At 65.7% G+C, this 115343-nt stretch carries 98 protein-coding genes and 4 tRNA genes (2 of these 102 running past the window's edge); 29 read left to right on the forward strand and 73 right to left on the reverse strand.

What is annotated here, in order from left to right:
• Nucleotides 1–3429, reverse strand: partial view of a transcription-repair coupling factor gene (mfd, locus tag GT590_RS06430; protein WP_114519631.1) — the 5' portion only. It extends 57 nt beyond the left edge of the window; 3429 of the gene's 3486 nt are visible here — the first part of the coding sequence; the start codon lies at nucleotides 3427–3429; the stop codon falls past the left edge of the window.
• Between the two features lie 188 nt (nucleotides 3430–3617).
• Nucleotides 3618–4517 carry a helix-turn-helix transcriptional regulator gene (locus GT590_RS06435; protein WP_114516286.1) on the reverse strand — a complete coding sequence of 300 codons (900 nt, stop codon included), beginning with the start codon at nucleotides 4515–4517 and terminating at the stop codon, nucleotides 3618–3620.
• A gap of 235 nt (nucleotides 4518–4752) precedes the next feature.
• Between GT590_RS06435 and GT590_RS06440 the strand changes: the two genes are divergently transcribed.
• From GT590_RS06440 to GT590_RS06460, 5 genes are all read left to right on the forward strand, one after another.
• A complete protein-coding gene (locus tag GT590_RS06440; protein ID WP_021410817.1) occupies nucleotides 4753–6564 on the forward strand; it encodes an amidohydrolase in 1812 nt (603 codons plus the stop codon).
• Nucleotides 6565–6722: 158 nt separating this feature from the next.
• Complete coding sequence (nth, locus tag GT590_RS06445) at nucleotides 6723–7385, forward strand: endonuclease III (RefSeq protein WP_009304585.1); 663 nt, start codon at nucleotides 6723–6725, stop codon at nucleotides 7383–7385.
• Between the two features lie 91 nt (nucleotides 7386–7476).
• Nucleotides 7477–8619, forward strand: a complete 1143-nt coding sequence (locus tag GT590_RS06450) for an aldo/keto reductase (RefSeq protein WP_161170964.1) — start codon at nucleotides 7477–7479, stop codon at nucleotides 8617–8619.
• A gap of 269 nt (nucleotides 8620–8888) precedes the next feature.
• A complete protein-coding gene (locus GT590_RS06455; RefSeq protein ID WP_009608338.1) occupies nucleotides 8889–9428 on the forward strand; it encodes a CarD family transcriptional regulator in 540 nt (179 codons plus the stop codon).
• 115 nt (nucleotides 9429–9543) lie between these two features.
• A complete protein-coding gene (locus GT590_RS06460) occupies nucleotides 9544–10137 on the forward strand; it encodes a helix-turn-helix domain-containing protein (protein ID WP_009608369.1) in 594 nt (197 codons plus the stop codon).
• Here the strand turns inward: GT590_RS06460 and GT590_RS06465 are convergent.
• The 4 genes from GT590_RS06465 to GT590_RS06480 all read right to left on the reverse strand — a co-directional run bounded on the left by GT590_RS06465 (nucleotide 10134) and on the right by GT590_RS06480 (nucleotide 12472).
• Complete coding sequence (locus GT590_RS06465) at nucleotides 10134–10562, reverse strand: hypothetical protein (RefSeq protein ID WP_009608308.1); 429 nt, start codon at nucleotides 10560–10562, stop codon at nucleotides 10134–10136. The two genes, GT590_RS06460 and GT590_RS06465, sit on opposite strands and share 4 nt — an antisense overlap.
• The gene (locus GT590_RS06470; protein ID WP_009608303.1) at nucleotides 10559–11125 is read right to left on the reverse strand and encodes a flavodoxin domain-containing protein; all 567 of its coding nucleotides are present in this window, start codon (nucleotides 11123–11125) and stop codon (nucleotides 10559–10561) included. The genes GT590_RS06465 and GT590_RS06470 overlap by 4 nt, the downstream gene beginning before the upstream one ends.
• Complete coding sequence (locus GT590_RS06475; RefSeq protein ID WP_009608292.1) at nucleotides 11122–11760, reverse strand: TetR/AcrR family transcriptional regulator; 639 nt, start codon at nucleotides 11758–11760, stop codon at nucleotides 11122–11124. The genes GT590_RS06470 and GT590_RS06475 overlap by 4 nt, the downstream gene beginning before the upstream one ends.
• Before the next feature lie 289 nt (nucleotides 11761–12049).
• Nucleotides 12050–12472, reverse strand: a complete 423-nt coding sequence (locus GT590_RS06480) for a DUF488 domain-containing protein (protein ID WP_009304592.1) — start codon at nucleotides 12470–12472, stop codon at nucleotides 12050–12052.
• A 244-nt stretch (nucleotides 12473–12716) separates the two neighbouring features.
• Between GT590_RS06480 and GT590_RS06485 the strand changes: the two genes are divergently transcribed.
• Nucleotides 12717–14396: a bifunctional diguanylate cyclase/phosphodiesterase gene (locus GT590_RS06485; RefSeq protein ID WP_009608295.1), complete on the forward strand. Its 1680-nt coding sequence runs from the start codon at nucleotides 12717–12719 to the stop codon at nucleotides 14394–14396.
• A 29-nt stretch (nucleotides 14397–14425) separates the two neighbouring features.
• On the opposite strand, the gene GT590_RS06490 is transcribed toward GT590_RS06485, so the two are convergent.
• The gene (locus GT590_RS06490) at nucleotides 14426–14926 is read right to left on the reverse strand and encodes a hydrogenase maturation protease (protein ID WP_009304594.1); all 501 of its coding nucleotides are present in this window, start codon (nucleotides 14924–14926) and stop codon (nucleotides 14426–14428) included.
• A gap of 1 nt (nucleotide 14927) precedes the next feature.
• Nucleotides 14928–15356: a hypothetical protein gene (locus GT590_RS06495; RefSeq protein ID WP_009304595.1), complete on the reverse strand. Its 429-nt coding sequence runs from the start codon at nucleotides 15354–15356 to the stop codon at nucleotides 14928–14930.
• Nucleotides 15357–15453: 97 nt separating this feature from the next.
• On the opposite strand from GT590_RS06495, the gene GT590_RS06500 reads away from it, so the two are divergent.
• Nucleotides 15454–16017, forward strand: coding sequence for an NADPH-dependent FMN reductase (locus GT590_RS06500; protein WP_009608368.1), 564 nt, complete (start codon nucleotides 15454–15456; stop codon nucleotides 16015–16017).
• 180 nt (nucleotides 16018–16197) lie between these two features.
• On the opposite strand, the gene GT590_RS06505 is transcribed toward GT590_RS06500, so the two are convergent.
• The 3 genes from GT590_RS06505 to GT590_RS06515 are packed head-to-tail and all read right to left on the reverse strand — an operon-like array spanning nucleotide 16198 to nucleotide 19801.
• Complete coding sequence (locus GT590_RS06505) at nucleotides 16198–16896, reverse strand: cytochrome b/b6 domain-containing protein (protein WP_009304597.1); 699 nt, start codon at nucleotides 16894–16896, stop codon at nucleotides 16198–16200.
• Between the two features lies 1 nt (nucleotide 16897).
• Complete coding sequence (locus tag GT590_RS06510) at nucleotides 16898–18562, reverse strand: nickel-dependent hydrogenase large subunit (RefSeq protein WP_009304598.1); 1665 nt, start codon at nucleotides 18560–18562, stop codon at nucleotides 16898–16900.
• A gap of 6 nt (nucleotides 18563–18568) precedes the next feature.
• Nucleotides 18569–19801: a hydrogenase small subunit gene (locus tag GT590_RS06515; protein WP_009304599.1), complete on the reverse strand. Its 1233-nt coding sequence runs from the start codon at nucleotides 19799–19801 to the stop codon at nucleotides 18569–18571.
• A 343-nt stretch (nucleotides 19802–20144) separates the two neighbouring features.
• On the opposite strand from GT590_RS06515, the gene pheA reads away from it, so the two are divergent.
• A complete protein-coding gene (gene pheA / locus GT590_RS06520) occupies nucleotides 20145–20996 on the forward strand; it encodes a prephenate dehydratase (RefSeq protein ID WP_009304600.1) in 852 nt (283 codons plus the stop codon).
• 70 nt (nucleotides 20997–21066) lie between these two features.
• Here the strand turns inward: pheA and GT590_RS06525 are convergent, their stop codons facing one another.
• From GT590_RS06525 to GT590_RS06605, 17 genes are all read right to left on the reverse strand, one after another.
• Nucleotides 21067–21645, reverse strand: a complete 579-nt coding sequence (locus GT590_RS06525; protein ID WP_009608315.1) for a manganese efflux pump MntP family protein — start codon at nucleotides 21643–21645, stop codon at nucleotides 21067–21069.
• Nucleotides 21646–22234: 589 nt separating this feature from the next.
• The gene (locus GT590_RS06530; RefSeq protein WP_240129770.1) at nucleotides 22235–22969 is read right to left on the reverse strand and encodes a molecular chaperone; all 735 of its coding nucleotides are present in this window, start codon (nucleotides 22967–22969) and stop codon (nucleotides 22235–22237) included.
• Nucleotides 22890–23348: a DUF4405 domain-containing protein gene (locus GT590_RS06535; RefSeq protein WP_114516703.1), complete on the reverse strand. Its 459-nt coding sequence runs from the start codon at nucleotides 23346–23348 to the stop codon at nucleotides 22890–22892. Before GT590_RS06535 ends, GT590_RS06530 begins: the two co-directional genes overlap by 80 nt.
• A 3-nt stretch (nucleotides 23349–23351) precedes the next feature.
• A complete protein-coding gene (locus GT590_RS06540) occupies nucleotides 23352–23705 on the reverse strand; it encodes a hypothetical protein (RefSeq protein WP_114516704.1) in 354 nt (117 codons plus the stop codon).
• A gap of 60 nt (nucleotides 23706–23765) precedes the next feature.
• Complete coding sequence (gene nrfD / locus GT590_RS06545; RefSeq protein WP_114516705.1) at nucleotides 23766–24992, reverse strand: NrfD/PsrC family molybdoenzyme membrane anchor subunit; 1227 nt, start codon at nucleotides 24990–24992, stop codon at nucleotides 23766–23768.
• An 18-nt stretch (nucleotides 24993–25010) separates the two neighbouring features.
• Nucleotides 25011–25631 carry a 4Fe-4S dicluster domain-containing protein gene (locus tag GT590_RS06550; RefSeq protein WP_114516706.1) on the reverse strand — a complete coding sequence of 207 codons (621 nt, stop codon included), beginning with the start codon at nucleotides 25629–25631 and terminating at the stop codon, nucleotides 25011–25013.
• Nucleotides 25632–25645: 14 nt separating this feature from the next.
• Complete coding sequence (locus GT590_RS06555; protein ID WP_114516707.1) at nucleotides 25646–28114, reverse strand: molybdopterin-dependent oxidoreductase; 2469 nt, start codon at nucleotides 28112–28114, stop codon at nucleotides 25646–25648.
• Between the two features lie 425 nt (nucleotides 28115–28539).
• Entirely contained in the window at nucleotides 28540–29475 is a 936-nt protein-coding gene (locus GT590_RS06560) for a slipin family protein (protein ID WP_161170965.1), read from the reverse strand.
• Nucleotides 29476–29478: 3 nt separating this feature from the next.
• The gene (locus GT590_RS06565) at nucleotides 29479–29877 is read right to left on the reverse strand and encodes a GntR family transcriptional regulator (RefSeq protein ID WP_021410118.1); all 399 of its coding nucleotides are present in this window, start codon (nucleotides 29875–29877) and stop codon (nucleotides 29479–29481) included.
• 48 nt (nucleotides 29878–29925) lie between these two features.
• Nucleotides 29926–30807, reverse strand: coding sequence for an NrfD/PsrC family molybdoenzyme membrane anchor subunit (gene nrfD / locus GT590_RS06570; protein WP_114516708.1), 882 nt, complete (start codon nucleotides 30805–30807; stop codon nucleotides 29926–29928).
• A 228-nt stretch (nucleotides 30808–31035) separates the two neighbouring features.
• A complete protein-coding gene (locus GT590_RS06575; RefSeq protein ID WP_114516714.1) occupies nucleotides 31036–31911 on the reverse strand; it encodes an adenine glycosylase in 876 nt (291 codons plus the stop codon).
• Complete coding sequence (locus GT590_RS06580) at nucleotides 31902–32462, reverse strand: Rrf2 family transcriptional regulator (RefSeq protein ID WP_009608300.1); 561 nt, start codon at nucleotides 32460–32462, stop codon at nucleotides 31902–31904. The genes GT590_RS06575 and GT590_RS06580 overlap by 10 nt, the downstream gene beginning before the upstream one ends.
• The gene (locus tag GT590_RS06585; RefSeq protein WP_009608318.1) at nucleotides 32462–34015 is read right to left on the reverse strand and encodes a hypothetical protein; all 1554 of its coding nucleotides are present in this window, start codon (nucleotides 34013–34015) and stop codon (nucleotides 32462–32464) included. The genes GT590_RS06580 and GT590_RS06585 overlap by 1 nt, the downstream gene beginning before the upstream one ends.
• Before the next feature lie 147 nt (nucleotides 34016–34162).
• Complete coding sequence (locus GT590_RS06590) at nucleotides 34163–34882, reverse strand: HAD family phosphatase (protein WP_114516709.1); 720 nt, start codon at nucleotides 34880–34882, stop codon at nucleotides 34163–34165.
• A 52-nt stretch (nucleotides 34883–34934) separates the two neighbouring features.
• Nucleotides 34935–36806, reverse strand: a complete 1872-nt coding sequence (locus tag GT590_RS06595; protein ID WP_161170966.1) for an ABC transporter ATP-binding protein — start codon at nucleotides 36804–36806, stop codon at nucleotides 34935–34937.
• Entirely contained in the window at nucleotides 36803–38965 is a 2163-nt protein-coding gene (locus GT590_RS06600) for an ABC transporter ATP-binding protein (RefSeq protein ID WP_114549886.1), read from the reverse strand. Before GT590_RS06600 ends, GT590_RS06595 begins: the two co-directional genes overlap by 4 nt.
• Nucleotides 38956–39447: a MarR family winged helix-turn-helix transcriptional regulator gene (locus GT590_RS06605; protein WP_009304608.1), complete on the reverse strand. Its 492-nt coding sequence runs from the start codon at nucleotides 39445–39447 to the stop codon at nucleotides 38956–38958. The genes GT590_RS06600 and GT590_RS06605 overlap by 10 nt, the downstream gene beginning before the upstream one ends.
• A 199-nt stretch (nucleotides 39448–39646) precedes the next feature.
• Between GT590_RS06605 and GT590_RS06610 the strand changes: the two genes are divergently transcribed.
• Nucleotides 39647–39723 (forward strand) — tRNA-Asp (locus GT590_RS06610).
• A 113-nt stretch (nucleotides 39724–39836) separates the two neighbouring features.
• Nucleotides 39837–39913: transfer RNA gene (locus GT590_RS06615), tRNA-Asp, on the forward strand.
• A gap of 77 nt (nucleotides 39914–39990) precedes the next feature.
• On the opposite strand, the gene GT590_RS06620 is transcribed toward GT590_RS06615, so the two are convergent.
• From GT590_RS06620 to rlmD, 17 genes are all read right to left on the reverse strand, one after another.
• On the reverse strand, nucleotides 39991–40638 hold the full coding sequence (locus tag GT590_RS06620; protein WP_086414656.1) for a TIGR03936 family radical SAM-associated protein: 648 nt from the start codon (nucleotides 40636–40638) through the stop codon (nucleotides 39991–39993).
• The gene (locus tag GT590_RS06625) at nucleotides 40631–42640 is read right to left on the reverse strand and encodes a TIGR03960 family B12-binding radical SAM protein (protein WP_114549885.1); all 2010 of its coding nucleotides are present in this window, start codon (nucleotides 42638–42640) and stop codon (nucleotides 40631–40633) included. Before GT590_RS06625 ends, GT590_RS06620 begins: the two co-directional genes overlap by 8 nt.
• Before the next feature lie 40 nt (nucleotides 42641–42680).
• Entirely contained in the window at nucleotides 42681–43817 is a 1137-nt protein-coding gene (locus GT590_RS06630; RefSeq protein WP_114549884.1) for a YcjF family protein, read from the reverse strand.
• A 14-nt stretch (nucleotides 43818–43831) separates the two neighbouring features.
• The gene (gene rodA, locus GT590_RS06635) at nucleotides 43832–45025 is read right to left on the reverse strand and encodes a rod shape-determining protein RodA (protein ID WP_009304612.1); all 1194 of its coding nucleotides are present in this window, start codon (nucleotides 45023–45025) and stop codon (nucleotides 43832–43834) included.
• Between the two features lie 23 nt (nucleotides 45026–45048).
• On the reverse strand, nucleotides 45049–47223 hold the full coding sequence (gene mrdA / locus GT590_RS06640; RefSeq protein ID WP_021410123.1) for a penicillin-binding protein 2: 2175 nt from the start codon (nucleotides 47221–47223) through the stop codon (nucleotides 45049–45051).
• 12 nt (nucleotides 47224–47235) lie between these two features.
• On the reverse strand, nucleotides 47236–47763 hold the full coding sequence (gene mreD, locus GT590_RS06645; protein ID WP_021410129.1) for a rod shape-determining protein MreD: 528 nt from the start codon (nucleotides 47761–47763) through the stop codon (nucleotides 47236–47238).
• Nucleotides 47760–48638 (reverse strand): rod shape-determining protein MreC, encoded by an 879-nt coding sequence (gene mreC, locus GT590_RS06650; protein WP_114532322.1) that lies wholly within the window; start codon nucleotides 48636–48638, stop codon nucleotides 47760–47762. The genes mreD and mreC overlap by 4 nt, the downstream gene beginning before the upstream one ends.
• Before the next feature lie 18 nt (nucleotides 48639–48656).
• Entirely contained in the window at nucleotides 48657–49712 is a 1056-nt protein-coding gene (locus tag GT590_RS06655; RefSeq protein WP_009304616.1) for a rod shape-determining protein, read from the reverse strand.
• Nucleotides 49713–49928: 216 nt separating this feature from the next.
• Complete coding sequence (locus GT590_RS06660; RefSeq protein ID WP_015760489.1) at nucleotides 49929–51221, reverse strand: Ni/Fe hydrogenase subunit alpha; 1293 nt, start codon at nucleotides 51219–51221, stop codon at nucleotides 49929–49931.
• A gap of 11 nt (nucleotides 51222–51232) precedes the next feature.
• Entirely contained in the window at nucleotides 51233–52018 is a 786-nt protein-coding gene (locus GT590_RS06665) for an NADH ubiquinone oxidoreductase (protein WP_015760488.1), read from the reverse strand.
• A gap of 16 nt (nucleotides 52019–52034) precedes the next feature.
• Nucleotides 52035–52946 (reverse strand): FAD/NAD(P)-binding protein, encoded by a 912-nt coding sequence (locus GT590_RS06670; protein ID WP_009304619.1) that lies wholly within the window; start codon nucleotides 52944–52946, stop codon nucleotides 52035–52037.
• Nucleotides 52936–53973, reverse strand: coding sequence for a 4Fe-4S dicluster domain-containing protein (locus GT590_RS06675; RefSeq protein WP_009304620.1), 1038 nt, complete (start codon nucleotides 53971–53973; stop codon nucleotides 52936–52938). The genes GT590_RS06670 and GT590_RS06675 overlap by 11 nt, the downstream gene beginning before the upstream one ends.
• Nucleotides 53974–54095: 122 nt before the next feature.
• On the reverse strand, nucleotides 54096–54500 hold the full coding sequence (gene ndk / locus GT590_RS06680) for a nucleoside-diphosphate kinase (RefSeq protein ID WP_009304621.1): 405 nt from the start codon (nucleotides 54498–54500) through the stop codon (nucleotides 54096–54098).
• A 188-nt stretch (nucleotides 54501–54688) separates the two neighbouring features.
• Nucleotides 54689–56047: a tetratricopeptide repeat protein gene (locus tag GT590_RS06685; protein ID WP_009608342.1), complete on the reverse strand. Its 1359-nt coding sequence runs from the start codon at nucleotides 56045–56047 to the stop codon at nucleotides 54689–54691.
• Nucleotides 56048–56093: 46 nt separating this feature from the next.
• Nucleotides 56094–56627 carry a peptidylprolyl isomerase gene (locus tag GT590_RS06690; RefSeq protein ID WP_009304623.1) on the reverse strand — a complete coding sequence of 178 codons (534 nt, stop codon included), beginning with the start codon at nucleotides 56625–56627 and terminating at the stop codon, nucleotides 56094–56096.
• A 207-nt stretch (nucleotides 56628–56834) separates the two neighbouring features.
• Nucleotides 56835–57374, reverse strand: coding sequence for a dCTP deaminase (gene dcd, locus GT590_RS06695; protein WP_009304624.1), 540 nt, complete (start codon nucleotides 57372–57374; stop codon nucleotides 56835–56837).
• A gap of 59 nt (nucleotides 57375–57433) precedes the next feature.
• Nucleotides 57434–58819 (reverse strand): 23S rRNA (uracil(1939)-C(5))-methyltransferase RlmD, encoded by a 1386-nt coding sequence (rlmD, locus tag GT590_RS06700; RefSeq protein WP_009304625.1) that lies wholly within the window; start codon nucleotides 58817–58819, stop codon nucleotides 57434–57436.
• Nucleotides 58820–58844: 25 nt separating this feature from the next.
• Between rlmD and GT590_RS06705 the strand changes: the two genes are divergently transcribed.
• Nucleotides 58845–58920, forward strand: a tRNA-Arg gene (locus GT590_RS06705).
• A gap of 409 nt (nucleotides 58921–59329) precedes the next feature.
• On the opposite strand, the gene GT590_RS06710 is transcribed toward GT590_RS06705, so the two are convergent.
• A complete protein-coding gene (locus GT590_RS06710) occupies nucleotides 59330–59749 on the reverse strand; it encodes a GtrA family protein (RefSeq protein WP_009304626.1) in 420 nt (139 codons plus the stop codon).
• Between the two features lie 18 nt (nucleotides 59750–59767).
• Complete coding sequence (locus tag GT590_RS06715; RefSeq protein ID WP_226844470.1) at nucleotides 59768–62014, reverse strand: ATP-binding protein; 2247 nt, start codon at nucleotides 62012–62014, stop codon at nucleotides 59768–59770.
• A 187-nt stretch (nucleotides 62015–62201) separates the two neighbouring features.
• On the opposite strand from GT590_RS06715, the gene GT590_RS06720 reads away from it, so the two are divergent.
• Nucleotides 62202–63176, forward strand: coding sequence for a glycosyltransferase family 2 protein (locus GT590_RS06720; RefSeq protein ID WP_009304630.1), 975 nt, complete (start codon nucleotides 62202–62204; stop codon nucleotides 63174–63176).
• Nucleotides 63177–63461: 285 nt separating this feature from the next.
• Here the strand turns inward: GT590_RS06720 and GT590_RS06725 are convergent, their stop codons facing one another.
• Entirely contained in the window at nucleotides 63462–66959 is a 3498-nt protein-coding gene (locus GT590_RS06725; RefSeq protein WP_161170967.1) for an exodeoxyribonuclease V subunit beta, read from the reverse strand.
• Nucleotides 66956–69862 carry a PD-(D/E)XK nuclease family protein gene (locus GT590_RS06730; protein WP_009608306.1) on the reverse strand — a complete coding sequence of 969 codons (2907 nt, stop codon included), beginning with the start codon at nucleotides 69860–69862 and terminating at the stop codon, nucleotides 66956–66958. The genes GT590_RS06725 and GT590_RS06730 overlap by 4 nt, the downstream gene beginning before the upstream one ends.
• Before the next feature lie 50 nt (nucleotides 69863–69912).
• Between GT590_RS06730 and GT590_RS06735 the strand changes: the two genes are divergently transcribed.
• The 4 genes from GT590_RS06735 to GT590_RS06750 all read left to right on the forward strand — a co-directional run bounded on the left by GT590_RS06735 (nucleotide 69913) and on the right by GT590_RS06750 (nucleotide 74342).
• On the forward strand, nucleotides 69913–70842 hold the full coding sequence (locus tag GT590_RS06735; RefSeq protein ID WP_226844467.1) for a DMT family transporter: 930 nt from the start codon (nucleotides 69913–69915) through the stop codon (nucleotides 70840–70842).
• A gap of 57 nt (nucleotides 70843–70899) precedes the next feature.
• Nucleotides 70900–70974 (forward strand) — tRNA-Glu (locus GT590_RS06740).
• A 263-nt stretch (nucleotides 70975–71237) separates the two neighbouring features.
• Nucleotides 71238–72608, forward strand: a complete 1371-nt coding sequence (locus GT590_RS06745) for a glycosyltransferase (protein ID WP_009608374.1) — start codon at nucleotides 71238–71240, stop codon at nucleotides 72606–72608.
• 213 nt (nucleotides 72609–72821) lie between these two features.
• On the forward strand, nucleotides 72822–74342 hold the full coding sequence (locus tag GT590_RS06750) for a DEAD/DEAH box helicase (RefSeq protein WP_009608372.1): 1521 nt from the start codon (nucleotides 72822–72824) through the stop codon (nucleotides 74340–74342).
• A 65-nt stretch (nucleotides 74343–74407) separates the two neighbouring features.
• Here the strand turns inward: GT590_RS06750 and GT590_RS06755 are convergent, their stop codons facing one another.
• Genes GT590_RS06755 through GT590_RS06765 form a run of 3 tightly spaced genes read right to left on the reverse strand, consistent with a single transcriptional unit; the run spans nucleotide 74408 to nucleotide 77997 of the window.
• Nucleotides 74408–74680: a hypothetical protein gene (locus tag GT590_RS06755; RefSeq protein ID WP_021409225.1), complete on the reverse strand. Its 273-nt coding sequence runs from the start codon at nucleotides 74678–74680 to the stop codon at nucleotides 74408–74410.
• Nucleotides 74681–74728: 48 nt separating this feature from the next.
• A complete protein-coding gene (locus tag GT590_RS06760; protein ID WP_009304639.1) occupies nucleotides 74729–75100 on the reverse strand; it encodes a DUF1667 domain-containing protein in 372 nt (123 codons plus the stop codon).
• On the reverse strand, nucleotides 75100–77997 hold the full coding sequence (locus GT590_RS06765; RefSeq protein WP_009608397.1) for an FAD-dependent oxidoreductase: 2898 nt from the start codon (nucleotides 77995–77997) through the stop codon (nucleotides 75100–75102). The genes GT590_RS06760 and GT590_RS06765 overlap by 1 nt, the downstream gene beginning before the upstream one ends.
• Nucleotides 77998–78096: 99 nt before the next feature.
• Here GT590_RS06765 and GT590_RS06770 point away from each other — a divergent pair, with 99 nt between their 5' ends.
• Nucleotides 78097–78453 (forward strand): NifB/NifX family molybdenum-iron cluster-binding protein, encoded by a 357-nt coding sequence (locus GT590_RS06770; protein ID WP_009304641.1) that lies wholly within the window; start codon nucleotides 78097–78099, stop codon nucleotides 78451–78453.
• Nucleotides 78454–78540: 87 nt separating this feature from the next.
• Here GT590_RS06770 and rplT read toward each other — a convergent pair whose 3' ends face one another.
• Genes rplT through infC form a run of 3 tightly spaced genes read right to left on the reverse strand, consistent with a single transcriptional unit; the run spans nucleotide 78541 to nucleotide 79704 of the window.
• Complete coding sequence (gene rplT / locus GT590_RS06775; protein WP_009304642.1) at nucleotides 78541–78894, reverse strand: 50S ribosomal protein L20; 354 nt, start codon at nucleotides 78892–78894, stop codon at nucleotides 78541–78543.
• Between the two features lie 23 nt (nucleotides 78895–78917).
• Complete coding sequence (gene rpmI / locus GT590_RS06780) at nucleotides 78918–79115, reverse strand: 50S ribosomal protein L35 (RefSeq protein WP_009304643.1); 198 nt, start codon at nucleotides 79113–79115, stop codon at nucleotides 78918–78920.
• Nucleotides 79108–79704: a translation initiation factor IF-3 gene (gene infC, locus GT590_RS06785; RefSeq protein ID WP_009304644.1), complete on the reverse strand. Its 597-nt coding sequence runs from the start codon at nucleotides 79702–79704 to the stop codon at nucleotides 79108–79110. The genes rpmI and infC overlap by 8 nt, the downstream gene beginning before the upstream one ends.
• 346 nt (nucleotides 79705–80050) lie before the next feature.
• Between infC and GT590_RS06790 the strand changes: the two genes are divergently transcribed.
• Nucleotides 80051–80464: a YbaN family protein gene (locus GT590_RS06790; RefSeq protein ID WP_009304645.1), complete on the forward strand. Its 414-nt coding sequence runs from the start codon at nucleotides 80051–80053 to the stop codon at nucleotides 80462–80464.
• 263 nt (nucleotides 80465–80727) lie between these two features.
• On the opposite strand, the gene GT590_RS06795 is transcribed toward GT590_RS06790, so the two are convergent.
• The 9 genes from GT590_RS06795 to GT590_RS06835 form a co-directional block, all read right to left on the reverse strand.
• Nucleotides 80728–81051 (reverse strand): VOC family protein, encoded by a 324-nt coding sequence (locus tag GT590_RS06795; protein WP_009304646.1) that lies wholly within the window; start codon nucleotides 81049–81051, stop codon nucleotides 80728–80730.
• Nucleotides 81052–81221: 170 nt separating this feature from the next.
• Nucleotides 81222–82073, reverse strand: coding sequence for a class II fructose-bisphosphate aldolase (locus GT590_RS06800; protein ID WP_114518014.1), 852 nt, complete (start codon nucleotides 82071–82073; stop codon nucleotides 81222–81224).
• 10 nt (nucleotides 82074–82083) lie between these two features.
• Nucleotides 82084–83082 carry a dihydroxyacetone kinase subunit DhaK gene (locus GT590_RS06805; protein WP_156996119.1) on the reverse strand — a complete coding sequence of 333 codons (999 nt, stop codon included), beginning with the start codon at nucleotides 83080–83082 and terminating at the stop codon, nucleotides 82084–82086.
• A gap of 70 nt (nucleotides 83083–83152) precedes the next feature.
• The gene (locus GT590_RS06810) at nucleotides 83153–83788 is read right to left on the reverse strand and encodes a DAK2 domain-containing protein (protein WP_156996118.1); all 636 of its coding nucleotides are present in this window, start codon (nucleotides 83786–83788) and stop codon (nucleotides 83153–83155) included.
• Between the two features lie 158 nt (nucleotides 83789–83946).
• Entirely contained in the window at nucleotides 83947–85083 is a 1137-nt protein-coding gene (locus tag GT590_RS06815; protein ID WP_086414668.1) for a histone-lysine N-methyltransferase, read from the reverse strand.
• Between the two features lie 33 nt (nucleotides 85084–85116).
• Nucleotides 85117–85461, reverse strand: a complete 345-nt coding sequence (locus GT590_RS06820; protein WP_114518011.1) for an SURF2 Surfeit locus protein 2 — start codon at nucleotides 85459–85461, stop codon at nucleotides 85117–85119.
• 40 nt (nucleotides 85462–85501) lie between these two features.
• Entirely contained in the window at nucleotides 85502–86293 is a 792-nt protein-coding gene (gene fetB / locus GT590_RS06825) for an iron export ABC transporter permease subunit FetB (protein WP_086414669.1), read from the reverse strand.
• Nucleotides 86290–86988: an ATP-binding cassette domain-containing protein gene (locus GT590_RS06830; RefSeq protein WP_114551248.1), complete on the reverse strand. Its 699-nt coding sequence runs from the start codon at nucleotides 86986–86988 to the stop codon at nucleotides 86290–86292. The genes fetB and GT590_RS06830 overlap by 4 nt, the downstream gene beginning before the upstream one ends.
• 68 nt (nucleotides 86989–87056) lie before the next feature.
• Nucleotides 87057–88442: a TrpB-like pyridoxal phosphate-dependent enzyme gene (locus GT590_RS06835; protein WP_114518009.1), complete on the reverse strand. Its 1386-nt coding sequence runs from the start codon at nucleotides 88440–88442 to the stop codon at nucleotides 87057–87059.
• Between the two features lie 575 nt (nucleotides 88443–89017).
• On the opposite strand from GT590_RS06835, the gene GT590_RS06840 reads away from it, so the two are divergent.
• From GT590_RS06840 to GT590_RS06860, 5 genes are all read left to right on the forward strand, one after another.
• Nucleotides 89018–90652 carry an ABC transporter substrate-binding protein gene (locus tag GT590_RS06840; RefSeq protein ID WP_009304656.1) on the forward strand — a complete coding sequence of 545 codons (1635 nt, stop codon included), beginning with the start codon at nucleotides 89018–89020 and terminating at the stop codon, nucleotides 90650–90652.
• A 261-nt stretch (nucleotides 90653–90913) separates the two neighbouring features.
• Nucleotides 90914–91933, forward strand: coding sequence for an ABC transporter permease (locus tag GT590_RS06845; protein ID WP_009304657.1), 1020 nt, complete (start codon nucleotides 90914–90916; stop codon nucleotides 91931–91933).
• Between the two features lie 5 nt (nucleotides 91934–91938).
• A complete protein-coding gene (gene nikC / locus GT590_RS06850) occupies nucleotides 91939–92871 on the forward strand; it encodes a nickel transporter permease (RefSeq protein WP_015760477.1) in 933 nt (310 codons plus the stop codon).
• A 4-nt stretch (nucleotides 92872–92875) separates the two neighbouring features.
• The gene (locus tag GT590_RS14810) at nucleotides 92876–94003 is read left to right on the forward strand and encodes an ABC transporter ATP-binding protein (RefSeq protein ID WP_009304659.1); all 1128 of its coding nucleotides are present in this window, start codon (nucleotides 92876–92878) and stop codon (nucleotides 94001–94003) included.
• Complete coding sequence (locus GT590_RS06860; protein WP_114552211.1) at nucleotides 94000–95049, forward strand: ABC transporter ATP-binding protein; 1050 nt, start codon at nucleotides 94000–94002, stop codon at nucleotides 95047–95049. The genes GT590_RS14810 and GT590_RS06860 overlap by 4 nt, the downstream gene beginning before the upstream one ends.
• A 105-nt stretch (nucleotides 95050–95154) precedes the next feature.
• On the opposite strand, the gene GT590_RS06865 is transcribed toward GT590_RS06860, so the two are convergent.
• Nucleotides 95155–96456 (reverse strand): Fic family protein, encoded by a 1302-nt coding sequence (locus tag GT590_RS06865; protein ID WP_114552210.1) that lies wholly within the window; start codon nucleotides 96454–96456, stop codon nucleotides 95155–95157.
• 285 nt (nucleotides 96457–96741) lie between these two features.
• Between GT590_RS06865 and GT590_RS06870 the strand changes: the two genes are divergently transcribed.
• From GT590_RS06870 to GT590_RS06885, 4 genes are all read left to right on the forward strand, one after another.
• The gene (locus GT590_RS06870; RefSeq protein ID WP_240129775.1) at nucleotides 96742–98226 is read left to right on the forward strand and encodes an FAD-dependent oxidoreductase; all 1485 of its coding nucleotides are present in this window, start codon (nucleotides 96742–96744) and stop codon (nucleotides 98224–98226) included.
• A gap of 225 nt (nucleotides 98227–98451) precedes the next feature.
• Nucleotides 98452–101451 carry an insulinase family protein gene (locus GT590_RS06875; RefSeq protein ID WP_009304663.1) on the forward strand — a complete coding sequence of 1000 codons (3000 nt, stop codon included), beginning with the start codon at nucleotides 98452–98454 and terminating at the stop codon, nucleotides 101449–101451.
• A 558-nt stretch (nucleotides 101452–102009) separates the two neighbouring features.
• Entirely contained in the window at nucleotides 102010–102786 is a 777-nt protein-coding gene (locus tag GT590_RS06880; protein ID WP_009304664.1) for an ABC transporter ATP-binding protein, read from the forward strand.
• Nucleotides 102787–102889: 103 nt separating this feature from the next.
• Nucleotides 102890–103819 carry a SufD family Fe-S cluster assembly protein gene (locus GT590_RS06885; RefSeq protein WP_009304665.1) on the forward strand — a complete coding sequence of 310 codons (930 nt, stop codon included), beginning with the start codon at nucleotides 102890–102892 and terminating at the stop codon, nucleotides 103817–103819.
• 294 nt (nucleotides 103820–104113) lie between these two features.
• Here GT590_RS06885 and larC read toward each other — a convergent pair whose 3' ends face one another.
• The 3 genes from larC to GT590_RS06900 form a co-directional block, all read right to left on the reverse strand.
• Nucleotides 104114–104668 carry a nickel insertion protein gene (larC, locus tag GT590_RS06890; protein WP_009304666.1) on the reverse strand — a complete coding sequence of 185 codons (555 nt, stop codon included), beginning with the start codon at nucleotides 104666–104668 and terminating at the stop codon, nucleotides 104114–104116.
• On the reverse strand, nucleotides 104665–105444 hold the full coding sequence (larB, locus tag GT590_RS06895; protein WP_009304667.1) for a nickel pincer cofactor biosynthesis protein LarB: 780 nt from the start codon (nucleotides 105442–105444) through the stop codon (nucleotides 104665–104667). The genes larC and larB overlap by 4 nt, the downstream gene beginning before the upstream one ends.
• Before the next feature lie 151 nt (nucleotides 105445–105595).
• Nucleotides 105596–106603: an ABC transporter substrate-binding protein gene (locus GT590_RS06900; protein WP_015760471.1), complete on the reverse strand. Its 1008-nt coding sequence runs from the start codon at nucleotides 106601–106603 to the stop codon at nucleotides 105596–105598.
• Between the two features lie 521 nt (nucleotides 106604–107124).
• Between GT590_RS06900 and GT590_RS06905 the strand changes: the two genes are divergently transcribed.
• On the forward strand, nucleotides 107125–108054 hold the full coding sequence (locus tag GT590_RS06905) for a phosphoribosyltransferase family protein (protein WP_227101219.1): 930 nt from the start codon (nucleotides 107125–107127) through the stop codon (nucleotides 108052–108054).
• Nucleotides 108055–108230: 176 nt separating this feature from the next.
• Here GT590_RS06905 and GT590_RS06910 read toward each other — a convergent pair whose 3' ends face one another.
• Complete coding sequence (locus tag GT590_RS06910; protein ID WP_009304670.1) at nucleotides 108231–109565, reverse strand: glycosyltransferase family 2 protein; 1335 nt, start codon at nucleotides 109563–109565, stop codon at nucleotides 108231–108233.
• A 364-nt stretch (nucleotides 109566–109929) separates the two neighbouring features.
• Here GT590_RS06910 and ahcY point away from each other — a divergent pair, with 364 nt between their 5' ends.
• Complete coding sequence (gene ahcY, locus GT590_RS06915) at nucleotides 109930–111189, forward strand: adenosylhomocysteinase (RefSeq protein WP_009304671.1); 1260 nt, start codon at nucleotides 109930–109932, stop codon at nucleotides 111187–111189.
• Nucleotides 111190–111672: 483 nt separating this feature from the next.
• On the opposite strand, the gene GT590_RS06920 is transcribed toward ahcY, so the two are convergent.
• From GT590_RS06920 to GT590_RS06935, 4 genes are all read right to left on the reverse strand, one after another.
• Nucleotides 111673–112845 (reverse strand): iron-containing alcohol dehydrogenase, encoded by a 1173-nt coding sequence (locus GT590_RS06920; protein ID WP_009304672.1) that lies wholly within the window; start codon nucleotides 112843–112845, stop codon nucleotides 111673–111675.
• Nucleotides 112846–112944: 99 nt separating this feature from the next.
• On the reverse strand, nucleotides 112945–113619 hold the full coding sequence (locus GT590_RS06925) for a flavodoxin (RefSeq protein WP_009304673.1): 675 nt from the start codon (nucleotides 113617–113619) through the stop codon (nucleotides 112945–112947).
• A gap of 82 nt (nucleotides 113620–113701) precedes the next feature.
• On the reverse strand, nucleotides 113702–115111 hold the full coding sequence (locus tag GT590_RS06930) for a DUF362 domain-containing protein (protein ID WP_227101221.1): 1410 nt from the start codon (nucleotides 115109–115111) through the stop codon (nucleotides 113702–113704).
• A gap of 124 nt (nucleotides 115112–115235) precedes the next feature.
• On the reverse strand, nucleotides 115236–115343 hold the 3' end of the coding sequence (locus tag GT590_RS06935) for a DmsC/YnfH family molybdoenzyme membrane anchor subunit (RefSeq protein WP_227101223.1). The gene runs 654 nt beyond the window's last position; the window shows 108 of its 762 coding nt (coding positions 655–762); the start codon falls outside the window, past its right edge — the gene reads right to left on this strand; it ends in the stop codon at nucleotides 115236–115238.

A 115343-nucleotide genomic window follows, 5' to 3' on the forward strand; every position in this document is an offset into this window, starting at 1 on the left:
GTCCAGCTTGAAGTAGCGCAGCGGCAGCGACAGCTTGCGCTTGTCGGCCAGGTAGCGCCCGCCGGCGCGGCGCAGGCCCGTCATCTTGTCGCGGGGCACGTCGACGGGCTCCACCACCAGCTTGCCCGCCGTCACCGACACGGTCTTGATATGGTGCTCGTTGGCGTAGGCCTTGATGCGCGCTTTCTCCAACAGGTTCTTCGCCGCCTGCGGCATGTCGGGGCGCTTGTCGGCCAAGTCGGCACGCACGTCCTCCACGGCCTGCTCGGTGGCGGCCGAGGCTATCCTGCGATACCACAGCACGCGTTCGTCGGCGTCCGGCACGTACTCTTCGGGCAGGTAGGTGTGCCCCGGCACGTTCACCGTGATATCGCTGAGCGCGGGCGGCAGCGCGTCCATGGCCTTGAGGTCGCCTTCGCGCGTGGCGCTCACGGCCTGGTTCAGCATCTGCGCGAACAGGTCGAAGCCCACTGCGGACATGTTGCCCGACTGCTCGGCGCCCAGCAGGCTGCCCGCGCCGCGGATCTCCAAATCGCGCATGGCGATGCGCATGCCGCTGCCGAGGTCGGTGTGCTCGTTCAGCGCGGTCAGGCGCGCGGCCGCCTCCTCGGTGAGCTCCATGTGCTCGGGGAACATGAAGTAGGCGTACGCCTGCGTGCACGAGCGGCCCACGCGGCCCTTCAGCTGGTACATCTGCGCCAATCCGTAGCGCTGCGAGTCCTCGATGATGAGCGTGTTCGTGTGCGGGTTGTCGATGCCGCTCTCGATGATGGTGGTGGCCACCAGCACGTCCAGCTCGCCGGCGCTGAAGTCCTCCATCACGCGCTCCAGCTGCTCCTTCGACATCTGCCCGTGCGCCACGCCCACGCGCGCCTCGCCCGCGGCCGCGGTGACGCGCCGCACCGCCTCCTCCATGGAGCGCACGCGGTTCGACACGTAGTACACCTGGCCGCCGCGCGCCAGCTCGCGCCTGATAGCGCCGCTCACCACGTCGGGATCCCACTCGCCCACGTGCACTTCCACGGGACGGCGCTCGTCGGGCGGCGTGAGGATGAGGCTCATGTCGCGCACGCCCGACAGCGACATCTGCATGGTGCGAGGGATGGGCGTGGCCGACAGCGTGAGCACGTCGATGGACTCGCGCAGGTTCTTCATCTGCTCCTTGTGGCCCACGCCGAAGCGCTGCTCCTCGTCGATGATGACCAGCCCCAGATCGTGAGGGTTCACATCGCGCGACAGCAAACGGTGCGTGCCCACCAGCACGTCCACGTCACCTTCCTGGAAGCCCTTGAGGGCGGCGGCCTGCTGCGCGGGCGTGCGGAAGCGCGAGAGCACCTCCACGCGCACGCCGAACGGCTCGCAGCGCTCCTTGAAGTTGGTGTAGTGCTGCTGCGCGAGGATGGTGGTGGGGCACAGCACCATCACCTGCTTGGAGTCCTGCGTCGCCTTGAACGCGGCGCGCAGGGCCACCTCGGTCTTGCCGAAGCCCACGTCGCCGCAGACGAGGCGGTCCATGGGCTTCGCCGACTGCATGTCGGCCTTCACGTCCGCGATGGCGGCCAGCTGGTCGGGCGTCTCCTGGTAGGGGAACGCCTCCTCCATCTCGCGTTGGGCCGCGGTGTCGGGCCCGAAGCGATAGCCTTGCACGGACGCGCGGCGCGCGTACACGTCCACCAGGTCGAACGCCAGCTTCTTCGTGGCCTTGCGCGCCTTGGCCAGCGCTCGCGACCAGTCGGCCGTGTTCAGGCGCGTGAGGCGCGGGCTCGCGCCCTCCGGCCCCACGTAGCGCGTCACGCGGTCGAGCTGCTCCACCGGCACGTACAGCTTGTCGCCCTCGGAGTACTCCAGCAGCAAGTAGTCGCGCGCGGTGCCGTCCACGTCGCGGCGGACCAGCTCCTTGAAGTAGGCCACGCCGTGCGCGGCGTGCACCACGTAGTCGCCCGGCTGGTAGGGGAAGGTGATCTCGGTGATGTCCACGTGGCGCGACGGCCGCGACGTGGACGCCCCCTGCGTGTCCGCCAGGCTCACGATGGCCAGCTTCGCCTTCGGGATGATCATGCCCAGGGGGACGTCCACGTCCACCACGTTCACCACGCCCCGCCGCAGACGGCGCTTGGCGATACCTTCCAGTTCGTCGGCGTCCTCTTCCGCGTCCAGCGTCTCTTGGATCGGCAGACCGTGGTCGACGAAAGCCAGCTTCATGTCCTGGCGCGCACGGAAGTTCGACGCGCTGAACACCACCGTGTAGTCGGTGTCCACGAGGCTGCGCAGCCGACCGAACAGCTTGTCGGGATGCCCCGCCACCTCCACGCGCTTCACCGGCAGCTCGTCGTCCACGTGCCCGCCCACGCGCATGATGGACACGTAGGTTGCGCGCTGCCCCTCGCCGAAGCTCACGGAGCCGGGCTCGGCGTACAGCCCGTCCACGGGGATGCTCGACCCCTTCGCGCGTCCCGCCGCGTCGTCGTAGGCGTGGCTCATGTCGTCGAACAGCGAGCGCGGCTCCAAAAGCACGCTCAGCGCGCCGGGGCGCACGTAATCGCCCAACGTGGACGTGGTCGCGTACAGGTACGGCAGCAGCATGTCGGAACCGTCGAAGCGCAGGCCGCCGTCCAGCTTCTCCAGCACGTCGCGCAGCACGGGGTTCGTCGCGGCCGGTCGCTCCAGCTTCTGGCGCGCGCGGGCGAGCCCCCGCTTGGAGCACGAGAACTCCACCACGGGGTAGATGCTCACATCCGGCAGCGCCTGGATGGTCTGCCCGGTGGTGGGCACGATGCGGCGGATCTCCTCCAGCTCGTCGCCGAAGAAGTCCAGCCGCACCGGGTACACGAGGTTGCCGGGGAACACGTCGATCGTGCCGCCGCGCACGGCGAAGGTGCCGGGGCCGTCCAGCTCGCCGGTGTTCCGGTAGCCGCGCTCCTCCAGCGCATGGGCAAAGTCCTCGAACTCCGTGACGCTCGCCGCCTGGGCGCCGGGCATGGCCGCCAGCTCGCGGCCCACCGAAAGCGCCACCGGCACGTGCACGTCGGAGCCCGCCGGCGGCAGCGCGCGCACGAGCGCGCGGGCGCTGGCCACCACCACGACCTCGCGGCCGCTGGCCAGCGCGTGCACGGCCTCCATGCGCCGTGCAACCTGCGCAGGGTCGCTGGGCTTCGGCACGAAGGGGTAGTCGCTGCGCTCGGGAAAGCGCATGACGCGCTCGTCGCCCAGGTAGGCCGCCAGGCTGCGCGAGAACGCCACGGCCGCGTCCTCGCCCGCCACCACGACGAGCGTCGGCTGCGGCTTGTGCGCGAACCGCGCCGCCACGAGGAACGGACGCGCCGACGAGGCCACGCCCAGCGTGCCGTCCTCGCCCGCGTCCAGCTTGCCCCAGAACGCGTCGAGGCAGCCCGATTTCTCCAGGGTGAACGTCAATGAATCGATGAGCATGGCGCGTCCTCTTCCGTATGCGAACAGCACGAAAAGCCGCGATCGGCGGCTTTATGCAAGGTTTCTGGTCGCCGTCTGCGCGCACGCGCGGACGGCGCTGCCGATTCTACCATCCGATAAGCTCTCGCGCGACGCCCGACAGCGCACCATGAAGGAGAAACCACAAGGGGACGGGGAACCGCCAGCGCTCAGCAGAACAATCGCGCTTCCTGGGCGCTACGCTCCAGATAATCGGTGTACTTGAGCAAAACCTGCGAGCGGTTCTCTATCCCCAGCTTCTTGTAAATGCTGTGGTTGTGCGCCTTCACCGTGCCCGCCGCGATGTACAGCTTGTTGCAGATGCCCTGGTTCGTCTCGCCCTCCATGAGCAGCTTCACGATCTCGCCCTCGCGGCCGCTCAGACCGTAAGCGTCGAGGAAACGCCGGAACGACATGTCGACGTTCGGCAGGTACGGCTGTTCCACCGTGTGCAGCAGCGTCCACGCGATATAGACGGCGCATCCGACGTAGATCGCCCAGCACGTTTCCACCAGAAGGTCGCGGTTCTCCCAGAACAGGACGGCCTCCACCCCCAGCACGCGACATGCCGCGTCGACCACGTGCAGCACCACCAGCGAGACGACCACCGCCTTCGGCCAAACGCCGTCCATCTTGGGAATCAGCCGCAGGAACACCCACGCGTACAGAAGGGGGTACACCGTGCCGAACACCGAGTAAGGCACGACGGGCGCGACGCCGAGCGCCGTCGCGACGGCGCAAGCCGCGCCGAGCACGACCATCGATCGCTTCGACGGCATATCATCGTAAAAGCAACCGCTGATCATGCGGATGATGAAGGGGTAGCAGGCTATGAACAGGGCTTCCGCAGCCTGGTAGAACGTCGCGAACAGAGGATCGGGATGGCCTAGCGCCGTGAACACTTCTTTCATGAAATAAGTTCCGTTATCCACGAACGAGCAGGCGAACAGGATCATGAGCCACCACGCCAGACGGCTGGACCGCGAACGGTGCAGCCAGAAGAACACGACCGCAAGAACAACGTACGTCGCCGCAAGGAGCATGTTGTACAGGAATACCGGATACGTCATCGGAACCACCCTCCGTCATTCGCGCTGGCGAAGACTCCCCTAAGCTCGCCAGGGTACGGCTCCGCCGCTCGAAGCGCAATACCAACCCGGGGTTATTTCGGGTATAGGAGCCGTTCGCCTCGTATAAACGCAAATAGGACTTCCGGACAGGGCGAATCCGCCTGTATACCTGCGTCAGGAAGCGGCTGGAACGCGGTCGACACGACCCGCCGCACGAGGAAGGGAGCAGCACGCCATGGACACGAACCAACCATCGAACACGTTGTCCCGCAGGAAGTTCGTCAAAATCGGCGCGACGGGAGCGGCCACGCTCTTCATCTTGCCGGCGCTTTCGGGCTGCGGAAGCGAAAACAGCGAAGCGCAAACGGACGAGGCGGAGGGAGGCGCCGGCGCCCAGCAGAAAACGGCCACCCTCGCGTTTCGCGGCGGCACGATCCAAACCATGACGTCCGAGAACGACGTCGCCGAAGCCTTGGCCGTCGACGGCAACGAGATCGTCTACGTCGGCGACGAGGCGGGGCTCGAGGCCTTCGCGGGAAGCGGCACGAAGGTGATCGACCTCGAAGGCGGCATGGTGGTGCCCGGCTTCATGGACGGCCACATCCACGCCCCGGGAGACTGGGTCACCAAGCTCTACGACATATACCTCGGCGACGCGACCACCGTCGACGAGTACGTGAAGATCATCTCCGACTTCGTCGCGGCGCATCCCGAACGCGAGGCGTACACGGGCAACCCGTTCATGGTGAACGCGTTCCAGCTGGAGGACGGCAGCAACCCCGGGCCGAACAAGAAGCTGCTCGACGAGATCTGCCCCGACAAGCCCATCCTGCTTTTGGACGTCTCGCACCACTCCGCCTGGGTCAACAGCAAGGCGCTCGAGATGGCGAACATCACGCGCGACACGCCCGACCCGCTCGGCGGCATCATCACCAGAGACGAGAACGGAGAACCCACCGGATACCTCATCGACGGCGCCGCCACCGAAGTGTCCGCCCTCGTCGTGTCCGAGCACACCGACGAAGAGTACGAGCAGGCCATCGCGAAGTACCAGGAGGACGCGTCGCGCTTCGGCCTGACCGGCATCACGAACCTCTCCGCCGTGGACGCGCGCTTCTTCTCCGAGCTGGAAAAGGCCGGCGAACTCAACCTGCGCATGAGGATCCTGCCCACCATCATCCCCGGCACCGATCCGAGCGAAGCGGTCAAAACGGTGAAGGGCCTTGCACGCTACGACAGCGAGATGATATCCACCGGCACCGCGAAGATGTTCTCTGACGGCGTCACCGAAGGCGGCAGCGCCGTCATGCTGGAACCGTACAACGAAGCCGCCGGCAAGGGATCGGACTGGTACGGCGAATCCGAATGGGATCAGCAGGAGTTCGACGCCATGGTGGCCGCCCTCGACAAGGCGGGCGTGCAGGTGCACGTCCACGCCATCGGCGACGGCGCCGTCCGCAACACGCTGAACGCCTTCGAGAACGCGATCAAGGAGAACGGCGAGCGCGCCGACCGCCGCTACACCATGACCCATGTGTGCGCCGTGGCCGACGAGGACATCAAGAGGATCGCCGACCTCGGGGTCATCAGCGCGCTGCAGTTCCTGTGGATGTACCGCGACCCGCTGTGCGAGCTCGAGATCGCCTACATCGGAGAAGAGCGCGCGATGGCCATGTACCCGGTCAAGAACATGCTGGAAGCCGGCTGCATCGTGAGCGGCGCCAGCGACGGCCCGGTCACCCCGTTCGCGCCCCTGGAGGAGATCGAGGTCGCCGTCACGCGCAACAGCCCCTATCCCGGCGAAGAGGACACCGATATGCATCGCTGGCCCGAGCAAGCCATCACGCCGTACCAGGCCCTGGAAGCCTACACGAAGAACGTCGCGTTCGAGAACTTCATGGAGGACCTCGTGGGAACCATCGAGGTCGGGAAGAAGGCCGACCTCGCGGTGCTCGACCAGAACATCCTGACCTGCGACCCGAAGAAGATCTCCGACAGCACCGTGCGCTACACGATCTCCGACGGCCGCATCGTGCACGAGGGCTAGCCCCACGACGCCGACGGCAAGAGCGGTACCAGCAATCGGACGGCGAACGGCAATCGCGGCGCGCATCCGCCGTTCGCCGTCCTCGAAAGCGGGACACGGACGAAGAACTTCATTATACTGGGAGGAGTTTCGCTAAAACCGCATCCCGAGGAGATCCTATGCCACGCGAGACCATGACCGCCAAACGCCAGCGCGCCCTCGCGGTGGCGGAGCGCATGAACGAGCATTACCCCGCCGCCGAGTGCGCGCTGCACTACTGGGGCGACCCGTTCCGCTTGACCATCGCCGTGCTGCTGAGCGCCCAAACCACCGACAAAGGCGTGAACAAGGTCACGCCCGCGCTGTGGGAGCGCTACCCCACGCCCGCGGACCTCGCAGCGGCCGACGTCCGCGACGTTGAAGGCATCATCCGCACCATCGGCTTCTTCCATACGAAGGCGGCGAACGTCATCAAGTGCGCTCAGATGGTAGTGGCCGACTACGGCGGCGAGATCCCGCGCGACATAGACGAGCTGCAGAAGCTGCCGGGCGTGGGGCGCAAGACGGCGAACGTCGTGCTCAACGAGGCGTTCGGCATCGTGGAAGGCATCGCGGTGGACACGCACGTGTTCCGCATCGCGCATCGGTTGAAGTTCGCCGGCCCCTCGGCCGACACGCCAGCGAAGACCGAGGCCGCCCTGCTCAAGCTGTACCCGCGCGAATACTGGGGTCCCATCAACCACCAATGGGTGCTGTTCGGCCGCGAAACGTGCATCGCCCGCAACCCGAAGTGCGCGACATGTTTCCTCTGCGACCTCTGCCCCAGCTGCGGGAAGGCGTAAGAAGAAAAAACTTGGATTAGAGTTCGCTCCAAGAAGCAGTACGGAAGCGTGCTGCATGCGAACGCGAAGGACTATCGCGAGAGGGGTTTGTATGCGCTACCGCGAACTGGGCAGGACGGGGCTCGAAGTCAGCGAGATCGGCTTCGGAGCCGAATGGATGGAAAAGAAATCGGCCGCCGAGGTGCGCGCCGTGGTCGAGCGCTGCGAGGAGGCGGGCATCAACATCCTCGACTGCTGGATGGCGGGACCCGAGGTGCGCAGCAACCTCGGAGCTGCGCTGGCCGGCACGCGCGACCGCTGGATCATCCAGGGCCACATCGGCTCCACCTGGCAAGACGGCCAGTACGTGCGCACGCGCGACATGGATCTCGTGCGTCCCGCGTTCGAGGACCTGCTCGCGCGCCTCGGCACCGACCACGTGGAGCTGGGCATGATCCACTACGTCGACGACGTCGACGAGTACGAGGGCATCATGGCCGGGGAGTTCATCGAATACGTGCGCACGCTCAAAGCCGCCGGCGTCGTCGGGCACATCGGGCTGTCCACCCACGCGCCCAAGGTGGCGAAGCGAGCCGCGCTGTCCGGCGAGATCGAAGCCGTCATGTTCAGCGTGAACCCGGCCTTCGACCTGCTTCCCGCCACGGCCAGCCTCGACGACGCGTTCACGTTCGCCTACGACGACGCGCTCGAAGGCATGGATCCCGCCCGCGCCGAGCTGTACGCGCTGTGCGAACGCGAGGGCGTGGGCCTTACGGTGATGAAGGGGTATGCCGGCGGACGCCTGTTCAGCGCCGAGGCGTCTCCGTTCGGCGTGGCGATGACGCCCGTGCAGTGCATCCATTACGCGCTCACCCGCCCCGCCGCGGCTAGCATCCTGGCGGGCTTCGACGAGCCGGCGCACGTCGACGACGCCGTGGCCTACGAAACGGCGACCGAAGCGCAGAAGGACTACGCGAGCGTGCTGGCGGGAGCGCCGAAGCACGCCTACTTCGGCCAGTGCACCTACTGCGGCCACTGCGCGCCCTGCACGGCCGGCATCGATATCGCCGCCGTCAACAAGTTCTACGACCTGGCTGTCATGCAAAGCGAGGTGCCTGCCTCGATCCGCGAGCACTACCGTGCGCTCGACGCGACCGCCGACGACTGCACGGCCTGCGCCGCCTGCGAGCCGCGCTGCCCCTTCGGCGTGCCGATAGCCGAGCGCATGGAGAAGGCAGCCGAGCTGTTCGCGTAGCGCGCAGGCTTTGCCGCGCTCCTGCAGAGGCCGTGGCCCGCGGGAGCGCGCTGTCCCCGAAGCGGACGCTTTTCCCGCAGAATCGTCCGTTCCGAGCGACAGCGCGTCAGCCGCTACCCGTATCTGGACGGAGCCGGGCTCCGCCGCTCGCCGAAGCGGGATGCGCGCACGCTTCCCGCGAAGTGGTACAATGAAAGCGCTGATTCTGCGACGTCACCGCGACGCGACTGAACCGCGCCTACCGTTCCCACCCATCATCGGAGGTTGCCATGTACGCATGCGGAGATACGGTCGTCTACCGTCATCATGTCTGCGAAGTTGCCGCCCTGCGCGAGAACTACTTCGAAGGCAAGGACTACCTCGAGCTGCGCGCGCTGTTCGAGAACTCGCTCAAGCTGTTCGTTGCCGTGGACGAGGCCACGCCCGACAACCTGCGCCCGGTCATGTCGAAACGCAAGGCGCTCGCCCTGATAGACTCCATCGTGGACGCCGACACCATCGACGAGAACGCCCTCAAGCCCGACGCGCCCACGCCCACCCTGCTGGAGCGCCGCATGAAGGAAGAATACGACAAGCGCCTCAGGACGTTCGCGCCCGAGGATCTGATTCCCATCATGAAGTCCGTCCACGAGCGCAGCGTGCGGCGCGTCGATTCGGGCCGCCGCATCACCGCCACGGACAAGAAGTACTTCGACCTGGCGGAAGGCCTGCTGTGCGACGAGCTTGCGGTGTCGCTGGCCGTCCCGCGCGAGAACGTGAAGGACGTGCTCGTCGAACGCGTGAAGCAAGCCGAGGCGCTCCGGCGTTGACGGGCTGCCAGAGGCCCCCGCTACGCCGGGAGACGCGACTCTACGGAGCGTTCATTGCGCCGGCCGCGGCGCGCGCGTATCGTGAACGCCGTCCGAAAAACCAGGGAGGAACGCCATGGACGCCAGAAACACCGGCACGCTCATCCGCGCGCTTCGCGAGGAGCGCGGGCTCACCCAGCGCCAGCTCGCCGACGCGCTCGGCGTCACCGACAAGGCCGTGTCCAAGTGGGAGCGCGGAGGCGGCTGCCCCGACGTCGAGCTTTTGCCCGGCCTGTCCGAACGCTTGGGAACTCCCGTGGAAACGCTGCTCGACGGCCGCCTGGCCGTCGATGCCCGAACGGGAGGAACCATGAAACGCACCGCATTCCGCGTCTGCCCCGCCTGCGGCAACGTGATCGTCACCACCGGCGACGCCGAAGTGTCCTGCTGCGGCAGGAAGCTGCCCCCGCTCGTCGCCTTGCCAGCCGACGAGGCGCACGCCGTGCACGTCGAGCCGATCGAGGGCGACTGGTACGTCACCTTCGACCACGAGATGAACAAGCAGCACCACCTCGGCTTCGTCGCCGTCGTGGGCTTCGACCGCATGGCCGTCGAAAAACTCTACCCCGAGCAGGGCGCCGAAGCGCGCCTGCCCCGCCTCGCCGGCGCGAAGCTCTACACGTACTGCACGGCCCACGGCCTCATGCGGCACGAACCCGCGCGCCGCTAGCGCGCGGGACGCATCACCACCGCGCATGCCGTCTGCACGAGGCCGATCACCAGGTAGATCACCGAGACCGGATTCGGCAGGTACACGAGCTCGAACACGCACCAGACGATGAGCAGCGCGCCGGCCAGCAGCGCCCACGAACGCGCGCGCCCATCGCTGCGCGCGAACAGCACAGCGGCCACGAGGTTTGCCACCCCGTTCACGAGCGCAAGGGCAAGCCCCGGCCAGAACAGATCGGCCGTCATATACGCAGGCAGCGGCATCCGCTGAATCAAGGGCACCATGAGGTCGAAGAAGCCGAAGAGCTCGCCGAACGCGGGCGGCAGGATGCCCGCAGCGCCCGCCATCATGAAGCCGCCGCACACCACCGCGCACACCCCGTTGAACACGCAGATGACGCGCACGATGCGGCGCGCCGCGTTCATGCGCGCTCCGCGCTTCCCGCCGGCACCGCGGCGGCGTCAAGCGCGCGGACGCGCGCCGCGACCGGCGCGATGGCGGCGCGGTCGGTGCCGTCGAAGCCGCCGCGCATGCCCTCGAGCATCTCGGCGGTGCGCGGGTCGGCGGCGGCGTTTTTCTCCTGCATCTTGAAGAACAGCTTCATGGCCAGCTTGTCCGGCAAGCCCAGGCGCTCGTAGGCGAACCCGCCGCGCAGGTAGAAGCGCTCCACGTCGTCGAACTCCGGCGACGGCAGCTCCTTGGCAAGCGCCTCTTCCACCATGTCGGTCCATTCCACGGGCGTCGCGCCCACTGCGAACACGACGAACCGCGTCTGCAGATGCTTCTCACGGGCGCGCGCAAGCCACTTCTTGCCCGCGAGCCCTCCCGCATGAAGCCATCCGCCCAGCACCACCACGTCGAAACCGCTTGCGTCGAACCGCGGCTCGTCGCCGAGCGACACCGCCTGGCACCCCAGCTCCTCCGCAAGCCACTCCGCGTAGCGCTTCGTGAACCCCGTCTGCGACGAATACACAACCACCGTGCTCATGCCCGCTCCCCTCCTCGAATGCCCCGCCCCGCCGCCGTATGCGCCCGCGCGAACCGCTCGACGTGGGCGGCGAGCCGCGGTTCGGCTTCCTCCCATGTCAGACCCGCATGCATGAGCATGAACGGGACGCCCTGCAGTTCGACGGCCATCTGCGCGGCGTCGTCGCGGACGAACTCGCCCGTCGCCATGAGATGCTCGAAGATGGTGCGCTGCAGCGCCATGGGCTGCTCGACGAACACGAGGCGGTAGACGCGCCCCGCCTCCTCGCTCTCGAACTGGCTGATCACCAGCAAATGGCGCAGGCGCACCATGTACGGATCCTCGAAGAAGTAGCGAAACGACGGCAGCACCATCTCGTGTATGCGCTCGGCGTTCATCTCCTCGTACGGCGTCGCGTCGTCGGAGACGTCGAACAGGATGCTGCGCTCTCCGAAGAACCGACGCGTCCGCTCCAGCGCATCGCGCACGATGGCGTCGAATATGGCCTGCTTGCCGGAAAAATGGTTGTACAGCGACGCGTCCTTGATGCCGACGGCCGCCGCGATGTCGCGCACCGACACCGCATGGAAGCCGCGCGATGCGAACAACGCGAACGCCTCCTCGACGATGCGTTCCTTCGTGTCCTTCCCCCGCATGGTCTCTCCTCTACAAAACTAGCGACTGCTAGTATATTAACTAACAATCGCTAGTTTTTCAAGGGATGACGCTCATTCCCTTTGTCATCCTGAGCGGAGCGCCGCAGGCGCTCAGTCGAAGGATCCCGCGTGGCGACAGCCGTAACGCTAACAGCTAACGCCGCACGGTACCCTTCGCGTTCCCGCTTCGCGGTGCCTCCCTGCGCTCGCTTCGCGTGCTCGGGAGTTCGACAGTACACCGGACTGTCGAATGCTTGCGCTCGCTCAGGATGACGGGGGAGTTGCCTCCCTACTCCTTCTGGAACTCCTCCAACATCTCGGCGAGCACTTCTACATGGGAGCGGCGAGAGCGCGTGGCGGTTCCCACCAGCGCCACGGACTCGCAGTCCCCGTAACGGTCGAAGAACTGCGGCACGGCCTCACGCTCGCGCATGTCCTCGCGGTAGGCATCGGCGTAGGCGTCCCACCCGATGTTGCCGTGGATATAGCGCTCCATCATGGTGGGCGCCGGGGCGAACAGCTTGTCGTGCACATAACGGGCATGGACGAGCTCCTCGACGAAATAGGCCAGGTCGTCACGCTTCGTGAAGCCGGCCAGCTGGTTCGTGTTCTTCAGCCTCGTGTCCACCACGAGGTCGACCTTCCAGTCGACGAGGCGCTTGAAGAACTCTTCTGCCGAAGTCTCGTAAGCGCTGATGGTGTGGATGTGCATGAGCGGATGCTCCTTCGCGTCAATCGTTTCCTCCGGTACGTTACCCCAAGTTATGCCGGCGCGCGGGCGCAACGGCGCACTGTGGACAAAACGAGAAGCCTTCGTCATTGCGCCGCCATCCGGCACATTTTCCCATCGATGAAAATCTTCCCCTCTTCGATAAGCATTTACGCTCGAAAACGCACCGATTGCGTTTACAATACAGAAGGCATGCTCAACGGATCATTGAAACGGAGCGCACTTCTTGGACACGAAAGAAGCGCTGAAGTCGTTCGAGCTCGACGCGCGACTGTTCTACGACGCTATAGCGTTCAGCACGGACGACTACCTGTACATCATCGACATGCAACGCGATATCGCGCTCGTCTCCGACAACATGCGCGACGACTTCGACCTGCCGGACAGCCTCGTTCCCGGCCTCATCCCTCTCTGGAGAGAACTCATCGTCGAACGCGATCGGAAGCGCTTCGATGATTCGATCGACAGCATGCTCTCAGGGGAAACCGACTGCCACGATCTCGAATACCAGGTGAAGAACGCCCTGGGAGAAAGTATCTGGGTGATGTGTCGCGGACTTCTGAAGCGCGACGAGAACGGCCAGCCGACGATGTTCGCCGGCGTGGTCACCTGTCTGGAGCGCAAGGGTAAAATCGACTCGGTCACCGGGCTGTTCACGCACGACGAATGCACGAACCTCATCGATCGGCTCATCGCCTGCGAATCGCAGGGCGGCGTCATGCTGTTGGGGCTCGATGACTTTTCTCGCATCAACCTGCTGAACGGCCACGCTTTCGGAAACACCGTGCTCAGAATGTTCGCCCAGTCCACCCAACGCCTCATCCCCGAAGGAGCGTCCATGTTCCGCCTCGATGGCGACGTGTTCGCTATCGTGATGGACGGCGCCGGCTGCGCCGCCATGGAAGAGCTCTACCACGCCATCCACGTGGTTGCGAACCGCCAACACACCATCGACGACTTGAGCTTCTTCTGCATGGTGTCGGCCGGCATCGCGATGATCGGCCAAGACGCCCAGAGCGCCCAGGATCTGCTGCGCAACGCGGAGAACGCGTTGGAAGAGAGCAAACAGCGCGGCAAGAACACTTCCACGTTCTTCTCGTCCGCGACGATCGCGACGAAGCTTCGCCGCCTGGAGATCAGCGACTACATGCAGTCTTCCGTCCTCGACGATATGAAGAACTTCGAGCTGTACTACCAGCCGCTCGTATGCGCGGAAACCATGGACATCGCCGGAGCGGAAGCGCTTTTACGTTGGAGTTCCAAGGAGCACGGCCAGCTCTCGCCGGTGGAGTTCATTCCCGTGCTGGAGTCGTACGGGCTCATCGGCCAGGTGGGCCGCTGGGTGCTGGAGCAGTCGTTCACGCAGTGCAAGCGCTGGTCGGAAACGCATCCCGGCTTCATCATGGACGTGAACATCTCCTACCTGCAGCTGCTCGACGCCGACTTCGTGCCGTTCGTGGAGCAGCTCGTCGAGCGCACCGGGGTCGACCCGGCGTCCATCGTGCTGGAGATGACCGAGAGCTACTTCGTCACCGACATGGACGCGCTGCGCGCCACGTTCGACCGTCTGCGCTCCATCGGCATCCGCATCGCCATGGACGATTTCGGCACCGGTTACTCGTCGCTTGGCCTGCTGGCCCAGTCGCCCGCCGACATCGTGAAGATCGACCGCCTGTTCATCAAGGACATCCACCGGGAAGCGTTCAACCGCGCGTTCATAGACGCGGTCATCGAGCTGTGCCATAGCGTGGGCATCGAGGTGACGGTCGAAGGGGTGGAAGAACCCACCGAGCTCGACGCCGTGCGCGCCATCGGCGCCGACAGCATCCAGGGTTTCTTCGTCTCGTGCCCCATTCCGGCGCATAGCTTCGAGGAACGGTTCATCACGCCGCAGACGGCCTCTTAGTCCCGCGTCTTCCAGCGCATCAGATCGATCTAGGCCCGCGCTCGCAAAGGCGAGCCCAGGCGCGCAAGCTCCCCTGCCACCGTCTCGACCAACAGGGGCAGCGCCGCATCCACTTTCGGAGTCAGCCCCACGGTGACCACGGCAGGCGATGGGTTCTCCACCTGCATTCCCAGGCACAGGCCCTCGGCTTCGTAGCCTAAAAGCGCAGCGGCGTCGAACAGGTCGACCAGCTTGAGATCGTGCAGCGACGCTGTTGCCCCCGAATGGCGCGCCATGGCATCGGGCTCGAAGCGAAACACCGTGCCAGGATCGGCATCGGTGCCGTCAACTGCATCCACCGTGATGATAACGTCGTACTCGCGCACGCGCTCGATCATGTTGAGCGAGAGGCAACCCAAATCGAACAGCTCCACGTTGTCGGGAATATCGTATCGCGTCAGCAGCTCCTCGTACACGGCAGGGCCTACGCCGTCGTCGAGCATAAGCTTGTTGCCAACGCAGAACACCGCGATGCGCCGGGCAGCACCCACCTTACGCCCCCACCGTCGGGCGGATGACCAAGTTGTAGTACGTCGCCGCCGCGATCATCGCGATCCCTGCGATCACGCTCGCTATCGTCCAGATGCGCTCGCGCTTGAGGTACGTCTCCTTGTCCTGACCGAGGCTCGCCGCGCGATGCGCCGCGAAGGGCTGGCCCAGGATGGCGAACACCACCGTGCCCACCGTCAGCGTGAGCAATACGATCAACGCGATGCCTATTGCCAGCGGCGTGCGCTCGGTGAATGCCGCATAGAACGTGTTGTCGGCGAACAGCCAGATGGGATAGAACAGGATAGCGGCCCACATGCCGTGCGCGGGGCCCCAGATAGGCGGCAGGAACAGCGCGCCGATGTTGAGCCGGGGAATACCCTCGAGGAACTTCTCTTCGCGAGCGATCTGTTCGTCGGTCAATTCAGTCACAATTCGTTATCCCTTTCGTACCTTCGTCGATTGTCTGCCATTATAGACGAGGAAGTCCCGCACATGAGGGGGCTTTAGCCGAGCGGAAGGAGACGTCATGAAGCTGCTGGCAATCGCAGGGTCCCTGCGCGAGAACAGCTATAACCGGCAACTGGCCGAAGCGGCCGGAGCCCTGATGCGCGAGAAGCACCCGGAGGTCGGATACGGCATTCTCCGCTGGGAAGACGTGCCGTTCATGAACCAGGATATCGAGCATCCCGCCCCCGAAGCGGTGACGCGCGTGCGCGAGGCCGTTCGCGAAACAGACGGCTTGTGGCTGTTCAGCCCCGAGTACAACCACGCGATCCCCGGACCGCTGAAGAACCTCCTGGACTGGCTGTCGCGCCCCGTAAGCGCCACCGAAGCGCAGGTGCTGGCGGAGAAGCCCGTCGCGCTGGCCGGCGCGAGCATCGGCATGAGCGGCGCCTCGCATGCTCAAGATCAGCTCGTGGGCATGCTGAGCTTCCTCGACGCGCACGTGATGAACAAGCCGCGCCTGTGCATCCCCCATATCGCCACGCAGGCCGACGAGCAGGGGCGCCTCAAGCTGGAATCCTCGGCACCCTACCTCGAAGCCCAAGCCGACGCCTTCGTCAGGTTCGTCGAGCGCGAACAGGGCTAGCGAGGACCTCCCTCATCTTGAGCGCGTGTCGAGGGGACGGGGGATTTGACACACGAAGTCCCCTGGTGCGTCAAATCCCCCGTCCCCTCCACACACCCCTGGCACGCGATTCCCCGCCCCACTCCGGACGTGAAAGGACCCGGTTTCCCGGGTCCTTTCGTCAGTGCCGAAGCTGGAAGCTTACGCCTTTTCGCCGTGCTTGAGGTCGTCCTCGCCCACGATGGTGTGCTTCTCGGGGTCGTACACCAGACCGCCGTGCTCTTTCCAGAAGAACATGAGCAGCGTCGGAGAGATGCCCTCGATGTTCGCCAGGTAGATATGGATGAGCATGAAGCAGATGAAGATGTACATCATGAAGTAGTGGATGATGCGCATCGACATGAGGCCGCCCACCAGATCAGTGCCTGCCGCAAAGAACGCCCAGTTCATCGTCGGAGCCCACAGGGCGAGACCCGTGTAGAACATCACGATGATGAGGATGGGGATGGCCAGGTAGCTGATCTTCTGAGGCACGCCGAGCTTGGCGCCCAGCGGGTGATCCTTCTTGAAGAACAGATAGTAGCGAATCCACGCGCCCAGCTGGTGACGGTTGTCAGCCTGCGGCAGCCACGTCTTGTAGTCCGTGACCTGGTAGCGGGTGCCGCCATCCGGCGCGGACTTCACGAAGAAAGCCATGATCACGCGGACGATGCAGTTGATGAACAGCACGAAGCCCAGGAACACATGAACTCCGCGGGCTATGCCCATGAAGCCGCCCCAGAACGGGAAGTGGATGCTGAAGCCCGTGATGATCAGGAGGATCATCGCAACAAGGTTGATCCAGTGCGTGATGACGAAGGGCATCGGATGCGCTTCGCGGTAATGTGCCAAGTGCGCCATGTTACTTCACCCCCCAAGGGCTCGTGACGGTCTCGAAGCTCTTGCCCGTCGCCGGCTCGGTGATGTGCACCGCGCAGGCCGTGCAGGGGTCGAAGCTGTGCACCGTGCGCAGCGCGTTGATCGGCTTCTCGATGTCGCCCACCGGGTTGCCGATAAGCGCCTGCTCCATCGGGCCGTGCTCGCCGCTCTCGTTGATGGGAGCGAGGTTCCACGTCGTCGGGATGATGATCTGATAACCCTCGATCTTGCCGTCCTTGATGCTCTCGGAGTGGTAGAGCGCGCCGCGCGGAGCCTCCCAGAAGCCCGTGCCGGCGCCGGTGATGGTGGACGGCTCGCGGAAGTACTCGCTGTCGCCGCTCTTCAGCGCCTCGATGAGCTCGGCAACCCAGTCCTTCATGAGGCCGGCGATGTAGAGCGTCTCGATCTGGCGAACGGCGGTGCGGCCGAGCGTCGACTGCGCGACCCCGATCTGCCCGGGAGCGCCGAGCGCTTCCAGAAGGCCGTCAACCTGCTCGACCACGAACGGCACGTTGCGCTTGTACGCGGCCAAGACGCGGGAAAGCCCGCCAGCCTCGTAAGGCTTGCCGTCGTAGGCGGGGCACTTGACCCACGTGTAGCGGTCCTCGACGTTGTACTCGGTGTACTCCGGCTCGGTGACGAAGTACGGCGACGTGTACGTGGCATCGCCCTTGTACCAGGAGCGGCCCATGTACTCGGTGATGAGATTCTCCTGCACGTCGGAGAGGTTGAGCTTGTCGTCGATGACGCCCATGGGCAGGTAGCGGTTCGCCATCTGCTCGGTGTAGCTGGCGTAGTCGCCCGGGCCCTCGAACACGCCCCAAGCCACATAGCGGCCGCAGCCCTTTCCCCAGTTCAACGCATCGATGTAGTACGGCGCGATAGCAAGGGTGTCGGGGATCATGGTCGACTCGACCCAGTCGTAAATCTCATCGGCAAGGGCTTTCAACTCGTCAAGCTTCTGATCGGTGGGCACGAAGGCCGTGCCGCCCGGTACCAGCGTCATGACGTGCGGCATCTTTCCGCCGATGATAGCGGAGATCTGCGAAGCCTTGGCCTGCATCGTCAGCGCCTCAAGGTAGTGAGCCGTGCAGATGAGGTCGAGCTCGGGCGGCAGCTGGTAAGCCGTGCCGTCCTCCGCGTCGAACCAGTTGCCGGAGAAGATGGACAGCTGGCCGTTGTCGGCGAAATTCGCCAGACGCTCCTTGAGCGCGACGAAGTCGCTGTTCATGGAGGTGCCTGCAGCCTGAGCAAGGTCGTAAGCGTCCGCCGGATCGGCCTTGAGGGCGTTCAGCGGGTTCACGTAGTCGAGGGCAGCCAGGTTGTAGAACCACAGGATATGGCTGTGCAGGAACTGCGCGCCTTCCAGCAGGTTGCGGATGATGCGCGCGTTGTTCGAGATCTTGATGCCGTAGGCTTTTTCGGCCGCGATAGCGGACGAGTGGGCGTGGGACACCGGGCACACGCCGCAGATGCGCTGCACGATCTGGGCAGCATCCTCGGGCGTGCGGTTCTCGACGACCATCTCCATGCCGCGGAAGCAGCCGCCGGACACCCAGGCATCGGAAACCTTGCCGTTGGTCACTTCCATCTCGACGCGGAGATGGCCTTCGATACGGGTAATCGGGTCGATGACTGAACGAGTCATAAGGGCTTACCTCCCTTCTTTTTTGTCGTCGTTGTTAAGGTCGGCCTCGTCGTACTTGCCGATGGACTTGTCGGGATGCTTCGCGTCCCAGCCGCGCACCTTCTCGAAGTCGGCGCCGCCGTCCATGCGGCCGGTGATCTTCATGCCGAAACCGTGCACCACGAGGGCCGCGGCAAGAATGCCGGTGATGCCGAGCGCGATAGTGCCGGGCTGAACCATCCAGTCGCCGATGCGCAGGTCGCGATGACGCTTGTAGAACGGGGTGTTGACCTCGACCCAGTTATGGCCGGGATCGTTCGGGTTGGCCTCGCAGCATCCGATGCAGGGAGCGCCGGACTGCACGCACCAGCTGCGACGGTTGTTCCACATGGTCACGCCGCAGTTCGCCTTCGTCTGAGGTCCGCGGCAGCCAAGCGGGTACAGGCAGTATCCCTTGGCCTCTTCCTCGGAGCCGAACTTGTACACGAACTCGCCGTTCTCGAAGTGGCCGCGGCGCTCGCAGTTGTCGTGGATCGTCTGGTCGAAGATGCCGGCAGGCTTGTCCTCGCTGTTGAGCGCGGGAAGCTTCTCAAGGAAGATCACGTCCGCCAGCACGGCCACGAGCCACTCGGGGTTGGCCGGGCAACCGGGAACGTTCACAACCGGCGTGTTGATGCCGGCCTTCTTCAGGAACGCCTGCACGCCGAGCGCACCCGCCTGGTTGGGATGAGCGCCCATCCAGCCGCCGTTGACCGCGCAGGAACCCAGCGCGACTACGGCGTTGGCTTTCTCGGCAGCCTCGATCAGATGCTCCGTACCGGGCTTGTCGGCGACGCGCAGAGCCTGGCCTCCCCAGCCTTCCAGCACAGCTCCCTCGTACACGAGGATGTAATTGCCGGCCTCGATCGTCTGCTCCTTGGCCTCCTCCATCGACCAGCCGGCTGCCGCCGACAGGGTCTCGGAGTAGTTGAGCGAGATCATGTCCAGCACGATCGAAGCCGCATCCGGCGTCTCGACCTGCGCAAACGACTCGGTACAACCCGTGCACGACGCGCCCTCGATCCAGATAACCGGATACAGCTTGCCCTTCGTTGCGCCGATCACGGATTTCTCGAGGGCCTGCGCCACGCGCGGCGCAGCGAGCTCGGACAATCCGGCCGCGACCGCAACGGCGCCGCAGAGCTTCATGAAGCTGCGGCGGCTGACGCCGCGCGCGGAAAGCATGTTCTGAAACTCTGAAACTGTGGCCTCTGTTTCCATGTGCACACCTCCTCAGGTGCTCTCGTCTTCCAATGCTTGCTGATTCAGTATTTTCCACGACTCCAGAATTAAAACGCACAGCGAGGGCGCGAGCGCAACGTTTGACCCGCAAGTGGCTGAAAAATGTTACGCATCAACATCCACGTAACATGAGTTATACACTTGATTAGCTACTTTATGCATTTTCATGCAGGGGGATACTTTTTTCGCCCCTCTCTATGCATACCGCTAACAGGTGAGAACTCCCGTTGGTTTCTCGTTCACCGCCGTTCATCTTGTCGTGAAGACGGGTATGATAGCACAAGCACGAATAACCGAGAACCCCGATAGAAGGATTGGACCCATGGCTTCAACCGAACCCGTATTCGCCTACCTCGGCCCTGCCGGAACCTACACCGACGAAGCCGCGCGCGCGTTCGCAGCCCGCCTCGGCATCGACGAGCCAAACCTGTTCGAGTGCGCCTCGTTCGACGAAGTGTTCGACTGCGTCGATCGCGGCAAATGCGAGTTCGGCGTGGTGGCGAAGGAGAACTCGCTCGAAGGGTCCGTCACGGCCACGCTGGACAACTTCTCCTTCAAAAGCTCGGCCACCATCCTCGGCGAAGAGGTCATCGACATCCACCATTGCCTTGTCATGCACCCCGACGCGAAGATCGAGGACGTTGCCACGGTGGCCTCGCACGCCCAGGGGCTCGCGCAGTGCCGCCGCTTCCTGAGCGAGCGCCTACCGGGCAGGTCCACCATCACCACGTCGTCCACCGCCGAGAGCGCGCGGCTGGTCATGGAGAACCCGCGCGTCGCGGGTATCGCCAACGCGTTCGCGGCCGAGCTGTACGGCGCGCGCGTCGAGGAGCGCGAGATCGAGGATCATTTCGGGAATCAGACGTCGTTCGCGCTCATCGGCCGCCAGGGGCATCCCCCCGTGTTCACCGGCGATCGCTACAAGACCTCGCTCGCGCTGTTCTTGCAGGTGGACCGCGCCGGCACGCTGAACATGATCCTGTCGGAGTTCGCCTACGCGGGCATCAACCTGTCGATGATCCAGTCGCGCCCTACCAAGCAGGCGCTCGGCGACTACATGTTCTTCATCGAGTTCAAGGAGAACGTGAACGACCTTGCCGTGCAGACCGCGCTCAACTGCCTGCGCCTCAAGCTGCGCGAGGTCAAGGTGCTGGGAAGCTACCCTATTATGTAGGGGCCGACCGTCGTCTTGAGCGAGCGCGCCCGGTTGCCATCCCGACCGGAGCGCCGTCTCGTCCGGCTCTCTAGAAGGCTATGATCCCCAGATGCTCCAGCAGGATCTTGAGGCCGATGAGGATGAGGACGATGCCGCCGACGACGGTGGCGGGCTTCTCGTAGCGGGCGCCGAAGCGGTGGCCCACGGCCACGCCGACGATGGACAGGGCGAACGTCGTCACGCCGATCAGCCCCACGGACGTGAGGATGTCCACGCGCAAGAACGCGAACGTGATGCCCACGGCCAACGCGTCGATGCTCGTGGCGACGGCGAGCATCACGAGCTCGCGCAGGTCGAGCTTACCGTCGGCCGGGCAGGACAGCTCCTCGTCGTCCTCATGGAAGGCGTCCCACAGCATTTTCCCGCCGATGAGGGCCAAAAGCACGAAGGCGATCCAATGATCCACCGGCGTGATGAACTGCTCGAACTGCGTGCCCAGCGCCCATCCGACAAGCGGCATGAGCGCCTGGAAGCCGCCGAAGAACAGCGCGACGACCGTCGCCTGGCGCAGGTTGAGCCGCTTCATGCACAGGCCTTTGCATACCGACACGGCGAACGCATCCATCGACAGGCCGATCGCCAGCAACAACAGCTCCACGAATCCCATGGGTTTTCCTCTCGTCCGCTTGCGGCCCCCCTGGCCGCCCCGCACTCCACGGTTTAGGCATAAAAATACCGGCGTGCGCGCCGGCTGCATGATGAGCGGTGCGACGCGTGCGCCACACCGCGAGTCTTGTCGTTTAAGGTTGCGCCAGCTTCGAGCGGAAGCAGCATGTTGACGCAGCCACCTCGTTCAAGGCCGACTACTCCCCCACGGGATGCGGCATATTCTAACACATGAAAGTCAAGAATCGTATGCAAGAATCATGCAAGAAACGCTATTTCGCGCACAAGAAACTATCGAGGAGCAATGCGTACGCGATTGAATAGGGAGAGTCCGCCCGGCGGCACTCGGTAGGTCGCGCGGCGCGCTGCATAGATTCAGCTCGCTCGACCATGCGCTCCGATCGCGGCGGGAAGCCCGGCGAGATTGGGCGCGAATCAGCCCCCATGACAATCTCGAGACCTGTTTTGCATGCCGTCCGATCAGGATCACGTGCAAAACCCCAGGTGGGTACTATTCAGCGAGCTCTCGTAACCTGATTCCGCCGTCAGGATTGCCATGGGTACCGTTTTGCGTCCAAAGCGTCGGAGGCCTACCCGACGAGCGCCCCCAGGTAGGCCGCCGCCGCGCGGTAGAAGGGATGGCGGGACTGGGCGGCCAGGCGCTCGGCGAAGGCTGGCATCCAGGCCCGGGCGTGCCCGGAGAGGAACCGCCCGTAGGCGGCCCCAGGGCTTCCGCCCGGAAGGTCGGCGTCGGCCGGGGCTCCCTCGGAAGCCGGGGCGCCGGCCGCGCGCAGGGCCAGGCGCTCGAGGAGCTCGCACTCGGTCGCGACGTGGTCGAGGGGCTCGTTGGTGCCCTCGGGGCGGCCGAGGCCGCAGGACCTCATGAAGCGCTCGACCTCCATGGAGCGGGGGTTCACGAACAAAAGCGGCTGCACCCCGTCGGCCTCTGCGGCCCACACGCCCTCGTAGGGCGAGCAGGCTGGCTCGGGCGCCCCGACGAACAGGCGCGTGGCCTCCGGGCGCAGGGCGCGCAGGAGCGCGTCGGCACCAGCAGGACCCGCGGTGTCGCAGCCGCCCTCGCCCGCCGCCGCGGGGACCTCCGCGGGCAGGCCCAGCGCTGCCAGGATCTCCCCCGCCGCCTCGTCCCACTCGCCGCCCGCCGCGGCCTCGGCCAGCTCCGAGCCCGGGTAGCGCAGGCTCAGCGCCGCGAGCTCCCAGGCGGCGGCGCGGGTTTGCCAGAGCTCGTCATTCACAGCCGCGTCCTTCATGCTTTTCCTTCCTCTTCTTGAAAACCTTCGCGAGCCAGGGCCAATGCACCGCGACATGCACGAGCATCAGAGCCAGCAACAGCTTTGCGGACATCGCGTGCAGCGGATCCCAAAAGTAGTAGCCGTCCGCGTACAGCCCCAGCGCCGGCAGCACCGCGCCCGACACCATGACCCCCGACACCATCACGACCATGACCACGGCGACAATGACGAGGTCGAGCACGGCGTTTCCCGTGCGCGCCCACGATAGACGCACAAACGACCCGCGCACGGCCTCAATCACCCAGTCGACGTGCATCGCAGCATGCACGAAAAAAATGACCGGCATGCCGAGGCCTAACCACTCATGGATGCCGATGCCCGTGACGGCCGGGTTCGCTGCCACCAGGTAGACGGCAAGGGCGGCGATGTCGATCGCCAGATTGCGCCTGTCCATCCCCTACCCCTTCCGCACGATCAGCACAAGGCCCACGACCAAGGCCACGGGCGCCAGAATCCACAGGTTCAGGCTCGCGTCGGACGCCTGATGGTAGCGCGTGGCCAGCGTGTCCCAAGCGTGGCACTCGACAGACGCACACCCCGCCTCGGGGCACGCCATCTCGTGGACGCCGTCGGGCTCGGGCACGTCGTCGAAACCGTGACACGACCCCGATGCGCACCCGACGGCCGGGCACGGGGAATCAACCTCGACGGCTCGGATGCCGGTCGCGGGATCGGCGGCGATTCCGACCGCGAACACGCAGGCTCCGACAACGGCGAACGCCGCGAGCGTTATGAGGAATCTCCGAACCATGGCTCACCTTCCGCAATCGAAGAAGCGGGGATCCGGGGCGCCGGATCCCCGTCTGGCAGGCTAATGCGAGCGCTCGGTCGGCTTGAGGGGCAGGAACTTGAGGCCCACGAGGAGCATCAACGCCCCCAGCCCGAAGACGCCCAGCACGATCCCGAATTCCATCGGCGTCGGCCAGTACACCATGCCCTGGTAGGCGCCCGCCATGCCCGACGTCCAGTCGGTCACCGTGTACTGCGTCATGGGACCGGCGTAGTCCAGGTTCGGAATCTGGAACCCGCCCACCAGCAGCTGCACGCGCTTGCAGAAGATACCGGCGATAGCCAGCAGCGACGCGACCACGATGAGCGGGTTCGTGCGCAGCTTCGGAGTAAAGGCGATCACGGCGGTGGCGGCGCAGCCCAGCACCTCGATCCAGAAGAAGGGCGCCAGCGCTCCGGTGGTCAGCATGGCCACGATATCGGCTCCCGACCCGGCCGGGAAGCCCTCGGTGAGCAGGTCGCAGCCGAAGAAGTACAGGTCCACGCAAACGAACACGCCGAGGAGCTTGAGCATCTTGACGACGTGCTTCTGGTCGAGCTCCAAATAGCCCGCCTTGCGCAGCGCGATGACCACGACGAGCACGAGCGCCACGCCACACACCAGCGCCGAGGACACGAACCACGGGGCCAGAAGGGCGGTGTGCCACATCTCGCGACCCTGCTGCAGCCCGAAGATCCATGCGGTCACGCTGTGCACGAGGATGGCCGTGATCAGCGCGATGGTGGAGATCACGCGCAGCGATACGGCCGAGCCCTTGCCCGACTCGTAGCGCAGCATGGCCCACAAATACACGATGGAAAGGACGAGGTACGTTGCCAGCACCGCGATGTCCCACATGAGCGGCGAACCCAGGTTCGAGTACGCGAACAGCTCCCACAGGCGCAGCGGCTGGCCGAGATCCACGACCACGAATCCGATGGCCAGCACTGTGCAGCAGATCGAGGTCCACACGGCCACCTTCGAGATGCCGCCGAACCCCTCGACCCCCAGCACGCGCGGCGCGCTCGAGATGATCAGCCCGCCGGCCGACAGGCCCACCAGGAACATGAACATGGTGATGTAGAGCCCCCAGGAATCGAAGTTGCGCATGCCCGTCTGCACGAGGCCGCCGGACAGCTGCATGCCCCAGAGCACCAGCCCCGCGACGGTGAGCACGGCGGCAACCGCGATGCCGATGTTGAGCCCCTTGCCCCCGAATCTGGCAGCAGGAACCTTGGCGGCAGGCGCCGCCGAAGCGTTATCAGTCATGATTGTTCTCCTCTCGCCCTAGACGAGGTAGTAAACAGATGGTTTGGTATCCTTCTCGGGAAGCAGCTGCATCACCTTGCGCTCGCGAATGAGCTTGGACACCTCGGACTCGGGGTCGTCGAGATCGCCCCAAACGCGTGCGCGCGCAAGACAGGTTTTCACGCACATAGGATCTTCGCCTTTCGCAAGCCTATGCCAGCAGAACGTGCATTTTTCAACCGTGTGCTTCTGATGCTCGGGAACATCCGCATCTCCGCTATCGAAGCCGATGTAGTGCGCCGGCTCCTCCCAGTTGAACGAACGCACGCCAACGTACGGACACGCCGCCATGCACATACGACAACCTATGCATTTGTCGTAATCCTGACGCACCACTCCGGTATCAGGGTCTTTGTACGTAGCGCCCACGGGGCATACTTTCACGCAGGCGGGATTCTCGCAATGCTGGCAAGCGACGGTGATATAGCTCATGGTCGCATCGGGGAACGTCCCTTCTGGCGTGTCCATCGATTCCCCGCCCTTGGTCAGAACCCTGTTCCACCACGTACCCTCTGGCAGGTTGTTTTCAATACGACACGATACTGAACAGGTATGACAGCCAATACAGCGCTTCGTGTCGATTGCGAATCCGTATCTCATAATATGCCTCCTCCTTACGCCTTCCTGAAATCGACCAACGCGTCATAGGGTGAAGCAGCCGACGGATACGGATCCATCTTCGGCTGAGACATCTCCTGGTAGCCTCCGGCCACAAATGCAGAACGCGGCCAACCCTTGGGTATAGACACGATGCCAGGCGCTATCGACTCATCCACAAGGCACTTCAGAACGCAATGGCCGCGATCGTTGAAGACCTCGATCAAGTCGCCGGACGCAACGCCTCGTTCCTCTGCATCCTTCCCGTTGACCTTGGCTAACGGCTCTGGATCGAGTTCGCGCAATATCGGTACCCTATCCCACTGCGTATGCACGCGGAAGCGCGAGTGTTCCTGCAGATACACCAGGGGGTATTTTTCGCGCAAAGGATTGTCGATGCCCACTTCCTCGGGTTCGCGATAGTAGACCACGCGCTCGTTAGCGATGCGATCCGACAAATCCTGTCCATAGTCTAAGCGAGGAACCGGTTTCTCCATATACAAACGAACGAGACCCTTTTCGGTCGAGAGCGGCTCGTTCACTCCCGTTATGTACGTCCCTCCAGGTTCACCAGTTGTCTGGATCACTTTTTCCTCACGAAGGCGCTCGAGCGTCACGTTCTTCGCCTTCGATGCGGCGTTGCTGAAAAGAATGCTGGTCAAGCTCTCGAAATCGAGATCCTTGGGGAACGATTGTTCGAATCCCAATGCTCGACCCAACAACCCGGCAATCTCGCTGTCGGATTTGCTTTCATACAAAGGCTCGATGGCCTTTTCTTGAAGGATGGTGTAGGGGTTGTTGTATCCAGCGCGAACATCCTCGACCTCGTACCACGAAGTGGCCGGAAGAACCATGTCGGCGCAGAGAGCGGAATCCGTCATCTCCATATCAACGACCACATAGTAATCGAGACTCGGCAGCAGCTTCTCATAAAAATCGCGCTGACCGGGGAAATTGCTGGCAGGGTTAGCGCAGTACGAGATCATCACCTTGATAGGGAACGGCTTGCCGTTCAGCTTCCCCGTCGATGCCGTCTCCGCGATGATTCCGTAAGGAATCACGCCATTAAGCTGTTTGTACTCCTTGGTAATCCACATGCTCGTCGTATCCGGAGAATACCGCGTCGTGAACACGCCCGTGAAACCGGCGCCCTTCTTCATGAGGTTGCCCGTCAAAGCCATGAGGATCGCGATCGACCAGGTGTTCAGATACCCGTTCATGTAATGGTCAAGACCATACGTGATGTTCACCGAAACAGCCCTTTCGGAGGCGAAGCGCTCGGCAAAATCCTCGATGAAACCCTCCTCGAGCCCGGTAAGACGGCTCGCCTCAGTGACGGAGTAGTCCTTCAGCTGGCGCAGCAACAGGGTGAGGGCCGTTTCCACCTCGATTCCGTCCTTGGTGACGAACGATCCCTCGAATGCAGGCTCCTGAGCCTCTCCATAAAGCGCGATGTCTTCCGTTGCAAGATCCCACACATAGAAGTCATCGACAGGCTTTTTGGTTTCAGGGTCGACGGGAACCTCCTCGTAGTCGCTCTTTCGCAGGAAAAGACCTGTATCCTTGCGAACGAGGAAAGGCGCATCCGATTTAGTTTTGATGAAGTCCCAGTCGACGAGATCCTCCTTGACGATATGGGCGCACATCGCCAATGCAAGATATCCGTCATGGCCGGGATTGACGCGTATGAATTCATCAGAACGATGGGCTGTTGCGGATTTAATGGGATCGATGGTGATGACCTTCGTACCGTTTTCTTTCGCCCATTGTATCCACCGCCAGCTGTGAGGATGGGTGAACACCGGATTCGTGCCCCACACGACCACCATAGATGCGTCCATCACGCTGTTCGGCTCGTTGCAGTAACGCCAATCGCCCGTGCCGAGCACGCGATCAATGCCATGGCCTGCGGCGTAATCGTAGCAAGCAGCAGTCTTGACGCCACCGATGCAAGCCGACAAGCGCGGGAACAGACCGTATATGCCGTTGACGTATCCGTAATTGCCGGAAGCAGCGTCGAACACGATCGACGACCCGCCGTACTGATCGATAGCGGCCTGCATGTGCGAGGCGATCTCCTGAATAGCCTCATCCCAGCTAACTCGCTCCCATTCACCTGCGCCGCGCTCGGTGCCCTCTACACGACGCATGGGATATTGAATTCTCGTTTGACTGTAAATGCGCTCGACATACGAAAGCCCCTTCAAGCAACAGCTTGTATACCCAGGCTCTGGATAATCACCAGGTTCGAGCTTAACGAGCCTCCCGTCTCGAACATGCGCCAAAAGGCGACACGACCCCATGCAGTTTGAACGGCAATTGCAGTTGAATATCTCGTCTTGCACGATAGTCGCATCTGTTTCGGCAATAGCTGAAGCATAGGGAACGAGCGACGATCCGACAACTGCAGCACCTGCAGCAGCGCCTGTCGTTTTGAGAAAACCCCGGCGTGTCAGTCCGCGATGTGGACTGCTTGTTCCTGACATTACTCCTCCTCAAAAGATCGTGTCAGAATATCCCCTTTGCGGATGGTGTCGGGAAAACGGCTCGACGAGCAGGCGATCCAACGCGCAACGCCCCGAACCCCTCGTACCCAAGCGCAATCTTATCGGATATCCCCTGGTTACTCCTGATAAGAATTGGCCAAATCCTCATATTTGTCATGTTATCATATTGTTATAGTTCAATGCAATTATATGAACTATCCTATCTAGGGGATAATGAATGCAGGGCATCTTGCGGCTGACACGATGAGGCGCTCGACAAGCGAGCGCCTTCGCATGGCAAACGGCCGCGACGTTATCGGTTGGCACCGCACGGGATCCTTCGACTGCGCGGCTCCGCCGCTCCGCTCAGGATGACAAAAGAACGAGCCGTCAACCCCGTCCCCTCGTCCCGCCGTCCCTCCGCCTCATTCTCCCTTGAACAGCTTGCTCACGTCGAAGCCGTCGGCCAGGCTGCTAGGCGCGAGCAGGATGCCCTTGCCGTCCTTGGCGCCCTCGTAAGCCAGGTTCATCGCGCGCAGCTGCATGGCCTTGGGGTTCTTGTCGTACACCTCGGCGGCCTCGACGAACATCTCGGAGATGTCCTTCTCCACCTCGGCCAGGATGACGCGCGCGTTGCGCTCGCGCTCGGCCTGGGCCTCCTTCGACAGCGCGTCCTGCAAGCCGCGCGGCACCATGATGTCGCGGATCTCCACGCTCATGACCGTGATCCCCCACTGCTCGCACTTCGCGCCCATCACCTCCTGCAGCTCGCGGTCGATCTGCTTGCGGCGCATCGACAAATCCGCCAGGTTCAGCTGGCCGATAGCGTCGCGCATGGCCGTCTGCGCCGACCACAGCACCGCCTTCGGGTAGTTCTCCACCTCGAGGCACGCCTTCTCGGCGTCCCACACCATCCAGAAGAGGATGGCGTCCACGTCCACCGGCACCAGGTCGGCCGTCAGCGCCACCTCGGCCGAGAACGACGAGGTCATCACGCGATGGTCGATATGAATGGCCGTGTACTCGGCGAACGGGACGAGCACGTACAGCCCCGGCCCCGCCACGCGGTTGAAACGGCCGAAGCGCAGCACCGTCACGCGCTCCCATTGCGGCGCGACGCGGATGCAGCTGGCGCACACCAGGCCCGCGGCGACGGCGGCGACCGCCGTCCACACCGACAGCCACGGCAGCGTCGCCGCGAACACGACGCCGAACCCCAGCGCGAACATCACGAGCGCGAACAGGTACACGCCCGCCCTCGTCGCCTCGTTCGGCTCCAGCTCGGTGGACGCCACCGATCGGCGGTCGTCGTCCTTGACCTTCGACGTCTTCGATTTCTCGCTTCTCAGGCTGAACTTCATACCCTACCCTTCCAACGTTTCGAGCCGGCTCTCCACGAGGGCCACGATGTCCGCGCGCGGCACGCCCAGCTCGCGGCATTGCTGAATGAACGCGTCCGCCAGCGACTCCGCCGCGTTGTCGGCCGTCTCGCTGGCGTTTCGGTACTTGTCGTGCACGAAGGTGCCACGGCCGCGCTTCGAGACGATGTAGCCGTCCCGCTCGATGTCCTGGTACACCTTGCTCACCGTGTTGTAGTTGATCCCCAGGTCCACCGCCATCTCCCGCACGGTGGGAAGCTTGTCGCCCGTGGCGTAGTACCCCGAGGTGATCAGGTAGATCAGGCGGTTGCGCAGCTGCAGCCAGATAGGGATGCCGCTGTCGTCGTCGATGGTGATCTGTATGGTTTTGCTCTCAGTCGTCACGCTGTCCTGCAATCATGTCGTCGAAGTCATACCTGCGTTGCCCCCTCATCATATCGCACCGAGCGCAAGGGGCGTGAAGCTCGCCGCGGCCACGATGCAATATCGCAGAAGAAGTCCACCGGCCAGCACGCCCAGCGACGACGCCATCATGGCGGCTCGCCCAGGCAGCAGGCGCCCGACCGCATGCAAAGCGAGCGGAACCGCCAGCCCGACCGCGCATACGCCGACCCAGAACGTCAAAGCCAGCGACCCGGCGAGCAAGGCCTCGCACGAGGCCCGCGCCGTCTGGGTGTACCCGCTCTGCACGGCCAGAAACGCGACGAGTACGGCGGCCTCGATGCAGCCGAGCACCGCGCCCGCACCCCATGCGACGCGCGACACTTCGCACGACGGCGGCGAGAGCGCCGCGTCGAGCCCCACGATCACCGCTGCGCCGCACGACAGCGACGACGCCATGAACAGCGCGATCAGCCAAGGCGTATGCCAGAAGTCGATGGACACCATGTCCGACAGAAGCAAGCCGGTGTACCCCATCACCCCGAGCGCGCACGCGCCGCCGAGCACGCAGCACGTCCAAAGCGCCGCCCGCGGCACCTCGCTCGCAACCAGCGCCCACACGGCCAACGCGCCCGACACCGCCGTCAGCAGCGCCACCAGCCACGCGCCCACCGACAGCACGGATTGGAACGGGGTGAAGACCACGAGCCATACGCGCTCGACGTTGCCCAGGTCCAGCAGCAAGAACATCCCCGCCAGCGCCATGAGGCAGGGCGCGGCGTAGAAACCCGCTTGGCAGGTGCGCGCCAGCTTCTCGCTGGCGTCGCTTCTGCGCACGGCGTCCCACACGCACGCGCAGGCCGCCGCGAAGAACGCGCCGGCACCCGCCCCCGCGAGGAACAGGTACGCCACGATGTACCAGCCGAACACCACCGCACTCCCCCTACAGCGCCGCCATGCGCCGGCCCGACCGCAGCAGGCGCTCTTCCGTCAGTATATCATAGGATATTAGTTCAAGTGAGAGTGCGCGTGCGTTACCAAACCCGTTGATTCTTGCCACGCTCCTGAACAGGCGATACGCACCATATCCCCTGTTCAGACTCTTGTGAGAACATGGACAAAACCAACCGTTTTGGTAATTTCCCAAGCACGCAGGACGGCTCAGGCGAAGAACGCGCCGCCCTCTCGGCGGAAGAAGCCTTCGGACACGAGGTCGGCCACGATGGACTCGAACGTGGCCGCGTCCACGCCGTCGCGCCCGGCGGCGCGCTCGAAGGCGTCGAGGCGCTCGGCCAGCTCGTCGGCGCCGATGCCCGGCTCGGCCAGCACGACGCGCACGAGCTCGGCGCGCTTCTGCCGCCGCGAGCCCTCGAAGGCCGACTGGCGCGCGTAGTGGGCGCTGCGCCGCGAAGGGTTCGCCACGAGCGTCTTAAGGTGCGCGCCGTAATCGAGCAGCGCGTAGTACCAGGCCCGGGCGTCGTCCTCAGGACAGGTGGACGCAACAAGCGGCGCCAGCTCGCGGTCGGAAACCTTGTCGCGGTCGGGGAACAGCTCGTGCAGGAACACCGTGCGCACGTTCGTCTCGATGTACACGGAGGGGCGGTTGTAGGCGAACGCCATAACGCCCGCCGCCGTGGCCGGACCGATGCCCGGAAGCGTTTCCAGCTCCTCAGCCGTGTCGGGCAGCAGCCCTCCCCGCTCGGCCGAACACGTCTCGGCCGCCCGCTTGAGCGCAAGCGCACGGCGGTTGTACCCCAGCCCCTGCCACTGCGCCAGCACGTCTGCCGTGCCCGCGGCGGCCAGGGAGTCGACGGTGGGAAACAGCGACAGGAAGCGTGTCCAGTGCTTCTCGACGCGAGCCACCTGAGTCTGTTGCAGCATGACCTCGCTGACCAGCACGGCGTACGGGTCGTCGATGTAACGCCAGGGCAGGTCGCGATGCAGCCGAGCGCCCTCGCGGCGCACAAGCTCCACGAACTCGTCGCGCCCGAGCGCCTCGGACGGCCACGCAATCGAGCCGGAACCCGCTATGCGCACGATTCGCACGCGCTCGCGTCGTCGGCGTCGGGAGCCTCCGCGGCAATGCGCGGCGTGGGCGCGGCGCATTGCGCAGCGCAGCGGACGGCGGCCGGAACCGCGTCTGCGTCCTTCGCCTTCGCCATAGCGGCTTCCACCACCGGATGCGACGCCCCCTGCTCGATGAGGTCCTTGAGCGTGATAGCGCCGAAGTAGGCGTTCAGCAGCCGATCGGCTCCCTGCCACAGCTTGTTGTAGGCGCAGTCCTTCTGTTTGTCGCAGTAAGCGGGATCCATCACGCACAGCGAGATGCTCACCGGCCCCTGAACCGCCTCGAGCACTTCCAGCAGGGTCACGGCGGCCGGATCGCAGTTGAGCGCGAGCCCGCCGCGGGCGCCGCGCACCGTCTTGATGAGCCCGCCCTTCACCAGATCGTGCTGGATGCTGCGCGCGAAGGCGTAGGGAATGTCCTCCTGCTCGGCGATGTCGGACACCGACACGTAGGAATCCCCGCTCTTGTAGGCGGCCCTCAGTATCCGGCAGGCGTAGTCGCAGCGGCGCGTGACGTCCATTAGTTTCCCTCTTCCCCGTCGAGCAGGTCTTCCAGATGCTCCAACTCGCGCCTGAAGTCGTTCACGACCGCCTCTTCGAGCGCGCGGTACTCGTCGGAATCGAGCGGCTGGTAAGCCGCCAGCTTGTCGTACAGGTTGTCCGCCGTCACCGGCAGGTAGCGGCGCGCGACGAGGCTGGCCTTGTAGGCCTCCTCGATGGCCTCGCGGGCGGCCATGTACATGTCGTAGCGCGGCATCTGCGCCGAGTAGCGCACGAGCGACGCGCGGTCGATGCCTCGCAGCGACGGATGCTCGCGGGCTATCTCCATCCAGATGTCGTCGCGCTCGGACACCGTGGGGAAGTCGATGTCGATCACCGACAGCGGCTCCAGGAGGTCGAAGAAGAACGGATCGATCTCCCCCGCCTCGGACGACGACGCCAGCACGAACACGTCGGGGTTCTCCACCGCCGAGCGGATGAGGCTGATGGCCTCGCGCGCGCCCCGCGACAGGCTGGCCATGATGAACCCGCCCAGATCGTCGCCAGCCGACTCCACCATGGGCGACATCCACAGATCCAGGTCCTCCAGCATGAGCACGCCAGCGCCCTCGAAGGCGTTGCGCGCCGCGTTGAGCTTCGGCTGGCGGTCGGCCTGCGCCATGACGCACAGCACCGGCATCCCCTGAAGGTTCTCCTCCATGTGCATGCGGATGGCCGGCAGCCCCAGCTCGCCCAGCGTGGCCGCCATGAATCGGTTCGCGTCCTCGCGCGCCGGAGAACGGAACAGCAGCGCGTCGGAGGCCGGCATGCGGTCCAGGCCGTGGCGCGCATTCAGCAGCTCCACCAGCTCTTGGAAGCGCTCGTCGTGCTGCATGCCCACCCCGAAGTCGCGCATGAGCTTCACGGTCTCGTCGTAGCCCACGAGCTCGCGATACGTTATGTTCTCGAGGGACGACACCACCGCATGAGCGTCGGCATCGTCGCCGCATGCCTGGATGGCCTCGGCGAGCGACTTCTGCACCTCGGAGACGGACGGGGCCTTTTCGCCCTCCTCGCCGCCCTCGTCCGCCGCAGCGCTCTGAGCGGCCTGCGGCGCAGCCTCGGCGACGCACGCCGAAGACGGCTCGGTGACGTGCTCCACCCGCATGAGGCGCGCGGCATCGAAGCCCAGGAAGTCCTGGGAGATCATGTCGGTCATGTCCTCCAGGTCCTCGCGCGAAAGGCCGTACTCCTCCAGCTTGTCGAGCGCGAGGCTCTGCAGCTGCTCGGCGCAAGCCGCGGCCTCGTCCGAGGACAGGTAGGGCTCGAGGCGCTCGAACGCGTATTCGGCGATGGAGCGCTCCTTGAGCTTGCAGGCCAGCTGCCAGGCCTGCTTCAGGCCCTCGAGCGCCGCTTCGTCGACGGCGGAGCCTTCGCCGTGCTGCGCTCGCTCGAACGCCGCCAGGTACAGATGCATGCCGAGGACCGCGTCGCCCGAAGCGCACGCCTGGGAAGCGAGCCGCAGGTACTCGGTCGAGGAATTGCTATGCTCGTCGTTCTGGCTGGGCGAGCTGTTCGCATCGTTCTCAAACATGAACCCAACCTCCTTTTCGATGTGATCGCACGTCGCGAGAAAATGACTATGTCCAGGTCACATTTTACCCAAGAAGAAAGCCCCCGCATAGGTCGAACCGCAAAAACCCCAAAACGTAAGCAACCCGAAGGGTATGAGCGCAAGGCTCTACCAGTCGAGGATCTCCCAGCCCTTTTCGCGCGCGGTGCGGGCGAGCGGCCGATCGGGCGACACGGCGCGAGGGTGCTCCGCGGCCGACAGCACGGCGCGGTCGGAATGATGGTCGCCGTACGCGTAGGCGAGCTCCCAGTTGCCCGGCCCGAAACGGCTATCGCCGAAGCGGCGCACGGCGGCCAGCTTCTCCTCCCCCTCCACCGGCAGGCCCTCCACCGCGCGGGTGTAGGTGCCGTCGGTGGCCACGCTCATGCGCGTGGATATCTGGTTGTCGAACGGATGGTGCTCCATGGCGCGCAGGATGATAGGCTCGAACGTGGCCGAGATGACCACCACGGTGTCCCCCGCCTCGGCGTGGGCGCGCATGGCGGCATCCGCCTCGAGCCTGAACAGCGGCGCGATGCGCTCGTCGTAGAACTCGGCGAGGAAGGCGTCCACCTCGGCGGCGGGCTTGCCCTCGAACGCCGTGAACACGAGGCCGCGCACGGCCGCCTCGTTCTGCGGCAGGCGCAGCTTGTAGGCGGCCGCCCACAGAAGGATGCGGAAGACGACTCGCTTCTTCAGCATCTTGCGACGCAGAAGGTGGCTGACCAGCAGCACGGGCGAGTTGCCCGCGATGCTGGTGCCGTCGAAGTCGAACACGGCAAGGCGCGCCTTGCTTTCAGGCGCGCCTTGCATCTGCGCTGATGCGCTCTCAGTTCCCGTTGCGGGCATACGTCGCTGTTCCCATTCCCTGAGCGAGGGGGCGAAGACGCGCCCGTATGCGCTAGTCCTCCACCTCGTCAATCGTCTCGGTGAACTGAGAATTATACAACTCCGCGTAGAAACCGCCAAGCGCCAGCAGTTCCTCGTGCGTGCCCTGCTCCACGATGTCGCCGTCGCGGATGACGAGGATGAGATCCGCGCTCTTGATGGTGGACAGGCGATGCGCGATGACGAACGAGGTGCGCCCGGCCATGAGGTTGTCCATAGCCTTCTGGATACGCTCCTCGGTGCGCGTGTCCACCGAGCTGGTGGCCTCGTCGAGGATGAGCATGCGGCGGTCGGCCAGGATGGCGCGCGCGATGGTCAGCAGCTGGCGCTGGCCCTGGCTGATGTTGCTGGCGTCCTCGTTGATCTCGGTGTCGTAGCCCTGCGGCAGCGTCTGGATGAAGTGGTTGACGTAGGCCGCCTTCGCCGCCGCCTCCACCTCCTCGTCGGTGGCGTCCAGCTTGCCGTAGCGGATGTTGTCGCGGATGGTGCCGTGGAACAGCCACGTGTCCTGCAGCACCATGCCGAACAGGCTGCGCAGATCGTCGCGCGCGAAATCGCGGATGTCCGTGCCGCCGATCTTGATGCAGCCCGACTGCACGTCGTAGAAGCGCATGAGCAGCTTGACCATGGTGGTCTTGCCGGCGCCCGTGGGGCCGACCAGCGCGACGGTCTGGCCTTCCGACACCTGGGCCGAGAAGTCCTTGATCACCGGCTTCTCCGGATCGTAGCCGAAGCGCACGTGGTCGAACTGCACGTTGCACTCCACGTCGGCGGTACGGGCGGTCGCATGGTCGGGCTCCTCCTCGGGCGCGTCGAGGAACTCGAAGATGCGCTCGGCGGCCGCGGCCATCTGCTGCAGCACGTTGGACACCTGCGTGAGCTGGGTGATGGGCTGCGTGAAGTTCTTCACGTACTGGATGAACGCCTGGATGTCGCCCACCGTGATGATGCCCTGCACGGCCAGGAAGCTGCCGGCGATGGCGACGGCCACGTAGCCCAGGTTGCCGACGAACGTCATGATAGGCTGCATGAGGCCGCTGAAGAACTGCGACTTCCACGCCGACCCGTACAGCTTCGCGTTCGTCTCGTTGAAACGGTCGACCGTGCCGTCCTCGCGGTTGAACGCCTTCACGATGGCGTGACCCGAGAACGTCTCCTCCACGATGCCGTTGATCTTGCCGAGCGTGCGCTGCTGCGCCACGAAGTACTTCTGCGAGCGCTTCACCACCACCATGATGAGCACGATGGAAACCGGAAGAATGACCACGGTGATCAGCGTCATGAGCGGGTTGATGGACAGCATCATGATGAGCACGCCGACGATGGTGGTCACCGACGTGATGAGCTGGGTGACGCCCTGGTTCAGGCTCTGGCCCAGCGTGTCCACGTCGTTCGTGATGCGCGACAGGGTGTCGCCCACGCTCGTGCGCTCGAAGTAGCCCATGGGCATGCGGTCGATCTTGTCGGCGATGGCGCCGCGCAGCTGGTAGCACGTGCGCTGCGAAACCGAGCTCATGATCCAGCCCTGCACGAACGAGCATGCCTCGGACAGCAGGTACAGGCCCAGCGTGAACACGAGGATCCGCGCGATCGCGTCGAAGTCGATGCCGCCCGAGCCGTCGATCTTCGCCACGATGCCGTTGAACAGCTCGGTAGTGGCCGTGGACAGCACCTTCGGCCCCACGATGTTGAAGATGGTGGAGCCCACGGCGAATACGAGCACCACCACGATGGCCGCCTTGAAGCGACCCATGAAGGCGATCAGCTTGGCAAGCGTTCCCTTGAGGTTCTTCGGCTTCTCGCCGGGCATCATGCGCCCGCCGGGACCGTGGCCCATGGGTCCGCGGCGAGGTTCCTGCGCCTGGGCGTTCTCCTGCGCGCTCATGCCGCATCACCTCCGTTCAGCTCGGCTTCCGACAGCTGGGACATCGCGATCTCCCGATACTCCTCGCAGGTTTCCATCAGCTCCTCGTGCGTGCCCTGGCCCACGATGCGGCCGTCGTCCAGCACCACGATGCGGTCGGCATGCAGCACCGTCGAGATGCGCTGCGCCACGATGACCACGGTCTTGCCGCCCAGGCGCGTGTGCAGCTCCTGGCGCAGCGCGGCGTCGGTCTTGTAGTCGAGCGCCGAGAAGCTGTCGTCGAACAGGTAGGCGCGCGCCTCGGTGGCCAGCGCGCGGGCGATGGCCAGGCGCTGGCGCTGGCCGCCCGACACGTTCGAGCCGCCTTGCGACACGCGCGTGCCCAGGCCTTCCTCCTTCGAGGCGACGAACTCCGACGCCTGGGCGATGTCGACGGCCTCCCTGATGCGGTCGACGGACATCCCCTCGTCCGCGTAGGCCACGTTCGACTCGATGGTGCCTGAGAACAGAAACGCCTTCTGCGGCACGTAGCCCAGCTGCTCGCGCAGCGCCTGCTGCGTGACGTCGCGCACATCCACGCCGTCGATGGTGACCGAGCCCTCCGTCACGTCGTAGAAGCGCTCGATGAGCTTGATGACCGTCGACTTGCCCGATCCGGTGGAGCCGATGAGCGCCGTGGTCTTGCCGGGCTCGGCCGTGAAGTCGATGTGCTCGAGCACGCATTCCTTCGAATCGCCGTAGCGGAAGCTCACATCGTTGAAGGCGATGGTCGCGCCCTCGCCCGAGCGGCGCAGCTCGGCGTCGCGGGCCTTGTCGGCGGCCGGGTCGCAGATGGTGGGCTTTGTTTCCAGCACCTCGTTCACGCGCTGGGCCGCCACGTCGGCGCGCGGCAGCATGATGGAGATCATGCCGATCATGAGGAAGCTCATGATGATGACCATCGCGTAGGTGATGAACGCGATGAGGTCGCCCGTCTGGATGGTGCCGTTGTCGATGTAGCTGCCGCCCACCCATACGATGAGCACCGACACGCCGTTCATGATGAGCATCATCAGGGGCATCATGAACGTCATGACGCGGTTCGTGAACAGCTGCGTCTTCATGAGCTTGGTGGAAGCCTCGTCGAAGCGCTTCTCCTCGTAGGGCTGGCGGTCGAACGCGCGGATGACGGGCAGGCCCGTGAGGATCTCGCGCGACACGAGGTTCACGCGGTCGATGAGGGTCTGCATGATCTGGAACTTGGGCAGCGCCACGCGCATCAGCACCATGATGAGCACGAAGATGACCGCCACGGCCAAGATGATGATCCAGCTCATGGCGAGGTTCGTGCGCGAAACCATGATGATGCCGCCGATGGCGAGGATGGGCGCGTACAGCACCATGCGCAGCAGCATGACGGTGACCATCTGCACCAGCTGGATGTCGTTCGTGCCGCGCGTGATGAGCGAGGCGGCCGAGAAACTTTGCACCTCGGCGTCCGAGAACGACACCACGCGGCGGAACAGCTTCGAGCGCAGCGTGGCGCCCACCTTCGCGGCCGTGCGCGAGGCGATGAAGCCCACGAGCACGGCGGCGACCATGCCGAGGGCGGCAAGCCCCAACATCAAAAGGCCGATGCGCACGAGGTAGCCCATCTGCATGTCGGACAGATTGTAGCCGAGCGACTCGTACTCAGCCTTGGCGGCGGCGATGGCCTGCTGGTCGACGATGGAGTCGCCCATGTCCCCCATATGCTGCTTGGCCTCGTCCAGCATATCGAGGATCTTCTGCTTGTCGATAGCGCCGGCCTCGTAGGCCTGCATCACCTGGTCGAGGTCGAGGTCGGGGATCTGGCTGGAATAATGGATGGCAACCAGCGGCAGGGCCACCATGCGGTCGAGCTCCTCCTGCTCCTTCTTGCCCTGGTCGTTGAGCTTGTACGTGCCGTCGTCCGTCTCGGTGTAAGCGTCGCGGAACGTCTGCTCGTCGTCGACCGGAAGCATCATGGCGATCTCGTCATGGGTCTTGGCCGTCATCTCGTCGGTGGCCGCATGCTCCACGCCGGACTGCTGGATGCCCACATCGACGATATCGGACGTGTAGTGCGGCAGCGCCAGGTCGGTGAACGCCTGCACGACGAGCAGGCACACGATGAGCAGCACGGCCACCTTGCAGTTCTTCAGATAGCGAATTATGCGCACGGCGCCTCATCTCCTTCCGCGCGGCTCTTGCACGTCGCCTCAGGATCCAGCTCGTGGAACTCGACCACTTTGCGCAGGATGCGAACGAGATGCCGCATGTCCTCGATACCCACGTGCTCCATGACCGCGTCCATGTGCTCGTCGCGCAAACGTCTGCCCTCGGCGGCGAAGCGCTCGCCCTCTTCGGTGAGGCTTACCGACACGGCGCGGTAATCGCCGCTTGCGCGGTGCCGCTCGATGAGGCCCTTCTCCTCGAGGGTCTTGAACGTCTGGGACAACGCGCTCGGCGTCGTGTGCGTCAGCTCCGCGACGCGACCCGGCCTGACGTCCTCGCACGTATGCTGAAGAGCGCTGACCGTCATCATCGTGCGCGCCTCGGACGGCGTTACGCCCTCGGGCGTTGGCGGCGTGAACCGCTCGCGCCGTGAGCGCTGCATAAGCTCGTACAGCTCGCGTTTCGTCTCATTGAACGAATCCGTCATCTCATCTTCCTTGCCTTCGATTCCTGTCGTATACAATTTAGTCGCTAAACTTTATCACTACTGTGAAATTTCACACCAAAATGTTTCCCTCATCACAGAACCTGCATGCGAACCCGGCGCACGCTTTCCCGAACTTTTTCAAATTGGGGTATTGCGCGAATCGGCGACACCCGGTAATATATTCCGCGCTGCAAAGCACGGGGTGTTAGCTCAGTTGGTTAGAGCGCCGGCCTGTCACGTCGGAGGTCGCGAGTTCGAGTCTCGTACATCCCGCCATCTGAATGCTAAGAACCCGCTTCGGCGGGTTCTTTTCGTATCGGGGAAATTCGTCATAATAATGATTGCACAGCGAAGGTTCTTCCGGTAGAATAACTTTCGCTGCAAAGCACGGGGTGTTAGCTCAGTTGGTTAGAGCGCCGGCCTGTCACGTCGGAGGTCGCGAGTTCGAGTCTCGTACATCCCGCCATCTGAATGCAGAAAGCCCGCCGATCGGCGGGCTTTTTTCTTGCTCGAAGCGGGCGCGGAAGATGCGGCCCCTCCCCGTCAGCGGGCGGCGCGCTGTTCGGTGCGCATGACCGACAGCACGCGCAACGGCGCGGCGCCTTCGGGGGCTACGGCATCGGCAGCTTCGCAGCACGCGCGCAGCAACACGTCGGGACGTAGCGAGCCCGTCGGCTTCGATTCCAGCGAGAACGTGACCACGGCGCCGGACAGCTCCAGCTCCCCCACGAGGAAATCGGCCGTGCACAGCACCTTCTCCTTCTTCTTGCGCACCACCGTAACTTCGTCTGGCACCGAAAAGGTTGTGGGAGGGTGCGACAGCAGCGCGCGGTAGACGGCGATAGGGTACGCCGCCGATGCGGCCGGCGCGTGCGGCTCGATGTAGTCGCACGCCTTCACCATCAGGTCGGGCACGCTTGCGCGCTGCAGCGCCTCGAGCGCCTCGTCGACAGGCACGTAGCGCGTCATCTGCAGGTCTGCCAGCTCGTGCGTGCCGCCCACACCCACGGGCAACGCCGCGCCGAACGCGATCTTCATATGGGGCGAGAAGCCCTGGCTCACTGCGAACGGCAGGCCTGCGCGGCGCACCGCGCGCTCGAGGGCGCGCGCCACTTCGAGATGAGACAGCATCGCCAGGCGTCCCTGCTTGCAGAACGTCATGCGCAGACGGAACAGGTTCGGATCAGGCATGGGTCGCCTCCTTTCCGGCGCCTTCGCGCCGCGCGGGATCCTTCGTCTCGCTTCGCTCTCCCAGGATGACGGAGGAGGCGTCGGCTTCGCCGCTTCGTCCATGACGGCACGAGGGCTCGACCGCGTTCGAGCCGGACGCCACGCGGGGCTGGGCCAGCTCGTTGTCCACCCCGAGCGTCGGGCACGCGCCGCAGGCCGAGCAGTTCTCGAACGTGCAGTCGGGCGTCGTGCGGCCCTCGTCGGCCAAGCGGCGCTCGCGCGCCAGCCACCGCGTCGACACGCCGGTGGAGATATGCTCCCACGGCATGACGCGGGTCGTGGGATACGCCGTCTGCGCGATGGCGGCCGGGTCGATGCCCACCTCGTCCGCCGCCTCGCGCCAAGCGGCCTCTGCGAAGCACTCGGTCCACGCGTCGAAGCGCGCGCCTCGGCGCCAGGCGGTCTCCACCCACGCGGCGGCCTCGCGCCCCGCGCGGCTCATCACGGCCTCCACGAAGCTGGTGGCCGGATCATGCCAGTGCACGTCCACGGCGCGGTACTTCACCGAGTTGCGCAGCAGCTGCACGCGCCGCAGCGCCTCCTCGGGCGGGATCTGCCCGTCCCACTGGAACGGCGTCTGCGCCTTCGGCACGAACAGCGCGCACGACACGCTCATGCGCAAGGATCCGCGCTGCTCGGGAGGCGTGGCGGCCTTCATGCGGTCGTAGGCTCGCTGCGCGAGGCTCGCGATGCCCTTGATGTCGTCGTCGGTCTCGGTGGGAAGGCCTATCATGAAGTACAGCTTGCAGCGGCGCCACCCCGCCTTGAACGCGGCGTCCAACGCGCCGAACAGGTCGTCTTCGGTGACGTTCTTGTTGATGACGTCGCGCAGGCGCTGCGTGCCCGCCTCGGGCGCGAACGTGAGGCCGCCCTTCTTCTGGCCGGCCACCAGCTCGGCCATATCCACGCCGAACGAGTCGAGGCGCTGCGAAGGCACCGAGATGCGCACGCCCTTCCCGTCGCAGGCGCGGTTGATGCGCGTGAGGATAGAGGCGATCTGCGAGTGGTCGGTGGACGACAGCGACGTGAGGCTGACCTCGTCGTAGCCCGTCTCGGCCAGGCCTTGCACCACCGATTCCACCACGTTGTCGGCCGAGCGCTCGCGCACGGGGCGGTACATCATGCCCGCCTGGCAGAAGCGGCAGCCGCGGGCGCACCCGCGCAGGATCTCGACGTTCAGCCGATCGTGCACCACCTCGGTGAACGGCACGATGCACGGCTCCCAGCCAGGGCTTTCCGCGAAGCCCTCGAACAGGCTCTTCTCGATGCGCAGAGGCAGGCCCTCTTCCAAAGGCTCGATCCACGAGCCCGCTTCCTGCGCCTCGTCCTCGGCGCGCCAGCGGTACAGCGACGGCACGTACCAGCCCGGCTCGTCGGCCAGCGCGCGCAGGATGTCGGCGCGCGCAGCGCCCTCGGCGCGCAGGCGGCGGACGACGGCCAGGCCGCGCGGCAACGCCTCCTCCCCTTCGCCGATGCTGAACGCGTCGAAGAACGGCGCGTAGGGCTCGGGGTTGTAGGCGCAGGGGCCGCCCCCCACCACGAGCGGGTCGCTTTCGGCGCGCTCGTCTGCATGCAGCGGGATGCCTGCCAAATCGAGCGTCTCAAGCACGTTCGTAGCCGCCAGCTCGTGCGGCAATGTGATGCCCACGGCGTCGAACTCGGCGAGCGGCGCGCAGCTCTCTATGCTGAACAGCGGGATGCCCTCGGCGCGCAGCGTGTCGCACATGGCGGGCGCAGGAAGAAACGCGCGCTCGGCGGCCATCCCGTCGACGGCGTTCACCACGTTCACGAGGATGCGCAGCGCCTGGTTCGCCTGCCCCAGCTCGTAGGTATCGGGATACACCATGCAGAAGCGGAAGTCCGCTTCGGGCTTGTACACGCAGCCGAACTCGTGGTTGAGGTAGCGCGCGGGGCGCTCCGCAGCGGCGAGCAGCGGCTCCAGACGCGGCCAGAGATCCGTCATCGAACTCGTTTCCCTTCTTCGGTTTGCTTTAGCGGGAGAATCAGCGGACTTTGCCGGAAGCGAAGCGCGTGAAGGCGGCATCGCGCACCCCGCCGGCCGCCTGTGCCGCGCGCCCGGCGCGGTCGCGCACGGCGTCCATGGCCTTCGCCCCGGTCGCCTGCGCCTTCTGCGCAGCGCGCTTCGCGGCGGCCTGCACCACCTTGTCGCGCGCCGCGGCCACGGCGTCGGTGAGCTTGCCCAGCGTGGCTCCGTCCTCGTAGTACTCGATGGCCGCGCGCCCCATGGCGACGGTGCCCGTGTAGCCGATGGCGGCTTTCACGGCCCAGCCGAGCGCGGGTACGAACGCCACCAGCTGGCGCGCCACCGCGCGGCAGGCGAACGCGCCGCCCACGAGGGCCGCAAGCTCCTTCACGCGCTCCATGTTGAGCTCTTCTCCGTACGCGGCGGCAATCATGAGCAGCATCTTCGCTTGGTTGAGCGTCATGACCGGCATGTCGGCGCCCGGAATGATGACCAGCAGACCCACGCCCGCGTTCTGCAGCGCCGTGGAGTTCACGGCTTCCAGCGACAGGGGCTTGCGCACGAACGGGAACGCCAGCGCGAACGCGAGGCGCTTGTCGTTGCACGCGGCGATCACCCAGCCGCCCATGCGCTCGCTGAGCGAGCCGACGGCGGCGGCGTCGAGAGCGTACGGCTCGTTCGGCGAACCGGCGCCCAGAGCCTGCACGGCCTCGGCGCCGCCCGCAGCGGCATCGGGCGCCGGCAGCACAGCCGGCTCGGCCTTGGGGGGCTTGGGGAAGACGAGGTCGCCCTGCGGGATGGGCGCGCCCTGCGCCTTCGCGATGTCGGCCACGAGGGCGGGCAGCGTGGTGACCACCATCACGGGGACGCCCGCCGCGCGAACTTGCGCCGCGTACTCCCCCACCTGCTCGTTCAAACCCGCCACGATGACGGCCATGTCGTCGCCCGAGAACGGCGTGAACGGGCGGCCGTCGAGGTACATGAGCGACACGCGGGCGTGCGGCGACGCGCTGGCGAACGCTTGGCGCACGTGCGCCTGCACGTCGCCCGGCGCGCTGTCGTCGAGGTAGACGCTCACCGACAGCGTCGTGCGACGCGCCTCGTCGATGTTGGTGGCTTCGTCGATAACCGCTTTGATGTCAACGGGTAGCTGCATAACCGCCCCTTTTCCTAGCGTTGCTTCTGGATGTTGTGAGTCCATACCGAGCCGATCATGCCGAGCATGATGAAGTTCATCACCATGCCCGTCGCTCCGTAGCTCACGAACGGCAGGGGGATGCCCGTGATGGGCATGAGCCCGCAATCCATGCCGATGTTTTCAAGAATCTGGAACAACCACATGCCGACGACGCACATGACGATGGTCATGCCGAACAGATCGCTCGAAGCGCCGGCAATGCGAAAGCTTATCAAAACCAGGCCGGCATACAAGGCCAGCAGCGCCATTACACCTAAAAACCCCAGTTCCTCGGCCAGCACGCAGAAGATGAAGTCAGTGGGAGCCTCGGGCAGGATGCCCAGCGTATGCTGCGTTCCCTGGAACAGGCCTTTGCCGAACAGGCCGCCCGACCCGATGGCGATCTGAGCCTGCTTGAGGTTGTAGCTCTCGCCCGTGGGGTCGATGTCGGGATCGAGGAACACGAGCAGGCGGTTGCGCTGATATTGCTTGAGCAGCTTGTACTCGCCGGTGGAGTTGTAGATGATCTGGTCCACGACGAACACGGCGATGACGGCCGCAACGAAGGCCGCGAGGGTGATCAGCAGGTACTTCGGACGCGCACCGCCTACCACGAGGGCGACCGCGCCGATGCATAGGTACACCAGGCCCGTGCCCAGGTCGGGCTGCGTCATGATGCAGGCGAACGGCACCAGCATGAGGCCGAGCGCCTTGACGTACTCGCGCGGGTCGTCCAGCCTGCCGCCGTAGCGCGCCATGATGCTGGCGTCCAGCAGGATGACCGTGATCTTGGCGAACTCGCCCGGCTGGACCTGTATGCCCAGCTTGAGCCACGACTGCGCGCCCATGCCCGCGTCGGTTCCCAGCCCCGGTATGTGGGGCGAGAGGATGAGCGCCACGTTGACGATGAGGAACAGCATGGTGAAGTCCGACAGGCGGCGGTAGTCGAACCTCCAGACCAGCACCATGAACACGATTCCCAACGCGACGCCCGCCAGCTGGTTCGTGAACGAGTAGTCGCGGTCGTTGGCCACGGCCGACATCACGACGACGAGCCCGTACGACACCAGCAGCGCCACCACGAGGATGAACGGGATGTTGAGCCACGGGAAGCGTCGCGCGCGCGTGGCCTGCGCCACGATCTTGTCGGGCGCTTTCACTGAATCGATCTGCGGTAGCTGCGGCATAACGCCTCCTTTCCTCGCCTCGTCTAGTCGGTACGGCCGCCGGACGTCGCGGCGCCCGCGCCTTCGAGGACCTTGCCGGTGGCTCCGGCGATCACGCCCATGCCGGCGCCCGGATCCTCCGCGGACTCGCTGGCAAGCGCAGCCGCCAGAACCTTCGCGCCCAGCGGGGCCGCCACGGCCGAACCGCCGCCGCCGTGCTCGACCACGCAGGCCACCACGTACTGCGGATCGTCCACCGGCGCGTAGCAGGCGAACCATGCGGTGTCGGCCATGTTGGTGTACTCGGCGGTACCCGTCTTGCACGCCACCGTAGCGGGATCGATGCCCTGCTCGTTGAGCAGCTTCGACACGTCGGCGTTGTCGGTCGCCACGCCGTTGAGGGCGTCGCGCATGAACGCGAGGTCGGCTTCGGGAACGTCCAGCTCCCCCGCGGTCTCCACCTTGACCGAGGCGGCCACGTCGCCGCTGGCGTTGCGAACCTCCTTGAGCAAGTGGGGCTTCAGCAGCTTGCCGGTGGCGACGGCGCCGTAGGCGACGGCCACCTGCAAGGGCGTGACGAGAACGTAACCCTGGCCGATGATCATGTTCGTCATGTCGCCGCCCTTCCACACCGCCTCTTCGGGCGTGTTGCGGAAATGCTCCAGTTTCCATTCCGGCGTGGGAATGACGCCCACCGATTCGCCACCGAGATCGATGCCGGTGTAGCGGTCGAAGTGGAACTTCGCGAGGTAGTCCTGAAGGGCGGTCTGGCTGACCTGACCGTCCCGAGCCGCCTCGAAGAAGTCATGGGCGATCTGGTAGAACACGACGTCGCACGACTGCACGATGCCGCCGCGGAGATCGAGCGTGCCGTGGCCCGAGTGCTTCCAGCACATCTGCTCCTGGCCCGTGCCCCAGCCGTCCCACGAGCCGTTGCACGTCCACGTGCGCTTCATGTCGGCGAAGCCGTTGGCCAGCGCCGCGAGGCCCGTGAACGTCTTGTACGTCGAGGCGGCGGGATACGTGCCCGAGATCGCACGGTTGAGCAGGGGCTTCTGAGCTTCCTTGGAATTGTACACGTCGTACACGTCGCTCGACACGGCGCCGATGAATTCGACCGGGTCGAACAGAGGGTAGTTCGCCATGGCCACGATGCCTCCGTCGCGAAGGTCCATGACCACCACCGAGCCCGCCACGCCGCTGCCCGTGCCGATAGTCCCGTTCTCAGGGGCGATGAGCGCGGCCAGCTCGCGGTCGGCCACGTACTGAACCGGCCCCTTGATGGCGAGGTGCACGTCCGAGCCCTTGGTTGGCTGCGTCTCGCTCACCACGCGCACCACGTTGCCGTCGGCATTGGCGACCACCTTGCGCTTGCCGTGTTCGCCCGCCAGCAGATGATCGTACTGCAGCTCGATGCCCGACGCGCCCATGTCGTCGCCCAGCTCCACCTCGCGGCCTTCGCCGACGGTTTTCAGACCCTCTTCGGTGACGGGGCCCGTGTACCCTACCACGTGGGCGGCGAGCGCGCCGTAGGGGTAGTCGCGCACGTATCGCTCCTCGATCTTGACCTTAGGGAACGCGTCGGAGTGCTCGGTGATGAAGGCGACGTCGCGAAGCCGCACGTCGCTTGCCACGACGCGCTGGCTCTGCGCGCCGGCCGTCGCATCCTGGATGCGCTGGCGCACCACGTTGTACGGCACGCCGAGCACCGCGGACAGGCGCTGCACCACGTCGCGGTCGTTGGCCACCTCCGCATCGGCCACCACGGTCAGCGACACGCGGTTCTTCACGAGCGGAACGCCGTTGACGTCGCAGATGTAGCCGCGCGGCGCGGGCGTGGAGACGGTGGCGTACTGGTTGTCGTCCGCTTTGCTGCGATACGCCTCGGACGACAGCACCTGCATAGTCCACAGCTTCGCCGTCAGCGTGCCGAAGATGCCCGCCGCCAGCACGCCCATGGCGACGAACCGCGACTTGAGGTTGTCGGCCGGGTTGGACGCCGGACGCTGCGCCGAGCCCGGGTGCGCCTGCATGGATCCGTTGACGCGACCGCCCGCGTTTCCGAGGCTCGATTTCACGCCCACCGAGCTGATTGAGCGAACGTCCTTCTTCACGCTCACGTTCGACGACTTCGCGTTGTTGCGCACGACGAACACGACGGATACCACGATGACGGCCACGACCAGCGTGGCGACGGCGGCGATGATGGCGGCGATCACGGCAAACGCCCCCTATCGCAGCCGGGGCGTGCGCGGTCCGCGGTCCTGAGCGCCGCTGGCAAGCAGACGAGCGATGATCGGATACAGCACGAAACCCACGACGCAGTCGTACAGCGTGCACGGCAGCGCACGGTACAGGAACGCGTCAACGGGGCTTGCCGACAGGCCCAGCCCGATGAGCAGCGCGCCGTACAGCATCTCGGCGGCGAACGTCGCGACGACGAAAATGGTCACCGGCATGAACAGCGTGTCGTTGTCGAGCACCGAGAACGCGCGCGATGCGATGAACGACACGATAACGAACAAGAACGCGTAGCCGCCGACGGGGCCCGAGCCCAAAAGGTCGCAGACGAGCCCCAGCGCAAACGGCAGCACGGAGCCGGCGTCGAGCGGGCGCGCGATAGCGACTACCAGCACGTAGGCCAGAAGGAAGTTCGGCTGCGCCGAGAACAGCGCGATGTTGGGGGCTACGACGATTTGCAGCAGCAAGGCGACGACCGCGCCTACGGCGATGACGACGCCTTCGCGTCCCAGGTTCACGATGCATCGCCTCCTTCGTTACCGTCGGCCTCGCCTACGGCGCCCACGCCGAACACCACAAGCACTTCTTCGAGGGCGCCCGTCGTGTCGTTCGGCGATACGATCACGCGCCTCGTGGACTCGCCCTGGCGGGTATCCACCTTCACGACGGTGCCGATGATGAGGCCGGGCGCGTAGCTGCCGCCCAGACCCGACGTGACCACCACGTCGCCAGGATTGACCACCGCGTCGGCATCGAGGTTCTCCAAATACAGCAGGCCTTCGAGAGACCCGCGCACGACGCCCTCCGCACGGCTCGACTCCACGCGCGCCGCGGCGCCGGAATCGGGGTCGGTGAGCAGGCGCACCTCGGCGGTATGCTCGCCCGCGCTGTACACCTGGCCGACAACGCCGGAAGTGCCCATGACCGTAAGGCCGGTCTCCACCCCGTCGGCCGTGCCCTTATCGATGGTGACCGCCTGGCTCCACGCCTGGTCGGGATTGCCGATGACGCGTGCTCCCACACCGTCGATCTTGTAGAGGTCCTTGAGATCGAGCAGTTTCTGGAGACGTTGAGCCTCCTGCTTGTACTCATCGGCCTGGCTCAGCAGCTCGCGCAGCTCGGCGTTGCTCTCGCGCAGACCCGAGAGCGTGCTCTCGTCGGCCGTGAGGTTGCCGAAACCCTCGGCGGCATCGTTCACGCCCGCGCTTGCAGCCGCGCCGACGAACTTCAAAGGCGCGACCGCGCCGGACACGCCGCTCTGGACCGCGTGCAGCGGGCCGTCCTGGCCTTCGCGCGAGTACAACGTGACCAGCGCAAGCGAGGCTACGAGAAATGCGACGAGCAGAACTCGGCGCAGAAACACCGAGCTTCTCTGTTGGAAATTAAGCGCCATCGATAAGCCGGCTCAACCCTATTTCGAGCGCATGAGCGTCTGCTTGAGCGCCGTAGGCGTCTCGAGCACCTTGAGGCAGCCCATAACCACGTTCGTGAGCGCCGTCTCGCTCGTCCACACGGGAATCTCCAGCTTGTCGGTGAGATAGCGGTCGAGACCGGACAAGAGGCCGCCGCCGCCCGTCAGCAGGATGCCGTTCTGAATGATGTCGGAGGCGAGATCGGGGTTCGTTTTCTTGAACGTCTCCTTGATATGCACGACCATCTCCTCACAAGGCTGCACGAGCGCGGAGCGCACGTCCTCGGATTGGATGGTGACCTCCTTCGGCTGCTCGGTGATCACATCCTGGCCCGAGATGATCATGTCGCGCTCGCGACCGTCCTCGAACGGCAGGATGGAGCCGATCTTGATCTTGATGATCTCGGCTGTTCGCTCACCGATCTTGATGCCCAGCAGGTCGCGCAGGTGCATGGCGATGGCCTCGTCCATGCGGTTGCCGGCCAGGCGCAGCGACGAGGAGGTGACGATGCCGCCGAGCGAGATGACGGCCACTTCCGTGGTGCCGCCGCCGATATCCACGACCATCGAGCCCGTCGGCTCGGTGACGGGCAGGTCGGCGCCCATGGCCGCGGCCATGGGCTCCTCGATGAGGTACGCCTGACGAGCGCCGGCCTGAACGGCAGCCTCGAACACCGCGCGCTTCTCCACCGAGGTTGCGCCGCACGGGATGCAGATGACGATGCGGGGCTTGGCCTGCCAGGGATACTTGCGCGGCGCCGCTTTGCTGATGAACGCCGAGATCATGGCCTCGGTCACGTCGTAGTCGGCCACTACGCCGTCGTGCAGGGGATGCTCGGCCGAGAACGCCTCGGGCGTATGGTTGATCATGTTCTTGGCTTCGTGGCCCACTGCGAGCACGCGATGGGTCGCCTTCTCGATGGCGACAACCGAGGGCTCGTTGACAACGATGCCCTCGCCCGGGATGGCGACCAGTGTATTTGCAGTTCCGAGGTCGATGGCCATATCCGTGGACATCTGGCCAGTCAGACCCGAGAACATGTCTAAAAAGGACATACAGGAAACCCCTTGAATCTCGATTCCAGGTGAAACCGAATTCTAGCACAGGCGTTGACGCGATGATGAAAATCCACGAGGGGCACACCCGCGCCTCCGCCTCTCCGCCCCTCTGTCTCGCCCTCGTCTCAGACCAAAAAAAGGCTGGAACCCGTAACGGATCCCAGCCTTTCCATCATAAGGGAACGAGACGTTAACACGTCCCTTTGTCTCAGTTTAGTGCACGCTGCAGCTGAGGCAGGGATCGTAGGCTCGCACGAGCTTCTCGATCTCGAGGCGCACGACGTCTTCCGCAGCCCCGTCGGCCACCAGCTTCTCGGCCAAAAGGCGCATGTCGGCTTCCAGGTTCGCCACGTTCTGCGCCGTAGGCGTGAGAATGGACGCATGCGTCACGCGTCCCTCGGCATCCAGCGTGAGGTCGTGGAACAGCGCGCCGCGCGGAGCCTCGGTGAAGCCCACGGCGCGCCCCGCCTTCACCTCGAAGGGCACGGGCAGGCTGGAGCTGGCGATGGCGCCCGGCTCGGCAAGCTTGCGGCACAGGTCGGCGCAGCGGTCGAGCGCATCCACGATCTCCACGGCCTGGGCCACGTTGTTCATGAACGGGTTCGCCTCAGGCGGGCGCAAGCCCGCCTTCGCGGCGGCCACCTTCGCGTTCTGCCCCAGGTTCTGCCACGATGCGTTGACGCGGGCCAGCGCGCCGGTGAAGTACGGGCTCTGCGTCTCGCGCACGCGCGCCAACAGAGCCGCCGAATGCGGCACCGCATGCTCCTCGATATGCTCCTGCACCTCGTTCGCATCGAAGACGATGCCCGCGTTCAGGAAAAACGCCTGGTCGGAGCATTCCACCGGGTAATAGTCGTCCTCCACCATGGCCAGCATGTCGCCGGCCGTAGCGATGTCGGGCACCTCGAAGCCGCGGAACAGATCCACCGCCTCAAGGGCGAAGTCCATCGCCGCATCCATCTTGTCTGCCAGCTCCAGATACTCGGCCGGCTCTATCTCGTGCGTGAAGCCCCCCACCACGGCGGTGATGGGATGAATGCTGCGACCTCCCACCTTCGTGCACAGCTCGTTGCCCAGCGCTTTGAGGCCCAGCGCCTGCTCGAACAGCTCGGGATCGGTCTGAGCCAGCGGGAACACGCTGGGCATGCCGAGGAAGTCAGGTGCGGCGAACACGAACAGATGCGACGCATGGTTCTGTAAATAGGAGCCGTACACCAGAAGCTCGCGCAGGGCGCGCGTGCGGTCGGTCACCTCCACGCCGAACACGCGCTCGATGGCCTTGAGGTCGGTCACCACGTGGCTCGACGAGCAGATGCCGCAGATGCGCGAAGAGATGTAGGGGATCTCCTCGAAGCGGCGGCCGCGCACCATGCTCTCGAACAGGCGGGCCGGCTCGACGACGTTCATCTCGACGGTTTTCACTTCCCCGTCCTCGATGACCACGTGCACGTTGCCGTGGCCCTCGACGCGGGCGATATGATCGACGTGAATCGCTGTTTTCGTCATAGAATGCGTCCTCACTCGCTGCCCGCAAGGGCGGGGTTCGTCTGGTTGAACATCTCGAGCGCCTGGTCGAAGTCGGCGACCGACACGCCGTAGCGCGCCACCGCCTCGCGCGCCGACGCCAGGTTCGCGTCGGGCGACAGCCCCCTGCACCCGTTGCACGGACGGCCCAGGTTAACGCACTTCGCGCCGCACCCGGCCGTGGTCACGAGCCCCAGGCACAGCTGCCCCTTTCCGAAGAAGCAGCTCGTCTCGTTGCGCTTGCAGTCGCCGCACATCGTGCGCGAGGGATACGTCTTGTTCGAGCCGTACAGCGCGCGCTGCAGCACGTCGATGAAGTCGTAGCTGTCGATGGGGCACGCACGCACCTCGAAGTCCACGTCGATGACGGCGCCCACCGCGCGCGGCGCCACCATGTCGCCGCAGGCCGACGGCACCCGATCGTACACCTGCCCAGGACGCTCGAGGAACCCCTCTGCGGCCATGCCGGGAATGCCGGCCGTCGTGGCGCACGCGCCCACGGCGATGATCGCGCCCGCCTTCTCGCGCAGGCTGCGCACCGTCGCTTCGGATTCCTCGGTGGTGACGGCGCCCTCGATGATGGCCACGTCGAAGTCCTCGGGCATGGGATCGCTCGAGGCCAGCTGCCAATAGCGCAGATCGATCTGACCGAGCACGTCCAGCAGGTGCGCCTCGGCGTTCGTGATCTGCAGTTGGCAGCCGAAGCAGCTGGCCAGGCCCACGACCACCACGCGCGGCGCGGACGGCTTCTCCTGGCAGGCTATGCAGTTTCCGTTCATGTCGCGCTTCTCCATCCTACATCGACCCCTGGATGTTCTTGGCTTCCCAATAGTTGAACACGGGCCCGTCGATGCACACGTACTGATGCCCGATCTGGCAGTGGCCGCACTTGCCCATGCCGCACTTCATATGGCGCTCGAAGCTCACGTAGATATGGTCGTAGCTGATGCCCTTCTTCCGCATCTCGTCGATGGCGAACCTATACATCACCGGCGGCCCGCACAGGGCGCCGAACGTGTTGGCGGCATCGATCTCCAAATGCTCGAAAGGCTTTGTGACCAGGCCGACCTCGCCGTCCCACGTGTCGTCGGGATGATCCACCGTCAGGTACAGGTCGAAGTCCTTGCGATGGCGCCACATCTCGAACTGCTGGCGGAACATCACCTCGGAGGGGTTCTTCGAACCGTAGATGATGGTGACCTTGCCGAACTCGGAACGCTCGTCGTGGATGTTGTTGATGAGCGAGCGCAGAGGAGCGATGCCGAGGCCGCCCGCCACCAGCAGGATGTCGTGCCCCTTCATGTCCTCGAACGGGAAGCCTCGGCCGAACGGGCCGCGCAGGCCCACGATGTCGCCGCACTGCATCTTGTGCAGCACCTCGGTGAAGTGGCCGGTGCGACGCACGCACAGCTCGATGAAGCCGCGCTTGGACGGCGAGCTGGATATGGAGATAGGCGCCTCGCCCACCCCGAAGATGGACACCTCGACGAACTGGCCCGGCTCGTGCGAGAACGCATCGCGGATGCGCTCGTCGATAAGGCGGAACTCGAACAGCTTCTCCGTCTCGGTGAGGTCGATGATGGACGTGATCCGCGCCGGCCAAGGCCGATACGGGTTCGCCGCCATCATCTGCTCGCCCGACAGGGGAGCCGCCTCGTCGAAGAACGGTTTGACCTGGACGGTGGACACCGCGCAGCTACTGGGCATCTTGCATCCCCTTCCTCTCGAAGAACTCGAGCACCTCGATGGGGTTGATGTTCGCCTTGCACGCCTTCACGCAGCGACCGCACCCCACGCACAGCATGCGGTCATGGTTCGCGAGGAACCCGTTGAGCTTGTGGTACATGCGATGCCGCACGCGGTTGCGCCCGTCGCCGCGGAAGTTGTGGCCGCCGGCCACCTGCGCGAACTGCGGCGCAGTGCACGCGTCCCACACGCGCTCGCGCCGACCCGCCTCGCCGGAGGGATCGAACGTGTCCTGGATGTCGAAGCAGAAGCACGTGGGGCACACCGCCGAGCACGCCGTGCACGACAGGCAGCGTCCGCCCAGCTCCTCCCAGAACGGGTCCTTATGGAACGCGTCCATGAGCATGGCCACGTCCTGGATGTCGGGAATAGCGTCGTTGAACGCCTCCTGGCGCCGACGCGTGGCGTGGCGGAACTCGATACGGTCCTCGTCGGTGGCCACGCGCGGGTTGCACGCCGCCTCGAGGATGTTCGCCGCCTCGACGCTGGATATGCTGACCAGGTACTTTCCGCCGATATCCTGCAAAAACAGGTCGTAGCCGAAACGCGCCTCGTCGGAGCCCCACAAATGGCAGAAGCACGTCTCGGAGGGCATGCAGCTGATCCCCACGATGAGCGTGGCGTTGCGCCGGGCGACGTAGTAGGGGTCGGGATAGCGGCCGTCCTTGAACACGAGGTCGAGCCGGTTCACCGCGTTGATGTCGCAGGCATGCGCGCCGAAGATGACGCGCGGCGTGATCTCGGCGGCGAAGTCGGTCACGCTGTTCGTGCGCGCGTCGAAGGACATGAGCGTCTCCTCGGGCGGCAGGAAGTACTTCTTCGGCGAAGCCATGGTGGTAGGATAGGCAAGCTCGATGTCGTCGGGCGATTCGATGGTCTCGAAGGCGTAGCCCTGGTCGCGCTTGACCGGAGCCACCACTTCGTAGGTTTCCATGAACGCCGACACGAGCGAGGGAAGTTCAGCAGCGTCGATGACTCGATAGAGCATGCTCACGTCCTTTTCTCGTCTGGTATCCCGCGCAACCTTCGGTGCGCGAAGCTCCGAAAAACAAAAAGCGCGCCGTCGCTCGAGCGAAAGGCTCGTACGCGGCGGCGCGCTCGGAACGTGCTTTACGCGAAGAAGATGCCGATCTCGCGCTCGGCGGATTCCGGGGAATCGGAGCCATGGATGACATTCTCGTCCATGATGAGGCCGAAATCGCCGCGAATCGTGCCGGGGGCAGCTTCTGCCGGATTAGTGGCGCCCATAAGGGAGCGGCACTTGGCCACCGCGCCGTCGCCGGACACGACCATCTTCACGACCGGGCCGCTGGTGATGTAGGAAATGAGGCCGTCGTAGAACGGCTTGCCCTCATGCTCGGCGTAGTTGGCCTTCGCCTGCTCGTCGGTCACCATGCCCAGCTCCATGCGCTCGATCTTGAGGCCCGCGCGCTCGAAGCGGTTGACGATCTCGCCGATGTGGCCGTTGCGCACGCCGTCGGGCTTGATCATCGTGTAGGTCTTCTGCTGTGCCATGTTGTAGTGCCCTTTCTCTCTCTTTATACGAGGGTGTCATCCTGAGCGGAGGCGGCGAAGCCGCCGCAGTCGAAGGATCCCCTATGGCGCCGACCGACGGCTTCCGGCTTGCGCCGCACGGGATCCTTCGACTTCGCTTCCTTCGGTCGCTCCGCTCAGGATGACAAAAACGGCGTATGCCGCTTTTGTCAGTTCTGGCTCGGGAAGTACAGCTCCACGTTCGACACCTTCCACCCGATCATGTTGCGCACGAGGGATACCTTGTACTGCACGTCGCCGCCTTCGGGCGTCTTAGCCGTCACGTACACGGTGGAATCGCTCATGGACTTGTCCATGCCGTCGATCGCAGGGCTGCCCACCGTCGAGAGGAGCTCGGTCATGGACGCGGCGTTCTCCTCGGTCACCTCGCTGGCGAAGGCCGCTTTCGGATCCGAGAACAGCTGCTCGACCACCTGGTCCTGCGACGGATAGCCCCAGCCCTGCGTGTACAGGAACACGGCGGCGCCGAAAGCGACCAGCACGATCAGGATGATGGTGACGAGGATCTTGAGACCCACGTTGCGGCGCTTGCGATCCTGCTTGGCGAGACCCTTCGACCACTGCTCCAGCTCTTCGTCGCTGGCGTTGAAGAAATGATCCTCCGCGCCCGGGGCGCCGTAGGGGTTCGTCTCGGCCTGGGCGTACGGATCGGCGTAGTAGTACGGTTCCTGGCCGCCCGCCGCGTACGGATCCTGATCCACGTACACGGCCGTGCCGTCGGCGGCCACGTCGAGCCCCGACATGTCGGCAACGGGCGCCACCGGAGCCATCACCTGAGTGATCTCGGACGTGCCCTGGGCGACCGCGGCGATTGCGCGCTGGTAGTCGACGCTGGCCGAGTCGCTGAGGAAGTACGTCTTGTCGGCGATGGACTCGTCGAAGGCGTTCACGGCCTTCTGCATCTGGCCGCTGGCCACGTAGGCCTGGCCGAGGTTCGCGTACAGCTTGTTGCGCGTGTCGGGCTGCATGTCGAACTGCAGCGCGCTTTCATAGGAGGCCACGGCGTCGGCCGGACGGTCGAGCGCCATGAAGCACACGCCGAGGTTGAGCAGCGCCTTCGTGGGATCGGGGTTGGCCTCGTCGAGCGCGGCCTCGCGAAACGCCACGCCGGCCTCGGCCGACTTGCCCAGCTTCAACAGCGCGTTGCCCATGCCCGAGTAGGCCTTGTAGGACGCATCGTACTTGGCGTCGGACACGGCGATCTCGAAGTGCTTGACGGCGTCCTCGTAATCATGCAGCGAGGCGTAGGCCATGCCGAGGTTGTAGTTCACCGCGCCGCACGCGTCGTAGGCCGCATCGGCGGTCGCCTGCGTGTAGGCGTGGATGGCCTCGTTCGGGTTCTTGAGCTTGACCAGGCAGTTGCCGATCTGGTGGTACAGCAGCCCCACCTCGCCGGGTGCAAGCGAGCTGCCCGCATCCTGCAAGCACTGCGTGTAGGCAGCCAGGGCGCCTTGGAAGTCCTTGCGCGCGTACGCCGCCCGGGCTTGCTGGAATAAGTCGTTGTTCATCTGCTTCCTTCGTATCTTCGCGGAATCGCCTCGGCGTCTCGGATCGCTATTCGGCGGCGTTCTCGATCTCGACGCTCTCGATCACGTCGCCTACGCGCAGCTGGCCGATGACGTCCATGCCGTCGATCGTCTGGCCGAACACCGTGTAGCCCGAGTCCAGCATGGGCTGGGCGCCCAGGCACAGGTAGAACTGCGAGCCGGCGGAGTTGGGATCCTGGGAGCGCGCCATGGCCAGCGAGCCGTCGAGGTGCTTGTTGTTGGGGTTCGTGGAGAACTCCTCCTTGATGGAATAGCCCGGGCCGCCCGTGCCGAGGCCCGCGAACGGGTTGCCGGCCTTCTTGACGACCTCTTCGGGCGTGAGGTCGCGCGTGTTCGGGCAGCCGCCTTGGATCACGAAGCCGGGAACGTGGCGGTGGAACTTCAGGCCGTCGTAGAAGCCCTTGCGCGCCAGCTCGACGAAGTTGCCCACGTGGATGGGGGCGTCCTTGCCCGCCAGCTGCACGCGGACGGTGCCCTTCGACGTGGTGATGACGGCGACCTCGTCGCCGGTCGGCTGGTATTCCGGAGTGTACTGCGCCATGGGTCGGCTCCTTTTCGTTTGCTTGCTATCATGCGCCCACGCGAAACGGGGCGAAAGTATCGCATACAAGGTTGAAGTTTAGCAGGTCAAGTCCGCCAGACCGGAAAAATCGTAGAACATCCACGGCGAGCAGAAGCGCTGCGGAAACGGGGGCGGATCGGCACGGCAACCGCCGATGCGCGCGGAGATCGACAGGGCGCGCCTGCGCTAGCGCGCTGCCTCCGGATCGAGGTACACGCGCGAGCCCGTAGCGCCGCGCTGGCCCTGGTACTTGCCGGCGTAGGGGTTCTTCGCCGCCTCGTCCAGCTGGGCGAACACCAGCTGCCCCACGCGCCTGCCCGAGCGCAGCTCCAGCGCGCAGCGGTTCGCGTTGAACAGCTCCAGCGTGATCTCGCCTTCGAAGCCCGGATCCACCCAACCGGCGTTCTGCACGAACAGCCCCATGCGCCCCAGCGAGCTGCGCCCTTCCACGAAGGCGGTGAGGTCGGCGCCCAGGCGCACGTACTCCATGGTGGTTGCCAGCACGAACTGGCCCGGCAGCAGGATGTAGCGGTCGGTGCGGATCGTCTTGTAGGCGATCTCGTCCTCCAGCCCCACGATGCCGCTCGGCGTGTCCTCGACGATGCCGAACGTGTCGCCCAGGCGGATGTCCACGCTGGCGGGCTGGATCTGCTCCGGCTCGAGGGGCTCGATGGCAAGGCTTCCTTCGGCGAGGAGCTTCTCTATGGTCTTGTCAGACAGGATCATGGGCTTTCCTTTCGCGAGCGGTTCGTGCGTTCAGGGACGAGTCGGGGGCGACAGCGGGGCTAGAGGCGTTCGAAGACGCTGACCACCTCGACATGGTAGGTTTGCGGGAACATGTCGACGGGCTGGACGCTAGTCAGGCGATACCCTTGGCTCTCGAAGCGCGCGACATCGCGCGCCCAGGTGGCGGGGTTGCAGCTGACGTAGGCCACGCGTTCCGGCGCGGCGGCGGCGATGCTCTCCACCACGCCGTCGGCCAGGCCCGCGCGAGGCGGATCCACCACCAGCGCGTCGAGGCCGCCCAGCTCCGGAAGCTCGCGCGCCGCGTCGCCGCCGATCACCTCGAGATCCACGCGGTTCATGTCGGCGTTGCGGCGCAAGTCGCGCACCGACGAGCCCGCGGCCTCCACGGCCAACACCTCGGCGCCCGCCTGCGCGAGCGGCACCGAGAACGTGCCGCCGCCAGCGTACAGGTCGGCGATCAGCAGGTCGTCGAGCCCTTCGGGCCCGTCCTCGCCCATGCGTCCGCCCAAGCCCTCGATCACGCAGGCGATCAGCTTCTCGGCCTGCGCGGTGTTCACCTGGAAGAACGACGGCGCGCTGGCCAGGTAGCGGGCGTCGCCCAGCTGTTCCTCCCAGCATCCCTTGCCGTCGAGCGTCTCGACGCCCTTGATCTTGCGGGCCTTGCCGGGGTCGGCCATGACGCGCACGATGCTGGTGGCCTTGACGGCGCTCTTGACGGTTTTGGCGATGTGTCCGCGCGGGAAGGAGCCGGGACTCGTCCACAGGGCTACTTCCAGATCGCCCGTGTGCAGGCTGTGGCGCACGCCCACGCGGAAGATGCCGAGGTCGGCCGACCCTTGCGCGAAGCGCAGCGCGCCGCGCAGCGCCTTGGGCGCCTTGGCGATGGCGTCGTGAGCGAGGGGGCAGGCGCCCGGCGAGGCGATGTCGTGCGCGCCCTCGCGGTGGAACCCCAGTTGGAACGTGCCGCGCTCGTCCATGGCCGCGCCCAGCTCCAGCTTGTTGCGGTAGCCCCACTGGCGCTTGCTCGGCAGACAGGGGCGCACCAGCTCCTCGGCGCGCTCGCGGCCGAACTTCGCCGTGCGCTCGAGCGCCGCCGCCACGTTGGCGCGCTTGGCCTCCAGCTGCGCGTCATAGGACAGGTGCTGCCAGGGGCATCCTCCGCAGGCCGCGCCCGCCTCGCAGCGCGGGCGGACGCGCAGCTCGGAGGGCTTGACGAGCCGCGCGATGCGCGCGCGGGCGAACGTCGGCTTGTCCTCGACGATCTCCAGCGCGGCCACGTCGCCGGGCGCGCCGCCCTCCACGAACACGGCCTTGCCGCTCTCCAGGCGGCCGACCGCCTCGCTGCCGTAGCCCATGCGCTCAATCGTTATGGTTTCTTCCATGAATACGCCCAAATCTCGTTTTTGTTTTTCCGTTTCGTCCATGATAGCGTATAATCTCCTCCACCGTGCCCTTGTAGCTCAGGGGATAGAGCGTCTGCCTCCGGAGCAGAAAGCCGCAGGTTCGAATCCTGTCAAGGGCACCAGGTAAACGATACGAGGCCGGAATCCGTTCCCGGCCTCGTTTTTTATTGTCGGCGCATCGTCTGATTCGACGCTGAGACGGCGATGACGCCGAGATCGCCGCGCCATGGCGAAAACGGGGCGGTTTGGTAACCCCAAAACCTTTCCGCTTCCCAATTCGCCGGCGCGCCGAAGCGGAAGCCCGACATCAGCCCAGGTCGATTTTTTCGGCATCCCGTCGCGAGTTGCAACCGATTACCAAACCGCCTCGTTTTTACCCGGTCACGCCCTTTTCGCCGTCATCCCGCGCTAACACCAGCAGGGAGCACCCCGGCTAACGCCGCGCGGGTTCCTTCGGCTCCGCGCTGGCGCGCTGCGAGCAGGATGACAGGTGGAGGCTTCGCTCGTTCGGGGCAGCTTCGGCCGAGACGGCTACTCGATGTCCGAGAGGATCTCGCCGGGCGCATCGCCGGCGTCGAGGAAGATCTTGCGCGTCACGAAGTTCCACACCATGACGATGAACGTGGCGCCGATCTTCACGATGAGGTAGTGGATGCCCAGAAACTCCACGCCCGCCCACATGCAGCCGTTGTTGAGGCCCAGGCCGATAACCGACAGCACGACGAAGATGGCGAACTCGCGGCGGCGGCTCATGCCCTCCTTATGGGTGAACACGTAGCGCATCGACGCCGCGTAGTTGAACACGACCGAGGCCGTGAACGAAATGGTGGCGCTGACGAGGTAGTTCACGCCGAACGCCTCGGTGAGCAGAGCAAGTAAGCCGTAGTCGATGACGAAAGCGATGACGCCCACCACGCCGAACTTCATGATCTGAGCAACGAGCTTCTTCACCGCGCGCGTCCTTTCGCTCTACGCGCCCCCTCCCCGCGAGCGCCCTCTCAAAAACCTGTCCATTGTGGCATATACGAGATGGATATCAAGGGGTTTGCTCAGATGGCCATCCATTCCGCTCATGCGGCTGCGCTCCTCGTCCTCGACGAACGCGTTGGCCGTCATCGCGACGATGGGCACCGAACGCGCGTCGTCGCGGTCGAGCGAGCGAATGACGCGGGTCGCCTCGTAGCCGTCCATCTCGGGCATCTGGATGTCCATGAAGATCAGGTCGACGGAGCCCGGGTGCGAGCGCTCGAACGCGCGCACGGCCTCGGCGCCCGTGGACGCCGCCAGGACCTCGGCACCCGCCATGGCCAGCACCTCGGTGGCTATCTCGCGGTTGAGCTCGTTGTCTTCGGCGACGATGACGCGCCTGCCGGAGAAATCGTACGAAACTCCGTCGCCGTGCGTTCGGGACCGCGCGGCGAACGCATCGTCGCACGTGGCGGCCCCTTCGCCCGAGGCTCGTCCGAACGGCACGTCCACCGTGAAGGTCGACCCCTTCCCCACCTCGCTCGACAACGATATACGACCGCCCATCATCTCCGTGAACCGCTTCGTGATGGCAAGGCCCAGACCCGTGCCTCCGCGTCTGCATGAAGACTCGTCGCCCTGCTCGAAAGACGAGAATATCCGCTCGCGGTTCTCCGGCTTGATGCCGCAACCCGTATCGGTCACCGAGAAGCGCAGCCAGATCGCGTCGTCGTGCGCAGCATCCTCTTCCGGCGGCGCGGGAAGCTCCTCTATGCGCAGCGTGACGCTGCCGTCGCGAGGAGTGAACTTGAAAGCGTTGCCAACGAGATTGTAAACGATCTGGTTCAGCCGAAGCCCGTCGCCGACGAGCAGCGAGGGCAGCGCGCCCACTTCTTCCGTCTTGTAGCGAATCCCCTGTTCGAGAGCCTGCGTTCCGAACACGTCGTCGAGCGACCCTACGAACGTCCCGAAATCGAACGTCTCGCGCTTGATGTCGATCTTGCCGCTTTCGATCTTGCTCATGTCGAGGATGTCGTTGATGAGCGCCATGAGATGCTCGGACGTCACGTCGATCTTCTCGAGGCAGGCTCGCGCCTTCTCCTCGTCGTGCGCATTCTCGAGCGCGATGGCGGTCATGCCCATGATGCCGTTCATCGGCGTACGAATCTCGTGCGACATGCGCGAGAGGAACTCGCTTTTCGCCAAACTGGCGCGCCGCGCTTCCTCGGAAGCGCGCTCGGCGCGGTTCTTCTCGTCCGACAGCAGACGCGTGTTGCGCTTGACCAGCTGATAGTAGATCGAGAAGAAGATGGCTATGACCGCGATGATCATGGTCGCCATGAGAACGGCGTTCTGCATGAGCACCCAGCTGAGTCCCGCCACGTCCTCGTCCACCACGCCGTAGGGCATGGCGGTACACAGATACCAGTCTTGATTGCTCATCGGCCGAAAGTACAGGTACTCGTGATGGCCCCCGCACCAGAAGGGAAGCAGGAACGTCTCCCCGTTCTCCACGGCTTCTCGCACCTGGTCCATGCTGTACCCCTTGTCGAGGCGAGCGCTCGATTCCAACGCGTCGAACAGGTTCTCGCCGTTGCACAGCCCCTCGGCATCGCATCCTGCGATGCAAGTGCCGTCGAAGCCGATGACGCTCGACCGCGCGCTGCCATTGACCAGATCGAGGTTGAGCTTCCCGGAAACGGTGTCGACGCCGAACCCGGCGACGACGGCGGTGAACGTGACGCCTCCGCAGGTAACGGGCTCGAAGGAATCCACGAGCGCGATGGTTCCGTTGTATAGCATCACGTCGTGGCCGTGCGCGTCCCGATACGACAGCCCCAGCTCGCTGCGGGCGGCAAGCTCCTCATCCGAGGCGGCGTCCGAGCCCCACGACGTGTAGTAGAGCCCGTCGCTGCCACGCAGCGCAAGGTAGGCGTACTCGTCATCGTCCGCCTCCATGCAGGCGAGGAAATCCCTCACCTCGTCGAGATTCTCCGGGTCGTACAGCTCAAGCGAGCTGCCCACGGTTTCCAGCTGGCAGAACTTGCCGTCGATGCCGGTGTTGAAATGGGAGATGACCTGGTTGCTGAGCTCTTGCAAGTACACTTCGCTCATGGTTTCCACCGCGGCCGCCGTCGCCTGACGCGACGAGACGATCGTGTACGCGAGCGCGATCAGAAGCGCAAGGACGAGCGCGACCACGATGATGGCGATGCGCCGCCGCTCGCGCGAGCGGGTAATCAGTTCCATAGGGAGGACGCCCCTCTTCCAGTCGTAGCGGGCGTTCTTCATTGTAGCAGGAGGCGCCGGGCACAATATTACCGGTCGAAAACGGCTTCCTTACCGGGTTTCATCTGGAAAACAACGGAGCCGTCTGGCGCAAGCCCGACGTTTCGAGTAGGATGAACCTCACCTATACAGAACCGAGGAGTGATTCGTGGATCAGAAGATCGATACGCCGCGCGCCCAGAGCGGCACCGTCGCCGTGCTCATCCCCTGCTACAACGAGGCCGTAACCATCGGCAAGGTGGTCGACGACTTCAGGCGCGTGCTGCCCGAAGCGACCGTGTACGTCTACGACAACAACTCCTCCGACGGCACCGCTTCCATCGCGGCCGAGCACGGCGCCGTGGTGCGGGCCGAACGCCGCCAGGGCAAGGGCAACGTGGTGCGCCAGATGCTGCGCGACATCGACGCCGACTACTACGTCATGGTGGACGGCGACGACACGTACCCCGCCGAGGCCGCGCCGGAGCTCCTGGCGCCGCTCATGGCCGACGAGGCCGACATGAGCGTGGGCGACCGCCTGTCCAACGGCACCTACGGCGAGGAGAACGACCGCGCGTTCCACGGCTTCGGCAACGACCTCGTGCGCACGCTCATCAAATGGATCTACGGCTTCGAGTTCTCCGACGTCATGACCGGCTATCGAGCCTTCAACGCCGTGTTCGCCAAGACCATGCCGGTGCTCTCGCCCGGGTTCGAGATCGAGACGGAGCTTTCCATCCATGCCGTCGACAAGCGCTGGCGCATCGCCGAGGTGCCGATCGACTACCGCGACCGCCCCGAAGGATCGGAGAGCAAGCTCAACACGTTCTCGGACGGCATGAAGGTGCTGGCCATGATCATGTCGCTGTTCAAGGACTATCGCCCGCTCGCGCTGTTCAGCTGGCTCGCGCTTCTGTTCTGCTTGTTGGGCCTCATCGCCGGCATCCCCGTCATCTGGGAGTTCGCCGCGACGGGCCTCGTACCGCGCCTGCCCTCCGCATTGCTGGCCGTGGCCCTCGTGTTCGTCGGCATCCTCGCATTCGCCAGCGGCCTCATCCTGGACACGGTGGTCAAGGGCACTCGCAAGGAGTACGAGCTGCAGGTGACGCAGGCCTACGAGCGCTACGGCAGGCGCAGGGCGTAAGCCCCGGAAACGCCTCGAGGGGCGCGGGTGTTGACAATACTCGCTACGCACTCCATCACACCGCGCCCCTGCCCGTCAATCATCCTAGCAAATGCCTTGAACAATGTTCAGTCGTGATTTATGACCTTTTTGCTGAGAGAATAATAATTCTGGCCGAACTTTCCTTATTATACCTGATGGGGGGGTGTTTTATTTCGCGTAGAATGTAATCGGACGATTACATTCTACGCGATGGACTCATGCTGTCAAGGCGCATCGGAAGCGGGTGGCCCGCAGCGAAAAACGCTACGCCCTTCGGGCGCTTAGGATGCGGACGGCCAGCCCGTCGAGATCTTCGGCAGTGAAGCGGTAGGTCACGGTTTGCATGTCCCCCGCCGAATCCTCGCGCTCGACGCGCGCGAAGCGCAGCTCCACCTCGACGCAGCCCTGCCGCAGCAGTGCATAGGCGTAGCATTGCGCCTGCAGGAGGTGCTTGGAGCACAGCGCTTCCGGCGCCTCGCCGTCCGAACCGCCGGTCTTATAGTCCACCACGAGCGCACGAGCGCCCGCAAGCTGCGCGTCGTCGGTGCAGAGAAGATCGATCTCCCCTTCCACGAACGCATCGGATATCGGCACGAAGAACGGCACCTCGGCGCGCCGCAGCCCCCACTGCAGCGTTTCGGCGTACGTCGCGCTGGAGAACCAGCGCTCGCAGGCATCGGCCAGCCGCGCGCGCTGTCCCGTCGATAGAGCGTACGCCTCGGAGAGCACGCCGAGGCGCGCAGCGTCGGGAACCCTTCCCGTCTCGACGGCCAGCTGCGCAGCCCGATGGAAGGCGCTGCCCAGATCCGTCGCCTTGTCCGCGTCCGCGGCGAAAGGCGCGCCCTCGCCCGCCGGAGCCGGAACCGGGTTCGGGGCGATCGACGAGTACGAGAACGCATCGTCGCGCGCCGAACCTCCCGCGAAGAGCGTCGACCGCGAAGCGTCGTCCACGACGGGCACGAAGAACAGCCGCGGTTCGGGCGCAGGCTCGACACCCTCCTCGGCGCGCGGCTCCGGCGGCTGCACGAGGATGCGCTCGAAGCGGGCCGGCGCGGTGCCGCCGTAGGGAAGCTCGGCAACGCCCTCGGGAAAATCGCCGTCGCCGCACAGCGCGCTGCGGATATCGTCGACGAGCGGGGCGTACGCCGGAGGCTTGCCCGCCGAGGGAGCTTTCGCGTCCATCGCCACCACAAGCGCCTCGCTGGCACGCGTGAGGCCCACGTAGAGCTTGCGACGCGCTTCGGCCAGCTCCTCGTCGGCCGCACGGCGCGCGAGCTGAGCGCGGTAGGCCGCCTGCGTGCACGACGAAGCGCCGAGAGCGCACGCGGGCCCATCCTCCCCTTCTACGAGACGGCGAGCGGCCAGCAGATCGGCATCATCCTCGCCGTCGCCGGCCGCAGCCGCGCCCGAGCGCTTCGCCAGCTGGGGAAACGCCTCCAACGACGCTGCGGGCGCCAACGAGGCGCGCGCGACGGAACCGCACGTCTCCACCAGAAGCTTGCCGCTTCCCGCGCGCGCATCGGCGAAGTCGGCCAACGCCACGACGGGGAACTCCAGTCCCTTCGAAGCATGGATGGTCATGATCTTCACCACGTCGCCGCCGGCTCCCGACAACGCGCCGGGCGCCTCCTTCAATCCTACGGCCAGCTCGTCGGCCAGCGCGCGCGCCGTGGAGGCCAGCCCCAGGTGGCGCTCTGTTTCGAGGCGATCGACGAGCCGGACGGCCTTCAGCACGTTCGCGGCTCGCGCCGTGCCCGCCGCGCCTTCCTCCTCGAGCCGTGCCATCCACCCCGAACGCACCACGGCATCGCGCACCACGGTCGCCACCGGGCGCGTGCGCGACTCGTCACGCGCCCGCTCGAACAGGCGCACGGCGTGCGCCAGCCGCGGCGGCAGTCCGTCGGCGCGCGATGCGAGGCGCGCGAAGCCCCGGTCGAGATCGCGCCGCCGCACGCATCCCGTCTCAGGATCCTCCTCGGTGGTCAGCACGAGGAGGTCGTCTGCCGACAGACGCATCATGTCGCTGGTCAGCACTTCGAACAGCGCAGCCGTGTTCGCCGGGTTCGCCAGCGCCTCCACGAAGCGGGCGACCACGCGCACTTCGGGCGCGGACGCGAACAGCGACCCGCCCGTCACCACGCACTCGAAGCCCTCGGCGCGCAGCGCCTCGGCATACATGCCCGCACGGCTCATCTTGCCCAGCAGCACCACCATGTCGCCGGGCGCGTGGCCGTCCTCGCGCAGCGCGGCGAACCGGCGGGCGATGGCCTCGGCGCCGGCGCGCTTCGCATCGGCCGTGCGCACGCCGGTGCCGCGCCCCGCGGGCTGCACCGACAGCACGAGGTCGATGCGCGGCGCGCTGCCCCGATAGCAGGAGGGGCGCTGCTCGTTCGGCTCCAGCGACATGAACGCCTCGCCGAACACCGTCGACTGCTCGAACACGCGGTCGACGAACGACAGCACGTCGCCGTGGCTGCGGAAGTTCTTCGTGAGCTCGACGTAGAGCGCGCCCACTTCGTCGGCGCGCATCGCCTTCTTATGAGCCTCGTACACGTTCACGTCGGCGCCGCGGAAGCGGTAGATGGACTGCTGCGCATCGCCTACCGTGCACAGGTGCGCGCACCGCGGCCCGGCCAGGCGCGCGATCATGTCGATCTGCAGCTGGCTGGTGTCCTGGAACTCGTCCACCATCACCAGTTTGAAGCGGCGTTCGTAGCGCGCGGCGATGTCCGGGCAGCGTTCGAACGCGTCGAGCGTGCGCACGAGCAGGTCGTCGTTATCCAGCTTGCACGCGGCGCGCTTCGCACCCTCGAAGCGCGCGGTCACCTCGCGCGCGAGCGCCATGAGCTCGGAGGCCAGCGGGTGCGCCAGCGCGAGCGCGACGTTCTGAGCCACGCGCGCGTGCACAGCTTGATACGCTTTGACCTCGGCCTTCACGTCGGCGCCGCCGAACGTGCACGGCAGGTAGGCGCAGCCGTCGACCACAGCTGCCAGCGCACGCGCGTCGCTCGCCGCGGACGCGTCGGCCAAAAACGCCCCGAGCGCCTCCACCGCGTCGGCCGCGGCCGCGGGCGCCCGTTCGGCGGACGCGCTCTTCCCCGCCCGCTCGAGCGCGGGCAGCACGCCCTCGTAGGCCAGCAGCAGCTCGCGCGCGAGCGTCGAGGCCTGCGCGGGCGACGGCCCGAAATCGAGCGCGTCGAGGCCGCCGCGCAGCCCCGCCGCCTTGTCCATCAGAGCCTGCAGCATGGAGGCCACCGACGGAGCGAGCGGCATCGTCGAGCGTGCGGGGTACTCGTCGAACAGCGCCGCGTACGAGCCGCGCGCGATGATATCGTTGTCGTCGCCCAGCGCGCCGTCGATGGCGTCGGCCACGGCTTCGGCCCGCTCCGCATCGCCCATGATGCCGAACGCAGGATCCAGCCCCAGGTCGAGCGCGTGGGCGCGCAGGATGCGCGCGCACATGCCGTGGATGGTGGATATCCAGGCGCCGTCCACGCGCAGCGCTTCCTCGGCCAGCCCTTCGGCGCGCAGCGTGCGCTTGACGCGCGCCTTGATCTCGGCGGCCGCCTTCTCGGTGAACGTGATGGCCAGCACCTCGTCGACGCCGGACGCCGCAGGGCCGCTCTCGGGCAGAAGCGCATAGGCGATGCGCTGCGTGAGCGTGAACGTCTTGCCCGAGCCGGCGCCGGCCGACACGAGCAAGGGACCGCGCACGTGCTCGATGCTCTGGCGTTGACCAGGGGTGCAGGTTGAGAGGTTCATGCGCCCATCCTTTTCTCGCAGGCGAGCACGGGGCAATACCCGCACGGGTCTCCCCCGCGCGGATCGGGACCGATGCAGCCGTCGGCCAGCGTGCGCACGGCCCGGGCGATGCGATCCTCCACCGCGTCCACCAGCTCGCCGAACGACGAGACGCCCAGCGCCTCGCCTGCCGGCCCCGGCACGCCGCAGCGCTCGACGTCGATGCCGGGCACGTCTCGCTCGCCCACGACCGTGCGGTCGAAGGCGCCCGAGACGCGCCGATCGCGGCCGTACGACACGTACAGCGCACCCACCACGTCGAGACCCAGCACCTTGCGCGCCACCTGAGCGTACATGAGCGTCTGCACCTTATGGGGAAGCACCGCGCCGCCCGCCTGCGCGGCGGGCGATGCCGAATCCAGCGCGTAGTCGCCATTGAGCGACCCCTTGTAGTCGATAACCACCGCCTGGCCGGCCCCGTTCACGTCGATGCGGTCCACACTGCCGCGCAGCAGGCATCCTGCGTACGGGAACGGCTCGCTCGAGCCGAAATCGAACTCGAAGCGCACGGGCTCGAAGCCCGGCAGCAGCAGCGCCTCGCGGTCGAGGAACCGGACGAGCCTCTTCCTCAGATCGGCCGTCTCGGCGCGTTCGAAGGCGGTGCGCGGGATCAACGGGTTGACCGAGCGCTTGAGGTTGCGTTGCGATTCCAGATGGCGGTCGAACGTCTCGCCTAGAAGCGCGCGCGCTTCGGGAAGCGTCGCGGAGTCCACCTTCGCATGCCCCGCCTCGCGGAAATGCTCGTAGAAGCTACGCAGCACGTTGTGGGAGAAGCTGCCCATCTCGAGAGGCCCGAACCCGGCGTCCGGCTCCGACAGGCGAAGACGGCGCAGAGCGAACCACTTGTAGGGACATTCAAGGTAGCTTTCCAGCGCAGACGGCGACAGCGCCAACGCGGCGTCGGCGCCGCGCAGCCCCTCGCGCGGCGAGCGCGGCAGCACGATGCGCGGGCGCTGCTCGGGCGACACCGCGCCCGCGGCCGACAGCTCCCAGGACAGCGTCGCCCCTCCTTTGCCTACGCGCGGCTGCACACCCTCGCAGACGAGCGCGAGGTTGTCGTGGAGCGCGTCCTCCCCTGCCAGCATGGCGAAGGCGACGAGCGGCTTGGGAAGCCCCGTCGCCCGGTCGTCCTCGCCCGCATCCGCTTCCCGGTAGCAGTCGAGCAGCTCCTCGAACATAACCGACGGATACGCCTCGTTCGCATCCTCGGTGTTCAGCACGCGCTCGCACACCACCGTCTCGCAGGCGCTCGAAAGCGCGCGGAAGAATCGGCGGCGGGAGGCGGCGAGCGCGTCTGCGGGGCGGCCGAGGCCCAGCTTCTCCAGAAGCAGCGTGCCGCCGTCCTCGACGAGCCGCACCGGGTAGGAGCCCGCGTCGAGATCGCACAGCACGAGCGCGGCGCAAGAGCACGCGGGAAGCTCGGCCGCCTCGTCGAGCGACATGAACAGCGCGTCGGGGCGCGCGCCTTCGTCGCGCGCCGACCGAGCGCTTGAGGAAACCGGCATGCGCTCCAGCAACGGCAATGCGCCGTCGAACACCGCGTTCGCGCGACTGCATGCCGCCGCGAACCTGCGCGCGCACGACACGGCCGCCAGTTGCTCCGCGCGAAACGCCGGATCGAGGTCCGTACGTGCGCGCAGGCGCGCCTCGAACCCCGCGAGCGCGCCGTCCGCGTCGCCCGCCTCCAGCGCCGTCAGCGCGTCGGCCGCCGCCTCGCTTTCGCGGGCGAGATCGGCCGCGATGCGCGCGCGCTCGACCGTGCGGTCCCCGCGCCACGCGGCATCCAGCTCGCAGGCCGTTCGGATCCCGATGCCCGAGAACGGTCCGAGCGCGAAGTCGGACGCCTGCGCGATGCTCCATGCGCCGCAGGCGAACGCGTGCAGAGCGAGAAACGCGCGTCCGAACGCGGTGTCGGCGAACGCCCGGCTCGCACTCACGGCCGAGGCGGCGCCCGCTTCGAGCAGCGCGCCCGCAACGTCGTCGAACAACGCGCGAGGATCGCGGGCAGTCACCGCAACGGGCAGCGGATCGCGCCCCTCCTCGACCGCGCGGAGGCGCTCGTCGGCCACGGCCTGCGCCACCGTGCTCGCCACGAGGGTCGGCGCGGCGTAGCGTCCCGCCGGAAGCAAGAAGCGCACCCGCCCCGTCGGGCGCAGAGGCTCGGGCATCGCGGGCTTGAACAGACGCTCCAACAGCCCTTGCAGCTCGGAGGCGCGCCCGTCGGCACCCGACGGGGCGCGGCAGCCGTCATCGAGGCGAACGACGTCGGTCCGCTGCGCGAGCGCGGCCGTCATCCGCTCCTCAGCGCAGTCAAGGTCGTCGAACCCGGCCAGCACAAGGGGCGCGGGCGCCTCCATAGCCTCGGGAAGCAGAGCCGCCGCCTGCGACGATTCGCAGCACCCCGCCTCCTGCAGAAGCTCCGCGTAACGCTCGAGCACCATGAGCGCATCGCGCTCGGCCGCGCTCAGACCGGCGTTTGCGGCGACCGGCGCCGTCAGATGCGGCAACGCCTCGCGCGCCAAGCGCGCGAGCAGGCCGACGACGCCCGGCGTGGCTTCAAGCGCCGTCCGTTCGGTCTCCAAGCAGGCGCGGCGCACGAGCAATGCGCGATCGAACGACGACACGATGCGGCGCCCGTCGCCGAACAGATCCCACCTGTCGCGCACCCACATCATAGGCGTCTCCACGCGCGCTCCCAGCGCGCACGGCCCCTCCGCGAGCGCGCGGCGCACGCGGTCGGCAGCGGCGGGACTGGGAACCAGCAGCACGGGCGCGAGACCCGCCGCCAGCCACGATTCCAGATATGCGCGGGCGGCGTCCAGCACGTCGCCCGCATGGTCGAGTATGTGATGTTGAAAAGGCATGCCGCCTATTGTACTCGCCCGCCGCGCGGGCGTGCGCTACAATGGCCGCCATGCAGAAGAACACCTTGAAATACTCCGCCGTCGTGTTCCTCGGCGGCGCCAGCTACGGCGTGATGGCCGCCACGATCAAATGCGCGCTCGCCGAGGGGTTCTCGTGGACCCAAACCGCCGCCAGCCAGGCGTTCTTCGGCGCGCTGCTGTTCGCCGTCGCCTTGGCCGCGCTGACCGTCCTCGGCAAGCGCCCTGTACCGCTGTCGCCCAAGCGCGTGCTGTCCTTGCTGGGGCTGGGCCTCGCCACATGCACCACCTGCGTGCTGTACAACTTCGCGCTCACCATGCTGCCCGTGTCCGTGGCCATCACGCTGCTGTTCCAATTCACCTGGATCGGCATCGTATTCCAGGTGGTCGCCACCCGTCGCAAACCCCGCCTCGCTGAAATCGTCGCGGCGGCCGTCATCCTCGGAGGCACCCTCTTGGCGAGCGGCCTGTTCTCGAACACGGTGGGTCATCTCGACCCGCTCGGCATCCTCTGCGCGCTGCTGTCGGCCGTCAGCTGCGCGACGTTCATGTTCCTGTCGGCGCGCGTCGGCTGCGACCTGCCGCCAATCGAGCGCGGACTCGTCGTGTGCCTGGGCGCGTGCATCCTCGGCTTCGCCGTGTGCCCCGACTACTTCTCAAGCGGCGCGCTGCAGGCCGGCATTTGGAAGTACGGGCTGATCCTGGGCGTATTCGGGCTGTTCGTGCCCGTGGTGCTGTTCGGCATCGGAACGCCGCACCTCTCGGCGGGGCTGTCCACCATCATGGCATCGTCGGAGCTGCCATGCGGAATAGCGATATCGGTGCTCGTCCTGTCCGAACCCGTGGACGCGCTTCAGACGGCCGGAATAGCCGTCATCATGCTGGGCGTGGCGGTATCGCAGCTGCCCAACCTGCTGCCGCAAGGCGCGTCCGCTCGCTTTCGAAAAAAACGCTTGCAATGACGCGCTCGCTTTGTAATAATGTTCAGGCTGCTTTTCCAGCTAGGAATCGCGCAAGCCGTCCCCATAGTCTAGAGGTCAGGACGCGGCCCTTTCAAGGCTGAGACACGGGTTCGATTCCCGTTGGGGGCACCACGAAATGCCAGGCCGGAAGCTCATCGCTTCCGGCCTTTTTCTTTGCCTGCGTCTTTCGTGTGCCAACATGTGCCGCAATCGACATGTTCGCGCTTCATCGGACCCGCCGCCGCGTGGGCGAGCCGGCGAACGTCGGACGCCGGAGAGCCTGCCGGATCAACCCGCTCCCGCGCATCGCCGTCGAGCCGCTCCCAGATGCGGCGATGCGATGGGCGCCCCGCACGCTCGCACCGAACGCCGCCCGTTTGCGGTATGATTATGACATGGACACCGACGAGAACACTGCGCGCCCGCTCGCGCCGGAAAACGAACCCGCCTCTATCGAGCTGGCGGACGCCGACGACGGCGCGCTCGCGCCTCCCGAAGACGAGCTGAAGAAGCCCCTGGTCATCGTGATGCACGCATCGGTGGGCTCCGGCCACCGCAGCGCTGCCTACGCCGTCGCGCAGGCGTTCGAGCTCATGCGCGACGCGGACGGCGAGCGGACGGACGGCCAGCCTCCCATCCCCGACGACCTCGACATCGAGGTGATCGACGTGCTGGATTACGGCCGCATCGTGTTCGACGGAAACAACGCTGCGTCGCTGTTCACGGGCGCCACGCGTCCCATCTACGACCTCACCTGGCGCTTCACGCTCACCGGACGGCTTCTGTGGGGCGGCGGCTCCATCTGGTCGCACCTCATGTACTCGAAGTTCACCGACTACGTGCGCGACAGGCAGCCGCTGGCCATCGTGTGCACGCACATCACCGCCGCCAACGTGGCCGTGGCGGCGCGCATGCTGACCGGCCAGCACTACCCCATCGTGTGCGTTCCCACCGACTACGAGACCGAGGGCCTCTGGCCGCACAAGGCCGCCGATCTGTTCTGCGTCGCGAACGAGTCGATGGCCGAGACGCTGCGCCCGCGCAAGGTGCCCGAGGAGAGCATCCTCATCACCGGCATCCCCACGCGCGACGATTTCCGCCGCGCCTACGACCGCCCCTCCGTGCGCGAGCAGTTGGAGCTGCCCCAGGATAGGCGCATCGTGCTGGCCTTGGCGGGCGCGTACCTGCCCCGCCCCTACGTGCACTTCCGCACCGCGCTGGACAAGCTGCTGCCCTACCTGCACGGCTTCGACGACACGCTGCACTTCGTGTTCGTGGCCGGAAGCGACGCCGACTACGCGCGCCACCTGCGCCAGGAATGCGACGATCTGGGGCTCTCCAACGCCACCGTACTCGACTACGTGGACGACATGGCTGCGCTCATGGCGGCCAGCGACCTGGTCATCTGCAAGTCGGGAGGCCTCACGGTTACCGAGTGCCTGTGCGCGCAGGTCCCGATGATCCTTCTGGGCAAAGCGTACGGCCAGGAGAAGGTGAACGTGCAGATGCTCACCTCGCTGGGCGCCGCCATGCACGTGACCACGGCGCGCGAGCTGCTGGACACGCTGCGCCACGTGGCGCGCAACCCCGAAAGCGCCCACGCCATGCTGATCAACGGCAGCTTCCTGCGCCACCCGAACGCCGCCGAGGACATCGCGAACGCCACGCTGCGCCTGATAGCCGCGCCGAAGAACCCCGACGACCCGCGCTACCGCAAGCACCTGCTGCACTTCTACTGGGGAAAGAAGCCCGCCCACATCCGCTAAGGGCGCAGACGGGGTTTCGCGTCGGCTTGGTACCAGGTTTGTGCATTATGCGCTCATCGGACCGGAGGTCGACCGATGAGCGTATACTGGTTGTTCGGCGCCCGACGTTCGCTCGGTTGCGCCTCGATCTTCCGAAATGCATGACGCGGCGGATCGACCCCGCACCTGCAATCAGCGGCACCCGTGCCGCACCGACACAGAAAACAGAGACAAATGAAGCAATTCAACGAACTCGGCCTGTCCGACCAGGCTCTTGAAGCCGTCGCGCGCCTGGGCTACGAAGCGCCCACGCCCGTCCAGGAGCAGGCCATCCCTCTCGCGCTCGAAGGGCGCGACCTCATCGCCGCCGCCAAGACCGGCACCGGCAAGACCGCGGCCTTCTCGCTGCCCTCGCTCGACCGCCTGGGCCATGCCAAGGGCGGGCAGGGCCCGCTCATGCTCGTGGTCACCCCCACGCGCGAGCTGGCCCAGCAGATCGGCGAGGTGTGCACCGCCATCGCCGCCTCCACGCATCACCGCATCCTCACCGTGGTGGGCGGCCTGTCCTACACCCCGCAGATCAACAAGCTCAAGCACGGCGTGGACATCCTCATCGCCACGCCGGGCCGCCTGGTCGACCTCATGGAACAGGGCGCCGTGCGCCTCGGCGACGTGGAGGTGCTCGTGCTGGACGAGGCCGACCGCATGCTGGACATGGGCTTCTGGCCGGCCATGAAGAAGATCATCGGCGCCACGCCCGCCTCGCGCCAGACGCTGCTGTTCTCGGCCACCATCGACGCGTCCATCAAGAACAGCGTGGGCAAGCTGCTGCACGACCCGGCGTTCGTCGAGATCGCCCACAAGGGCGAGACGGCCGACACCGTAGAGCAGTACATCGTCCACGTGGCGCAGACCCTCAAGCCGGCGCTGCTCAAGGCCGTGCTGGCCGAGAAGGGCTCCGACCGCGTCATCGTGTTCGCCCGCACGCGCAGCCGCGCCGATTCCACGTGCCGCCGCCTCAAGCGCGCGGGCTACACCGCCGAGGCTATCCACTCCGACCGCAGCCAGGCGCAGCGCCGCCGCGCGCTCGACAACTTCGCCGCCGGCAAGACGGGCGTGCTCGTGGCAACCGACGTGCTGGCGCGCGGCATCGACGTGGAGGAAGTGGACTACGTCGTGAACTATGACCTGCCCACCCAGCCCGAGGATTACGTCCACCGCATCGGCCGCACGGGTCGAGCGGGCGCCGCGGGCTTCGCCGTGTCGTTCGTAAGCCCCGAGACGGCCGACGCGCTTCGCGACATCGAGAAGCTCATCAAGCGCCCCATTCCCGAGATGGAGGTGCCTTCGTTCGATGCCGAGCAGGCCGCCGAAGAGGCCGCGGGCAAGGCCGCCCGCGCCGACGCGCGCCGCGACCCCGAGATCAAGCAGGCCGCCAAGGAGATGGCCGCGCGCGAGCGCAAGAAGGCCAAGGCCCGCGAGCAGGCGCAGGCCGAAGACGCGCCGAAAAACGCCCCGAAGCGCAAGGCGCCGAAGAAGCCCGTCGCGTCGAAGGGCGCCCAGCCGAACCGCCAGCAGCCGGGCCGGGCGAACGCGAAGCAAGGGCAGCCCGGCCAGCGCAGCGGCAAGCCCGCGTCCGGAGGCGCGCGCCCCGCGCAGTCTTCGGCGAAGAAGGGCGGTCCCGATCTCCGTCCGGGCCGCGCTCATCGCGCCAGCCTCGCCCAGCAGCGCAGCAGAGGCGGCAAGCGCAAGTAAGCCCACACCGCCGAAGGGGGCCGCACGGCCCCCTTCGGCATCTTTCAAGGACGAGGGCGCCCGCCTTAGCCCAAGGGGTTCTTGTTCTGGTTGGCAGCCACGTGGACGAGGCGGTTGCCCAGCCACAGCAGGAACGCCAGCACGACGACGGCGCTGCCGGCCAGCATCCATTGGCCGCGCGTCAACTCCGCGATCAGCAGGAACACCACCACGGCCGCGGCGAACAGCAGCGCGAGCGTGCCGAAGGCGACCAGAGCCGTAGCGGCCGTGCGGGCGCCGTTTCCCTCCTCGCGCTCCGGATGGGATCCTTGCTCGATCCGCTCGGGTTCATCGCTCATATCGAAAGCCTTTCCCATCGACAACGGCCCGACGGGGGTCGCGTTCGCTCAGCATACGCTTTTCGTGGCGACGACGGCCACGCCGGTGCCGCATACGTCCTCGATCAGCACGTCTCCGGCCGCGACCGGCGCGTCGAGCCGCAGCGCGGCGACGGCGGCCAGCACGTCCTTCATAGCGGCTTTCGGCACGGGACGCTGCGTCTTCACGCTGACCGGCTCCAGGCAGCCGGACACGCACAGCACGGCGGTCACCATGCGCTCGGGGGCGACGGCCTCCTGCGCCGCGTAGTCGGCCCCGCGCTTGCAGGTATAGCCGGAAACCTCGCTCACCTGCCCGTTCTCGTCGAGCGCGACCTCTATACGGCAGCCCAGCGGGCAGCAGATGCACGTGTAGGCGGCGATGTCGGTAGCGAACTGCATCAGTCGGCGCCTCCTCCGGCCATGCCGGTCTCGTCGGCCACGCGCGCGGCCTCGTCGCGGCCCTCGACGCGCACGCGCACGGCCGAGCACCCCGCCGCGGCGCCCGCGGGCAGGACGACGAGCACCATCTCGGCGGGCACGGCGATCATCGTCTTCGCGCGCTTCAGCTCGCGCACCCGGCCGGCTTCGTCGATCCCCTCCACCACGAAGCGCGGCTCGTTCACCGTGCGCGCGACGCGCAGCGACAGCATGAGCTTCTCGTCGGGCGGCGTGGCGGCGTCGATGCTCTGCGGCACCACGTAGCGCACGTCCTCGCCCGCCATCACGGGAACGGCGACATGCGCATCGCGCGCGGCCGAGGCGCCCGAGGCCGCCTGCCGCGCATAAGCGGCCGCGGCGGCGCCCGCGCGCTCGCCCTCTTGCGACGCATGGTCCACCAGATCGTGCACGTGCAGCGCGTTGCCGCAGGCGAACACGCCGGGAACGTCGGTAGCCAAACGGTTGTCCACCCGCGCTCCGCCGGTGACGGGATCGAGCCCCACCCCGGCCGACTTCGCCACCTCGTTCTCGGGCACGAGGCCCACCGACAGCAGCAGCGTGTCGCACGCGATGCGCTGCTCGGTGCCGGGGATCACCTGGATCGTCTCGGGATCCACCTGCGACACGTACACCGCGCTCAGGCGACCCTCCCCTTCCAGCCGCGTCACCGTGGAGCTGAGGTGCAGCGGGATGCCGAAGTCGTCCAGGCACTGCACCACGTTGCGACGCAGACCGGACGGATGCGGCATCAGCTCGTGCACGCCCACCACCTCGGCCCCCTGCGACGCCAAACGGCGCGCCATGATCAGCCCGATGTCTCCCGACCCGAGGATCACCGCGCGACGTCCGGGCAGGCACCCTTGGAGGTTCATGAAGTTCTGCGCGCTGCCCGCCGAGAACACGCCCGACGGACGCGAGCCCGCCAGGTTGAGCGCGCCCAGCCCGCGCTCGCGCGAGCCGGTGGCCAGCACCACGGCGCGCGCCGCGATGGCATGCGCGCCGCGCGCGTCCACCGCGTGCACCGTGAGCGGCGCTCCGTCGTCCGGGCGCCCCGGATCGACGGACGTCACGCTGGCACCCGCCAGCACGTCCACCGAGCCCGCGTCCGCAAGCGCGTCGATCTCGCGCTGCGCGTACTCGGGACCCGTCAGCTCCACGCCGAAGCGGTGCAGCCCGAACCCGTTGTGCACGCACTGCTTGAGGATGCCGCCCAGCTTCTCCTCGCGGTCGAGCAAAAGCACGCGCGCGCCCTGCTGCGCGGCCGCCTGGGCTGCGGCGATGCCGGCTGCCCCGCCGCCCGCCACCGCCACGTCGTAGACATGCGCGCGCTCGCGCTCCGCGTCCTGCGCCTCCGACCGCTCGCCCTTGCGCGCCAGCTCCGCGTAATCGGGGCGCGAAGCGGCCACCACGGGCGATCCCGGCAGGCGCTTGTCCAGCACGTCGGGCGCCACGCCCGTCTCGCGCGCCACGATGCGCGCGATCTCCGGCGAGCAGAACCCGCCGTGGCAGCGCCCCATCATCGCGCGCGTGCGCCACTTCAGCGCGTCGAGCGACAGCACGGGCAGCGGAGCGTGCAGCGCGGCCACGATCTCGGCCTCGGTCACCTCGCAGCAGCGGCACACGATGTGCCCCCACCGCGGGTCGGCCTCGATGGCGCGCGCACGCTCGGCCTCGTCGCGCTCGGCGAACGGCTTGCAGCGCTCGCGACTCGCCTGGAATTCCCCGTTCGCCTCCGCGCCCAGCTGTTCCGCCACCGCCTGCGCCACGTGCTCGGCTACGGCCGGAGCCGAGGTGAGCCCCGGCGAGTCGAAGCAGGCGATGTTGAAGAACCCGGGCGCGTCGTCCGGTTCGCCGATGACGAAGTCGTCGCCGTCGGCGTTCGAGGCGCGCAGCCCTGCGAAGTTCGCGATCATGCCGCGCGCGCCGGCGTCGGGCCACGTCTTCTTCGCGGCGTCCAGCACGAAGCGCAGCCCCTCCGCGCTCGTGGACAGGTCGGTCTTGCTCGCCTGCTCCACGGCGTTCGGCCCCACCAGCAGGTTGCCGTGCACGGTGGGCGTCACGAGCACGCCCTTGCCCGCTGACGACGGCGCCTGAAACACGGTATGCGAGAACAGCGGGCCGTACTCGGAATCGTACAGGCAGTACTCGCCGCGCCGCGCCGCGATGCGCAGGCGATGCGCGCTCACGGCATTGTTCAGCTCGTCGGCGAACACGCCGGCGGCGTTCACCACCGCGCGCGCCGCGTACCGCGCGCCTGTCGAGGTGGACAGCAGATAGCGCGCGGACGAGGGCGAGCCCGCGGCCAGGCGCTCGACGGACACGACGCGCTCGTTGAAGCGGAACGCCGTGCCGTGCAGCGCCGCCTGCTCTGCCGAGAACAGGGCAACCTCGTACGGGTCGCAAATGGCGCCCGTCTCGGCCAGCAGGCCGCCGCGCACGTGCGGGCTCGCATGCGGTTCGAGCGCGCGCACTTCGGCGGCGTCCAGCTCGCGCACGCCTTCCACGCCGTTCTCCGCCGCGCGCGCCACGAGGCGCCGTATGCTGGCCAGCTCCTCATCGGAGAACGCGAGCACGAGCGAGCCGTTGCGGACGTAGGAGAATCCCAGCTCGTCGGCCCATTGCGGAAACAGCTTGGACCCGGCCGCGTTGAAGCGAGCCTTGAGCGTTCCAGGCAAAGGGTCGTAGCCGGCATGCACGATGCCAGAGTTCGCTCGCGTCGCGCCGCAGGCCACATCGTTGCCTGCCTCAAGCACCACGACGTTCAGACGCCAGCGCGCCAATGCACGCGCCGTCGTCGCGCCGGCAACGCCGGCTCCCACGATCGCAACGTCGATGCTCTGCAGAGGTTCGGTATCCATGTCGTTCAGCTTACTATTTATCCCCGTTGAGCGAAAGAGCGGATACACAATCGGCCAAGCGCGGTATCGTTATTTCCACGAAGCGACGAAAGGAATCACATGAGAATAGCGGTGGCGAGCGAAGGACTGGCCGTATCTCCCTATTTCGGACATTGCGCAAGCTTCACCTGCTATAGGATCGAACGGGGCATCATCGTCGAGTGCCAGAACATGCCGAACCCTCATCAGACCCCTGCCCGCATCGCCGCGGTGCTGCGCGAGCTCGATGTGACGGCGGTCATCACCGGCATCATCGAGCGCGACGCCGTGGAAGCGCTGCAAGCAGCCGATATCGAAGTAGTGTCCAACCAAGCAGGAAGCGCCCGAGATGCAGCCGAGGCGTATCTCGCCCACACTCTCATCGGCACGGACGAATGGCATAACGACGAAGAAGTCCTCGGAGCCATCGAGTCGTAGCAGGAAAGCCGGCAGGAAAATCCTCCCCTAACGAAAGCGCCCCGCCGGCTTATCCGACGGGGCGCTGTTTTTGCATAGACGCGAAGCCTACAGAGCCTTCTTGGCGACCTCGGTGATGGCGGTGAACGCCGCGGGATCGTTGATGGCCATGTCGGACAGCACCTTGCGGTCCAGCTGCACGCCTGCCTTCTTGAGGCCGTTCATGAGCACCGAGTAGCTCATACCGTTGATGCGGGCGGCCGCGTTGATGCGGGTGATCCACAGACGGCGGATCTCGCGCTTCTTGTTGCGGCGGTCGCGGTACATGTACTGGAGCGAATGCTGCACCTGCTCCTTCGCGGCACGGTAAGAACGGGACTTCGCACCGTAGTAGCCCTTGGCGCGATTGAGGACGGTACGACGCTTCTTATGGGCGCTGACTGCGCGCTTGACACGAGGCATGTTCTATCACTGTTCCTTTTCGATTAGCGGAGGCCGAGGTTACGGGCGATGACCTTCTGGTCAGCCGTGGCCACTTCGGTTTCATGGCGGAAGTTGCGCTTGCGCTTCTGGCTCTTCTTCGTCATGATGTGGCTCTTGAACGCCTTCGAGCGCATGATCTTGCCGGAACCGGTAACGCGGAATCGCTTCGCGGTGCCGCGATGAGTCTTCATCTTAGGCATGGTCGTTCCCTTCTTCTTTCTTCTCGTTCTCTTTCTTTTTCTTCGCCGCGACTGCCGCAGGCAGCGGGGCGATGAGCATGTGCATGTTGCGGCCTTCCATCTTGGGCTGGTTCTCGATGACCGCTTCGTCCTTCAGGTCGTCGGCCAGACGCTCCAGGATGGTGAGACCCAGCTCCGGGTGCGCCATTTCGCGACCGCGGAACATGATGGTGATCTTCACCTTGTTGCCGGCTTCGAGGAAGCGCATGACGTGCTTCTTCTTCGTCGTGTAGTCGCCCACGTCGATCTTCGGCCGGAACTTCATTTCCTTCGTTTCGACCTTGCTCTGGTTCTTGCGAGCCTGCTTGGCCTTGATGGCCTGGTCGTACTTGAACTTGCCGTAATCCATGATGCGGCACACGGGCGGTTCCGCGTTCGGCGCGATTTCCACGAGGTCGAGCCCCTGGTTGTCGGCCACCCGCTGGGCTTCCGCCGTCACGTAAATACCCATCTGTTCGCCATCGAAGCCGATCAAACGGCATTCGCGAACCGTGATCTCTTCGTTGAGCCGAGGCTCCTGAGCAGCTATCGCGCTCACCTCCCAATCCATCGCGCTTCCGCGCCATAATAAAAACCCGTAGCTTTGGGAGCATACGGGTTTCGCATTCGTATTCAGGCTTTGTAGCCGGTATTCGAGCGACCCATCAGCAGCCAAAGCGCCGAACCAGGTGGAGGGTCTCCCCTCGCTTGAACAAACAACTTGCTTATTGTAGCACGGGATTTTTAAGATGCAAGAAAATCATGAGGGTTTTTCGTCCGGGTTTTGGATCCGCATCTTCAGCAAGGTGGGCAAAACCCGTTAATTTCCCATGTTCCGACGATCGCACGATCGCGATGCGAGCCTCTTCGGTATACTGGCTGCAGCCTGTACCGCCTTACGCGACGGAAAGGACGTCATGAATCGCATCGTTCGTTACCTCATGCTCGCCGGCGCTTGGACGGCCTGCATCATCGGCTGCATCGGCGTGTTCGTGCCCGTGCTGCCCACCACCCCGCTGCTGCTGCTCGCGACGTTCCTGTTCGCGAAATCCTCGCCGCGCTGCCACGCCTGGATCATCTCGACCCGGGTGTACCGCACCTACGTCGCCGCGTTCAAAGAAGCCGGAGGCATCCCGCTCGGCACGAAGGTGCGCATCCTGGCCGTGTCGTTCACGCTCATGGGCCTGTCCGCCTGGTTCGTGCAGAAGCCCCTCGTCTGGGCTATCCTCGGATGCGTCAGCGCGTTTTTGCTGTATCTCATGTTCGTGCGCATCCCCACCATCACCCCCGAGCGCGTCCAGCTGATCCGCCAGGTCGAAAAGGCCGAGTAAGAATCAGCCAGGAAGCGGGAACGTCGTCGAACGGCAATAATCGACCGGTTTGGTAATCTTGGAGAGGATCCGGCCGCGGCGTTTCGGGTCTGCCGAGCGTGATCGAAGGCGTTTTTCCAGGTCGCATGTTCAAAGCGTAAAACAAAGCGAATCTGCGGGATTACCAAACCGATCGATTCCTGCCGCGGATCGGGGGTTTCGCCGTCAAGCCGATCCGGAAAAGCGGCGGCCCCGTCTTCGGGGCCGCGCTCAACCGCCAATCGCTAGTTCTTGTCCTCGTAGAGCTCGATCACGGCGCCGTCCTTCTCGACGAAGGCCAGACGCACACCGGGACCCGCGTCCATGGGGTCGCAGATGACGCGGTCGGCATCGTCGACGTACCGGTCCAGATCGTCCACCGCGTAGGCCACGTGCCAGCGACGATGCAGCTCTTCGGGGAAGGGCGTGCCCTCCTCGAACTTGAGGTACTCCACCTTGTAGTCGTAGTCGTCGACGTTCGACACCCAGAACTTCATGGCCTCGTTGTAGATCATGTTCGGCTTCTTCTCCGTGATGGGGATGCCGATGTGCATATAGGTTGCGGTCATACCGATCTCCTCTCGTCTCCAGGTTGGCGTAGTAAGTCAGCGAGGCTGGCTGCGGTGCCCGAGATTCGTGGGATCGCAGAGGCGAAGCGTACTTTGGTACGCGAGTCTCCGGGATCACGCGAAGATCGGGTGCCACAGCCAGCCGCAGCGTCGGCTGGTTCCGACGGCCGTCAGGCCGACGGAACCATACTGAACATGTCCATGGCGGCTTCCGCGTCGGCCTGCATGGCGGCGGTGGCGGCGTTGGCCAGGGCGTGGAAGTACTTCGGGTGCTTCTCGGCGATGAGCGCCTCGACGGCGCGCACGCCCGCGTTGCTCATGTAGCTAAAGTAGTTGATCTTGCGGATGCCGGCGCGGATGGCCGCACGCGTGTCCTCGCGCGACAGGCCGCTGCCCCCGTGCATGACGAGCGGCACGCCGCAGCGGATGCGCAGCTCCTCGATCAGCTTGAAGTCGAGCTTGGGCTGGGCTTGGTAGAAGCCGTGCACCGTGCCCACGGACGCCGCGAGCGCGTCGATGCCCGTGTCGGCCACGAAGCGCGCCGCCTCGTCGGGGTCGGTGTAGACGTTCTCCCGATCGTCATCGGACATCTCCAGCCCCTCGTGGCCCGTCGTGAAGCCGATCTCCGCCTCCACGTCGGCTCCGTACTCGCGCGCCAGCTCCACGGCGCCCAGCGTCAGCGCCACGTTCTCCTCGTAGGGCAGCTGCGAGCCGTCGATCATGACGGCCGAGAACCCCAGGTCGAGCGCGCGGCGCACGTAGTTCATATCCTCGCCGTGGTCGAGCATCACGCACACGGGCACGCGCGAAGCCTCGGCGCGCGCCACCATGATGGGGCCGATCACGTCGATGGACGTCTCCTCCTCGTGCAGCTGGGCGTGCTGGATGATGACGGGCTCGTCGCGATGCTCGGCCGCGCCGATGGCTGCGAGCAGAAGCTCCAGGTTCGGCGTGTCGAAGGCCGCCGCCGCGCAGCCGTTCTCTTCCGCCCAGGCGAGGACGGAGCTCAGGGAAGCGAGCATGACCCTCCTCCTACTTCTTCAGGTACGGCGTGTTGCAGGGCGCGTTCCACAGACGCAGCAGCTCGTCGTCCATGCGCACCATGAACATCTGGAAACCGGCCTGCTCCTGCACGGTCAGCATCTCGCCGACGAAGTTCGCGACCACTTCGATGTCCTGCTTCGCCAGCTCCTTGACCGCGGCTCGGTACACGATGAGCTGCTCCATGAGCGTGGTGGCGCCCGAGCCGTTCACGATGAGCATGACCTTCTCGCCCGGCTGAATGCCGATGTCCTTCGCCAGAGCGTTCACCATGATGGCGGCCGTCTCGTCGGCGGACTTCATGGGCTGGCGGCCGCCGCCCTCCTCGCCGTGCTGCCCCATGCCGATTTCCATCTCGTCGTCACCGAGCTCGGCCAGAAGCGTGCCCGTCTGCGGGTGCGTGGCGCCGCGCACGGCCACGGCCAGGGTCGCCATGTTGTCGGCGAAGCGCTGCGCGACGGCGGCGACCTCTTCGAGGCTTCTGCCCTCGGCGGCCGCTGCGCCGGCGATCTTGTACGTGGGGATGCAGCCCACCAGGCCGCGGCGGTCGTCGGCGTTCTCGCGCGGAGCGTTCCACACGTCCTCCTGCGTGACCACCTTGACTACGTTGAGGCCCTGCTTCTTGCACTGCTTCATGGTCATGTTGCCCGTCAGCATGTCGCCGGCGTGGTTGAGCACGATGTAGAGCACGCCCTTGCCCTTGTCGGCCAGCTTGATGGCGTCGACGCAGGCCTGCGGACCGGGCGCGGCGAAGATGTCGCCCACCACGTCGATGTCCACCATGCCCTCGCCCACGAAGCCCTCGATGGCCGGCTCGTGGCCGCTGCCGCCCTGCGTGACGATGGTGACGCGATCGGCCTCGGCCAGCTTCTTGTTGATCACCATGTTGTCCTCGCCCAGCTCGAGGATGTCGGGATTGGCCAGGGCCAGGCCCTCCAACAGCTCGGCGGTGAGGTTCTCGGGATCGTTGATGAACTTCTTCATCTGCATGGTGCTCCTCCTCAGTCGTTTGACAGCCGGAAAAGAAAGGCCTGCCGCACGACGCGGCAGGCCCGATTGCCTAATGATGCGCGGCTCCCGTTGCAAGCCCGCGCAAGAACAGCGAGGTCGACACGGCTCCCGCGTCGGGCGTGCCGATGGTGGCGTCGCCGTAACTGCGCGCGCGGCCGAACTTCGAGGCGAAGCCCTCTGACGCCCGCGCGCCCGCTTCGGCCCCCTCGGCCGCGGCGGCGAACACGGCGGCCGCGTCGTCGTCTGCGGCGTCGCACGCCTGCGCGGCTTCCACAGCGGGGATCAAGGCGTCCATCATGGTCTTGTCACCTACTTGAGCGTTCGTGATGTCCTGCACCTCGGCCAGGCAGCCTGCGAACATGCGGCGCGCGGCATCGGCGGACAGCTCGTTCTCGTCGTCTCCGAGGCGCGCGCCCAAACCGCCGATCATCGTGCCGTACAACGGGCCGGCCGAGCCGCCCCGCACGGCCATGGCGGCCATACCCAGGTCGTCGAGGAAGTCCTTGATCGATTCCTCGTCCCATGCCTCGGCGCGCTCGTCCATGAGCTTGGCGATCTTCGTGATGGTGATGCCGTGGTCGCCGTCGCCGAACTTCGAGTCGATGTCGCTCAAGCGGTCGGCCTGCTCCAGCATGAGCCGCGCGCTCTCGCGCAGCATGGCCTTGCACGTGCCCCGATCGATCATGGATGCCCCTCTTTCGTCGGTTATCGCCCTGCAGCAAACTCTACCCGCAACGTATCGAGCGGTCAATGGGCGAAAAGCGTGCAGGTTGGCGCAGTAAGTCAGCGAGGCTGGTCGTGGCGTCAACCCGTTCCGCCGGCCGCCAGGCTGACGGAACCCTGTTACGCGTTGACGTACACGTATACGATGCGGATGGTGTCGGCGAGGTTGCCCGACGTGTTCGCCGTAGAGTAGTTGTACAGCAGCAGCGCCGACCATTCGTGCGCGGCTCCGTTCAGATCGACCGTGCCGGAGAACGAGTACGATTCCTTGACGAGCGTGGTGCCGTCGCTCGCGTATTCGGAGTATTCGGTTTTGTCGGCGGGAAGCTGCGCCGAGCCCGCAGGCACATTGACGCCTGCCTCCTGCAGCGTCTTCTCGATGATGCCCTCGTTCTTCACCGCGTCGACGAAACTGAGCGAGCCGTAGCCCAGCGACGCGGTGGCCGCGGAGTAGCCCGCCTGCACGACCGCACCGTCCTCGTTGAGACCGAGGTACACCGTCGGCGTGCCGGAGCGCGTGTCGGCCGGCTCGTCGGTAAGGGCCACCGTCACGTTCGTCTTAACGGGATTGCCCTCTTCGTTCACTTCCTTCGAGGTCGTCTCGGTGGCGCCGTGCTTGAGCGCGGCGATGGCCTCATCCTTCGTCATGCCCAGCACGGCGGCCAGGTTAGGAACGTCCGTCTTCTTAGCGGTGGCGGTGGTGGCGTCCTTCGTTTCGTCGGTCTGCATGGAACCCACTTCCTGCGAGCTCTGCTGCTCTTGGGTCTGCTGCGTCGCGATCAGCTGGCTTTCCTCGAACCACTGCCATGCGAAGTATCCCAGCGCGCCGATCAACAGGATCAGCAGCACCACGATGGCGATGAGCACGCGGCGCATGCGCCGCGATTTGCGCTGATAGGCGGGGATCTGCTGCTTCTGCTTCTTTTCCTTCTTCTGCTTTCCGTGACGCCCCTGGGGCTCCTCGGGCTCCGCGGCTACGGTATCGTCGCCGAACAGGAGCGGAGGAGCGTCAACCGGCTCAAGAGCCTCGATGGCATCAGGGTACTCGTCGTCGTTGTCGCCCCGGTAGCTGAAACCGCCGGCATGCGCGCCGTCGCCCACCGGGGAGAACGCCTCGGTCAAGCCGATGCGCTCGTCCGATCCGTCGACGGGCGCCTGCGCGTCGCCCACGGGCGAGAAGGCCTCGGTGAGGCCGATGCGCTCGTCGGAGCGGTCGGAGGGGGTGCCTTTGGGTACGTTGGGAGCATGTTTGGGCATCGTTGAACCTTCCTGACAGGTGGAACGGGGGCGCTAGCGCAAGAACAGGTACCACGCGACGATCGCGACCACGCCCACCGCGGCGAGCGCAAGCACAACCTTCTGCGCAAGCGGCATCGGGGCAGCTTTGAGATCGTCCATCGTGGTTTCCCGATAGCCCTCGTTCACGGCCTTCTCGCGCTTCGGCCGCGCGTCCTCGTCGGTCGAGGAGCCGTTCGCCGCAGCGGGCTCGGGCTCGGGCGCCGGCTCCTCTTCGCACGGCGATGCGGGGGCGGGATCAGCGGGCCGCGTCGGGCGCGCTCCCGCCTGGATGACGACGTCGTCCTCGTCGTCGGGCGTCACGGTAATATGGGAAAACTTGGGTTCGCCTGCAACCACGGATCGTCCTTTCACGTCAATGCGATTATAGATGATTATCCTAGCGTATGCCCTCGTCCAAATAATATCCATCGGGCGCGAAGCGCTTGCGGTACGTCATGAAGCAGGCCGTCACGATGGCGACGGTGTTGGCGGCCGACAGCATGAGCATGACGACGATCTGGTACTTCGCCGCCGACAGAGGATCGGCTCCCGCCAGCAGCTGGCCGGTCATCATGCCGGGGAACGTCACGATGCCCGCCGCCGACATGTTCGCCAGCACGGGCGTCATGCCCGCCCCGATGGCGGCCTTGAGCGAAGGCGCGGCGGCCTCGCGCGGCGTGGCGCCCAAGGCCGTGAGAGAGAACATCTCGCTTGCGCGCGCATCGAGGTCCGAAAACAACCTGTCGATAGCCACCGCCACGGCGGCCATGGCGTTTCCCATGATCATGCCCACGATGGGAACCACCTGCCGCGCGTTGAACCACGGGTCGGCGTGCACGACGCCCTCCACCACGATGAACCCGACGACCAACGACGACACGAACAGCGACACGAACACGGAGGGGACGAGCCCGGGTATGCGGCTCTTCACCCGCGACACGGCTATCTGGGTGGCGGCTATCACCATGGCGGCCAGCACGAGCGCGACGAGCCACCAGGTTTGGAACTCGAACAGGTACGTCAGCAGGAACCCCGCGGCCAAAAGCTGCATGAAGCAGCGCACCGACGACACGACGATGCGCCTCGTCTGGCCGAGCTCCAACTTCCACGACACGAGCCCGGCCACCAGCATGAGCGCGCTCGCGGAGAACAGCTCGACGTAGCCGATGTCGACGACGCCCCCGCTCACGAGCGCGTCCCTTCCCCGTCGGCGTCGGCGCGCGACGCGTACGACAGCGCCCCGTCGCGCAGCGAGAAGGTGCCGCAGGCCACGCCGTCGGCAGCGCGGTGTCGGATGCGCAGACAGGCCATGCGATCGTCGACGAGCGATTTGGTCAGGCGCCCCACCGCGCGAGCCGACTCGTCGTCGAGCGCGGCGTCCACCTCGTCGAGCAGCAGCACCCGGGGCCGCGTGGCGAACGCGCGCAGCAGCGCGACGCGCGCGGCTTGGCCGCCCGAGAGCTGCGCCGCGTTGCGGCCGAGCTCCACGTCGTGCAAGTCCGCCGCCTCCAGCAGGCGCTCGAAATCGCCGTCGGCCGGCGGCGCCGAGCCCGCGTTCACGGAAAGCGTCCAGGGAAGCAGCAGGTTGTCGCGCACGGTGCCGCCGACGAGCGCCGGCTGCTGCGGCACAAGGCACACGCGGCGGCGCCATTGCACCGGCTCGAACGAGGAGGACGGCGCGCCGTCCAAGAACAGCTCCCCGCCGTCGCGCGCCAGCATGCGGGCACACACGCGCAAAAGCGTGGACTTCCCCGACCCGGACGGCCCCACGAGGTCGTACACGCCGCCGGCTTCGAGCGAAAAGCTCGCGCCCGACAACAACGTCGTGCGCACGCCGGCGCGCAGGTAGGAGACGGTTATGTCCTCGGCTTGGAAAAGGCTCATGGAACCATAGTAGCACCCGGGTCCCGCAACGCATAGGCTGCGGAACCCGAAGCCCGCAGGGCGCGCGCCTACTGCACGCCCTCGATGTGCGGGATGCTGGCGAAGCCGACCTCCAGCTCCTCGTCGGTGGGAACATGGTCGCTCATCTCGCCGCGGTTGTAGGCGTCGTAGGCTTTCATATCGAAATACCCCGTGCCCGTGAGGCCGAACAGAATCGTCTTCTCCTCGCCCGTCTCGGCACAGCGGCGAGCCTCCTCCATGGCCTGGAAGATGGCGTGCGCGCTCTCGGGGGCCGGCAGGATGGTTTCGAGGCGCGCGAACTCGACGGCGGCGGCGAACACGTCGGTCTGCTTCACGGCGACGGCATCCATGTAGCCGTCGTGCTTCAGCTTCGACACGATGGGGCTCATGCCGTGGTAGCGCAAGCCGCCGGCGTGGTCGGGGCTGGGCAGGAAGCCGTTGCCCAGCGTGTACATCTTGGCCATCGGGCAGGTGCGGCCCGTGTCGGCGAAATCGTAGGCGTAGCGCCCGCGCGTGAGCGAGGGGCAGCTGGCGGGCTCGACGGCCACGAAGCGCGTGTCGGGACGCACGCCCTTGATCTTGTCGCGCATGAAGGGAGCCACGAGGCCGGCCAGGTTCGAGCCGCCGCCCGCGCAGCCGATGACCACGTCGGGGTACTCGCCCAGCTCCTCGAAGGCAGCGTAGCTCTCCAAGCCGATGACCGACTGGTGCAGCACCACCTGGTTGAGCACCGACCCCAGCGTGTAGCGGCCCTTGTTGCCGGGAATGTTGAGCGCGCGTTCCACGGCCTCGGAGATGGCCGTGCCCAGCGAGCCCGAGGAGTCGGGATGCTCGGCGAGCATCTTGCGGCCGATCTCGGTGGTATCGGACGGCGAGGGCGTCACGTGCGCATCGAACGTCTCCATGATGTTGCGGCGGAACGGCTTCTGCTCGTAGGAGCACTTCACCATGAACACGTCCAGATTGAGCCCGAAATGCGCCGACGCCTCGGCGAGCGCCGTGCCCCACTGGCCCGCACCCGTCTCGGTGGTGATGCCGTCGAGATCCTGGGCCTTCGCGTAATAAGCCTGGGCGATGGCAGAGTTCAGCTTGTGCGAGCCGGACGTGTTGTTGCCTTCGAACTTGTAGTAGATCTTGGCGGGCGTGCCGAGGGCCTTCTCCAGGTTGTACGCGCGGCACAAGGGCGACGGGCGGTAGATGCGGTACATCTCCAACACCGGTTCGGGGATGTCGACGTAGGCCGTGTCGTCGTCCAGCTCCTGGCGCACCAGCTCGTCGCAGAACACAGGTGCCAGATCCTCAGGTGCCGCGACCTGGCCGTTCGGCAGCCGGATGGGCTCCGGCTTCTCCGGCATGTCGGCCCGCAGGTTGTACCACTGCGTCGGGATCTGGTCTTCGCGCAGGTACAGACGATGCGGTGCTTGTTCGGTCATGGTCGTTTCCTTTCCAATCGGTCGGTCCCGCGGCTTGCCCGCCGCGGATGTTCGCAGTCGGCTTCGGTTCGTGCAGCTCGCACGAAAAGAGCCCCCGGATCTCCGAGGGCTCTTCTGACAAGTATGTGTGCGTGAACAGAAGCCAGGGGACCCGGGATTAATGCGTTCTGCTCCACCACCATGCGCCGATACCCGGCGTCGCGAGGACGCTGGCAGCGCAAACGATGTTGGCGACAGGTTGCAAAGGGGAGCCTTTCATGCTCGGTTTCCGGGTACGCCCGCCAGTATAGCGCGCCGCGCAGCGAAATGCAAAACGCGATTTTGGCCCGAATGCGCCGATAATCGTGCCGCTCGCGCCCGCCTGTTGCGCTGCCGCAGGCGCCTTTGGGCGGTTTTTCGCGCCGCAGACGGCCGATATTTGTTTCCATGGGGTAAATTACCTGGTGCACAGTGCTTTATTGCACTAGAGTATGTTGATACGCTTTTTTGCTAGCATGCGCGAAAGCGTCAGCAAAGTCGCACGACTCGCTGGAGGGCCCCGTTCGACGCGGGGTGCGAGGGAAGGAGAACGACAAATGGAAGAAAGCAAGAACACGTTCAGCAGACGCCAGTTCGTCGAGCTGCTCGGCGTGTCTGCCGCAGGTTTCGGCCTGGTGAGCATGGCGGGCTGCAGCGGCGGCGACACGAGCGCGCCGGCTGCGAGCGGCGGCGACACGACGGGCGGCGGCGCGGCCGACGCCATCACGTACAGCCTTACGGCCGATCCGCGCGCGCTCGACCCGGCGTACTTCGACGACGGCGAGTCCGCAGTGGTCAGCTGCAACATCCACGAGGGCCTGTACCAGTACGGCGCCAAGGATGCGAAGGTCGCCCCGTGCCTGGCAGTCGATCTGCCCGAGATCTCGGACGACGGCAAGGTGTACACCATCAAGCTGCGCGAAGGCGTCAAGTTCCACGACGGCGCCGAGTTCAACGCGGAAGCCGTGAAGAAGTCCATCGAGCGCCAGCTCGAGCCCAACCGCAACTCCGACATGCCCTACGCGTCGTTCGTGTTCGGCGAGAAGGAGGCGGGCAACGGCGTCGAAACCGTCGAGGCCGTCGATCCCACCACCGTGAAGATCACCCTGCGCGCCGCGTCCACCCCGTTCCTGAAGAACCTGGCCATGGCGCTGGCCTCCCCCATCGTGTCCCCTGCGGCAATCGATGCCGCTACCCCCGGCCAGCCCATCGCCGAGCCCAAGGGCACGGGTCCCTACAAGTTCGTCGACTGGACGAAGGGCGCTTCGGTCACCCTCGTGGCTAACGACGAGTACTGGGGAGAAGCCCCGAAGGTCAAGAACCTCGTGTTCAAGATCATCGCCGAGGGCAACACGCGCCTGACCTCGCTCATGAACGGCGAGTGCGACATCATCTCGAGCGTCGACCCCTCGTCGGCCGACCAGGTGACCAGCAACGGCTTCGAGCTGTTCTCCGAGGACGGCATGACCATCAACTACATGGCGTTCAACACCGAGACCGGCCAGTGCACCGATCAGGAAGTGCGCAAGGCCGTCGCCCAGGCCATCAACGTCGAAGAGATGGTGCAGGCCATCTACGGCGATTACGCCACCGTTGCCAACTCGGTCATGCCCACCTGGATGGCTCCGTACGCCAAGGATGTCAAGCAGACGGCGTACGACCCCGAGGCCGCCAAGAAGACCCTGGCCGACAAGGGCATCACCTCGCTGCAGTGCATCACGTACACCACCGCGCGCCCCTACAACCAGAAGGGCGGCAGCCAGCTGGCCAACATGATCCAAGGTTACCTGTCCGAGGTAGGCGTCGACGTGAGCATCACCGAGTACGACTGGACCACCTACAAGACCAAGGTGCAGACCGATCCCTACGATATCTGCTTCTATGGCTGGACGGGCGACAACGGCGATCCGGACAACTTCATGAACCTCTTGGCCGACACGAACTGGTCCATGAACGTGGCGCACTTCCAGGACGACGAGTACAAGGCCCTCATCGCTCAGGGCGTCGACACGCCCGACGGCGATGAACGCGACGCCATCTACCTCAAGTGCGAGGAAATGGTTGCCGAGAAGCAGCCGTGGGTGCTGATCTCCCACTCCAAGAACCTGCTGGGCATCAACCCGAAGGTCAAGGACTTCTACTACCATCCGACGGGCGTCGCCTTCTTCAAGGGCGTGTCCAAGGAAGCGTAAGCCTCTCGCTTCGCGCGGACGGGGCCGCTCGGCGTCGAGCGGCCCCTTTTTTGGGTTCTATTACCGCTCGGCATGGCGTTCTTGCCGTCAAACGAGAGCAAGTGCGCTACACTGTCATGCGATCTTTTTCGATCCACGACTGCACGTTCGGGCGAAACCGGACGCGCGCTCGAAGCCGAAGGCACTGCCTCCGGCTTCATTCCTGTTCGCTCGGCGCCGACACGCCGCCCGGACGGATCCCGGTAAAGAAAGGAGCAGCAGTTGCTCAAATACATCCTCAAACGAATCCTCATGGTGATTCCCGTTTTGCTGGGTGTGACAGTCATCATCTTTCTCATCACACGCGTGTTGGCCCCGGACCCGGCTCCGGTGGTTCTGGGCGAGCACGCAACGACCGAGGCGATGGCGGCATGGCGCGCCGACAACGGGCTGGACGATCCCATCTGGCTGCAGTACATCAACTTCATCGTCGGCGCGCTCCAAGGCAATCTGGGCACGTCGTACTACACCCACCAGCCGGTCACGGCTGAGATCGCGGCGCGTTTCCCCGCCACCGCCGAGCTGGCCATCTGCGCCATCATCGTGGCGTCGATCGTCGGCGTGGCCTTGGGCGTGCTGGCGGCAGTGAAGAAGAACAAGGCGGCCGACAACGTGAGCATGCTCATCGCGCTCGTCGGCGTATCGATGCCCATCTTCTGGTCGGGCATCCTGCTTATCCTGCTGTTCTCGGGCATCCTGCACTGGCTGCCGTCGAGCGGCCGCGTGTCGCCCCTCCTGCAACCGTCGGGAGGAACCGGATTCTTCATTCTCGACACCATCATGCAGGGCAACTGGGCCGGCCTCGCCGACGTGCTGGTGCACCTCATCCTGCCCACGTTGGCGCTGTCGCTGTACTCCATGGCCATCATCACGCGCATGACGCGCTCCAGCATGCTGGAGACGCTGAACGCCGACTACATCCGCACCGCGCGCGCCAAAGGCCTGTCGAAGGGCTCCGTCAACATCAAGCACGCGCTGCGCAACGCCATGCTGCCCGTGTCCACGGTCATCGGCCTGCAGTTCGGAAGCCTCTTGGGCGGCGCGCTGCTCACCGAGACGGTGTTCGCATGGCCCGGCATCGGCAAGTTCGCCGTCGACTGCGTGCTGAAGAGCGACTTCCCCGTCGTCCAGGGCATCGTGCTTCTGGTGGCGGTCATCTTCGTCATCATGAACCTCGTCGTCGACATCGTGTACGCCTACCTCGATCCCCGCATCAAGTACGGCGCGAAGGAAGAGGGGTGATCCGCATGGCGAAGAACAAGCTGCTCGCCACGGAGCCGGCCGGCGATGCCGCGCTGCTGAACGGCCAACCGGTCAAGGAGAAGCACGAGAGCATCTGGAAAGACGTGTTCGCGGGCATCGTGTCCAACAAGGCGTCGCTCGTCAGCGGCATCTTCATCCTGATCCTGGCCGCCATCGCCATCGTCACGAAGCTGGCTCCCGGCATCCTGCCCTACGACCCGTACGCGCAGAACCTCGGCGAATCGCTGCTGGGGCCCTCGGCGCAGCACTGGTTCGGCACCGACATCCAAGGCCGCGACATCTTCTGCCGCGTGCTCGTGGGCACGCAGATCACGCTGACCGTGGGCCTGGCCGCCGTGGCCATCTCGCTCACCGTGGGCGTCATCCTGGGCTCCATCGCCGGCTACAAGGGCGGCAAGTGGGACACCGTCATCATGCGCATCATGGACATGATGCTGGCCATCCCCTCCATCCTTCTGGCCATCGCCATCATGGCGGCGCTCGGGCCCGGCATCGAAAAGGCGGTCGTGGCCATCGGATTGGTGGCCATCCCCGAATACGCGCGCATCGTGCGCTCCGAGATCCTCTCCATCAAGGAGAACGACTACGTGGCCGCCGCGCGCGTCATCGGCGATTCCAACTTCAAGATCGTGTTCAAGCACGTGCTTCCCAACGTGCTGCCGTCCATCATCGTCCGCGCCACGCTGGGCATCTCCACGGCCATCCTCGACGCAGCCGCCCTCGGCTTCCTCGGCTTGGGCGTGCAGCCGCCTGCCGCCGAATGGGGCGACATGCTGGGCCGCGGACGCAACGAGCTGTTCCGCGCGCCTTGGCTCATGATATTCCCCGGCCTGGCCATCACGCTGACCGTGCTCGCGTTCAACCTCCTGGGCGACGGCGTGCGCGACGGTCTCGACCCCAAAGCAAGGAAGAGGTGATCCCGTGCTTCTTTCGGTGAAGAACCTCTCAACGGAGTTCCCCGTCAAGAAGGGTATCGTCCGCGCCGTCGAAGACGTGAGCTTCGACGTGGACCAAGGCGAGATCCTGGCGATCGTGGGCGAGTCGGGTTCCGGCAAGTCCGTGACCAGCCTGTCCATCATGGGTCTTTTGGCCGAGCCGGGACACGTGGCCGGCGGCTCCCTGGAGTTCGAAGGCAAGGACCTCGCAACCCTGTCCGAGAAGCAGTACCGCGAACTGCGCGGCAACGACATGGCGATGATCTTCCAGGAGCCCATGACCTCGCTCAACCCGGTGTACCGCGTGGGCAACCAGATCGTGGAGGCCATCCGCACCCACGAGAAGGTGTCGAAGGCCGAGGCGAAGGACCGTGCCGTCGACCTGTTGCGCAAGGTGGGCATCCCCAGCCCCGAGGCACGCATCAACGACTACCCGCACCAGATGTCGGGCGGCATGCGCCAGCGCGTTATGATCGCCATGGCGCTGGCCTGCAACCCGAAGCTGCTCATCGCCGACGAGCCGACGACGGCCCTCGACGTGACCATCCAGGCGCAAATCCTCGATCTTCTGCGCCGCCTGCGCGACGACACGGGCATGGCCGTGCTGCTGATCACGCACGATCTGGGCGTGGTGTCGGAGACGGCCGACCGCGTGGTGGTCATGTACTGCGGCCAGGTGGTGGAGGAAGCCGAGGTCCGCACGCTGTTCGACCACCCGATGCACCCCTACACGCTGGGCCTGCTGAAGTCCATCCCCCGCCTGGAGGACGACGATTCGAAGCGCCTGTACATGATCAAGGGCATGGTGCCGAACCCGTTGGAGATGCCGCCGGGCTGCCACTTCTCGGACCGCTGCGACTCCTGCATGGACATCTGCCGCACGAAGGTTCCCGAGCTTGTGGACGTCGACGGCCATAAGGTGCGCTGCTTCCTGTACGAGAGCGCCGACGGCGAAGTGAAGAGCGAGGAAGCCATCGCCCGAGCCGAGGCCGAGGCGCTGGCCGACGTCGAAGCGGCGCGCGAGGTGGAGACCGCCGAGGCGCTGTTGGCTGCCGAAGATCTGCGCGAGGCGGAGATCGAGGAGATCGAGAAGGAAGAGGAGGCGAGCCGATGAGCGAGAACACCGCGAGCAACGCGACCGCGTCCGCGCAAGCGGGCGCGGTCGAGCAGGACATCCTGCTCGACGTCCAGCACCTCACGAAGCGTTTCGCCGCAGACACGAACTTCTTCGGCAAGGCGACCTCCTACGTGCAGGCCGTGGACGACGTGAGCTTCCAAATCCGCAAGGGAGAGGCGTTCGGCCTGGTGGGCGAATCGGGCTGCGGCAAAACCACCGTAGGCAAGATGCTGGTGAACCTGCTGAAGCCCACGTCGGGCAAAATCGTCTTCGACGGCAAAGAGCTGACGGCGATGAAGCCGGCCGAGCGCAAGCAGTACTGCAAAGACATCCAGCTGATCTTCCAGGATCCCTACGCGTCGCTCAACCCGCGCATGCGCATCGGCGACATCATCGCCGAGCCCATCATCACGAACAACATACTGCCGAAAGACCAGGTGGAGGATCGCGTGAACGAGCTGTTAGAGCGCGTGGGCCTGGCGAACTACATGCGCAACCGCTACCCCCACGAGTTCTCGGGCGGCCAGCGCCAGCGCGTGGGCATCGCGCGCGCCCTGGCCGTGAACCCGAAGCTCATCGTGTGCGACGAGCCGGTGTCGGCATTGGACGTGTCCATCCAAGCGCAGGTGTTGAACCTGCTGGACGAGCTTAAAGAGCAGTTCGGCCTGACGTACCTGTTCATCGCCCACGGCCTGAACGTGGTGAAGCACGTGTCCGACCGTGTAGGCGTCATGTATCTGGGCAAGATGATGGAGATCGCCCCCAAGAAGGCGCTGTACGCCGATCCGCTGTCGCCGTACACGCAGGCGCTGCTGTCGGCCATCCCGTCGGTCGACCCCGCCGCCAAGAAGGAGCGCATCATCCTGGAAGGCGACGTGCCCTCGCCCATCGACCCGCCGCCGGGCTGCCGCTTCGCCAGCCGCTGCTTCGCGAAAGTGAACGGCTGCGACGAGGTCATGCCTCCTTTGGTCGAGGTGAAGCCCGATCATTGCGTGGCCTGCCACCGCTACGACAAAGGCGGCCCCGGGACGGCCGTGATCTGACAACGAGAACCTCGCCGCCCCTGCGCGATCGAACCGCCTCCCATTTCTCGGACATGAGAAATGGGGGGCTTTTTCATGACCGGGCGCTTTCTTTGCGAATGCACGTCAAGAGCGCGTCAACAGCTGGCGAAGGCCGGGGGTCACGGGGAACTCAAAGGCGCGCTTCGTGCGGACGCACTTCAAAAACCCAAGGTCGACGAGACCGTACAGGTCGGCACGCGCCGTGGCGTAAGCGACCTTGTGGGTTTTCTGATGCGACTCGATGCGAAACACCGCCTCAGGATTGCTGAGGGCCATCTGCAGCACGGAGCGCTGCCGATGATTGACGTCTACGTCGTTTCGCAGCGCGCGCACGAACGCCTCATCACGTTTGAGCATGCGTTTGAGCTCCGCTTCGACCTCGTCCAGCTTCTTGCGCACCAAACCAGTCGCCACGTCGATGTGGATGGTGTAGTCGACCTCGCCGTCAACGAGGACAGCGGCGTCTTTCACCAGCGACATGACGGCGGGCGGGCGAAGGATGCCGCTTTCCCAGGCGCCCATAGGCTTCACGATGGGCACGTACGCCAACACGGGCCGTTCCGTCTTCCTGAACAACAGCTTCATCATGAGCGAGCACACGGCGCCGTTCCAATCCGGCAGCGGGTGCACGCTCATGAACAGGTGGCGGACGCCCAAGGCCAGCAACAGCGGATGCTCGGCATACGTTTCGCTATTCTCCTCGATGATCTTCGACACGAGCGCGAGCGCCGCAGAGCGATCGAGCGGCTTGCGCTTCCACAAGCGGGAACCCTGTCGCGACGAACGGGTGACCTGGCGCTCCACGCCGCGCGAAACCCGTTCGTACACCTCGAGGACGATCTCGGGCGTGCAAGGCCTTCCGGCAAGCTCCTCAAGATGCCAGGCGGTTCGATGCCAGTTCAAAAGGAGGCGCTCTTCCGAGGTTTCCGGGTCGCGCTCGGAAAGCAGCACCTCGCGCGCCTTCTCGTAACCGATGGACAAACCGTCCTCTTTCAGCGTCGCAACGGCCTCGTCCACGTGCGCCTCTACCAGAAAGTACGTGGCGTTGCGCGAACGCACGGCCAAATCGAGCCACGACCCTGCATGGCAGCGCTTGTCGATATCGTCGAGGTTCGCCACGATCGAGCGCGTGGGATAGTACCAACCGCGCCGCCCTTCCCCATCGCGAAACGGCAGTTCGACGGCCGTCTGGCGCCGCAGCGCGTTGAGGATGTCCCACGCCTGCTCGCGCGAGACGCCCTCCGGCATGGCAAGCATTTCGAACTCTTCGCGCGTCAGCGGACGCTCGTCCGCCAACACGCGCAGGCCGCAGAACACCGGATCCTTCAAAAGCGAGATCATCTGCCGCACCGTCGCATCGGACATGGCGGCCGTCTTCGTGTCCACCAGATCGCCCCTCCTCGATTTGATAGATTTTGATAGTTCATGATACGTGCTTCTCGTTCGAATGCCAACAAGGGAACGGACAACGGTGGCAAGAGGTTTGAACTGGTATTTCTTCGGGGCTTCCCCGCTTTTCGCACTTCGGGAAAGCCTCAGATAACTATCAATTTTCCAGATATTGACAGTTAAATCGATGGCCGCGTACCCTTTTCGCCAGGCGCAAGCCGAAAGGGAGGAACAATCGACAACATCATGAAAGGGAGTGGGATCATGAGCGATGGAAAGCGCATGACGCGAAGGGGATTCGTAGGAGCGGCGCTCGCCGGCACTATGGGCGTTGCGGCGTCCTCGTTCTTGGCCGGATGCAGCGCACCGACGTCCTCGAGCAATTCGCAGGAGTGGGATCAGGAAGCCGATGTCGTGGTGGTGGGAGCAGGCGGGGCCGGACTCGCGGCTGCCATCGAAGCCGCGAACGCGGGTGCGAGCGTGCTGCTGCTCGAGAAAGCCAGCGCCGTCGGAGGCGACTCCGCGCTGAGCGACGGCATCTTGGGCGGCTGGGGCACCAAACTGGCGAAAGAGCAGGGCATCGACGCCGACGCCGACGACGTGTACCGCTGGTTCACGCGTCATCCCGAATGGTACGGACCGAAGGATCCCGCCATCGCGCGCGTGCTGGCCGACAAGAGCGGAGAGACGATCGATTGGCTGCAGGAGATGGGCGTGCCTTTCCTGAAGGAAGTAGGGCCGCTGTTCGGGTACACCGAACTGCCGGTCATCCACCATGTCGATGGCAAGGGCGCCGAGATGGTGCGCGTGCTCGCCGAGACGGCCGAAAAAGCCGGCGTGGGCACGCTCACCGACACCTCGGCAACGAAGCTGGTCGCCGACGCCGACGGACGCGTCATCGGCGTGGAGGCGGTTCAGAAGAAGAACCCCGTGCGCATCAAGGCGAACAAAGGCGTGGTCATGGCAACAGGCAGCTTCGCCGGAAGCACGGCCATGATCGGTCAGATGAACGCCGAATGCGCCAACCTGCTGCCGGGCTCGAACCCCGGAGCCACGGGCGACGGCCTGGTCATGGCCATGGAGCTGGGCGCCTACACCACGCGCGTCTCGGACATGCCGCTGATGAGCTCGTTGGCAGGCCTTGAATCGGGCAGCATCGTCAACATCAACTACGGGATGCGCCTGCCGGGGCTCTGGCTCGATGCCGAAGGCCAACGCTTCTTCGACGAATCGACCCCCTACGAAAACCCCAACGGGCACCGCGCCATCGTGCGCAAGCAGAACGAGCAGGGATCGCCGGTCATCGCGTTGCTGGGAACCACGCCCGAGCTGGACGCCATGCAGGCCACGTACCCGCTGAAATGGGCCACCGCCGACACCGTAGAGGAAGTCGCCGGCATGGTAGGCCTCGACGGCGCGAAGGCGAAGGCCACCGTCGAGCGCTATAACGGCTTCTGCGAAGCGGGCAAGGACGAGGACTGCGGAACTCCCGCCGACAAGATGGTGCCCATGACCGGCCCCTTCTACGCAGCTCCTATCGCCGTGAGCACCTCGGTCACCGTCGGCGGCTTCAAGACGAACGAGCAGGCTCAGGCCCTCAGGCTCGCCTTGGCTTCCAGCGGCTCGCTGACCGAACCGATCCCCGGCCTGTACGCCGCCGGCGTGGTATGCGAGTGGAACTGCGCCGCCGGAGCCACGGTGCTCAGCGCGATGACGCTCGGCCGCATCGCGGGTCGAAGCGCCGCTGCGGAGGCCTCCGCAGCCTAGCGGCATCGGACAATCGCCCCCTCCCCTTCGAGAGGCCTGCCTGCTTGGGCGGGCCTCTCGCCCCGCATGAGCGCCTTGGGCTTAACCGGTGTGCAACGATTCTCCGGATCGTCGGCGAACCCTGACGACGATGCGACCTGTTCGCGCTATCATAGACGTCGACACACGAACTCGCGCTCGACGGCCGATTATCGGTATCGAGCTCATCCGGAAAGGCGGCATTGCATGGACCTTGCTCCCGAGCAGAAGCTGCACGGATTCACCGTGCGCACGCGCGAAGAACTTCCCGAGATCGACGGCACGGCGTACGTGCTCGACCACGACAAGAGCGGCGCGCAGCTGCTGTACCTGCGAAACGACGACAACAACAAGGCGTTCTCCATCGCGTTCAAGACGCCGCCCGCCGACGACACGGGCGTGTTCCACATCCTGGAGCACTCGGTGCTGTGCGGCTCGGACAAGTTTCCCGTCAAGGAGCCGTTCGTCGACCTGCTGAAAAGCTCGATGCAGACGTTTCTGAACGCCATGACCTTCCCCGACAAGACGATGTATCCGGTGGCCAGCACGAACGACCAGGACTTGCTGAACCTCGCCGACGTGTACCTCGACGCGGTGCTGCACCCGGCCATCTACCGTAAACGCGCCATCTTCGAACAGGAGGGCTGGCACTACGAGCTGGGCGGCGACACGGAAGCCGAAGCGGGCGACTCCGTTGCAGGCGACGCCGTGGCCGCCACGGAAGCCGCCGACGGGTCTGCGCGCCTCGTGCTGAACGGCGTGGTGTACAACGAGATGAAGGGCGCGCTGTCCGATCCGAATTCGGTGCTGTACGACGAGCTGCAGGCGGCGCTGTTCCCCGACACGGCCTACCGCTTCGAGTCGGGCGGCACGCCGCGCGCCATCCCCGACCTCACCTACGAGCAGTTCCTGGAGGAGCACCGCCGCCACTACCGCCTGGACAACAGCTACCTCACGTTGTACGGCGATCTCGACCTGGACGGCATGCTGGCCTTCCTCAACGAACGCTACCTGTCCCCCGTCGCCGACGAGCAGGCGGCCGCGACGGGCATCGGCTCCGAGGGCGCGCCTCTCGGCCCCCACGAGCTGCGCGAGCAGGCGCCCGTACGCGCGCTGGGCGTGAAGAGGAACATGGCTACCGCGCCCGAGAACGCGTGCGCCGGGCTGGGCTACGTCATCGGCAACGCGTGCGAGCGCACGCGCATGACGGCCGTGGACATCCTCATCGACGCCATCGCAGGCTCGAACGAGGCGCCGCTCAAGCGCGCCCTGCTGGACGCGGGGCTGGCGGCCGACGCTACGGCGTTCTTCGCCGACTCGCTGCTGCAGCCGTTCGCGGTCATCCAGCTGCGCGGACTGGAGGAAGGCGGTGCCGAGCGTTTCCGCCCGGTCGTGGAGGAAACGCTGCGCAAGCTGGCCGACGGAGGGCTCGACCGCACGCTCGTGGAGGCGTCGCTGTCGCGCGCCGAGTTCGTCATGCGCGAGCGCGAGTACGGCATGCCCGACGGCGTAGCGCTGGCGATGAGCTCGCTGGCGGGCTGGCTGTACGACGACGATGCGGCCACGTCCTACCTCAAGTACGAGGACGACTTCGCGTTTCTGCGCAAAGCGCTGGACGAGGGGTATTTCGAGCGGCTGATCCGCGAGGTGTTCCTGGACAGCGACCATATGGCCGAGGTGGAGATCGTGCCGGTCGACGGCGACGAGGACGCCTACGAGGAGGAGCGCCTGGCCGCCGTCGAAGCCGCCATGACTCCCGAGGACTACGTTCGCGTGGCCGACGAGGAGGCCGCGCTGCGCCGCTTGCAGGAGGAGCCCGACTCGCCCGAAGCTTTGGCCGTGCTGCCGCGCCTGTCGGTAGCCGACATAAAGGACGCTCCCGAGGAGCCCGCGTACGGCCCGGTAGAAGACGCGTCTGTTCCTACGCTGCGCCACGACGTTCCCACGCGCGGCATCGCCTACGCCTACCGCTACTTCGACCTCGACCGCGTCGCGTTCGACGAACTTCCTTACGTGGCCGTTCTGGGCCTCGTGCTGGGCAAGCTGGGAACCGCACGACATACCGCCTCCGAGCTGGACACGCTCGTCAACGGCAAGCTGGGCAACCTCACGTTCTTCGCCGAGATTTACGAGAGCGAGACCGACCCCGCTGCCCTGGCTCCGAAGTTCGTCGTCAGCTCCAGCGCTCTGACCGAGAACGTGCGCGAGCTGGCCGAGCTGCCCCGCGAGATCATGCTGGAGACCGACTTCTCCGACACGGGCAAGATCAAGGACGTGCTGCAGCAGCGCCGCATCGGCATGGAGCAGGGCTTCGCGAACGCGGGGCACGCCAGCGCCATGGCGCACCTGGCCTCGTACTACCTGCCGGCCGGCGTGGTGCGCGAGCAGCTGGGCGGCGTCGGGTTCTACCGCTTCCTCAAGCAGCTGCTGGCCTCGTTCGACGAGCGCGCCGAAGAGGTGTCCGCGCGCCTGGCCGACCTCGCCGCGCGCCTGTTCGCCGACGACGCTCTGACGCTGAGCTTCACCGGCACGGACGGCGACTACGAGCGCTTCCTGGCCGCAGGCGCCGCGCTCGGCCGCACGCGCCCCGCTGACGGCGTGCGCTTGATCGCGCCCGACCCCGTGGCGCTCAATGAGGCGTTCATCGTGCCCACCGACGTGTGCTATGCGGCCCAGGGCTTCGACCGCCGCGCCTTCGACGCGGGCTACACGGGCGCCTGGCAGGTGGCCGCGCGGGCGCTTTCCTACGACTACCTGTGGAACGAGGTGCGCGTGAAGGGCGGCGCGTACGGGGCGGGCTTCCAGACGGCGCGCACCGGCAATCTGCGCTTCTACTCGTATCGCGACCCGCACCTCGACGACACGCTGGCCCACTTCGCCAGGGCTTCCGAGTGGTTGGCCAAGTTCGACCCCGCCGCCGAGGCGATGGAAGGCTACGTGGTGAGCACCGTGGCCGGGTTCGACACCCCGCTCAAGGCGCGCGCCCTCGTGCGGCGCCAGGACGGCGACTTCTTCGGCGGACGCACGCCCGAGAGCCGTGCCGCCACGCGCGCCCAGATGATCGACGCGGACGCCGCTGCGCTGCGCGCGCTGGCCGGGCCCATCGCCGAAGCCGTCGCGATGAACGCCGTGTGCGTGTTCGGCAGCAAGGACATCATCGAGGCGTCCGATGCCGGCCTTGCGGTTATCGACCTGCTGAACGAGTAGGCCCGCGACGTAAACAGAGCGCTTCGACCGCGGCCCCGACGCAGACGCCGGGGCCGCCTCGCGCCCAGCCCCTTTCGCACGCAACCGCGACAGCGCGTCACGGCGATCACGGACCGAGGCCGGAATGGCAACAATGCATCGAATTCGGAATACGCGCGGGGGTCGAAAGCGCGAATAGCGGCCCTGCTATGGTGTCGCGCATTTTGCGACCAGGCATTCCGTCGAAAGGAACCCCTCGGGCTCTCCGCAACGCAGCCCTGAGAGTTCCGAATTCGATGCATTATCGCCACCCGAACCCCTGCCGGATGCTCGCACGCCGGCCTTTGCCTGGCAAGCCCTGAAAATCGTACTTCCGAAGCACACGTCCTCGCGCTTGAGCTAGAATAAGCGGTTGGAACCGAGTGCGTGCGAAGCGATTGGATCCGGGGGTCGTCCCGGCCGTTGACGGCCGAGGCGGACGCGCCTGTCGCCGAGCATGCGGCCGCGCTTGACCGAGCGCCGCAATAATGATAGTAATACAGTATCAAATAGACGAGAAGAATACGGAGAGCTGCTGTTATGCTGGAACTCAAGAACCTCACCTTCGAGGTGCCGCTTGCGGACGGATCGAAGGAAACGAAGCGCATCATCGACGATCTGTCGCTCACCATCCCCGACGGCCGCTTCACGGTTATCACCGGCCCGAACGGCGGGGGCAAGTCGACGCTGGCCAAGCTCATCATGGGCGTCGAGCGCGCGACGAGCGGCCAGATCCTGCTGGACGGCGAGGACATCACCGACCTGTCCATCTCCGAGCGCGCCAAGAAGGGCATCGGCTACGGTTTCCAACAGCCCGCACGCTTCAAGGGCATGAAGGTGAAGAAGCTGCTGGACATCGCGGCCGGCAAGAAGCTGCCGATGCTCGCGTGCAACGAGTACCTGGCGAAGGTGGGCCTGTGCTCGGCCAGCTACCTCACGCGCGAGGTGGACAAGAACCTGTCCGGCGGCGAGGTGAAGCGCATCGAGATCGCCACCATCCTCGCGCGCGACCCGAAGCTGGCCATCTACGACGAGCCCGAGGCGGGCATCGACCTGTGGAGCTTCGACCGCCTGACCGAGACGTTCCGCGACATCCACGAGGCGCGCGACGGCCGCTCCATCGTGATCATCTCGCACCAGGAGCGCATCATCCAGCTGGCCGACGAGATCGTGCTTCTGCGCGACGGCAAGGTTGCCGAGACGGGCACGCCCGAGGAGCTCATGCCGAAGCTGGGCTTCGTGGCGAAGGGCATCCCCGGCTGCCAGCTGAGCACCCCCACCGAGCTGCACCTCACGGAGATCGCCACCACCTGCTAACCCGCCCACGCCGCGCTGCGAATGTTTCACGTGAAACATTCGTTCGCGTTCACGCACGCGGCAGCTGCACGAAGCCGCCGCTTTGAACCAGAAGGAGGCCATCATGGCTGTTGATCTTTCCCCCATCGACGAGAGCCTGCTCGCCGAGATCGCCAACATACACGGCATGCCGAAAGGCGCGTTCAACATCCGCAAGGACGGCGAGCTCGTCGAGCGCCACTCCTCGGCGAACATCGAGATCGCCACGAAGACGGACAACCCCGGCATCGACATCCGCATCAAGGCCGGCACGAAGGGCGAGACGGTGTACATCCCGGTCATCGTCACGCAGGCGGGCCTGAAGGACGTCGTGTACAACACGTTCTACATCGAGGACGACTGCGACGTGACCATCATCGCCGGCTGCGGCATCCACAACGAGAGCCACCAGGCCTCCGAGCATGACGGCATCCATACCTTCTACTGCGGCAAGAACAGCCGCGTGAAGTACGTGGAGAAGCACTACGGTGAAGGCACCGGCACCGGCGAGCGCATCCTCAACCCCGTGACCAACGTGATCATGGACGAGAATTCCAGCTGCGAGATGGAGCTCACACAGCTGCGCGGCGTGTCGTCCACCGTGCGCGACACGAACGCCGAGCTGGGCGCGGGCGCGAAGCTGGTGCTGACCGAGAAGCTGCTGACCCACGACGACCAGGTGGCCACCTCGAACATGAAGGTGGAGCTCAAGGGCGACGATTCCAGCGTGCAGGTAATCTCGCGCTCGGTGGCGCAGGACAACTCCAAGCAGATCTTCAACCCGCTGGTCATCGGCGAGGCGCAGTGCCGCGGCCACGTGCAGTGCGACGCCATCCTCATGGGCACGGCGAAGGTGACCGCCATCCCCGGCATCGAGGCCGCCCACGAGGACGCCCTGCTGGTGCACGAGGCCGCCATCGGCAAGATCGCCGGCGACCAGATCACGAAGCTCATGACCCTGGGGCTGACCGAAGAGGAAGCCGAGCAGGAGATCCTCGAGGACTTCCTGAACTAGCCGGTTCCGTCGGCCGCGCGGCCGCCGGAACGACCCGGCACTGCGAAGGCCCCCGGCATCCGGCCTTGCCCCTTGTGCGCCGCTCGGCGCGTACCGAAGTACGCTTGGCAGCGCAGCGGGACAACTCCGAACGCCGGGGGCCTTCTCGCTGCCTTGCTGCGCCAACCCGCGAGGCGTTGTTCTCCCTCCAAATGCCGCGCGGATGTTTCACGTGAAACATTTGTTTGCTCGAACGAGTGTTTCACGTGAAACACTCTGACGAAGCGCTACGACGCGGAGCGGCGGAGCGGGTTGCTACGCGTCGTAGCGCTGCACGAAGTGGAGGATGACGGCGGCGCTCGTGGGGGTACAGCGCTCGCCTTCCAGCTTGCGATCGCACGTGGGGATGCCGCGGGCGATGATGGCGGCGGTGGCCGGCGCGGGGATGGGCAGCTCGCCGTGGGCGCATCGCACGGTGCCGCTGCCGGTCTGCACGCGGGTGGCCGCGATCTCGTCCGGGTCGAGCGCCTCCACGGCCAGGCAGATAGCGAGCACGTTGCGCAGCGCCTCGCCGTTGCCCACTTCGTGGAAGTGCGTCTCCTCCACCGCACAGCCGTGCGCCGTCGCCTCGGCCTCGGCGAGGATGCGGTAGACGGCGCGCATGTCGTCCTTCGCCCGCTCGCTCGCATCGAGCGCATCGATGGTGGCGTTCACCTCGCCCAGGTCGTGATGATGCCCGTCGGGCACGCCGGCCGCTTCGGCGGCCTCCAGCACCTGCGCGCGCCGCTCTTCGGGCAGTTGCAGCAACGCCTCGGCCAGCAGGTGCCGCCGCGTGGCGTTCTCTTCCAAGTTCCAAACCAACGTCGTCATGCCGTCCTCGCTTTCACATGGTTGATCATATGGGCCTGGTAGCCCGCGCCGAAGCCGTTGTCGATGTTGACGACGGACACGCCCGAGGCGCACGAGTTCAGCATGGCCAGCAGGGCCGCGACGCCGCCGAAGCTGGCGCCGTAGCCCACGCTCGTGGGCACGGCGATCACCGGGCACGACGCGAGACCGCCCACCACGCTGGCCAGCGCGCCCTCCATGCCCGCCACCGCCACCACGACGCTGGCCCGCGCGATGTCGTCGGCATGCGCCAGCAAGCGATGGATGCCGGCCACGCCCACGTCGTACAGGCGCACCGCTTCGTTGCCCAGCATCTCGGCCGTCACGGCGGCTTCCTCCGCCACCGGAAGGTCGCTCGTGCCGGCGGCGGCTATCACGATAGGCCCGTTGCCGTCGGGCTCGGGCGCCTCGCCCAGGATGCCGAGACGCGGTCCTTGGCGGTAAGCGAACGCGAGAGGGCACGCGCCTTCCAGGGCACGTTCGACCGCGGCGGCCTTCTCGGCGTCGAGCCGGGTGACCAGCACGCGCTCCTGCCCGTTCTCCACGAGCGCGCGGCACACGCCCGCTATCTGCTCGGCCGTCTTGCCCGCACCGTACACCACCTCCGACACGCCCTGGCGCATGCCGCGATGGTTGTCCACCGTCGCGTAGCCCAGCTCCGTGAACGGGGCGATGCGCAGCGCCTGCTCGGCCTCGTCGACGGCGGTCTCGCCCGCCGCGACGCGCTCGAGCAGCTCGCGCAGTTGTCGTTGCTCCATGTTCAACCTCCGTCATGATACCGATCGTCGACCATTGAACCACTTGGAGCGCACTCCAAGTCAAGCGCTTCTCCTTCCCCGTCATAAAGAAAGCCCCGGACGCACGATGTCGGCGTTCCAGGGCTTTCGAACGTTCGGGAGGATCTCGGCTCTAAGCAGCGACGTCTCCAGGCTGCACGGCGTTCTCGCCCGCGTTCACCTCGTCGCCGGCACCCGTGCCTTCGTCGGCAGGAGCAGCGTCCCCGTCAGCGTTCTCGCCTTCGCTCTCGTCTTTCGGCTCCTTCGAAGCAACGGTCGCGCCCGCGTCCGTGGACTTGGTGGCGCCGGCAGTCAGCGGCGTGGACGAAAGGTCGAGCGCGGTACCCAGCCACTTCGTCTCGATGACGCCGATGGTGCCGTTGCCGGTCAGCGTGGCGAGGGCTTCGGAGACCGCTTGCTTGAGATCGGTGTTCGCATCCGACACGCCCACGCCGTAGCCGCCCGCCTGCTGCATGAGCGCCACGATATGCACGTCGTCGCCCGCGCTGTGCGCCGCGTACGTCCCGATGATGGCATCGGCCGCCACGTACTGCACCTGGCCCGAGGCCAGCTCGGCGAACGCGCTCTTGAGGTCGTCGGTCGTGGAGAAGGTTGCCTTGTCGAATTCGTTCGTCACCGCCCAAGCGCTCTTCGACGACACCTGCGCGGCGATCTTCGTCTCGACGACGTTCGTGGGAACCTGCGTGTTGGACGGCGCGGAGAACAACGCCACGGCCGTAGGCAGGTACGCGTCAGACTTCCAGAACGAGGTGCTGCTGTCGGACTTGTCGATGCCCATGACGATGTCGACCGTTCCCTCTTTGAGGGCCGATTCGGCATCCGATCCCACGTTGACGACCTCAAGCTTCAGCCCGAAGCTGTCAGCCAGCGCCGCCGCCACGTCCACGTCGATGCCGACGATTTTGGACGAGGAGGAAGGCTGTCCCGCCAGGGGCTGGTTGTCGGTGTTCACACCGACGCGCAGCGTACCGTCCTTGCCGATGGTCGGCGAGGACAGCGTGGGCGTCTTCTCGGGGGGAGTGTAGCTCTGCTGCGATGAGCAGCCCGTCAGAACGACGAGCAGGGCCGCCATGCACGCGACCGCCATGCAGCAGGACGCGAGCGTTTTATAACGCTTCATAACCGGTGAGCCTCCATCTAGCTTGATGTTCATGCTGCCTCTTTCGACTGACCTAGTCTTTGCCCCCACACTCGCGCACTGGAACTCAGCTTGCGCCTTGCCCTCTCGCCCGTCGCAACCGGATGTCGCGATACTCAGGCGGTGCGGCTTACCTCTAGGATACGCCATGATCGTCGCGCGGAGACCGCGCGGCTTACGTGGGTCCTTTCGACCGCATCTGCCGTGGACTGAGGTTGAAAAACCCGCAACTACAGACTCGAAAGAAGCGTCACTCAGTGTACCAGATCATGAAAACACCTGAAAGCCGAGCCGCACAATCCGCGAGAAACGCGCGGACGCCGCCGAAAAGGCTCCAGGCGGGCACGCCGTCCGAACGCCGGACACGATGAGGGGACGCCGCTCCTTCGAGGCTCCGCGCGTCGAAAGGCCTGCAAGGCCCTGTGAAGCGCGCATGCTTTCGCGACGCCGGCCAGGCCTGCGGCGCACATGCGAGAAGCGCGCGAGAAACGAGGGGAAAGCGCGTGGAAACGACGCTGGATCGGCGTGGAATCCGCGCGAGAACGGCGGGTGCCGGACATGAGAGCGCCGTGTGCGGCGCGTGGAAGGCTCCGTGCTATCCTCGTAGGATGACGATCGCCCGCACAACCCTCGCCCTCGCCCCCGCACGCCCGACCGCACGGGAAGCAGGCGCATGCCCGCGCGTTCCCCGCCGCGAGCGTCTGCTGAGGACGGTGGGCCTCTACGGGCGCGGAGCCGCCGAGGCCATCGCCGAGACGCTGTGGCCCACGCGCTGCGCCGTATGCGACACCCCGGGCGAGGTGCTGTGCGCGCCTTGCAGCCTCAACCTGAGCCATATCGACTGGTGGCGCGCCTGCCCGCGCTGCGGCGCGCCGTTCGGCCGCGTGCAGTGCAGCGAGTGCAACGACGTGCTGATGAGCGTTGCCGGACGCGACGAGCCGCCCTTCGACGCCTGCGCGAGCGCCGTCGCCTTCGACGATGCCGCCGCCCGCATCGTGCGCACTTGGAAAGATGCCGGCGAGCGGCGATTGGCAGGCGCCATGGCGACGCTCATGGCGCCGATGGCGCCGCCCTCCTGGCTCGCCGACCATCCCTGCATCGTGCCGGTGCCCGCCACCGCCGCCGCCCGCAGACGGCGCGGCTTCGACCACGGCGAGGAGCTGGCTCAGGCGCTGGCCGACCGCCTGGGCCTCGCCGTCGCGCCCGTGCTCGCCCGCCCCCGCAGCCGCGACCAGCGCGCCCTCGCGCGCCGCGACAGATTGGCGAATATGGAAGGCCGCTTCATCCCGCTGCCCGGCGCAAGCGCCTTCCCCTCGGTCATCCTGGTCGACGACGTGTACACCACCGGCGCCACGCTGTTCGCCGCGACCGACGCCGTCCGCGTCGCCGGAGCCGCCACCGTCCGCTGCCTCACCTTCGCCCGCGTGTGGTAACCCCCCCCCGACTCGCAAGCACATCGGCGCCGTCGGAAGCCATCCTCGCCCGAAAAACACGCCTCATGCATCGAGGCGTGTTTTTCGGGCGAGGATGCAGACGTGCGCCAACCGGGCGCAAAAAAGCGACGGGCCCGGAGGCCCGCCGCTTTCGCATATCGACTTGACACCGCGTGCTACATGGTGCGCTCACGCTGCTTTTGGGGCGCGGCGCTTGCCGCGTCGGAAAGCTCGGCCACGTCCACCGAGATGCTGTGCTTGATGGGCTTCCAGTTGCACTTCTTCACGAGCGCGACCAGCGCGATGGGGATATAGGTCATCATGAACACGGGGAACGTGAACATGTACAGAACCTTCTTGCCCGTGGTGGAGCGGATGGAGTCCCATTCCACGAACGTGGTCAGCACGCCGAACATGAACATGAAGATGAAGTAGTTCAGCAGGCAGAACAGGATGGACGACAGCGAGGAGGCAACCATGATGCCCGTGGACATGGCTCCGGTGAGGCTGAGGAACACGATGATGGCGTTGAACAGCACCGACACGATGGTAAGCAGCATGCCCGGCGCGATGGTCATGAGCATGTCGTAGCAAGCGAAGCGCGCGCCCTTGGGGTTCACGGCGATGCCTTTCGCCAGGCGGGCACCGTAGTGCCAGAACACCTGGTAGAAGCCCTTCGCCCAGCGGAAGCGCTGGTTCCACGAGTCGCGGAACGTGATGGGCTGCTCATCGTAGAGGATGGCCGTGGGCGTGTAGCTGATGCGCGTGCCCTCGAGAATGCTGTTCGCAGAGAACTCGATGTCCTCGGTGAGCAGGTGCCACTTCCAACCGCCGTTCTTCTCGATGATGTCGGCGGCTATGAAGAAGCCCGTGCCCGACACGGCGCAACTGGTGTTCAGCGTGAGACGCGCCTGGTTCAGGAACTTCGCCTCGCGCAGGAACCACACGGCGTAGCCCGCGGATATCCAGTTGGAGTCGTAGTTCTTGGAGTTTCGATAGCTGGTCGAGGCCTTCGCTCCGTTGTCGAAGGTCTTGTTCATCTCGCGGAAGTAGTTCACATCCAGCACGTTGTCGGCGTCGAACACGAAGTACGCCTCGTAGCCCTTGTCGGCGTAGCGCTCGCGAATGCACTGGAAGCCGTAGTCGAGCGCGTAGCCCTTGCCAACTTCCTTGTCGTTGCTGCGGGGAAAGACGATGGCGCCTGCCTCGCGGGCCACGCGCGCGGTGTCGTCCGTGCAGTTGTCGGCGATAACGAACACGTCGATGAGCTCGGACGGATAGTTCTGCACCTTGATGGAGTGGATGAGGTCGCCGATGACGGCGCTCTCGTTGCGAGCCGAGATGACCGCGGCGAACTTGTGGTTCTTCTTCGCCGTGAGCTCCTTGGGCTTGCGCGTCAGCACCACGAACACGTAGTAGAGCTGATACGTGTAGCAGATCGTGAACGTGAGAAACACGCAGAAGTTGAATATGTCAACGAACGAGATCTGCGAAAAAAACTGGTCCAGCACCTTTGCTCCTTTGTCGGGCCGCGAACGCTCCTTGCGGCCGTGCCATCGCGCACCCGTCCTGCGGGTCGCGCTCCGCCCCCCTGGTGTTGTTCGGTTTCGTCTGAGGGTTGTGCGGAACGCCGCCTGTTCGCCGCTGCGGCGCTCTGGCTGTAACGCGTTCCAAGCTGGACAGATTATAGCGGGTGAGCAGCCGTTCGGGGCAACAACGAGTCCGTTCGTTACCGTTTCTTCCGAATTCGAGGTCATAAATCACCGGTATTCACAAAGGTTCTGCATACGAACTTCATAACTAGGTCGGTTCGGCTATGATAATCTGAGAGATCGAGAATCGCACGTTCCCTTATATGTCAATGGAGGCATACCCTTGAACCACGATATCAAAGACATCGCCCTGGCCGACGAGGGCCTCGCCCGCATCCTGTGGGCGGACCGCGACATGCCCGTGCTGGCGTCCATCCGCGAGCGCTTCGAGCGCGAGAAGCCCTTGGACGGCGTGCGCATCGGCGCCTGCATGCACGTGACCACCGAGACGGCGAACCTCATGCGCGCGCTCTCGGCCTCCGGCGCGAAGGTGACGCTGTGCGCCTCCAACCCGCTGTCCACCCAGGACGACACGGCCGCCTCTCTCGTGCGCGACTTCGGCATCGACGTGTTCGCCATCGCCGGCGAGGACGCCGACACCTACAACCGCCACATCGAGGCCGTCATCGCCTGCGACCCGCAGATCGTCATGGACGACGGCGCCGACCTCGACACCGCGCTGCACACCAAGTTCACCGACAAGCTGGCGCACGTGGTGGGCGGCACCGAGGAGACCACGACGGGCGTCGTGCGCCTCATGTCCATGGCCGCCGAGGGGACGCTCGCCTACCCCGTGTTCAACATCAACGACGCGAACACGAAGCACTGCTTCGACAACCACTACGGCACGGGCCAGTCCACGCTCGACGGCATCGTGCGCGCCACGAACCGCCTCCTGTGCGGCCGCACCATCGTGATCTCGGGCTACGGCTACTGCGGCAGCGGCCTGGCCCTGCGCGCGAAGGGCATGGGCATGCGCGTCATCGTGTGCGAGGTCGACCCGCTCAAGGCGCTCGAGGCGCACATGGAGGGCTACGAGGTGATGCCCGCGGCCGAGGCGGCGCGCTTCGCCGACGTGTGGGTGACCGTGACCGGCAACTGCAAGGTGGTGGACGGCCCGGCGTTCGAGAACATGAAGGACGGCGCCATCGTGTGCAACTCCGGCCACTTCGACTCCGAGATCAACCTTGAGTGGCTGGAAGACCACGCCACGAAGAAAGAGGAGATCAAGCCGCTGGTGGAAGAGTACACGCTGCCGGACGGCCGCACGGTGATCGTGCTGGCGCAGGGCCGCCTCGTGAACCTGTCGTGCGCCGAGGGTCACCCCGCGTCCGTGATGGACATGAGCTTCGCGAACCAGGCGCTGGCCGCCGAGTACCTGTACCTCCACGCCGGCGAGCTGGAGAACAAGGTGTACGACGTGCCCGCCGCCATCGATACGCACGTGGCGCGCGTGAAGCTGGAAACGCTGGGCATCGAGATCGACACGCTCACCGAGGAGCAGATCAAGTACATGAGCTCCTGGAACTTCGAGACGCTGTAGGATCAGACGAGGGATCGCCCTTTCCTGCAGGTAAAGAACCCGGTGCATGACGCATCGGGTTCTTTTTTTACCTGATCGCCAACGTCGGCTCGGCGCCTCATGACGAAGCTACGACGCCAACCCGCGCCTCGCCAAGAGAGCCCGCTCGTTTTGCAGCAGGCCCTCCACAAGATAGGCTGCCGCGCACGAACGCCCTCGCACGGATGTGTCTCGGAGCAGCGTCGTCGCGCGCCGATCCCACCCCGAACGCTATCGCGAAATCCTGGTAAGTTCCCGTCGATATTGCTATCCTCATTTGCGGATAAACAGGAGGGACAATCGTTCGACCTGGGGTTTCTTGATCGAGACGAGCAGCTCGGCCGACTCGAGACGCGGAAAAGCTCGCATATCGACGCGAACTTGCCCTTTTTCCCGCGCGCCCCCTGGAGCCGGCCTCCTTCGCGCCCCGCATGGGGACTTCCCCACGTGGGACGCGAGTCGCCCCTAAAGGCACATGCGGTAGATGCGCTCCACGTCTTCCGCGCCCAGGCTGCGCAGGCCCGGGATCCGACCGCCGCCGCAAGCGTGGCGCGCCATATCCTGGAAATGCGCCTCGTCGATGCCGAGCTCGGTCAGGGTTCCCTCAAGCCCCAGCGTCTCGGAGGCGAAGGAGCTCACGCGCTCGATCGCCCTGCGAGCGCCTTCTTCAGGCGAAAGACCCTCTTCCACCCCGAACACCGCAATGCCCAGACGATAGATGGCGGACGCGGTCCCGTCGTCCAAGATGTACTCGAGCCAGCGCGGGGCAAGGATGGCCAGGCCATGACCGTGCGTGATGTCGTAGTAGGCGGACAGCTCGTGCTCCATCATATGGCACGCACACCCGTGCACCGTCCCCGCATCGAGCACCGTGTTGAGCGCCATGGACGATGCCCACATCAGGTTCGCACGCGCCTCGTAGTTCTGAGGCTCCTCCAACGCCACCGGGGTCCACTTCACCACCGTGCGCATGACGGCCTCCTGCATCTCCAGGACCAGGTCGAAGGTGGCATCGCCGGCAAGGTAGTAATTGTCCAGCACGTGGTTGAAGATGTCGAACGCGCCGCACGCGGTTTGGTACGCCGGCAGGGTGTAGCTGTGCTCGGGGTTCTCGAAGGCCACGCGGGGGATCAGCGCGCTTCCGCCCAGGCCGATCTTCTGGTTGACGTCCATGTTCGAGATGACGCTCCAAGCATCCATCTCGGAACCGGTTGCAGCGTTGGTGAGCACGACCGCCACGGGCAGGGCATCGGTCACCCATGCGCCGCCCGCGACCAGGGGCCATACGTCGCCGTCCGCGGTCTTGGCCGCCGCGGCGACGCCCTTCGCGCAGTCGATGGCGGACCCGCCGCCCACGGCCAGGACCACGTCGATGCCGTTCTGCCTGCAGATGGCGGCGCCCCTGTTCGCGGTGGTATGGCGCGGGTTGGGCTCGACGCCTGCCAGCTCGAACAGTTCCATGCCGGCGCCTTCCAGAAGGCCGCGCACCTCGTCGTACAGGCCGCTCTTCTTGATGGAGCCGCCACCGTAGACCATCAGCACCTTCGTGCCGAAGGCCGCGAGCTCTTCAGGAAGGTGCTCCAGCTGGTTCTTTCCGAAGTACACCTTGGCAGGGTTGTGGAAGATGAAGTCGTTCATAGTGTTGCCTCTTTCCTATCCTCTTGCTTTCCTTCTTGCCTTCTTGCACGGGCTGCCCGGCAGACGGCCCGAACCGGCCACCGTTCAGCCGAAGCTCCCTTACGCAAGCCCCAAGCCCTCGATCCAGGGCGCCACCTGATCGAGCGCATCGGGAAGGGCGCTCCTTTCGACGGTCAGGCCGTCCAGCAGGTTCGCACCGGGACACAGATCGCGGATATCGGCCAAGGCGCCGTCGATGCCGCTGCCGCCGCTCGTGCAGAACGGCGCGACCGCCTTGCCCGCCAGGTCGTGCTGCAGCAGAAACGAGCGCATCACATGCGGCAACCGCCCCCACCAGATGGGATTGCCCAGGTAGACCGCATCGTAGGCATCCCAATCCGGCACCGCGGCCGCGATCGGCGGCAGGTAGCCCTCGTCTTGTTCGCGCCGCACCTGGGAAGTCATGGCATCGTAATCGTCGGGATAGGCGTCGGTCGTCTCGATGCGGAACAGGTCGGCACCCGTCGCCTCCGCGATGCGCTCGGCGACGGAAAACGTGTTGCCCGAGTACGAGAACACCGCCACGAGCGCCCGCCCGCCGTGGGCCGCGGGCTCGGGCTCGGACGCAACGGACTCGGCCGGTCCGCCCTCCTCGTCCGGCGCGGGCGCTTCGTTTTCCTCAACCTGCTCCTCTGCCGCAACGCATCCGGCGAGCATGCCGCCGCCGAGCACCGCCATGCCGAAGCCGAACGACCCCATGACGAAGGTGCGCCGGTCCAATTCGCTTTGTCTCATGCTGACTCTCCTCTCGCTTCCGTCCTTCGAGTCTACGTCCTGGAGCTGATTCCAAGTCAAATGGAAATCATGTGCAGAGCGATCAACGCAGAATGCGGACGAGCTCGATGCCCTCCGACTCGCCGCGGTCGCGGCTGTACAGGCGCTCCACGGAATTGTTCCAGTGCTCGTGCACGCCGAGGCTCTCCACCGGGTTCCCTGCGCCGTCGCGGTACGCGGCTCCCGACGGCGGTGCAGATGCCAACGCGGCTTCGTGCAGGTAGTTCTCCACGCCCAGGTTGCCCTCGAGCGCGGCGTTGCGGCTGACGACCGCCGGCTGGTTGATGAGGAAGTCGGCGCCCACCGAGTCGATGGCCACCGGATCCTGCGACAGGAAGATGCTGGCCGCGAACCCGCCGTCGAAGGGCGCGCCCTCCCACTGCGCCGCCTCGCGCGTGACCGACGCGCCTTCCGAGGTTGCCGGCACCAAGCCGTCCAGCATCCACAGCATCGTCTTGCCGCCCAGCAGACGGTTGGCGAACAGGTCGACGAGCACGGTGTACATGCCCATGGCCTGGCCGGACACGTAGCGGTGGATGCCGGCGGCCTCGGGCGGTCGCAGGCGGCTGGAGTTGACCAGCGAGCCGAAGTGGTTCTTCCCGCACAGCGTGAGGCCGTAGCTGTGCCCCTTGAGGCTTGCGAGGTTGATCAGGTAGTCGGCCTCCGACACGCAGGCGGGCACCACGTTCGCCGCGCCCGCCACGTCGGCCGACCAGACGACGGGCGCGCTCTCGTCGCCTGCGGCGTCGTTCGGGCCGCCCTCGTCGTAGTAGCGGAAGCGCACGCCGGCAAGCGCGCCCTCCGAGCAGAGCTCCATCATATGCGCCGGGAAGATGCGGCACGCGTCGTACACCGCGATGTCGCCCGCCGCTACGCCCGCGTCCTCCACGAGCGACAGCAGCAGCGCACGCAAAAGAACCGGCGTCGTATAGCTCATGGCGCTGTCCTCGTCCGCGCCGAACGTGCCCGCGCCGTTCATGTTCGCCTTGACGGCGATCCGCTGGCCCGCCCGATAGCCGCCCGCGCGCCCGGCGCGCGCGTTGTGCGCCTCGAACAGCACGCGCCATCCGGCCGCCGCATCGTCCGCGCCCGCCGCCGCAGCCACGCCGTCGTCCACCATGCGCCGGACCGCGTCCTCGTCGAAATGCTCGCGCTGCCACCAGTAGCCCGACCCGTCCCAGGTCACGGCCGCCGCGTCGCGCACCCAGGCCACGCGCCCCGGCCTTGCGCCCACGCCGCGGCCACAAGGCTCGTGCGGCGGGAATACGGAGTCGTACGGCTGCGGCTCGGAGGAGGAGGCGGGGGCAGGTTCGAGCATCGGCGAGGGCTCGACGGGCGCTGACCCTACCGCCGGCTCCGCGCCTTCCCCGCCCGCGCATCCGCCCAGCATCCCGCCCGTCAACGCCGCCGCGCCTATCGCGGCCGCACCCATGACGAACGTGCGCCTATCCATACGCGCCTCCTCCATCGCAGCTCCCTTCGTCAACGTTTCTCTGATGTCGTGCCGATCCTGCCGATCGAAAACGCTTCGTAAAGCGGCCTGAAAGGGAACCATCCCCTTTCAGGCCGTCGCCTCCCTACAAAACGCTCGCGGCATAGAACGCGTAGCGGGCTACAGCAACGCCGGCGAAGGCGCAGACGAAGGCGAGCACGGGGGCAACCGCGCCGGGCAGCCTGCCCTTCCA

This window comes from Eggerthella sp. BIOML-A1, from assembly GCF_009875595.1.
Classification (GTDB): domain Bacteria; phylum Actinomycetota; class Coriobacteriia; order Coriobacteriales; family Eggerthellaceae; genus Eggerthella; species Eggerthella lenta.

What these genes read in the sequence shown, in the direction of transcription:
- GT590_RS06475 (WP_009608292.1), bottom strand. Translation starts at nt 11,760, where the DNA reads ATGCGGGGGAAGGACACGAAGGAACGCATCGTCGAGGAGGCGTTCGCG.
- rplT (WP_009304642.1), bottom strand. Translation starts at nt 78,894, where the DNA reads ATGCCTCGTGTCAAGCGCGCAGTCAGCGCCCATAAGAAGCGTCGTACC.
- GT590_RS06730 (WP_009608306.1), bottom strand. Translation starts at nt 69,862, where the DNA reads ATGCCTTTTCAACATCACATACTCGACCATGCGGGCGACGTGCTGGAC.
- GT590_RS06480 (WP_009304592.1), bottom strand. Translation starts at nt 12,472, where the DNA reads ATGCACATCCACACCATCAGCGCTTACGAGACTTCGGCAGAAGAGTTC.
- GT590_RS06765 (WP_009608397.1), bottom strand. Translation starts at nt 77,997, where the DNA reads ATGGATACCGAACCTCTGCAGAGCATCGACGTTGCGATCGTGGGAGCC.
- GT590_RS06525 (WP_009608315.1), bottom strand. Translation starts at nt 21,645, where the DNA reads ATGGGATTCGTGGAGCTGTTGTTGCTGGCGATCGGCCTGTCGATGGAT.
- GT590_RS06835 (WP_114518009.1), bottom strand. Translation starts at nt 88,442, where the DNA reads ATGACCGAACAAGCACCGCATCGTCTGTACCTGCGCGAAGACCAGATC.
- GT590_RS06815 (WP_086414668.1), bottom strand. Translation starts at nt 85,083, where the DNA reads ATGCCCAAACATGCTCCCAACGTACCCAAAGGCACCCCCTCCGACCGC.
- GT590_RS06450 (WP_161170964.1), top strand. Translation starts at nt 7,477, where the DNA reads ATGCGCTACCGCGAACTGGGCAGGACGGGGCTCGAAGTCAGCGAGATC.
- GT590_RS06880 (WP_009304664.1), top strand. Translation starts at nt 102,010, where the DNA reads ATGCTGGAACTCAAGAACCTCACCTTCGAGGTGCCGCTTGCGGACGGA.
- GT590_RS06440 (WP_021410817.1), top strand. Translation starts at nt 4,753, where the DNA reads ATGGACACGAACCAACCATCGAACACGTTGTCCCGCAGGAAGTTCGTC.
- GT590_RS06530 (WP_240129770.1), bottom strand. Translation starts at nt 22,969, where the DNA reads ATGTCGCGGTGCATTGGCCCTGGCTCGCGAAGGTTTTCAAGAAGAGGA.
- mreC (WP_114532322.1), bottom strand. Translation starts at nt 48,638, where the DNA reads ATGGCGCTTAATTTCCAACAGAGAAGCTCGGTGTTTCTGCGCCGAGTT.
- GT590_RS06735 (WP_226844467.1), top strand. Translation starts at nt 69,913, where the DNA reads ATGCAGAAGAACACCTTGAAATACTCCGCCGTCGTGTTCCTCGGCGGC.
- pheA (WP_009304600.1), top strand. Translation starts at nt 20,145, where the DNA reads ATGGCTTCAACCGAACCCGTATTCGCCTACCTCGGCCCTGCCGGAACC.
- GT590_RS06800 (WP_114518014.1), bottom strand. Translation starts at nt 82,073, where the DNA reads ATGCTCGCTTCCCTGAGCTCCGTCCTCGCCTGGGCGGAAGAGAACGGC.
- GT590_RS06670 (WP_009304619.1), bottom strand. Translation starts at nt 52,946, where the DNA reads ATGCCCAGTAGCTGCGCGGTGTCCACCGTCCAGGTCAAACCGTTCTTC.
- rlmD (WP_009304625.1), bottom strand. Translation starts at nt 58,819, where the DNA reads ATGGACGAAACGGAAAAACAAAAACGAGATTTGGGCGTATTCATGGAA.
- GT590_RS06770 (WP_009304641.1), top strand. Translation starts at nt 78,097, where the DNA reads ATGAGAATAGCGGTGGCGAGCGAAGGACTGGCCGTATCTCCCTATTTC.
- GT590_RS06920 (WP_009304672.1), bottom strand. Translation starts at nt 112,845, where the DNA reads ATGAACGACTTCATCTTCCACAACCCTGCCAAGGTGTACTTCGGAAAG.
- GT590_RS06510 (WP_009304598.1), bottom strand. Translation starts at nt 18,562, where the DNA reads ATGACTCGTTCAGTCATCGACCCGATTACCCGTATCGAAGGCCATCTC.
- larC (WP_009304666.1), bottom strand. Translation starts at nt 104,668, where the DNA reads ATGACGACGTTGGTTTGGAACTTGGAAGAGAACGCCACGCGGCGGCAC.
- GT590_RS06465 (WP_009608308.1), bottom strand. Translation starts at nt 10,562, where the DNA reads ATGAACGCGGCGCGCCGCATCGTGCGCGTCATCTGCGTGTTCAACGGG.
- GT590_RS06715 (WP_226844470.1), bottom strand. Translation starts at nt 62,014, where the DNA reads ATGGAACTGATTACCCGCTCGCGCGAGCGGCGGCGCATCGCCATCATC.
- GT590_RS06470 (WP_009608303.1), bottom strand. Translation starts at nt 11,125, where the DNA reads ATGAGCACGGTGGTTGTGTATTCGTCGCAGACGGGGTTCACGAAGCGC.
- GT590_RS06460 (WP_009608369.1), top strand. Translation starts at nt 9,544, where the DNA reads ATGGACGCCAGAAACACCGGCACGCTCATCCGCGCGCTTCGCGAGGAG.
- GT590_RS06675 (WP_009304620.1), bottom strand. Translation starts at nt 53,973, where the DNA reads ATGCTCTATCGAGTCATCGACGCTGCTGAACTTCCCTCGCTCGTGTCG.
- GT590_RS06930 (WP_227101221.1), bottom strand. Translation starts at nt 115,111, where the DNA reads ATGGATAGGCGCACGTTCGTCATGGGTGCGGCCGCGATAGGCGCGGCG.
- GT590_RS06605 (WP_009304608.1), bottom strand. Translation starts at nt 39,447, where the DNA reads ATGACGGATTCGTTCAATGAGACGAAACGCGAGCTGTACGAGCTTATG.
- GT590_RS06805 (WP_156996119.1), bottom strand. Translation starts at nt 83,082, where the DNA reads ATGCAGATGAAGAAGTTCATCAACGATCCCGAGAACCTCACCGCCGAG.
- GT590_RS06830 (WP_114551248.1), bottom strand. Translation starts at nt 86,988, where the DNA reads ATGAGCCTTTTCCAAGCCGAGGACATAACCGTCTCCTACCTGCGCGCC.
- GT590_RS06725 (WP_161170967.1), bottom strand. Translation starts at nt 66,959, where the DNA reads ATGAACCTCTCAACCTGCACCCCTGGTCAACGCCAGAGCATCGAGCAC.
- dcd (WP_009304624.1), bottom strand. Translation starts at nt 57,374, where the DNA reads ATGATCCTGTCTGACAAGACCATAGAGAAGCTCCTCGCCGAAGGAAGC.
- rpmI (WP_009304643.1), bottom strand. Translation starts at nt 79,115, where the DNA reads ATGCCTAAGATGAAGACTCATCGCGGCACCGCGAAGCGATTCCGCGTT.
- GT590_RS06745 (WP_009608374.1), top strand. Translation starts at nt 71,238, where the DNA reads ATGGACACCGACGAGAACACTGCGCGCCCGCTCGCGCCGGAAAACGAA.
- nth (WP_009304585.1), top strand. Translation starts at nt 6,723, where the DNA reads ATGCCACGCGAGACCATGACCGCCAAACGCCAGCGCGCCCTCGCGGTG.
- GT590_RS06555 (WP_114516707.1), bottom strand. Translation starts at nt 28,114, where the DNA reads ATGTCAGGAACAAGCAGTCCACATCGCGGACTGACACGCCGGGGTTTT.
- GT590_RS06435 (WP_114516286.1), bottom strand. Translation starts at nt 4,517, where the DNA reads ATGACGTATCCGGTATTCCTGTACAACATGCTCCTTGCGGCGACGTAC.
- GT590_RS06655 (WP_009304616.1), bottom strand. Translation starts at nt 49,712, where the DNA reads ATGTCCTTTTTAGACATGTTCTCGGGTCTGACTGGCCAGATGTCCACG.
- nikC (WP_015760477.1), top strand. Translation starts at nt 91,939, where the DNA reads ATGGCGAAGAACAAGCTGCTCGCCACGGAGCCGGCCGGCGATGCCGCG.
- GT590_RS06810 (WP_156996118.1), bottom strand. Translation starts at nt 83,788, where the DNA reads ATGATCGATCGGGGCACGTGCAAGGCCATGCTGCGCGAGAGCGCGCGG.
- GT590_RS06760 (WP_009304639.1), bottom strand. Translation starts at nt 75,100, where the DNA reads ATGCAGTTCGCTACCGACATCGCCGCCTACACGTGCATCTGCTGCCCG.
- GT590_RS06660 (WP_015760489.1), bottom strand. Translation starts at nt 51,221, where the DNA reads ATGACGAAAACAGCGATTCACGTCGATCATATCGCCCGCGTCGAGGGC.
- rodA (WP_009304612.1), bottom strand. Translation starts at nt 45,025, where the DNA reads ATGCCGCAGCTACCGCAGATCGATTCAGTGAAAGCGCCCGACAAGATC.
- GT590_RS06685 (WP_009608342.1), bottom strand. Translation starts at nt 56,047, where the DNA reads ATGAACAACGACTTATTCCAGCAAGCCCGGGCGGCGTACGCGCGCAAG.
- GT590_RS06620 (WP_086414656.1), bottom strand. Translation starts at nt 40,638, where the DNA reads ATGCCTGATCCGAACCTGTTCCGTCTGCGCATGACGTTCTGCAAGCAG.
- GT590_RS06795 (WP_009304646.1), bottom strand. Translation starts at nt 81,051, where the DNA reads ATGACCGCAACCTATATGCACATCGGCATCCCCATCACGGAGAAGAAG.
- GT590_RS06625 (WP_114549885.1), bottom strand. Translation starts at nt 42,640, where the DNA reads ATGACGGATCTCTGGCCGCGTCTGGAGCCGCTGCTCGCCGCTGCGGAG.
- GT590_RS06875 (WP_009304663.1), top strand. Translation starts at nt 98,452, where the DNA reads ATGGACCTTGCTCCCGAGCAGAAGCTGCACGGATTCACCGTGCGCACG.
- GT590_RS06925 (WP_009304673.1), bottom strand. Translation starts at nt 113,619, where the DNA reads ATGAGACAAAGCGAATTGGACCGGCGCACCTTCGTCATGGGGTCGTTC.
- GT590_RS06535 (WP_114516703.1), bottom strand. Translation starts at nt 23,348, where the DNA reads ATGGACAGGCGCAATCTGGCGATCGACATCGCCGCCCTTGCCGTCTAC.
- GT590_RS06540 (WP_114516704.1), bottom strand. Translation starts at nt 23,705, where the DNA reads ATGGTTCGGAGATTCCTCATAACGCTCGCGGCGTTCGCCGTTGTCGGA.
- GT590_RS06885 (WP_009304665.1), top strand. Translation starts at nt 102,890, where the DNA reads ATGGCTGTTGATCTTTCCCCCATCGACGAGAGCCTGCTCGCCGAGATC.
- GT590_RS06560 (WP_161170965.1), bottom strand. Translation starts at nt 29,475, where the DNA reads ATGAAGTTCAGCCTGAGAAGCGAGAAATCGAAGACGTCGAAGGTCAAG.
- GT590_RS06840 (WP_009304656.1), top strand. Translation starts at nt 89,018, where the DNA reads ATGGAAGAAAGCAAGAACACGTTCAGCAGACGCCAGTTCGTCGAGCTG.
- larB (WP_009304667.1), bottom strand. Translation starts at nt 105,444, where the DNA reads ATGGAGCAACGACAACTGCGCGAGCTGCTCGAGCGCGTCGCGGCGGGC.
- GT590_RS06630 (WP_114549884.1), bottom strand. Translation starts at nt 43,817, where the DNA reads ATGCAGCTACCCGTTGACATCAAAGCGGTTATCGACGAAGCCACCAAC.
- GT590_RS06590 (WP_114516709.1), bottom strand. Translation starts at nt 34,882, where the DNA reads ATGCCCGCAACGGGAACTGAGAGCGCATCAGCGCAGATGCAAGGCGCG.
- GT590_RS06505 (WP_009304597.1), bottom strand. Translation starts at nt 16,896, where the DNA reads ATGGCGCACTTGGCACATTACCGCGAAGCGCATCCGATGCCCTTCGTC.
- GT590_RS06860 (WP_114552211.1), top strand. Translation starts at nt 94,000, where the DNA reads ATGAGCGAGAACACCGCGAGCAACGCGACCGCGTCCGCGCAAGCGGGC.
- nrfD (WP_114516705.1), bottom strand. Translation starts at nt 24,992, where the DNA reads ATGACTGATAACGCTTCGGCGGCGCCTGCCGCCAAGGTTCCTGCTGCC.
- GT590_RS06580 (WP_009608300.1), bottom strand. Translation starts at nt 32,462, where the DNA reads ATGGACGTCACGCGCCGCTGCGACTACGCCTGCCGGATACTGAGGGCC.
- ndk (WP_009304621.1), bottom strand. Translation starts at nt 54,500, where the DNA reads ATGGCACAGCAGAAGACCTACACGATGATCAAGCCCGACGGCGTGCGC.
- GT590_RS06665 (WP_015760488.1), bottom strand. Translation starts at nt 52,018, where the DNA reads ATGAACGGAAACTGCATAGCCTGCCAGGAGAAGCCGTCCGCGCCGCGC.
- GT590_RS06500 (WP_009608368.1), top strand. Translation starts at nt 15,454, where the DNA reads ATGAAGCTGCTGGCAATCGCAGGGTCCCTGCGCGAGAACAGCTATAAC.
- GT590_RS06515 (WP_009304599.1), bottom strand. Translation starts at nt 19,801, where the DNA reads ATGGAAACAGAGGCCACAGTTTCAGAGTTTCAGAACATGCTTTCCGCG.
- GT590_RS06690 (WP_009304623.1), bottom strand. Translation starts at nt 56,627, where the DNA reads ATGGCGCAGTACACTCCGGAATACCAGCCGACCGGCGACGAGGTCGCC.
- GT590_RS06750 (WP_009608372.1), top strand. Translation starts at nt 72,822, where the DNA reads ATGAAGCAATTCAACGAACTCGGCCTGTCCGACCAGGCTCTTGAAGCC.
- GT590_RS06595 (WP_161170966.1), bottom strand. Translation starts at nt 36,806, where the DNA reads ATGAGCGCGCAGGAGAACGCCCAGGCGCAGGAACCTCGCCGCGGACCC.
- GT590_RS06585 (WP_009608318.1), bottom strand. Translation starts at nt 34,015, where the DNA reads ATGTTTGAGAACGATGCGAACAGCTCGCCCAGCCAGAACGACGAGCAT.
- GT590_RS06550 (WP_114516706.1), bottom strand. Translation starts at nt 25,631, where the DNA reads ATGAGATACGGATTCGCAATCGACACGAAGCGCTGTATTGGCTGTCAT.
- GT590_RS06790 (WP_009304645.1), top strand. Translation starts at nt 80,051, where the DNA reads ATGAATCGCATCGTTCGTTACCTCATGCTCGCCGGCGCTTGGACGGCC.
- GT590_RS06870 (WP_240129775.1), top strand. Translation starts at nt 96,742, where the DNA reads ATGACGCGAAGGGGATTCGTAGGAGCGGCGCTCGCCGGCACTATGGGC.
- infC (WP_009304644.1), bottom strand. Translation starts at nt 79,704, where the DNA reads ATGGATTGGGAGGTGAGCGCGATAGCTGCTCAGGAGCCTCGGCTCAAC.
- GT590_RS06755 (WP_021409225.1), bottom strand. Translation starts at nt 74,680, where the DNA reads ATGAGCGATGAACCCGAGCGGATCGAGCAAGGATCCCATCCGGAGCGC.
- GT590_RS06455 (WP_009608338.1), top strand. Translation starts at nt 8,889, where the DNA reads ATGTACGCATGCGGAGATACGGTCGTCTACCGTCATCATGTCTGCGAA.
- GT590_RS06900 (WP_015760471.1), bottom strand. Translation starts at nt 106,603, where the DNA reads ATGAAGCGTTATAAAACGCTCGCGTCCTGCTGCATGGCGGTCGCGTGC.